General features: G+C 71.2%; 111 protein-coding genes, 1 tRNA gene and 1 pseudogene (2 of these 113 only partly in view). 51 read left to right on the top strand and 62 right to left on the bottom strand.

The genetic code is table 11. From position 1 onward, the window contains the following. Positions 1–280: the 5' portion of a GNAT family N-acetyltransferase gene (locus tag ACMGFG_RS10135; RefSeq protein WP_436930222.1), read on the bottom strand. 311 nt of this gene lie to the left of the window's left edge; 280 of the gene's 591 nt are visible here — the first part of the coding sequence; it begins with the start codon at positions 278–280; its stop codon lies off the left edge, out of view. A 136-nt stretch (positions 281–416) separates the two neighbouring features. Here ACMGFG_RS10135 and ACMGFG_RS24265 point away from each other — a divergent pair. Continuing rightward, a pseudogene (locus ACMGFG_RS24265) lies at positions 417–635 on the top strand (hypothetical protein); the annotation flags it as partial. Positions 636–861: 226 nt separating this feature from the next. Further along, complete coding sequence (locus tag ACMGFG_RS10130) at positions 862–2,721, top strand: hybrid sensor histidine kinase/response regulator (protein WP_436930221.1); 1,860 nt, start codon at positions 862–864, stop codon at positions 2,719–2,721. A gap of 223 nt (positions 2,722–2,944) precedes the next feature. Here ACMGFG_RS10130 and ACMGFG_RS10125 read toward each other — a convergent pair whose 3' ends face one another. Continuing rightward, complete coding sequence (locus ACMGFG_RS10125) at positions 2,945–3,703, bottom strand: class I SAM-dependent methyltransferase (RefSeq protein WP_436930220.1); 759 nt, start codon at positions 3,701–3,703, stop codon at positions 2,945–2,947. Positions 3,704–3,892: 189 nt separating this feature from the next. Continuing rightward, a complete protein-coding gene (locus ACMGFG_RS10120; protein WP_436930219.1) occupies positions 3,893–4,795 on the bottom strand; it encodes a DUF7351 domain-containing protein in 903 nt (300 codons plus the stop codon). A 203-nt stretch (positions 4,796–4,998) separates the two neighbouring features. On the opposite strand from ACMGFG_RS10120, the gene ACMGFG_RS10115 reads away from it, so the two are divergent. The 4 genes from ACMGFG_RS10115 (at position 4,999) to ACMGFG_RS10100 (ending at position 8,070) form a co-directional block, all read left to right on the top strand. Next, positions 4,999–6,027, top strand: coding sequence for an LLM class flavin-dependent oxidoreductase (locus ACMGFG_RS10115; protein ID WP_436930218.1), 1,029 nt, complete (start codon positions 4,999–5,001; stop codon positions 6,025–6,027). A gap of 78 nt (positions 6,028–6,105) precedes the next feature. After that, positions 6,106–6,978 carry a VOC family protein gene (locus ACMGFG_RS10110; RefSeq protein WP_436930217.1) on the top strand — a complete coding sequence of 291 codons (873 nt, stop codon included), beginning with the start codon at positions 6,106–6,108 and terminating at the stop codon, positions 6,976–6,978. Positions 6,979–7,109: 131 nt separating this feature from the next. Further along, positions 7,110–7,631: a DUF5817 domain-containing protein gene (locus ACMGFG_RS10105; RefSeq protein ID WP_436930216.1), complete on the top strand. Its 522-nt coding sequence runs from the start codon at positions 7,110–7,112 to the stop codon at positions 7,629–7,631. 64 nt (positions 7,632–7,695) lie between these two features. Continuing rightward, complete coding sequence (locus tag ACMGFG_RS10100) at positions 7,696–8,070, top strand: hypothetical protein (protein WP_436930215.1); 375 nt, start codon at positions 7,696–7,698, stop codon at positions 8,068–8,070. On the opposite strand, the gene ACMGFG_RS10095 is transcribed toward ACMGFG_RS10100, so the two are convergent. The 4 genes from ACMGFG_RS10095 to ACMGFG_RS10080 form a co-directional block, all read right to left on the bottom strand. Beyond that, complete coding sequence (locus ACMGFG_RS10095; RefSeq protein ID WP_436930214.1) at positions 8,067–8,456, bottom strand: hypothetical protein; 390 nt, start codon at positions 8,454–8,456, stop codon at positions 8,067–8,069. The two genes, ACMGFG_RS10100 and ACMGFG_RS10095, sit on opposite strands and share 4 nt — an antisense overlap. 115 nt (positions 8,457–8,571) lie before the next feature. Next, positions 8,572–8,889, bottom strand: coding sequence for a hypothetical protein (locus ACMGFG_RS10090; protein ID WP_436930213.1), 318 nt, complete (start codon positions 8,887–8,889; stop codon positions 8,572–8,574). Positions 8,890–9,073: 184 nt separating this feature from the next. Further along, positions 9,074–10,327, bottom strand: a complete 1,254-nt coding sequence (hmgA, locus tag ACMGFG_RS10085; protein WP_436930212.1) for a hydroxymethylglutaryl-CoA reductase (NADPH) — start codon at positions 10,325–10,327, stop codon at positions 9,074–9,076. 127 nt (positions 10,328–10,454) lie between these two features. Then, the gene (locus ACMGFG_RS10080; RefSeq protein WP_436930211.1) at positions 10,455–11,000 is read right to left on the bottom strand and encodes a GbsR/MarR family transcriptional regulator; all 546 of its coding nucleotides are present in this window, start codon (positions 10,998–11,000) and stop codon (positions 10,455–10,457) included. 107 nt (positions 11,001–11,107) lie between these two features. Between ACMGFG_RS10080 and ACMGFG_RS10075 the strand changes: the two genes are divergently transcribed. The 5 genes from ACMGFG_RS10075 to ACMGFG_RS10055 all read left to right on the top strand — a co-directional run bounded on the left by ACMGFG_RS10075 (position 11,108) and on the right by ACMGFG_RS10055 (position 17,061). After that, a complete protein-coding gene (locus tag ACMGFG_RS10075; RefSeq protein WP_436930210.1) occupies positions 11,108–11,881 on the top strand; it encodes an ABC transporter ATP-binding protein in 774 nt (257 codons plus the stop codon). Further along, the gene (locus ACMGFG_RS10070) at positions 11,882–12,673 is read left to right on the top strand and encodes an ABC transporter permease (RefSeq protein ID WP_436930209.1); all 792 of its coding nucleotides are present in this window, start codon (positions 11,882–11,884) and stop codon (positions 12,671–12,673) included. Then, positions 12,670–13,449, top strand: a complete 780-nt coding sequence (locus tag ACMGFG_RS10065) for an ABC transporter permease (protein WP_436930208.1) — start codon at positions 12,670–12,672, stop codon at positions 13,447–13,449. The genes ACMGFG_RS10070 and ACMGFG_RS10065 overlap by 4 nt, the downstream gene beginning before the upstream one ends. 470 nt (positions 13,450–13,919) lie before the next feature. After that, entirely contained in the window at positions 13,920–15,509 is a 1,590-nt protein-coding gene (locus tag ACMGFG_RS10060) for an amidohydrolase (RefSeq protein ID WP_436930207.1), read from the top strand. A gap of 85 nt (positions 15,510–15,594) precedes the next feature. Further along, positions 15,595–17,061 carry an MATE family efflux transporter gene (locus ACMGFG_RS10055; RefSeq protein WP_436930206.1) on the top strand — a complete coding sequence of 489 codons (1,467 nt, stop codon included), beginning with the start codon at positions 15,595–15,597 and terminating at the stop codon, positions 17,059–17,061. Here ACMGFG_RS10055 and ACMGFG_RS10050 read toward each other — a convergent pair whose 3' ends face one another. Both ACMGFG_RS10050 and ACMGFG_RS10045 read right to left on the bottom strand, forming a co-directional pair. Then, positions 17,062–18,615 (bottom strand): hypothetical protein, encoded by a 1,554-nt coding sequence (locus ACMGFG_RS10050; RefSeq protein ID WP_436930205.1) that lies wholly within the window; start codon positions 18,613–18,615, stop codon positions 17,062–17,064. 243 nt (positions 18,616–18,858) lie between these two features. Next, the gene (locus ACMGFG_RS10045; protein ID WP_436930204.1) at positions 18,859–20,535 is read right to left on the bottom strand and encodes a PGF-CTERM sorting domain-containing protein; all 1,677 of its coding nucleotides are present in this window, start codon (positions 20,533–20,535) and stop codon (positions 18,859–18,861) included. 216 nt (positions 20,536–20,751) lie between these two features. On the opposite strand from ACMGFG_RS10045, the gene ACMGFG_RS10040 reads away from it, so the two are divergent. After that, the gene (locus ACMGFG_RS10040; RefSeq protein ID WP_436930203.1) at positions 20,752–21,537 is read left to right on the top strand and encodes a DUF7089 family protein; all 786 of its coding nucleotides are present in this window, start codon (positions 20,752–20,754) and stop codon (positions 21,535–21,537) included. Positions 21,538–21,820: 283 nt separating this feature from the next. On the opposite strand, the gene ACMGFG_RS10035 is transcribed toward ACMGFG_RS10040, so the two are convergent. The 5 genes from ACMGFG_RS10035 to ACMGFG_RS10015 all read right to left on the bottom strand — a co-directional run bounded on the left by ACMGFG_RS10035 (position 21,821) and on the right by ACMGFG_RS10015 (position 27,841). Beyond that, the gene (locus tag ACMGFG_RS10035) at positions 21,821–22,885 is read right to left on the bottom strand and encodes an aldo/keto reductase (RefSeq protein ID WP_436930202.1); all 1,065 of its coding nucleotides are present in this window, start codon (positions 22,883–22,885) and stop codon (positions 21,821–21,823) included. Between the two features lie 105 nt (positions 22,886–22,990). Further along, positions 22,991–23,245: a hypothetical protein gene (locus ACMGFG_RS10030; protein ID WP_436930201.1), complete on the bottom strand. Its 255-nt coding sequence runs from the start codon at positions 23,243–23,245 to the stop codon at positions 22,991–22,993. 151 nt (positions 23,246–23,396) lie between these two features. Continuing rightward, entirely contained in the window at positions 23,397–24,362 is a 966-nt protein-coding gene (locus ACMGFG_RS10025; protein WP_436930200.1) for a phosphotransferase family protein, read from the bottom strand. 69 nt (positions 24,363–24,431) lie between these two features. Continuing rightward, complete coding sequence (locus tag ACMGFG_RS10020; RefSeq protein ID WP_436930199.1) at positions 24,432–26,654, bottom strand: CocE/NonD family hydrolase; 2,223 nt, start codon at positions 26,652–26,654, stop codon at positions 24,432–24,434. A 98-nt stretch (positions 26,655–26,752) separates the two neighbouring features. Further along, positions 26,753–27,841, bottom strand: a complete 1,089-nt coding sequence (locus tag ACMGFG_RS10015; protein WP_436930198.1) for a CPBP family intramembrane glutamic endopeptidase — start codon at positions 27,839–27,841, stop codon at positions 26,753–26,755. 121 nt (positions 27,842–27,962) lie between these two features. On the opposite strand from ACMGFG_RS10015, the gene ACMGFG_RS10010 reads away from it, so the two are divergent. Further along, on the top strand, positions 27,963–28,877 hold the full coding sequence (locus ACMGFG_RS10010) for an acyltransferase (RefSeq protein ID WP_436930197.1): 915 nt from the start codon (positions 27,963–27,965) through the stop codon (positions 28,875–28,877). A gap of 30 nt (positions 28,878–28,907) precedes the next feature. On the opposite strand, the gene ACMGFG_RS10005 is transcribed toward ACMGFG_RS10010, so the two are convergent. Next, positions 28,908–29,792, bottom strand: a complete 885-nt coding sequence (locus ACMGFG_RS10005) for a DUF4097 family beta strand repeat-containing protein (protein WP_436930196.1) — start codon at positions 29,790–29,792, stop codon at positions 28,908–28,910. A 201-nt stretch (positions 29,793–29,993) separates the two neighbouring features. On the opposite strand from ACMGFG_RS10005, the gene ACMGFG_RS10000 reads away from it, so the two are divergent. The 7 genes from ACMGFG_RS10000 to ACMGFG_RS09970 all read left to right on the top strand — a co-directional run bounded on the left by ACMGFG_RS10000 (position 29,994) and on the right by ACMGFG_RS09970 (position 33,774). Beyond that, on the top strand, positions 29,994–30,287 hold the full coding sequence (locus tag ACMGFG_RS10000) for a DUF7577 domain-containing protein (protein ID WP_436930195.1): 294 nt from the start codon (positions 29,994–29,996) through the stop codon (positions 30,285–30,287). Positions 30,288–30,355: 68 nt separating this feature from the next. Next, positions 30,356–30,640, top strand: coding sequence for a DUF7577 domain-containing protein (locus ACMGFG_RS09995; RefSeq protein WP_436930194.1), 285 nt, complete (start codon positions 30,356–30,358; stop codon positions 30,638–30,640). 151 nt (positions 30,641–30,791) lie between these two features. Further along, entirely contained in the window at positions 30,792–31,478 is a 687-nt protein-coding gene (locus ACMGFG_RS09990) for an RAD55 family ATPase (RefSeq protein ID WP_436930193.1), read from the top strand. Between the two features lie 3 nt (positions 31,479–31,481). After that, positions 31,482–31,892 carry a DUF8057 family protein gene (locus ACMGFG_RS09985; RefSeq protein ID WP_436930192.1) on the top strand — a complete coding sequence of 137 codons (411 nt, stop codon included), beginning with the start codon at positions 31,482–31,484 and terminating at the stop codon, positions 31,890–31,892. Positions 31,893–32,048: 156 nt separating this feature from the next. Then, positions 32,049–32,861, top strand: coding sequence for a PHP domain-containing protein (locus ACMGFG_RS09980; RefSeq protein WP_436930191.1), 813 nt, complete (start codon positions 32,049–32,051; stop codon positions 32,859–32,861). A 115-nt stretch (positions 32,862–32,976) separates the two neighbouring features. Continuing rightward, positions 32,977–33,141, top strand: a complete 165-nt coding sequence (locus ACMGFG_RS09975; RefSeq protein ID WP_006882760.1) for a DUF6757 family protein — start codon at positions 32,977–32,979, stop codon at positions 33,139–33,141. A 165-nt stretch (positions 33,142–33,306) separates the two neighbouring features. Then, a complete protein-coding gene (locus ACMGFG_RS09970) occupies positions 33,307–33,774 on the top strand; it encodes a cupin domain-containing protein (RefSeq protein ID WP_436930190.1) in 468 nt (155 codons plus the stop codon). 91 nt (positions 33,775–33,865) lie between these two features. Here ACMGFG_RS09970 and ACMGFG_RS09965 read toward each other — a convergent pair whose 3' ends face one another. Together ACMGFG_RS09965 and ACMGFG_RS09960 are read right to left on the bottom strand one after the other, a co-directional pair. Beyond that, complete coding sequence (locus tag ACMGFG_RS09965) at positions 33,866–34,390, bottom strand: hypothetical protein (RefSeq protein ID WP_436930189.1); 525 nt, start codon at positions 34,388–34,390, stop codon at positions 33,866–33,868. 98 nt (positions 34,391–34,488) lie between these two features. Beyond that, on the bottom strand, positions 34,489–35,658 hold the full coding sequence (locus tag ACMGFG_RS09960) for an acyl-CoA dehydrogenase family protein (RefSeq protein WP_436930188.1): 1,170 nt from the start codon (positions 35,656–35,658) through the stop codon (positions 34,489–34,491). 587 nt (positions 35,659–36,245) lie between these two features. Here ACMGFG_RS09960 and ACMGFG_RS09955 point away from each other — a divergent pair. The 4 genes from ACMGFG_RS09955 to ACMGFG_RS09940 all read left to right on the top strand — a co-directional run bounded on the left by ACMGFG_RS09955 (position 36,246) and on the right by ACMGFG_RS09940 (position 41,978). Continuing rightward, positions 36,246–37,874, top strand: a complete 1,629-nt coding sequence (locus tag ACMGFG_RS09955; protein WP_436930187.1) for a DUF255 domain-containing protein — start codon at positions 36,246–36,248, stop codon at positions 37,872–37,874. Between the two features lie 151 nt (positions 37,875–38,025). Next, complete coding sequence (locus ACMGFG_RS09950; RefSeq protein ID WP_436930186.1) at positions 38,026–38,829, top strand: TrmB family transcriptional regulator; 804 nt, start codon at positions 38,026–38,028, stop codon at positions 38,827–38,829. Positions 38,830–38,970: 141 nt separating this feature from the next. Then, entirely contained in the window at positions 38,971–40,035 is a 1,065-nt protein-coding gene (locus ACMGFG_RS09945) for a metallophosphoesterase family protein (RefSeq protein ID WP_436930185.1), read from the top strand. Further along, positions 40,032–41,978 carry an ATP-binding protein gene (locus ACMGFG_RS09940; RefSeq protein WP_436930184.1) on the top strand — a complete coding sequence of 649 codons (1,947 nt, stop codon included), beginning with the start codon at positions 40,032–40,034 and terminating at the stop codon, positions 41,976–41,978. Before ACMGFG_RS09945 ends, ACMGFG_RS09940 begins: the two co-directional genes overlap by 4 nt. Positions 41,979–42,011: 33 nt before the next feature. Here the strand turns inward: ACMGFG_RS09940 and ACMGFG_RS09935 are convergent, their stop codons facing one another. The 3 genes from ACMGFG_RS09935 to ACMGFG_RS09925 form a co-directional block, all read right to left on the bottom strand. Further along, positions 42,012–42,257, bottom strand: coding sequence for a type II toxin-antitoxin system HicA family toxin (locus tag ACMGFG_RS09935; protein ID WP_436930183.1), 246 nt, complete (start codon positions 42,255–42,257; stop codon positions 42,012–42,014). A gap of 1 nt (position 42,258) precedes the next feature. After that, positions 42,259–42,543 (bottom strand): type II toxin-antitoxin system HicB family antitoxin, encoded by a 285-nt coding sequence (locus tag ACMGFG_RS09930; RefSeq protein WP_436930182.1) that lies wholly within the window; start codon positions 42,541–42,543, stop codon positions 42,259–42,261. 69 nt (positions 42,544–42,612) lie between these two features. Beyond that, positions 42,613–44,466, bottom strand: coding sequence for an ATP-binding protein (locus tag ACMGFG_RS09925; RefSeq protein ID WP_436930181.1), 1,854 nt, complete (start codon positions 44,464–44,466; stop codon positions 42,613–42,615). Between the two features lie 209 nt (positions 44,467–44,675). Here ACMGFG_RS09925 and ACMGFG_RS09920 point away from each other — a divergent pair, with 209 nt between their 5' ends. Continuing rightward, positions 44,676–45,089: a hypothetical protein gene (locus ACMGFG_RS09920; protein WP_436930180.1), complete on the top strand. Its 414-nt coding sequence runs from the start codon at positions 44,676–44,678 to the stop codon at positions 45,087–45,089. A 107-nt stretch (positions 45,090–45,196) separates the two neighbouring features. Here the strand turns inward: ACMGFG_RS09920 and ACMGFG_RS09915 are convergent, their stop codons facing one another. The 3 genes from ACMGFG_RS09915 to ubaA all read right to left on the bottom strand — a co-directional run bounded on the left by ACMGFG_RS09915 (position 45,197) and on the right by ubaA (position 48,960). Beyond that, a complete protein-coding gene (locus ACMGFG_RS09915) occupies positions 45,197–47,548 on the bottom strand; it encodes a xanthine dehydrogenase family protein molybdopterin-binding subunit (RefSeq protein WP_436930179.1) in 2,352 nt (783 codons plus the stop codon). 69 nt (positions 47,549–47,617) lie between these two features. Then, complete coding sequence (locus ACMGFG_RS09910; protein ID WP_436930178.1) at positions 47,618–48,001, bottom strand: DUF5658 family protein; 384 nt, start codon at positions 47,999–48,001, stop codon at positions 47,618–47,620. Between the two features lie 143 nt (positions 48,002–48,144). Then, a complete protein-coding gene (gene ubaA / locus ACMGFG_RS09905; protein WP_436930177.1) occupies positions 48,145–48,960 on the bottom strand; it encodes an SAMP-activating enzyme E1 in 816 nt (271 codons plus the stop codon). Positions 48,961–49,098: 138 nt separating this feature from the next. Here ubaA and ACMGFG_RS09900 point away from each other — a divergent pair, with 138 nt between their 5' ends. Next, a complete protein-coding gene (locus ACMGFG_RS09900) occupies positions 49,099–49,704 on the top strand; it encodes a YIP1 family protein (protein ID WP_436930176.1) in 606 nt (201 codons plus the stop codon). A gap of 15 nt (positions 49,705–49,719) precedes the next feature. Here the strand turns inward: ACMGFG_RS09900 and ACMGFG_RS09895 are convergent, their stop codons facing one another. The 15 genes from ACMGFG_RS09895 to ACMGFG_RS09825 form a co-directional block, all read right to left on the bottom strand. Continuing rightward, positions 49,720–51,240 carry a carboxypeptidase M32 gene (locus ACMGFG_RS09895; RefSeq protein WP_436930175.1) on the bottom strand — a complete coding sequence of 507 codons (1,521 nt, stop codon included), beginning with the start codon at positions 51,238–51,240 and terminating at the stop codon, positions 49,720–49,722. A gap of 103 nt (positions 51,241–51,343) precedes the next feature. Then, positions 51,344–51,733 (bottom strand): helix-turn-helix domain-containing protein, encoded by a 390-nt coding sequence (locus ACMGFG_RS09890; RefSeq protein WP_436930174.1) that lies wholly within the window; start codon positions 51,731–51,733, stop codon positions 51,344–51,346. A 167-nt stretch (positions 51,734–51,900) separates the two neighbouring features. Continuing rightward, positions 51,901–52,134, bottom strand: a complete 234-nt coding sequence (locus ACMGFG_RS09885; protein ID WP_135364946.1) for a DUF8001 family protein — start codon at positions 52,132–52,134, stop codon at positions 51,901–51,903. A 97-nt stretch (positions 52,135–52,231) separates the two neighbouring features. Beyond that, on the bottom strand, positions 52,232–52,513 hold the full coding sequence (locus ACMGFG_RS09880) for a DUF5789 family protein (protein WP_436930173.1): 282 nt from the start codon (positions 52,511–52,513) through the stop codon (positions 52,232–52,234). Positions 52,514–52,662: 149 nt separating this feature from the next. Next, a complete protein-coding gene (gene argF / locus ACMGFG_RS09875; protein WP_436930172.1) occupies positions 52,663–53,550 on the bottom strand; it encodes an ornithine carbamoyltransferase in 888 nt (295 codons plus the stop codon). Then, positions 53,547–54,644 (bottom strand): [LysW]-lysine hydrolase, encoded by a 1,098-nt coding sequence (locus tag ACMGFG_RS09870; RefSeq protein ID WP_436930171.1) that lies wholly within the window; start codon positions 54,642–54,644, stop codon positions 53,547–53,549. Before ACMGFG_RS09870 ends, argF begins: the two co-directional genes overlap by 4 nt. Then, positions 54,637–55,770: an aspartate aminotransferase family protein gene (locus ACMGFG_RS09865; protein WP_436930170.1), complete on the bottom strand. Its 1,134-nt coding sequence runs from the start codon at positions 55,768–55,770 to the stop codon at positions 54,637–54,639. The genes ACMGFG_RS09870 and ACMGFG_RS09865 overlap by 8 nt, the downstream gene beginning before the upstream one ends. Beyond that, positions 55,767–56,654, bottom strand: a complete 888-nt coding sequence (locus ACMGFG_RS09860; RefSeq protein WP_436930169.1) for an acetylglutamate/acetylaminoadipate kinase — start codon at positions 56,652–56,654, stop codon at positions 55,767–55,769. The genes ACMGFG_RS09865 and ACMGFG_RS09860 overlap by 4 nt, the downstream gene beginning before the upstream one ends. A gap of 14 nt (positions 56,655–56,668) precedes the next feature. Then, a complete protein-coding gene (argC, locus tag ACMGFG_RS09855; RefSeq protein WP_436930168.1) occupies positions 56,669–57,709 on the bottom strand; it encodes an N-acetyl-gamma-glutamyl-phosphate reductase in 1,041 nt (346 codons plus the stop codon). 10 nt (positions 57,710–57,719) lie between these two features. Beyond that, positions 57,720–58,622 carry a lysine biosynthesis protein LysX gene (gene lysX / locus ACMGFG_RS09850; protein WP_436930264.1) on the bottom strand — a complete coding sequence of 301 codons (903 nt, stop codon included), beginning with the start codon at positions 58,620–58,622 and terminating at the stop codon, positions 57,720–57,722. Positions 58,623–58,624: 2 nt separating this feature from the next. Further along, on the bottom strand, positions 58,625–58,789 hold the full coding sequence (gene lysW / locus ACMGFG_RS09845; protein WP_006882170.1) for a lysine biosynthesis protein LysW: 165 nt from the start codon (positions 58,787–58,789) through the stop codon (positions 58,625–58,627). A 201-nt stretch (positions 58,790–58,990) separates the two neighbouring features. Beyond that, positions 58,991–60,493 (bottom strand): argininosuccinate lyase, encoded by a 1,503-nt coding sequence (argH, locus tag ACMGFG_RS09840; protein ID WP_436930167.1) that lies wholly within the window; start codon positions 60,491–60,493, stop codon positions 58,991–58,993. Between the two features lies 1 nt (position 60,494). Then, positions 60,495–61,745 carry an argininosuccinate synthase gene (locus ACMGFG_RS09835; RefSeq protein ID WP_436930166.1) on the bottom strand — a complete coding sequence of 417 codons (1,251 nt, stop codon included), beginning with the start codon at positions 61,743–61,745 and terminating at the stop codon, positions 60,495–60,497. 359 nt (positions 61,746–62,104) lie between these two features. After that, positions 62,105–63,277 carry a hypothetical protein gene (locus ACMGFG_RS09830; RefSeq protein WP_436930165.1) on the bottom strand — a complete coding sequence of 391 codons (1,173 nt, stop codon included), beginning with the start codon at positions 63,275–63,277 and terminating at the stop codon, positions 62,105–62,107. Positions 63,278–63,430: 153 nt separating this feature from the next. Beyond that, a complete protein-coding gene (locus tag ACMGFG_RS09825; RefSeq protein ID WP_436930164.1) occupies positions 63,431–64,534 on the bottom strand; it encodes a helix-turn-helix transcriptional regulator in 1,104 nt (367 codons plus the stop codon). A 110-nt stretch (positions 64,535–64,644) separates the two neighbouring features. On the opposite strand from ACMGFG_RS09825, the gene ACMGFG_RS09820 reads away from it, so the two are divergent. Further along, on the top strand, positions 64,645–64,827 hold the full coding sequence (locus tag ACMGFG_RS09820; protein WP_436930163.1) for a DUF7554 family protein: 183 nt from the start codon (positions 64,645–64,647) through the stop codon (positions 64,825–64,827). A 117-nt stretch (positions 64,828–64,944) separates the two neighbouring features. Next, positions 64,945–65,451: a 2'-5' RNA ligase family protein gene (locus tag ACMGFG_RS09815; RefSeq protein WP_436930162.1), complete on the top strand. Its 507-nt coding sequence runs from the start codon at positions 64,945–64,947 to the stop codon at positions 65,449–65,451. A gap of 63 nt (positions 65,452–65,514) precedes the next feature. On the opposite strand, the gene ACMGFG_RS09810 is transcribed toward ACMGFG_RS09815, so the two are convergent. After that, a complete protein-coding gene (locus ACMGFG_RS09810) occupies positions 65,515–66,456 on the bottom strand; it encodes an ABC transporter substrate-binding protein (protein ID WP_436930161.1) in 942 nt (313 codons plus the stop codon). 104 nt (positions 66,457–66,560) lie between these two features. On the opposite strand from ACMGFG_RS09810, the gene ACMGFG_RS09805 reads away from it, so the two are divergent. After that, positions 66,561–66,731, top strand: a complete 171-nt coding sequence (locus tag ACMGFG_RS09805) for a hypothetical protein (RefSeq protein WP_436930160.1) — start codon at positions 66,561–66,563, stop codon at positions 66,729–66,731. A gap of 90 nt (positions 66,732–66,821) precedes the next feature. Further along, positions 66,822–69,515: a leucine--tRNA ligase gene (leuS, locus tag ACMGFG_RS09800; protein ID WP_436930159.1), complete on the top strand. Its 2,694-nt coding sequence runs from the start codon at positions 66,822–66,824 to the stop codon at positions 69,513–69,515. Positions 69,516–69,596: 81 nt separating this feature from the next. Here leuS and ACMGFG_RS09795 read toward each other — a convergent pair whose 3' ends face one another. From ACMGFG_RS09795 to ACMGFG_RS09775, 5 genes are all read right to left on the bottom strand, one after another. Then, the gene (locus ACMGFG_RS09795; RefSeq protein ID WP_436930158.1) at positions 69,597–69,923 is read right to left on the bottom strand and encodes a DUF7344 domain-containing protein; all 327 of its coding nucleotides are present in this window, start codon (positions 69,921–69,923) and stop codon (positions 69,597–69,599) included. A 55-nt stretch (positions 69,924–69,978) separates the two neighbouring features. Beyond that, on the bottom strand, positions 69,979–72,048 hold the full coding sequence (locus ACMGFG_RS09790) for a bacterio-opsin activator domain-containing protein (protein WP_436930157.1): 2,070 nt from the start codon (positions 72,046–72,048) through the stop codon (positions 69,979–69,981). Between the two features lie 168 nt (positions 72,049–72,216). Continuing rightward, the gene (locus ACMGFG_RS09785; protein ID WP_436930156.1) at positions 72,217–72,903 is read right to left on the bottom strand and encodes a protein sorting system archaetidylserine decarboxylase; all 687 of its coding nucleotides are present in this window, start codon (positions 72,901–72,903) and stop codon (positions 72,217–72,219) included. Between the two features lie 93 nt (positions 72,904–72,996). Continuing rightward, complete coding sequence (locus ACMGFG_RS09780) at positions 72,997–73,452, bottom strand: peroxiredoxin (RefSeq protein WP_436930155.1); 456 nt, start codon at positions 73,450–73,452, stop codon at positions 72,997–72,999. Between the two features lie 78 nt (positions 73,453–73,530). Beyond that, complete coding sequence (locus ACMGFG_RS09775; RefSeq protein ID WP_436930154.1) at positions 73,531–73,935, bottom strand: Hsp20/alpha crystallin family protein; 405 nt, start codon at positions 73,933–73,935, stop codon at positions 73,531–73,533. A gap of 155 nt (positions 73,936–74,090) precedes the next feature. On the opposite strand from ACMGFG_RS09775, the gene ACMGFG_RS09770 reads away from it, so the two are divergent. Next, entirely contained in the window at positions 74,091–75,983 is a 1,893-nt protein-coding gene (locus ACMGFG_RS09770) for a PAS domain-containing protein (protein WP_436930153.1), read from the top strand. 85 nt (positions 75,984–76,068) lie between these two features. Here ACMGFG_RS09770 and pheA read toward each other — a convergent pair whose 3' ends face one another. The 5 genes from pheA to ACMGFG_RS09745 form a co-directional block, all read right to left on the bottom strand. Further along, positions 76,069–76,875: a prephenate dehydratase gene (pheA, locus tag ACMGFG_RS09765; RefSeq protein ID WP_436930152.1), complete on the bottom strand. Its 807-nt coding sequence runs from the start codon at positions 76,873–76,875 to the stop codon at positions 76,069–76,071. Positions 76,876–77,321: 446 nt separating this feature from the next. Continuing rightward, on the bottom strand, positions 77,322–77,609 hold the full coding sequence (locus tag ACMGFG_RS09760) for a DUF6360 family protein (protein WP_436930151.1): 288 nt from the start codon (positions 77,607–77,609) through the stop codon (positions 77,322–77,324). Between the two features lie 64 nt (positions 77,610–77,673). After that, positions 77,674–77,877 (bottom strand): DUF7501 family protein, encoded by a 204-nt coding sequence (locus ACMGFG_RS09755; RefSeq protein WP_436930150.1) that lies wholly within the window; start codon positions 77,875–77,877, stop codon positions 77,674–77,676. Between the two features lie 90 nt (positions 77,878–77,967). Then, complete coding sequence (locus ACMGFG_RS09750; protein ID WP_436930149.1) at positions 77,968–79,731, bottom strand: nitrite/sulfite reductase; 1,764 nt, start codon at positions 79,729–79,731, stop codon at positions 77,968–77,970. Between the two features lie 87 nt (positions 79,732–79,818). Then, positions 79,819–80,160 (bottom strand): DUF8134 family protein, encoded by a 342-nt coding sequence (locus tag ACMGFG_RS09745; protein ID WP_436930148.1) that lies wholly within the window; start codon positions 80,158–80,160, stop codon positions 79,819–79,821. A 209-nt stretch (positions 80,161–80,369) separates the two neighbouring features. Here ACMGFG_RS09745 and ACMGFG_RS09740 point away from each other — a divergent pair, with 209 nt between their 5' ends. The 3 genes from ACMGFG_RS09740 to ACMGFG_RS09730 all read left to right on the top strand — a co-directional run bounded on the left by ACMGFG_RS09740 (position 80,370) and on the right by ACMGFG_RS09730 (position 81,462). After that, positions 80,370–80,507, top strand: coding sequence for a DUF8595 family protein (locus tag ACMGFG_RS09740; RefSeq protein WP_436930147.1), 138 nt, complete (start codon positions 80,370–80,372; stop codon positions 80,505–80,507). 130 nt (positions 80,508–80,637) lie between these two features. Next, positions 80,638–81,309, top strand: coding sequence for a DUF7119 family protein (locus ACMGFG_RS09735; RefSeq protein ID WP_135364918.1), 672 nt, complete (start codon positions 80,638–80,640; stop codon positions 81,307–81,309). A 41-nt stretch (positions 81,310–81,350) separates the two neighbouring features. Then, positions 81,351–81,462, top strand: a tRNA-Lys gene (locus ACMGFG_RS09730). A gap of 452 nt (positions 81,463–81,914) precedes the next feature. Here ACMGFG_RS09730 and ACMGFG_RS09725 read toward each other — a convergent pair. Next, a complete protein-coding gene (locus tag ACMGFG_RS09725) occupies positions 81,915–83,225 on the bottom strand; it encodes an RNA-guided endonuclease InsQ/TnpB family protein (protein ID WP_436930146.1) in 1,311 nt (436 codons plus the stop codon). A 191-nt stretch (positions 83,226–83,416) separates the two neighbouring features. Here ACMGFG_RS09725 and ACMGFG_RS09720 point away from each other — a divergent pair, with 191 nt between their 5' ends. Together ACMGFG_RS09720 and ACMGFG_RS09715 are read left to right on the top strand one after the other, a co-directional pair. Next, positions 83,417–84,091, top strand: coding sequence for a hypothetical protein (locus ACMGFG_RS09720; protein WP_436930145.1), 675 nt, complete (start codon positions 83,417–83,419; stop codon positions 84,089–84,091). Between the two features lie 51 nt (positions 84,092–84,142). Next, a complete protein-coding gene (locus ACMGFG_RS09715) occupies positions 84,143–84,349 on the top strand; it encodes a DUF8123 family protein (RefSeq protein WP_436930144.1) in 207 nt (68 codons plus the stop codon). 141 nt (positions 84,350–84,490) lie between these two features. On the opposite strand, the gene ACMGFG_RS09710 is transcribed toward ACMGFG_RS09715, so the two are convergent. Next, positions 84,491–85,552, bottom strand: coding sequence for a DUF8231 family protein (locus tag ACMGFG_RS09710; protein WP_436930143.1), 1,062 nt, complete (start codon positions 85,550–85,552; stop codon positions 84,491–84,493). 237 nt (positions 85,553–85,789) lie between these two features. Here ACMGFG_RS09710 and ACMGFG_RS09705 point away from each other — a divergent pair, with 237 nt between their 5' ends. Continuing rightward, entirely contained in the window at positions 85,790–87,091 is a 1,302-nt protein-coding gene (locus ACMGFG_RS09705; RefSeq protein ID WP_436930142.1) for a DUF7405 family protein, read from the top strand. A gap of 145 nt (positions 87,092–87,236) precedes the next feature. Then, positions 87,237–87,668: a universal stress protein gene (locus tag ACMGFG_RS09700; protein ID WP_436930141.1), complete on the top strand. Its 432-nt coding sequence runs from the start codon at positions 87,237–87,239 to the stop codon at positions 87,666–87,668. An 8-nt stretch (positions 87,669–87,676) separates the two neighbouring features. Here the strand turns inward: ACMGFG_RS09700 and ACMGFG_RS09695 are convergent, their stop codons facing one another. Next, positions 87,677–88,882, bottom strand: a complete 1,206-nt coding sequence (locus ACMGFG_RS09695; protein ID WP_436930263.1) for an inorganic phosphate transporter — start codon at positions 88,880–88,882, stop codon at positions 87,677–87,679. Positions 88,883–89,160: 278 nt separating this feature from the next. On the opposite strand from ACMGFG_RS09695, the gene ACMGFG_RS09690 reads away from it, so the two are divergent. Further along, entirely contained in the window at positions 89,161–91,314 is a 2,154-nt protein-coding gene (locus tag ACMGFG_RS09690; protein ID WP_436930140.1) for a hypothetical protein, read from the top strand. A 51-nt stretch (positions 91,315–91,365) separates the two neighbouring features. On the opposite strand, the gene ACMGFG_RS09685 is transcribed toward ACMGFG_RS09690, so the two are convergent. From ACMGFG_RS09685 to ACMGFG_RS09670, 4 genes are all read right to left on the bottom strand, one after another. Beyond that, positions 91,366–92,094: a universal stress protein gene (locus ACMGFG_RS09685; RefSeq protein WP_436930139.1), complete on the bottom strand. Its 729-nt coding sequence runs from the start codon at positions 92,092–92,094 to the stop codon at positions 91,366–91,368. Then, on the bottom strand, positions 92,091–93,509 hold the full coding sequence (locus ACMGFG_RS09680; protein ID WP_436930138.1) for an APC family permease: 1,419 nt from the start codon (positions 93,507–93,509) through the stop codon (positions 92,091–92,093). The genes ACMGFG_RS09685 and ACMGFG_RS09680 overlap by 4 nt, the downstream gene beginning before the upstream one ends. Before the next feature lie 102 nt (positions 93,510–93,611). Further along, a complete protein-coding gene (gene pdxA, locus ACMGFG_RS09675; protein ID WP_436930137.1) occupies positions 93,612–94,664 on the bottom strand; it encodes a 4-hydroxythreonine-4-phosphate dehydrogenase PdxA in 1,053 nt (350 codons plus the stop codon). Position 94,665: 1 nt separating this feature from the next. Then, on the bottom strand, positions 94,666–95,946 hold the full coding sequence (locus ACMGFG_RS09670) for a four-carbon acid sugar kinase family protein (protein ID WP_436930136.1): 1,281 nt from the start codon (positions 95,944–95,946) through the stop codon (positions 94,666–94,668). 144 nt (positions 95,947–96,090) lie between these two features. Between ACMGFG_RS09670 and ACMGFG_RS09665 the strand changes: the two genes are divergently transcribed. From ACMGFG_RS09665 to ACMGFG_RS09650, 4 genes are all read left to right on the top strand, one after another. Continuing rightward, the gene (locus tag ACMGFG_RS09665) at positions 96,091–96,672 is read left to right on the top strand and encodes a hypothetical protein (RefSeq protein WP_436930135.1); all 582 of its coding nucleotides are present in this window, start codon (positions 96,091–96,093) and stop codon (positions 96,670–96,672) included. A gap of 100 nt (positions 96,673–96,772) precedes the next feature. Continuing rightward, the gene (locus ACMGFG_RS09660) at positions 96,773–97,729 is read left to right on the top strand and encodes a mannonate dehydratase (protein ID WP_436930134.1); all 957 of its coding nucleotides are present in this window, start codon (positions 96,773–96,775) and stop codon (positions 97,727–97,729) included. Positions 97,730–97,779: 50 nt separating this feature from the next. Beyond that, on the top strand, positions 97,780–98,016 hold the full coding sequence (locus ACMGFG_RS09655; RefSeq protein WP_436930133.1) for an antitoxin VapB family protein: 237 nt from the start codon (positions 97,780–97,782) through the stop codon (positions 98,014–98,016). Continuing rightward, a complete protein-coding gene (locus ACMGFG_RS09650; protein WP_436930132.1) occupies positions 98,017–98,409 on the top strand; it encodes a type II toxin-antitoxin system VapC family toxin in 393 nt (130 codons plus the stop codon). It begins immediately after the preceding gene. Here the strand turns inward: ACMGFG_RS09650 and ACMGFG_RS09645 are convergent, their stop codons facing one another. The 3 genes from ACMGFG_RS09645 to ACMGFG_RS09635 form a co-directional block, all read right to left on the bottom strand. Continuing rightward, a complete protein-coding gene (locus tag ACMGFG_RS09645) occupies positions 98,410–98,823 on the bottom strand; it encodes a hypothetical protein (RefSeq protein WP_436930131.1) in 414 nt (137 codons plus the stop codon). A 52-nt stretch (positions 98,824–98,875) separates the two neighbouring features. Further along, the gene (locus ACMGFG_RS09640) at positions 98,876–99,283 is read right to left on the bottom strand and encodes a sterol desaturase (protein ID WP_436930130.1); all 408 of its coding nucleotides are present in this window, start codon (positions 99,281–99,283) and stop codon (positions 98,876–98,878) included. 187 nt (positions 99,284–99,470) lie between these two features. Next, positions 99,471–100,661 carry a mandelate racemase/muconate lactonizing enzyme family protein gene (locus ACMGFG_RS09635; protein ID WP_436930129.1) on the bottom strand — a complete coding sequence of 397 codons (1,191 nt, stop codon included), beginning with the start codon at positions 100,659–100,661 and terminating at the stop codon, positions 99,471–99,473. Between the two features lie 627 nt (positions 100,662–101,288). Here ACMGFG_RS09635 and ACMGFG_RS09630 point away from each other — a divergent pair. The 5 genes from ACMGFG_RS09630 to ACMGFG_RS09610 all read left to right on the top strand — a co-directional run bounded on the left by ACMGFG_RS09630 (position 101,289) and on the right by ACMGFG_RS09610 (position 103,560). After that, positions 101,289–101,471, top strand: a complete 183-nt coding sequence (locus ACMGFG_RS09630) for a DUF5786 family protein (RefSeq protein ID WP_135364901.1) — start codon at positions 101,289–101,291, stop codon at positions 101,469–101,471. Beyond that, positions 101,468–102,070, top strand: coding sequence for an endonuclease dU (locus ACMGFG_RS09625; RefSeq protein ID WP_436930128.1), 603 nt, complete (start codon positions 101,468–101,470; stop codon positions 102,068–102,070). Before ACMGFG_RS09630 ends, ACMGFG_RS09625 begins: the two co-directional genes overlap by 4 nt. Positions 102,071–102,124: 54 nt before the next feature. Further along, positions 102,125–102,718, top strand: a complete 594-nt coding sequence (locus tag ACMGFG_RS09620) for a uracil-DNA glycosylase (RefSeq protein WP_436930127.1) — start codon at positions 102,125–102,127, stop codon at positions 102,716–102,718. 78 nt (positions 102,719–102,796) lie between these two features. After that, entirely contained in the window at positions 102,797–103,123 is a 327-nt protein-coding gene (locus ACMGFG_RS09615; RefSeq protein WP_436930126.1) for a hypothetical protein, read from the top strand. Then, positions 103,120–103,560 carry a type II toxin-antitoxin system VapC family toxin gene (locus tag ACMGFG_RS09610; RefSeq protein ID WP_436930125.1) on the top strand — a complete coding sequence of 147 codons (441 nt, stop codon included), beginning with the start codon at positions 103,120–103,122 and terminating at the stop codon, positions 103,558–103,560. Before ACMGFG_RS09615 ends, ACMGFG_RS09610 begins: the two co-directional genes overlap by 4 nt. 13 nt (positions 103,561–103,573) lie before the next feature. On the opposite strand, the gene ACMGFG_RS09605 is transcribed toward ACMGFG_RS09610, so the two are convergent. Next, the gene (locus tag ACMGFG_RS09605; protein WP_436930124.1) at positions 103,574–105,739 is read right to left on the bottom strand and encodes a heterodisulfide reductase-related iron-sulfur binding cluster; all 2,166 of its coding nucleotides are present in this window, start codon (positions 105,737–105,739) and stop codon (positions 103,574–103,576) included. Positions 105,740–105,935: 196 nt separating this feature from the next. Between ACMGFG_RS09605 and ACMGFG_RS09600 the strand changes: the two genes are divergently transcribed. Both ACMGFG_RS09600 and ACMGFG_RS09595 read left to right on the top strand, forming a co-directional pair. Then, positions 105,936–106,535 carry a conditioned medium-induced protein 4 gene (locus tag ACMGFG_RS09600; RefSeq protein WP_436930123.1) on the top strand — a complete coding sequence of 200 codons (600 nt, stop codon included), beginning with the start codon at positions 105,936–105,938 and terminating at the stop codon, positions 106,533–106,535. A 117-nt stretch (positions 106,536–106,652) separates the two neighbouring features. Next, positions 106,653–107,306, top strand: a complete 654-nt coding sequence (locus ACMGFG_RS09595; protein ID WP_436930122.1) for a CRISPR-associated protein Cas4 — start codon at positions 106,653–106,655, stop codon at positions 107,304–107,306. Positions 107,307–107,351: 45 nt separating this feature from the next. Here the strand turns inward: ACMGFG_RS09595 and ACMGFG_RS09590 are convergent, their stop codons facing one another. Further along, a complete protein-coding gene (locus ACMGFG_RS09590; RefSeq protein ID WP_436930121.1) occupies positions 107,352–108,320 on the bottom strand; it encodes a transcriptional regulator in 969 nt (322 codons plus the stop codon). Between the two features lie 142 nt (positions 108,321–108,462). Between ACMGFG_RS09590 and ACMGFG_RS09585 the strand changes: the two genes are divergently transcribed. Next, positions 108,463–109,734, top strand: coding sequence for a TiaS agmantine-binding domain-containing protein (locus ACMGFG_RS09585; RefSeq protein ID WP_436930120.1), 1,272 nt, complete (start codon positions 108,463–108,465; stop codon positions 109,732–109,734). Between the two features lie 35 nt (positions 109,735–109,769). Here the strand turns inward: ACMGFG_RS09585 and ACMGFG_RS09580 are convergent, their stop codons facing one another. After that, positions 109,770–109,781, bottom strand: partial view of an SRPBCC family protein gene (locus tag ACMGFG_RS09580; RefSeq protein WP_436930119.1) — the final stretch only. Its footprint extends 402 nt past the window's final position; only the last 12 of its 414 coding nucleotides appear in the window; its start codon lies off the right edge, out of view; its stop codon occupies positions 109,770–109,772.

Below are 109,781 nucleotides of genomic sequence, written 5' to 3'. Positions count from 1 at the left end.
CCTCGCCCAGCGGATACTCGGTCAGCGGGACGGTGAATCGGTCGTCGGCGTCGTCGCTGGGCAGACAGATCACGACGCCGAACCCGATCACCCTCTCGACTTCCGTCGCGACGAACCCGTAGGCCGGCTTCTCGTCGTGGAAGACGGCGTCCAGCACCTGGGAGATGCCGAACCCCGTCCGGGACTCACAGAGCGATTCGATCTCCCGTCTGTCGATCGCCTCGGCCGCCCGTAACTCGACACCGGCCGGCAGGACGATCGGGTCGTCGAGATTTTCCATCGTAGCTCGGGTCCGAAGCGTTGGTCGCTGGAGCCGGGATGCGTTCCAACCACCGATATCGAATCGGTCCTCCCGTAAATCTCTGTCCCCGAGACGGGTCTGAGTTCACTGGCCGACCGCCACCCGGACGGCCGAGCGAGCGCGAGCGGCGATCGCGGCGACCGGCGACAGCGAGCACGGACGGCTGGCGACCCGGATCGCCCGGCCGGCCCTCGAGACGTTCGACCACGTCCCGGCCCGCATCGAACGGGGCCACGCCAGCGGGACGCGTTTCCAGGGCGATCTGGCGCGGGTCGAGCTCTACGCCCGCGCCGCGCCCGCCGCGACCGCGTTCCTGGCCCGGCGGCTCGACTAGCCGGCCTCCCGACCGGAGCAGCCGGCCCCGATGTCCGACCCGGCAGATCGACGGTCCGGGCGGACACTCCAGGGCCTATCCCATCGGCGGCGGTTCGACGCCGAGCCGTCGGCGGGTACCGCTCCGGCGACGGGACGACCTGTCGCGGGAACCGGACGCCACTCGCGCATTCAGCGTTGATAGCTGCGACCCAACGCTTATTCGAACGTTCGGCCGAGTACCACAAATGCAACCATCGACGTCGATCTCGGGGGAGATTCGGGTGCTCCACGTCGATGACGACCCGGATCTCGGGGATCTCGTGGCGACCTATCTCGAACGCGAAGACGAGCGGCTCGCGGTCGAGACAGCGACGACCGTCGCCGACGGGCTGGCCCGGCTCGAGGAGGTAGCTATCGACTGCGTCATCTCCGATTACGACATGCCCGGTCGGAACGGGCTGGAGTTCCTCGAGGCGATTCGGGCGGACCGACCGGACCTGCCGTTCTTCCTGTTCACGGGCAAGGGGAGCGAGGAGATCGCGAGCGACGCCATCTCGGCCGGTGTCACCGATTATCTCCAGAAGGAGACGGGGACCGAGCAGTACGCTCTGCTCGCCAACCGCGTCGTCAACGCCGTCGAGCGAGCGCGTGCGGAACAGGCCGAACAACGACACCTCCGGGCGATCGAGACCGCCCAGGAGGGCATCAGTATTCTCAACGCGGACGGGGAGTTCATCTACGTCAACGACGCCTACGTCGCGCTCTACGGGTACGACCGGGCAGAACTGCTCGGTGCGCACTGGTCGCTCCTCTACCCCGACCGGGACACCCAGGAGATCCAGAAGGAGATACTCCCGGCGGTGCGGGAACACGGGTTCTGGCGGGGGGAGACGACTGGCCTCCGCGCGGACGGGAGCACGTTCATCGAGGACCACCGGCTCGCGACGACCGACCACGGCGAACTCGTCTGTACAGTGCTCGATACGACCGACCACCGGCGACACCGACAGGCGATCGAGGAGCTACACAGTACCGCCCGCGCGTTCATCCAGGCCGAGACCGCCGAGGAGGTCGCGGAGATCGCTGCCACGGCGGTTCGCGACATCCTCGATATGCCTGCCAACGGGGTCCACCGCTACGACGAGACCGATAACGGATTGGTCCCGGTCGCGTGGACCGACCGGACGGAGGAACTCGTCGGCGAACCACCGGTCTTCGAACCGGGCGAGGGGATCGCCTGGAACGCGTTCGCGTCGGGCGAACCGCTGGTGTACGACGATATCGCGACGAACGACGACCGGTACAACCCGGACACGCCGATCCGGAGCCAGTTAGCCCTCCCGCTGGACGGCCGCGGGGTCCACCTCATCGGGTCGCCGGAACCCGCCGCGTTCGACGAGACGGACGTCTCACTCGCGAAAACGGTCGCCGCGCACGCGACGGCGGCGCTCGAACGCGTCGAGCGCGAGCAGGAACTCAGCCGACAGAACGAACGGCTCGCGACGTTCACCGACATCGTGAGCCACGACCTGCGAAACCCACTCAACGTCGCGATCGGCCGCCTGGAGTTGGCAGAAGACGCGTGTGACTGCCCGCATCTCGCGGATGTCGACCAGGCACTGCAGCGGACGGAAACATTACTCGACGATCTCCACGCGTTCGCCCGGGCCGGGACGGCGACGCTCGACCCTGAAAACGTCAACCTCTCGAACAGCAGTCGCGCGTGCTGGGAGCACGTCGAGACGGGGCCAGCGACGCTCGTCACCGACGCCCAGCAGGTGATCACCGCCGACCGGAGCCGCCTCCAGGAACTGCTGGAGAATCTCTTTCGCAATGCGGTCGAGCACGGGGGCGATGGGGTGACCATTACCGTCGGTGATCTGGAAGACGGGTTCTACGTCGCCGACGACGGGCACGGAATTTCGGCCGAGGACACGGAAGTCGTGTTCGACTACGGGTATTCGACCAGCGAGGACGGAACGGGGTTCGGGCTCTCGATCGTCCGGGAGATCGCCGACGCGCACGACTGGGAGCTCCGCGTCACCGACAGCGACGCGGGCGGCGCGCGCTTCGAGATCCGCGATGTCGAGACCGGCGGGCCGTGACCGACCCCGCGGCGCGGTCCAGCGACGTGATCGGGACGACCGCCGCCGCGAATCGGTGCCCCTGAGAACGGCACCCGGAGCGGGTGAACACCGTCGCTGGCCGGGGGCCGACGACGGTTTCGGGTCCGGCCCCGAGTCTCGGGCCTCGGTCGGAAGCCGGGGGCCGCTCGCCCGCCGTCCGGTGGCTGTCGCGCGACTCGATCCAGGCGGTCCCGTCGAGGAGCTACCGGCGATCCGGTCCCTCGCCGGCGGACCCGGCTGGGCTCGGCCGCGCCGTGACGGTCGTGATGACGCCGAGGAAGGCGGTGGAGGCGGACTCGACGGTCAGCCCCGCCTCGTCGACGAGGGCGAGCGGTTCCTGCGTCCACCGACAGCCCATCTTCTCGTAGTGGGCGTCCGCGCGCCACTCCTGGAACCGCGCGAGCGGACCCACGTCGCTGCGGCCGTGCTCGACGAGGCGGATCTCACCGCCCGGGCGACAGACCCGCTCCATCTCGCGCAGCGCGGCGACGGGGTCGGGGAACGTACACGTCGACAGCGCCGAGACGACCGTGTCGAAGCTGTCGTCGGGGAACTCGAGCGCCTGCGCGTCCATCCGGCGGAGCGTTCCGTCCAGTTCCAGCCCGTCGAGCGTCGCCGCAGCGCTCTCCAGCATCTCCGGGCTGATGTCGATCCCGACGAGGTCGACATCGGCGGGGAGATAGCGGAAGTTCGTCCCGGTGCCGCAGGCGACGTCGAGCACGCGTCCGGTCGCGTCGCCGAACTGCCGGCGGCGGAACCGGCCGGTCACCAGCCGGTCGACCGCCTCGAAGCGGTCGATCCGGTCGGCGTACGTCGCGTAGATGTCCTCGATGTCCCCGGCGGACATCGACCGCTCCCCCGCCGGGTCGTCGGCGACGGGATCGCCGTCGAGCGAGCGGTCGGAGCGGTCGGGGGAGGGCTGTTCGCGGCGACCGACGGGGGCGGTCTCACCTGCGTCCATACCGATCGGTCCCGCCGCTACCGACATAAGTATTATCGAATATTTGATGAATTAACGGCGGCGTTTCAAAACTGTCGTTGAGCGGTCGCCCGGTGTCGACCCCGGTCGGCGGCGACGGCGGGCCGGATCCGGGCGGTTCGGCTCAACGGCGCTTTCGTAATCCGTCCGAGGAGTTCGTGTGGCGGCGGGTCACCTGCGCCGGACGCGCTCGGTCCGCTGGACGGTCGCGGACTCGTCGAGGCGACAGCGGAGCGCGTCGTCCCCGTGGCGCAGGACGACCTCGTACTCGGCGGGGTCGGTGGCGACGCGCTCGGCGGTCCACCGCCCCTCGTAGAGGTGGTCGTTGAACGTCCAGAGCCCGCGGGTCGCGATGTCGACGCCGCGCTCCCGGTGGAAGGCGACCGACGCGGGGTGGTAGGCGACGCCGTAGGTCAGCAGGGCGGTGTACCCGCGCAGACACTCCCGGCAGCGGTCGACGGCCAGCAACGAGTCGGCTTCGGGGAACGGCGACTCGTCGATGTCCCGGACCTCCGTCGACAGTGGTCCGGCGCACTGGGGACAGACGCCCCGGCGGACCTGCGCGTAGTCCATGGCCTGTTTCCGCTCGACGCTCCGGACCAGCTCCTCGCCCTCCAGCGACCGGACCTGTGCCGGCGTCACCGTGTAGTTCGAGACCGGCCGCTCGCAGGCCGTACACTCGACGAGGAAGAACTGGTGGTGGAGCCGTGCCCGGAGCGACCGCTCGCCGCAGAACGGGCACCGCCCGTCGGTCTCGACCGGCTCGAACTCGGGGGGACGCTCGTAGTTCCCCGAGAGGACGAACCGGACGACCCGTTCGCCGGCGTGGGTCAGCGAGTAGCCGCTCTCGCCCTTCCGGAGGAAGGTCCCGGCCAGTTCCCCGAGGTGGTAGGAGAGCTTCGAGGTGTTGTCCACGTCGACGCGGTCGTACACCTCCGAGAACGCCAGTTCGGTGGGCCCCGCGTTCACCTCGTCGAGTTCCGCCTGAGCCCGCGCGACGGCCCGGAGAATCTCGACCCGGGTCTCGTCGGACAGCAGCGCGAACGCGTCCGCGGCGGACCGGTCCGACCCCATCAGTCCCGGTCGCGACCACGACCGCCGGGCGTAAAAAGATTCCAGCGTGCGCGTACCGCGAGGGCGGAACCGCGGACCGAGGCGACGGGCGGTGTCTCGGGAACCAGGACGGTCCGCGGGCGAAGCGTCCCCACTGTCGGGGCCCGCTCCGTTTCGACGCCGGCGACCGCCGGGGTTTTCCCCAGTCGCACCCGAGCGCCCCCATGGAACTGTCCGCCGTCGACCTCTCGCCGGTCCCGGAGGGCGGGACCGCGACCGAGGCGTACGAGCAGACCGTCGAGGCCGCGCGGCAGGCCGAGCGGCTCGGCTACACCCGATTCTGGGTCGCGGAGCACCACGGCCGCGCCGCGACGCTCGCGGGGACGACCCCCGAAGTGCTGCTCGGCCACCTGGCCGCCGAGACCGACGCCATCCGGATCGGGTCGGGTGCAGTCCTGCTCAACCACTACAGCCCGCTGAAGGTCGCCGAGCAGTTCGGCGCCTTGGACGCGCTCGCGCCGGGCCGGGTCGACGCCGGGCTCGGCCGGGCCAACGAGTCGCCGGCGGTCGACCGGGCGCTCGGGACCGACCGCCGCGTCGAGGACCCCGACGCGGACCACCGCGAGAAGGTCGAGGCGGTCGCCTCGCACCTCTACGACGACTTCCCCGGAGACCACCCCTACGCCGACATCGAGATCCCGGGATCCGCCGAGGGGCCGGCCGTCCCGTGGGTGCTCGGGTCGAGTCCGTCGAGCGCCGAGATCGCGGCCGAACTCGGTCTGCCCTACTGCTTCGCGGCGTTCATCCGCCCGGGGTACGCCGTCCGGGCCTTCGAGACCTACCGCGAACAGTTCGAACCCTCGGACCTGGCCGGCGGGGTCGACGAGCCGCGGGGGATCGTCGCCGTCAACGCCGTCTGCGCCGAGACCGACCGGGCGGCCGCGCGGTTGCGCGCGGTCGCCGAGGTGGTCTTCCGCCGGATGGCCCGCGGCGAGGTCGGGACGCCGTCCACCGTCGAAGAAGCGGTCGACGAACTCGGCGGCGTCCCCGAGCCGACGCCGGAGCGGCTCGACGACGGCGAGTGGCCCCGCGCGATCTCCGGGAGCCCGGAGCGGCTGGCCGGGCTACTCGACCAGCTCGCCGACCGCGCCGGCGTCGACGAGGTGATGATCCAGCACGCGGTGCCCGACCACGGGGACGCGCTGCGCTCCCACGAATTGATCGCCGAGGGCGTCGGTCTCTCCGGTCGGTAACCGCGAGGCCGGTCGCCGCTACCCGGTTACATCGGTGTCGCCCGAGATACATACGACCGCGACTCCAACGTTCGAGCCATGGACGACGCTCCCGAGCGCGACGGCCCGGTGATTCCAGCGACCGCCCGGATGGGGCGGACGGCGCTGACCGTCGCGGACCTGGCGGAGACGGTCGCGTTCTACCGCGATGTCGTCGGACTCGCGGTTCAGAGCCGGAGCGAACGGGCGGCGACGCTCGGCGCCGGCGGGCGGCCGCTACTAGAACTGCGCCGGGAGGCGGACGCGCCCCCGAGAGCGCGGGGACAGGCGGGGCTCTTTCACAACGCTTTCCGGGTCCCCGACCGGGCGGCGCTCGGCGCCGCGCTCGACCGGATCCGCGACCGTGGGGCCCTCGACGGCGCATCGGACCACCACGTCAGCGAGGCGCTGTACTGCACCGACCCGGAGGGCAACGGCGTCGAAGTGTACGCGGACAGGCCCCGCGAGGAGTGGCCCCGGGCGGACGACGGCACGGCCGAGATCGGCACGGTCCCGCTCGACCTCGACGCCCTCGCCGGGGAGTCCGACGGCGCCGACGCGGCCCCGCCCGGGACGGACCTGGGCCACGTCCACCTGGAGGTCCCGTCGCTCGACCGGGCGCGGTCGTTCTACGCCGACCGGCTGGGGCTCGGGGTGCAGACGGAGACGCGGGGCGCCGCCTTCCTCGCGGCGGGCGACTACCACCACCACGTCGGCGCCAACACGTGGAACGGCCGGTCCGAGCCCGCGGGCGGCCGCGGGCTGGCGTGGTTCGAGTTCCTGCTGCCCGACGCCGAGGCGGTCGCGACCGCCCGCAGTCGGCTCTCGGCCGCCGACGTTACCGTGACCGACCGCGAGACCGGCTTCGAAGTCGCCGACTCCGACGGGATCGCCGTCCGGTTCCGGGCCGGTTCGGACCCGCCGGAGTCGTAGCCGTCGTCCGGGAGCGAGAACGCACGCCGGCCGGGAACAGCCGCCGCGGTCGGCTGCGGACCGTCGAGGTTCGTTCACTTCCACTCCGCTCACCGAACGTTGATATCGGCGGGGGCGATACTCGGGGGTAGATGTACGCCGTCGTGGGCTGTAGCGACTGTTCGATGCTCTGGGTCGTCGAGGGGCGGCCGGAGACCAGCCAGTGTCCCCGCTGCGGGACGACCCGCCAGTACGAAAAGCGCAAGAAGTTCGTCACGACCGACGAGGAGGACCACGCCCGCGAGGTGCGCGCGTCGATGCTCGCCAACCGGCAGGGTCACGGCGACGCCTTCGCCGAACTCGACTCGTTCACCGAGATGGAGCGCCAGCTCGACGACGCGGGCCCCTCCGACGAGGAGTACCTGGAGGGGTCGGGGCTGGACGCCGACGCGGTCGCCGAAGCGGGCGACCGGACGATGGACTCGGGGGGGTCGAAGAGCCGCAAGGAGCGCGTCCGCGAGGCCGTCCGCGAACTCGACGAGGCGACCGAGGAGGCTGTCGTCGACTACGCCGCCGAGCGCGGCGTCGACGCCGAGTACACCCGGAAGACGCTGGAGAAACTGGTCCGCGCCGGCGAGGCGACCGAGAACCGGGGCGTCTATCGATTGCTGTAGGTACCCTCCAGACTAGTCAACCGAACGGAAAGACACTTGCGGCGGCCGACCCAACCCTCGCTCGATGGATCCCGACTCGCTGCGAGCGCTCGGTCGGCGGTTCTGGTACGCCTGGGGGACGGTGACGCTGGCGAGCATCGCCGCCGTGCTCGCCACGACGGTCGTCGTCGCGCCGGCGGATCCGTGGCTGGTCGCGCTCACGGGGGTACTCGCGGTCGTCTTCGTGGCGCTCGCCACGGTGTCGCAGACGCAGGGCGACAGGCTCGACGCCGCGGGAACGGTCGTCGCGGCCGTCGGCTGGGCGGTCTGGAGCGTCGGCGCGGCAGTCGGGTTCCCCGGCCGGACCTTCTGGACAGGGTGGACGCTCATCGCTGTCGGCGCCGCCGTCGGGCTCTGGGCCGACCACGGCCACCGCGTCCGGGCCGCCGTCGGGGTCTAGCCCCAGACGACGAACAGCAGCGCGAACACCGGGACGGCGACGAAGTAGACCAGCCCGAAGACGAACAGGTTCGTGGGGATCTTCCCCTCCTCTTTCTCCTCGTCGAGCGTCTCGTGGTCGATGGCGTCGTGGAACTGCGCGGGGATGTCCTCGCGGACGGTGGCCCGCGTGCGGAACCGGTCCAGCGGGTCCCACCCCGTGAGCCCGAGCTTCCAGGCCGCCGAGACGATCCAGACGATCCCGAGGACGGGCACGAGAAAGAGGAGCACGAGCCCGACGACCGGGTGGACGACGCCGGCGTCGATCGCGCCCCCGACCAGCGAGACGGTCGCGACCGGCAACACGATCCCCCCGGCCGCCGCGTAGATCGGCGCCCTGTCGTCCATGGTCCGGTACCAGGGAGGCGACGGGCAAAGGCGTTTCTCCGGTGGAACTGGTCGACGGCGGCCACGGAGGAGGCACGGCGGCCACGGGCGGCCGAAAGCGGTGTCGAGCAGCCGCTCAGACCAGGCCGAGCGCCTTCGCGGCGCCTGCGAGGGCGGCCAGCGTCGTCGCCGCGAGCTTCACGAGCCGCATGACCCGGGTCGCGCGGCGCACCGGCGCGTCGGCGTCGTCCCCGTCGTCACACTCGCTGCCGTGATCGGTGGATCCCCCGTGGTCTCCCCCGGGTCCGTCGTTCCCCCTGGGTTCGCCGTTCCCCCTGGTTCCCCGGTTCTTCCCGTCCCCCCGATCCCCGCGGTCCCGACCCTCCCCGTCGTTCGCGGGAGCGCTGCGGTCGGTCGTGCGGACGCTGCGGTCCGCGGTGCTGTTGGTGGGCATGGGTGTGGGCGCGCCCGCCGGGACTCCCGGTCGGACCCACCCGAACTACCGGAGGACGACAGGTAAACGCCAGCCGTCACCGGAGCGGAAGTGAAACCGGGGCCGATACTCCGGACTGAAAAGATCTGTGGCTGTCAGGTACCGATCCCCGTCCGGTGTGTTCGGGGTCGGGGTCGGACCGAGGTCACCGACCGAGTTCCTCGTGGGCGCTGGAGAGGTGCCGGGACGCCAGCGCCGAGACCAGGGAGAGTTCGCCCGCGAGCGCGCCGGCGGCGATGACCTCCGCGAGCGCGTCGGCGTTCGAGCCCACGGGGTCGCCGCCGCCCGCGAACCCCATCACGTCGAGCATCTCCGACTGGGTGGCCAGGTCGGTGCCGCCGCCGACGGTCCCGACCTGCAGGCTGGCGAGGTTGACGCTGGCGTACAGTTCGTCCTTGCGGGCCTCGACGGTGGTGATGCAGTTGGAGCCCTCGACGACGTGGGCCTCGTCCTGGCCGGTGGCGATGAACACGCCGGCGACGACGTTGGCCGCCTGGGCGTTGAACCCCAGGCTCCCCGCCTTGGCGCTGCCGATCAGGTTCTTGCGGGTGTTGGCCTCCTCGATGGCCTCGGGGGTGGTGCCGAAGCGCTCCTCGACGACCTCGCGCGGGATGGTCACGTCCGCGGTGACGGTGTGGCCCCGGCCCTCGACGGCGTTGATGGCGGCAGGTTTCTTGTCGACGCAGAGGTTGCCCGACAGCGCGACGAGGGAGGCGGGGGTCTCCTCCTCGACGACCTCGGCGGCCGCCCGCGTCGCGATGGTCGCCATGTTCATCCCGTTGGCGTCGCCCGTGTCGTAGGAGAAGCGCAGGAACACGGAGTCGCCGACGAGGTAGGGCGTCACCGACTGGAGCCGGCCGTGGTTCGTCGTCGACTCTGCGGCCTCGGCGAGGCGCTGTTCGTTGTCCTCGACCCACTCGGCGACCTCGGCGCCCTCCGCGACGCCGTCGACGCGGAAGACCGGCGCGCGGGTCATCCCGCGCTTGGTGACGCGGGCGGTCGCGCCGCCGGCCGCGGAGATGGCCGAACAGCCCCGGTTGACGCTGGCGACCAGCGCGCCTTCGGTGGTGGCGATGGGGAGGTAGAAGTCGCCGTCGGCGGCCTCGCCGCGGACTTCGACGGGGCCGGCGACGCCGACGGGGAGTTGCGCCCCGCCGACGAGGTTCTCGATGTTCGACTCGGCCGATTCCGCGGCGAACGCGTAGTCGCCGGTCGCCGAGAGGTCGACGCCCGTCTCGCGCTCGACGACCAGCCGGCGGGCGGTCGCCGCGGTCTCGGCGTCGGCGTGGTCGTCGAGTTCGTAGAGCCGCAGGTCGCCGTCGGCGACGCGGTCGGCCAGCGCCTCGGGGTCGGCCCCCCCGTCGGCGCTCGCGTCGCCGGCGTCGGAGTCGTCTGTCATGCCCGGAGCCTCGCGGTCGACGCCCCTAACAGTTGCTGTCGCCGGCGGCGGTCGCGGTCGCCGCCCGTGGCGGTCGCTCCCGGATCACTCGCCGGCGGCGGTCGCGCTCCGCGGTACCGTTCAGTCCTCAGCGGTCGCGGTCGCCGCCGGTGAGCCGCCCGAGCGCCTCGACGAGGCGGTCCAGCGGCTGGCTCGTGAGCAGCGAGACGAGCCGCTCGCTGCGGTCGTAGACCCGCTGGAGTTCGCGGACCTGTTCGAGGTGGTACTGGGCGCGCTCGCCCTCGGCGTCCTCGAGTGCCGCCTCGGCCTCGTCGAGCGCGCGGGTCATGATCCGGATCTCGCGGGTGACTTCCTGGCTCAGGAACTGCTGGAAGACGTACCACAGGTCCGTCTCGGCCTCGAAGAAGGCCTTCTTGCCCTCGCCGGGCAGCGACCGCCGGTGGACGAGGTGGAACCGCTCCAGGGTGTTCATCGCGGTGCTGACCGTCGACTTGGCGTAGCCGCTCTCCGCGACGAGCTCGTCCAGCGAGACCGGCTCGGGCTCGAACAGCAGGATGCCGAACAGCCGCCCGTAGCTGCGCTTGGCGCCGTAGACCTCCGCGCTGCGCTCGACGGCGTCGATGACCGCCGCGCGCGCCGACTCGACCGGGTCCTCGGAGTCTGTGTCGCTCATGTGTCGGTGTGTCCCCGGCGGCCCGCGTTCCGCGGCCGGCCGCCGGCGGCGTGTCTCCACCTCGGGACCCCCAACGCTTAAATCGTTCTATGCAGAATATTTTGTATATGCCGAATATTCCGATAGCAGCAGACGGTGGTACCGTCGAGCCCGGTGACGGCGACGGAGTGGTCCTCCGGGGCAGCGGCATCGAGAAGTCCTACGACTCGCGGCTCCCGTGGGGTCGCGGTGTGGAGGTGTTAGACGGCGTCGACGTGGAGATCCGGGCGGGCGAGATCGTCGGGATCGTCGGCGCCAACGGGTCGGGGAAGTCGACGCTGATGCAGATCCTCGTCGGCGCGCTCGACGCGGACGCGGGGTCGGTCGACCGCTCCGGCCGTGTCGGCTGGTGTCCCCAGGAGTCGCTTTTGTACGACCGGCTGACCGTCGCGGAGACGTTCGACCTGTTCGGCGCCGCGTACGGGCTCTCCGAGGCGGCCGTCGCCGACGCTCGCGAACGGCTCGCCGACCGCCTCGACTTCGAACAGTTCCTCGACTACCAGGTCCGGAACCTCAGCGGCGGCAACCGCCAGAAGGTCAACCTCGCGGTCGCGCTGCTGCACGACCCCGACGTGCTCCTGCTCGACGAACCGTACACCGGCTTCGACTGGGAGACCTACCTCGCGTTCTGGGAGCTCACCGAGGAGCTGACCGACGGCGGGACCGCCATCGCGATCATCTCCCACTTCGTCAGCGAACGCGAGCGCTTCGACCGGATCTACGAACTCCGGGACGGCGACCTCGTCGAGACCGACCCCGAAGCCGGCGGGAGCGGTCGCGCCGCGGCTGACCGCGACGGAAGCGGCGAGGGGTCGGTCGCCGACCCGACGGAGGTGGCGTAGATGGGCGGGGGCGCGAACGCCGCCGGCGACCGGGCGGCCGGCGACTCCACTGCCGGTCGCACCCGCCGCGACCGGCTCGCGACCGGCCTGCTCGCGCACGTCCGGGAGTTCCTCCGGGAACCCGTCCACGTCGTCCTGCTGGTCGCGCTCCCGCCGCTGGTCGTCGAGGGGTACGGCCGCGCGATGGCCTCGTTCCCGGAGTTCCCCTACATGACGACGGTCCCGGCGACGCTCGGCCGGGTCAACGGCGCCGTCTTCGCCGCCGCCTTCCTCGCGGGCCTGATCGGTCTCTTCCAGGTCGTCAGCGCCGTGCAGGCCGACGGCCGCCTCGCGGTCTGTGGCTTCTCCCGCGCCGAGATCTTCGTCTCCCGGCTGGGGACCGTCCTCGCGGTGAGCGTCGGCTCGGCGGCCGTCACGTTCGGCGCGCTGTGGTGGCGCGTCGACGTGGCCGCGCCCGCGGCCGCCTTCGGGGCGCTGGCGCTCGCGGCGCTGACCTACGGCCTCATCGGCGTGCTCGTCGGGACCGTCCTCCCGCGCGAACTGGAGGGGTCGCTCGTACTCGTGTTCGTCGCGGACTTCGACGACTTCCTCGCCAGCGGGATCGTCGACGTGGACTCCCCCGTCGTGAACCTCCTCCCGCTGCACTACCCCCACGCCCTCTTCCGGTCGGCCGTGCTGGAGGGGTCGGTCCCGACCGACGACGTGCTGGCGGGGCTGGCGTACCTCGCGGTCCTGTTCGCGCTCGTCCTCGGCGCCTACGTCCGCGTCGCGAACAGGGGTGAGGGCGCGTGAGCGTCGACGGCGCCCCCGGGTCGTCGGCCGCTTCCGGGAGCCGGCGCTCGACCGCGCTGGCCGCCTTCGCGAGCGGCGTCCGCGAGTACGCCCGCACGCCGGTCCTGCTGGCCCTGTTCGTCTTCCTCCCCGCCTACCTGATCGGCGCGTTCACCCGGCTGGTGCCCGCGACGACCGCACCGCTGGACGTGCCGGGGAGCGGGACCCAGACCGTCGAGCTGGCGAGCGTCTACGCGGTGTTCATGGTCCCGCTCGTCGGCGCGCTCGTCGGCGCGCTGGCCGGGGTGTTCCTGATGCAGACGGCCCGCGACGCCGACGCCCGCCTCGTCGTCGCGGGCGCGAACCCGGCATCGGTTCTGCTCGCCCGGTTCGGCCTGCTGGCCGTCGTCGGGACCGTCGTCGCCGGCGTCTCCGTGGGGACGGCCGCGACCGTCTTCGTCCCCGAACGGCCGCTCGTCCTCGCCGGCGCGACCCTGCTGGCCGCCCTCGTCTACGGCCTGCTCGGCGTGCTCGCCGGGCTCGTCGTCGACCGGCTGGCCGGCGTCTACCTCGCGCTGTTCGGCACGATGCTCGATATCTTCCTCGTCCAGAACCCGCTGGCGGACCCGCCCGAGTATGCCCGCCTCCTCCCCGGCCACGCGCCCGTCGAACTCGCTGTCGACGCCGGTTTCTCGACCGAGATCGCGCTGTCGACTGCCGGTGAGGGTGCCGCCTACCTGCTCGTCGTCGGCGTCGTAACTGCCCTCGCACTGTACGGCTCGATGCGCGTCTCGTGAGCGGGTGTTCGGGATATCGGTGTACATCGGGCGCCTGTCACCGCCGGGATGTCCGGCACGATTGAAGCGATCGCAAGCAGCGTGAAAGCCCCCGATTGCTCCGGTCGCGCGGCTTGCTGCGCGCCTCGCTCGCTCCGCTCGCTACGGTGCTTGCGGCGCCGTGCTTCCCGGAGCAATCCGCCCCTTTCATTCCCACCCGCATAGACCGACGACCAAGTCTGTGCGGGTGGGAATGAAAGGGGCGACGCGTTCGACGACGGCGGGCGACGAAAGCACCACAGGCCCCGAAGACGAGCGAAGCGAGTCTTCGGCGGTCGAGGAGCACAGCGAGCCCCCCGAGTCGAACGCGTCGGGGCTTTCACGCTGTTCGCGGTCGCAGTCGAGGGAGACTCACGGAGCCAGTTCCATTTCGACACTCGACACACCCGACCGCCCGAACGCTTACCAACGACACCGCCGCAGTTCTGACCATGACAGCGGCCGCGGACCTGGTGCTCACGAACGCGGAGATACACACGCTGACCGACCCCGACGAGACCGCCGAGGCCCTCGCGGTCCGGGACGGCCGGATCGTCGCGGTCGGGTCGGCCTTCGACGTGGACCACCTCGCGGGCGTCGAGACGACGGTTCGGGACTGCGGGGGACGGGTCGTTCTCCCCGGCTTCGTCGACGCCCACACCCACCTGCCGATGGTCGGGCGGCGGCTGGTCAACGCCGACCTCTCGGCGGCCGACTCGCCCGAGGAGGCGGTCGACCTGCTCGCGGCCCGCGCCGGCGAACTCGACGCCGCGGACGGTCCGGACCGGGAGTGGGTGCTGGGCTTCGGCTACGACGAGAGCGTGTGGGACGACGACCGATATCTCACCGCCGCGGATCTGGACGGGGTGGACACCGACCGGCCGGTCGCCGCCGTCCGCGAGGACATGCACCTCGCGTCGCTCGACACGAGGGCGCTCGACCGCCTGCGCGACGGGATGCCCGACTCCGACGTGCAGACCCGGGCGGGCGAACCGACGGGGGTCGTCGTCGAGGACGCCCTCGACGAACTCTGGGCCGCTATCGAACCCGACCGGCTCGCGATGCGGCGAGCGGTTCACGCCGCCACCGAACGGGCCACGGAACTCGGCGTCGCCGGCGTCCACGACATGGTGCGACGCTCGGAGGCGCCGGCAGTCTACCGCGAACTCGACCGGGTGGGCGAACTCCCGATCCGGGTACGGCTCAACTACTGGAGCGACCACCTCGACGCGGTCGAGGAACTCGGCCTCCGGACCAACCACGGCAGCGACCGCGTCCGGACGGGGGCGATCAAGACCTACACCGACGGCTCCATCGGCGGCCGCACTGCGAAGCTCTCCGAGCCGTACGCCGACAGTGAGCGCGCGGACGGCGACTCCGGAGAAACCGCCGAGGAGAACCGCGGCCAGTGGGTCGTCGACCCGGCGGAGCTCCGCGATATCGTCGCCCGCGCGGCGGCGGCGGACCTGCAGGTGGCCGTCCACGCCATCGGCGACGAGGCGGTCCGCGAGACGCTGGACGCCCTCGAATCCGCCGACGGCGCCCGCCACCGGATCGAACACGCCGAGGTGCTGACCGACGACCTGGTCGACCGACTCGCCGCGAGCGACGTCGTCGCGTCGATGCAGCCGAACTTCCTGAAGTGGGCCCGCGAGGACGGCCTCTACGCCGACCGCCTCGGCGACGAACGGCGGCTGACGTCGAACCGGTTCGGCGACCTCCTCGACGCGGGCGCGGCCCTGGCGTTCGGGAGCGACTGCATGCCGCTGGACCCGCTGTTCGGCGTCGAACAGGCCGTCACGGCGCCCGACGACCGCCAGCGGCTCTCGGTCACCGAAGCGTTGCGAGCGTACACGAGCGGCGCCGCCCACGCGGGTTTCGACGAGGACCGCCTCGGCACCGTCGAGGAGGGCAAACTTGCCGATCTGGTCGTCCTCGACCGGTCGCCGTGGGCCGTCGACCCCGGCGAGGTCGCCGACATCGACGTGCGGACGACGGTGGTCGGCGGCGAGGTCGTCTTCGACCGGGGCGGCGCGAAGTGAGCCGTCGTCCGGCGCGAACCGGCGGACGGCCCGGCGGTTCCGGAACCCAAAGCTAGAGGGGCAGTCGGTCCCTGCGAACGGGCACATGGCCGTCCGCCAGCGGGTCCGGGACGCCCTCTTCGTCTTTCCGGCGCTCCTGGACAGGTTCGGGATCGCGGACCGCGAGAAGTCCGGCGAGGCGTTCGACCTGGCGCTGCCGGTGATGGTCACCGGCGCGCTGCGGGTGCTGTTGCGCGTCGCCGACTTCCTGATGGTCGGGATCGCGCTGGGCGACGCCGCCATCGCGGGCCTCGAACTGGGCTTCCAGTACTACTTCATCGGCTTCGGCCTCTCGCTGGCGGTCTCCTCGGGGACGATCAGCGTCGTCTCGCGGCTCCAGGGCGCCGATCGGCCCGACCGGGCGGACCTGGCGGTCAAGCAGTCGCTGTGGCTGGCGCTGGCGATATCGCTGCCGCTGACGGCCGTCGCGTGGGTCTACGCCGAGCCGCTGGTCGGGCTGCTGACGGACGACGCCGCGGCCATCGACTACGGGGCGACGTACCTGTCGATCGTGATGCTGTCGATGGCGCCGCGGTTCTGGTCGATGGTCGCCTCGCGGGCGCTGGCCGGCAGCGCCGACACGCGGACGCCGATGTACGTCCGGCTGACGACGCTGCCGACCAACGTCGTCCTCAACGCCGCGCTCATCTTCGGCCTCGGGCCGGCGCCGGAACTGGGCATCGCCGGCGCCGCCATCGGGACGGCCGTCGCCAACGCGCTCGCGGCCGCGGTCTTCCTCGCGCTGCTGGTCTCGGGCGACTACGCCGTCGCGCTCCCGCTCGGCGGCCGACAGCTCGACCTCGGGCTCGGCAAGGAGATCCTCCGCGTCGGCGTCCCGCTGTCGGGGATGCGCCTGCTGCAGACGTTCGGCCGGTTCCCCTTCCTGTTCATCCTCGGCCAGCTCGGCGTCGGCGCGGTCGCCGCCTACGCCATCGGGCGCCGCGTAATGTTGCTGGCGTTGATGCCCGCGTGGGGCTACTCGACGGCGGCGTCGACGCTCGTCGGCCAGTACGTCGGCTCGGGCGACGACGAGAACGCCGCCGAGTACGGCTGGCAGACGCTGCGGATCGCGCTGGCCACCCAGCTGCTCGTCGCCGCGGTCCTCGTCGCTGCGGCCCGGCCGGTCGCCGTCGCCTTCGGCACGAACGAGGTCGACCTGACGGTGCAGTTCATCCGGGTGTTCGGCCTCGCCGTCGCCGGGTTCTCCGTCTCGCGGACGATGCGCGGCAGCCTCCGCGGCGCCGGCGACACCCGCTGGCCGCTCTACGGCACGGTACTCGGCACCTACGTCGTCCGGCTCCCGGTCGCGTCGCTGGCGCTACCCGCGGGGTTCGCCGTCACCGTCCTCGGGGTGTCGGTCCCGCTCGGGGCGAGCATGGGATACACCGCAGTCTTCGCGGCCATCGTCGCGGACTTCTACGTGAAGGCGGCGGTCAACACCGGCCGCTTCCGGTCAGGCAAGTGGCGCGACGTGGCCCGCGCCTCCGGCGTCGGCGCCGGCGCCGACGACTGATCAGTCGTCGCGGTAGCGTTCGTACAGCGCCGTCCCGCTCAGCGCCGCCAGGGCCGCACCGACGCCGAAGCCGGGTCCGTCGCCCGAGGTTGTCCCCGTCGGGTCCGTCCCCGACGACGCCCCGTCGTCCGTGGGTTCGGGCGTCGCGGTCGGTGTGGGCGAGGGCATCGCTGTGGGTGTCGGCGACGGGGTCGCGGTCGGCGTGGGCGTCGGCGTGGGCGTCGCCGTCGGCGTGGGCGTCGCCGTCGGCGAGGCCGTCGCGGTCGACGACGGGGTGTCGGTCTCGGGCCCCGTCGCCGTGACCCGCGGGGCGTCCTCGCCGCCGAGTTTGACGAGCCACGCCTCGCTCCGGGGGTCGGCGCTCCGGGACTGGTACTGCGTGACCCCCGCGAAGGCGACGCCGCCGTCGCCCGTCGCGATCAGGTCGCGGACGTTGTTGATCGCTCCGACCGAGACCGTCCGGCTCCAGTTCCCGTCCAGTTCCCCGTCGAGTTCGCCGACCACACCGACTGCCGCCTGGCTGGTCGCGGACTCGGTGCCCTGGCCCGCGACGACGACCCCGTCGTCGGTCGTCGCCACGGCGGTGAACAGCGTCAGCGGGCTGGGCGACAGTCGACGGGTCGCCTGCCCCTCGCCGCTCCCGTCGACCGAGAGCACCCAGCCGTCGGCCGTCTCGAAGGTACTGTTCGCCGCGTAGCCGGCCGCGACGTAGCCGTCGCCGTCGGCCGCGAGGTCGACCAGCTGGTTCTGCGCGAGGGGGTCGCCGTCGGTCGGCGCGGTGAACGCCTCGCGCCACTGGATCTCGTCGTCGGCGTCGGCGCGGAACAGGACCGACCGGACCGACGCCCCGTCGCCCGACGACTGGACGACCGCCACACCCACGTACCCGTCGCCGTCGGGCACGACGCGCAGGATCTCGGACTGCTCGTCGGTCAACAGCCGCGTCCGCGACCGCTCCTCGCCGTCGGCCCCGACCCTGAGGACGAGCCCGCTCGCCGAGCGGTTCCGGACGCTCGCACCGGCGACCAGGTAGCCGTCGCCGGTGGCGATCGCGTCGCGCGCGAGCAGGCGCCCGCTCGACTCGCCGTCGGTGTCCACCTCGTAGGTCTCCCACCACTGTATCTCCCCGTCTGGACCCGTCCGGACGAGCGAACCCGTGCCGGACTGGACGTGGAAGCCGACCAGCGCGTAGCCGTCGCCGTCGACGGCCGGGATGTGCGTCTGGAACCGCGGCGGGTCGTGGTCCTCGCTCTCGACCGTCGCCATCCACTCCCCCTCCCCGCTCGTCGCGTCCGTGCCGAACAGCCACCCCGGGATCCCCGACGCCTGCGCCCCCGACTGGCCCAGCACGACGTACCGGTCGCCGTCCTCGACCACCGAGGTCGCGGCGTTGTACGTGGCGTCGGAGTACGTCCGGTTCCAGCGCAGCGGCAACTCGTCGGCGCCGCCCGCACCGTCGCGCGGCGACGCCCCGGCTGTCCCCCCGAGTGCGACGCCGGCGGCCACCAGTCCGGCACCGGTCAGCACCCGTCGTCTCGACAGACCATCTGTCATACAGTCGTCAGTCGCGGCGGCCCGGTCATAAATGGCCCCCATTCGGCGGCGATACCGGCCGGTCCGAGCGGGGTCGGCCCGGCGGACAAACGGGGGCTTTAGGTCGGTGGCCGCGGAATCGCCGCCCATGAGCTACGCGACGAAGTTCACGCTCGGGACGATCGGCATCGCCGCACTGCTCGCGCTCGCGCTCGTCGTCGTCTTCCTGTCGTAAGCGGCGTCCGGCGGGCCCGTCGCGGCGGGTCACTCCCCGTCGGTCGACCCACCTCGCAGCCGGGCCAGTAGCGCGCTCCCGCCCAGCGCCGCCAGCGTCGCGCCGACGCCGAAGCCGGGGCCGTCCTCGGAGGCGGTCGTCGACCGCTCGGCCGGCGCCGGTTCGGCCGTTTCGGCCGACGCCGGGGTGGTGTCCGGGGCGGGCGTGTCCGTCGGCGGCGCGTCAGTCGGCGTGTCCGTCGGCGGCGCGTCAGTCGGCGTGTCCGTCGGCGTCTGTGTCGGCCAGGGGGTCGGCGTCGGCGACGGTGTGGCGGTCGGCGTCGGAGACTCCGTGGCCGTGGGAGTCGGCGTGGCCGTGGGAGTCGGCGTCGGCGTGGCCGTGGGAGTCGGCGTCGGCGTGGCCGTGGGAGTCGGCGTCGGGGTCGCGGTCGGCGTGGGGGTGGCCGTCGGCGTCTCCGCCGGGTCGCCACCGGCTTTGATCGCGAACACGTCTCCGACGGACTCGGCGGTGTAGCGGTTACCGACGAGGACGACGCCGCCGTCGGTCGTCGCAACTGCATCGCTGACTTCCGCGTAGCCCTCGACGACGTCGGTCAGTTCCCAGTTCTCCGAGAGCGAGGTGTCACAGCCCCGGATCCACGGTTTCGTCGTATCGGTCCCGGAACCAGGATAGCTGTTGCCGACGAGTACGTACTCGCCGTCGCGCTCGACGGCTTCGACCACGTACCCGTCGGTGTCGCCGGGCCGGAACACCGAACTGTGTCGTTTCTGGCCGTCGGCGTCGGTCGCCAGGGCCCAGCCGCGGTATCCCTGTTCGTCGGACGCCACGGTGACGTAGCCGACGAAGAGGTACCCGTCGTCGACTTCGGTCGCCGCGAGCAACCACTGCTGGTCGACGGTCTCGTCGTCGAGTTGCTCGCCGTAGGTTTGTGCCCACTCGTGGTCGCCGCCGTCGTCGAGTTTTACGATGTACCCCTCCTGTGACCCCGCGGACTCGTCGTAGCTGCGGTCGTAGGCCGTCCCCGACGCGATGTACCCACTGTCCTCGGTCCGTTCGAATCCGGTTACGAGCGTGTACGAGTACTGGTCGAGGCGTTCCTGCCAGTCCGGTTCGCCGTCCGGTTCGATACCTTTGATCCACGTGTTCGGGTTCTCGATCGCCGAACCGTACCCGGCCAGTACCGCGCCGCCGCCGTCGTCCGGAGCCACGCCGGTCGGGAGGAACGAATCGTACGGCGGGTCGTACGGCCGTTCCCAGACCACTTCCCCGTCCGCGTCCGTGTGCATGAGCGCCGGCCGAGCCGTCGCGTCGTCCTCGCCGGGGTTCTCCGTGCGTTCGCCGGCGAAAAAGCGACCCCCGTCGGTTCCAGCGACTGTATCGACCGTCAGAAACTGTCCGTCGACGGCCCGTGTCCAGGTTGAGTGGGTCCCGCCGTGATTCGAATCGACCGTGACTGACCAGGGGTCGACGGCCTCGTAGTCTTTCCCAGTGTAGCCATCGACTCGGATGCGTCCGTCCGAAACGGACACCGTCTCGGCCACCGGAACCCCCTGCCCGCCGATCGCTCTGTTCCACCGCACCGGCGGTGCCTCGTCCTGGTTCCCCCGGGCGGCCGCCGAACGGGTCCCCAGCTTCGTCGTGATACCCCCCGACAGCGCGGCGCCCCCTGCCAGCAGGACGCCCCGCCGCGAAACGTCGTCGACCATACACCCCCGCTTGGCCCCGTCATCTGTCTTAAATGTTCGCGCCCCGACCCGGGGAGCGCGGTCCCGGCGGTCGACTCGGCCGACCGGCCGATCGGGAACCGATGGGGTTTACCCCGGACGGCCCCTGCCGACGGACATGACCACCTCGCCGAGCCTCGCGCCGGTCGCCGACGGATGTCGCCCGCCGGAGGCCCTCTTCTCGGGAGGGCGTCGCTGATGTTCAGCGAACGTGACCTCCAGCCCGAGCTGGCGGCCGTCCGCGACGAGCACGCGCCCGGCGCCGTCGTCCTCGACTGCGCGCGGGACTTCGAGACGCTGCCGGCCGCCCAGGCCGAGGACCTGGCGCTGGTCACCGACGCCTTCGACCCCCGCTCGTACCCCGAGGCGTGGCTCCCGGCGGACGCGCCCGAACTGCTCCGCCGCTACGCGAGCGACGAACTAACCGTCGGCGCGCCCGGGGACGGCGGCGTCGCCTGGACCCGCCAGACCGAGCCGCCGGTCGTCCTCGTCAAGCCCCGCCTGGAGGGGTCGCCCGACGCCTTCGTCGACTTCCTCGTCGCCGAGGCGCTCGTCCAGGTCGGCCTCGACCGCCCGGAGCACTTCCTCGGGTTCTTCGGCGAGCGATACCGCGATCTCGCCGCGGCCGCCGAGGACCGACTCGACCCGACGGGCACCTACCAGCTGGCCGCCGCCGTCTACGACGCCTACCTCGGCCTGCACACCCGCGAGACCTTCGCCGGCTGGGCCGACGACCACCCCGACCTGTTCGACGCCTGGGTCGACGCCGGCGAGCGGCTCGAACCCCGGCTCGACGACCTCTCGACGGAACTCGCCCGCGGCGAGACGGGCTTCGGCGACGCCGCCGAACTCGCCTGCGCCGCCGTCAAACACGGAACGGAACCCCCCACGCCGTTCGGCGCGCTCGACACCGACGCCTACCGCGAGTACGGCGCCGACTACGCCGTCGAGTGGGCCGAGAAGACCTTCGACCGGCTGGAGTGACGACCCCGCTCTCGCTGCCGTCCGCATACACCTCCGTTTCGCGTGGAACTAACTCACACACCCTCGCGATCGAAAACCGGGGGACTGCGACCGTGTGACGGGCGTCTGACGGAGCGGAGTGAAAGTGAAATTCGTGCCGGGTAATCGCAAGACGTGGGCGGGGTTCGAGTCGAAACGAGGGGGTTCGTCGGAAATCGAGCGATAGCGGCGGTTTGAGGTGAAACGAGGGGGTTCGTCGATCTGGTGTCGAAAGGGAGGTTCGGGCGCCGGGCGCGATCGCGCGTCAGTCCCCGGCGGCCTGCTTGTCGACGCCCTCGAGGTCGGCGCCGCCGACCGACGAGCGCAGCGCGTCCATGCCGTCGTCGCGGTCGATGCCGAAGTTCTCCTGATACAGCTCCTCGACGCGCTCCATCTCCGCCTCCGAGAGTGGCGGCACGTCGGCGGCGCCGGCCCACTCGTCGATGTCGTCGGTCGTGCGGAACGTCGGCGTGACCGACGCCACCTCGTCGTGGCCGAGCAACCAGCGGATCGACGCCTGGCCCATCGTCCGGGTGCCCTCGGCGTGGTCCGGATCTTCGAGGAACCGCAGCGCGTCGACCTTCTCCCAGCCCGTCTCGTACCACTCGTCGGGCCGATGGGCGCGGTGGTCGCCCTCGCCGAGTTCCGTGTCGGGGGTGACCTGCTCGTTCAGCAGGCCCGAGGAGTGGGGCACCCGCGGGATGACGCTCGTCTCGGCGTCGAGCTCGCGGATGGTCTCGATGGTGTGCCGACCCGGCGTCTGCTCGAAGACGTTGAACACCAGTTGCACCGCGTCGAAGCCCTCCTCGACGGCCTTCTCGGCCTCGGCGAGCCAGCCGATCGAGGGGCCCAGCGCCCAGCCGACCGAGTCGACGCGGCCGGACTCCTCGAGCGAATCGAGCGTCTCCAGCACGTCCGCGTCGACCTCGTCGACGTTGGCGTTGTGGAGCATCAGGTGGTCGACGTACTCCATGTCGAGCCGGTCGAGCGAGCGGTCCAGAGCGGTCTCGACCCACTCGGGGTCGATCCGCTTGGGGAGCTCGCCGTGGCCGGCCTGGGGGTTGTTGTAGAAGTCGTAGCCGACCTTCGTGGAGATCGTGACCTCGTCGCGGTACTCGCCGAGCGCCTCGCCGACCAGCCCCTCGCTGTCGCCGTGGCCGTACACGTCGCCGGTGTCGAAGTAGGTGATGCCGCGGTCGACCGCGTGGTGGAGCATCTCGACCGCCTGCTCGCGCGTGCGGTCGCCCCACCAGTCGGTGCCGACGACCCACGCGCCGAAACCGACCTCGCTGACTTCGACGCCCGAATCGCCGAGTTCGCGCTGGTTCATGCCCGCGGATTGGGCGTCGTCGCACTTAGCCGCCGCGGTTGCGCGCCGATGGCCGAGAACTGTCCACGGGGACCGCGACGGTCGGGTCGTCCGGACCTGGTCCGGTCAGTCGCTGGCGGTCTGAGGCTGGACGGCCGCCGAGTCGGCCCGCCGGTAGTAGGTCGCGCCGGGCTCGTCCGCGCCCACGGTGTCGACGTGACCGTACTCCTCGAGCTGGTCGAGGTGCGGCTCCAGCGCGTCGTAGGTGACCGTCACGTCGGCGGTGTACGCGAGCTGCCGCCGGATCGCGGTCGTGTCCGCCCTGGCCCGCTCGTCCAGGAACTCGAGGATCTCCCGCTGGATCTCGTAGAGGTGTGTCATTACCAGCAGTGTGGACACACGGGCTTATAAGCACCCTCTGAGTCGGGTTCGAGTAAAGAATTGGATCGGATCGGGGAAAGTCGACGACAGCGGACGGATCGCCCGTTCGCGGCGGCCGAGCGCGGCCTCCCGTTCGGCGATTCGCCGGCCGTCACCGGAGCGCGTCGAGACAGTCGTCCAGTTCGGCTTCGAGTCGCTCGGCCGCCTCGGCCGGCGTCCGGTCGACGTGCTCGACGTGTCTGTCAAAGAACCCCGCCGTCCCGAGCAGCCGGACCGCGTCGTACACCGGCGCGCGCTCCGCGTGGCCGTCCGGGAGGGCGCCGGCCCGCCGCCGGTAGCCGTCGCGGAACGCCGCGACGAGGCGTTCGCCGGCGGCGTCGCCCGCGTCGGCCAGCCGGTCCTCGACCCGGTGGAGCTCCCGGGCGGGGTCGCCGACGTGGGTGAGCTCCCAGTCGATGAACCCGACCGCGCTCTCCGTGCGGAAGACGTTCGGCATGGCGGCGTCGCCGTGGACGAGGGCGGCCGGCGCGCGGTCGAGCACCGCGGCGTTCGCCCGGACCGCCTCGACCACCTCGTCGAAGTAGTGGTCGTACCGGTCGGTCGAGGCCAGCCGTCGCTCCCGCTCGATCACGGCGACCAGCGTCCCCGTCCACGAGTCGGTCTCGACGGTGAGTCCCCCGGCGTCGCCGCCGACGACCCGCCCGTGGCGGTCGAACTCCAGGGCGTGGATCTCGGCGAGCGCGGCGCCGACACGCTCGATCTCCGCCGCGCGCTCGTCGGTCGACCAGTCGGCCCAGGGCCGGTGGAAGTTCGCACCGTCCATCGGCGCCGTGGCGAGGTAGGGCGTCGAGGCCGCGGTCCCCGCCGCGAGTATCGTCGGGACCGCCACGTCGCAGTGTGTCGCCACGTACGGGATCACCGCCCGCTCGGTGGCGATCCGCGAGCCATCGCCGTCGACCGCGACCTTCAGGAAGGCCGCGTCGCCGTCGGCGAACTCCACGCGGACGGTCCGGTTCGCGTCGTTCCAGGACGGTCCCGTCCCCGACCGCTCCGCGACCGCTCGACCCGGGAACGCCTCGTCGAGGGCGGCTTCGACCGCCGCCGTTCCGTCGGCCATCGTTGCCACCCCGTTCCCGCGGCCCGGGTTTGAGCGTTGCCGTGGCGTGGTGGACGGTACCACGCCCGCTCAGTCCTCGTCGGCCGGACCTCGCCGGAGGAGCCCGCCGAGCCCGCCGATCGCGGCCAGCGCACCGCCGACACCGAATCCCGGCCCGTCGCCGCTGGTGGTCCCGTCCGCCGCCGCGTCGCCGTCGCTCACCACGGTCGACCCGGGTCCCCCGGCCGTCCCGGCCGGTGGGTCCGCGGTCCCGGCCGAGGAGTCCGTCTCGGACCCGGTCGCCGCCGTCGTCCCGGCTGGCGTGTCGGTCGCGGTGGCGGTCGCCTCGTCGGCGAACGCGCCGGCGAGCGCCGACGCCCCGCCGGCGACGGGCAGGTCGACGCCGCTCTCGGCCAGCGACAGCTCGACCCTCCGGTTCCCGGGTGGGTGGAGCGTGAACTCGCTGTCGCTCGCGTAGACGACGACCCCGATCCGCGAGTCGGCGTCGAAGACGTGGTCGGTGGCCTGGAGCGGGAACTCGACCCGGACCCGCCCGTCGTCGGGCAGCGGGGCGGACTCCCGGAGCGACTGCCGGTAGGCGAGCGGCGTGTCGTAGTCGCGGTAGGCCGGCCTGTTCAGCGGGTCCGCCCAGCCGCGGGTCACGATATCGGCCGAGAACCGGCCGTCGTACTCCACCAGCGCGACGCTGACGACCGTCGGCTCGTCGAGCGACAGCGACAGCGACGGGACGACCCGCCCGCTGACGTGGACCGGCTCCGCGAGCGGGGGCGTCTCGTAGCGCAGGCGGTGGGGCGACTCGTCGGCGGCGACCAGGTCCGCCGCCGGCGTCGACGGGTCGTCGACGAGCGACTCGGTCCCGGAGCCCGGGTCCCCGGTCGTCACGGCCCCAGTCGTCGCACCGCCGGACCCGAACCGGACGGTCGCGGGCTCGGCGGACGGGACCGGCCACTCCGCGTAGGTCTCCATCGACCCCTCGGCCGCCGACCGGCCGCCGTGGACGACGGTGACGGGGGCCTCGTCCATCACGCCCGTCTCCTCGTCTTTCAGCCAGCGGGCCCACCAGCGGTCGAGCGTCCGCTCCCACGCCTCGCCCGTCGGGCCCCTGTGGCCCCCCTCGTAGAGCCAGAGCTTCAGCGGCACGTCGCGGGCCGCGAGCGTCTCGTACCAGTCGGCGGCGTTGTTCGGCTTGACGATGGGGTCGTCGACGGCGTGGGCGATCAGGACCGAACAGTCGACCGCGTCCGCGTCGGCCAGGAAGGTCCGCTCGTGCCAGAAGTCGTTGTAGTCGCCCGTCGCCAGGTCCTGGCGCTCCTCGACGCGCTCGGTCCAGTGGCCGCAGTCGTCGCGCCTGGCGTTGCTGGCCTGGATCCACGTGCCGATGTCGGTGAACCCCTCGCTGCCGTCGGGGACGACCGATACCGGCGTCCCGTTCGAGCGGAAGAGGCCGTACTGGCCGACGTTGGCGGACTGGGGGACGATGGTCTCCAGCCCGTCGACGCCGGTCGTCGCCGTCCCGTTGGCGAGTTCGCCCAGCGCCGACCCGCCGATCATCCCCGTCCGGCCGTTCGTCCAGTCGGCGGTGACCTCCGCGCCGCCCTCGGGCGCGTCGTAGGCCGTCGCGCGGCCGTTGAACCAGTCGACGACCGATTCGAGCGCGGCGACCGTCGGCGGCCCGGCGGCGGTGTAACAGCCGGTCGAGCGGGCGGTCCCGAGCGAGGAGACCCGCGCGACCGCGTACCCCTTCGGGAGGTACCGCCGCTCGGTCCGCCGGAGCGCCGACGGGCTGCCGACCGGCGAGGAGGCGTGCCCCGCCAGGGCGCTGCCCGACGGGTCGCCGAGCGTCGCCGGTTCGCCCGCGGCCGCCGCACCGGTCGAGTCGCTCCCGGCGGCCGCGTCGTCCGGAGCGGGCGCGATCGACCGGTCGTAGTACATCTCGGCGGTCGCGTCCCCGTGAGTCTGTTCGCCGTGATAGGGACTGGCGATCGCGATCACGGGCGGTCGCTCGCCGTCGGCCGCCCCCTCGGGGCGGGACACTCTGACGTGGAGCCGGTCGGTGACCCCGTCGCCGTCCGTGTCGACGCCCGTCTCGACCCAGGCCTCCTCCCGGACTGCCCCGTCCGTGTCGTCGGTGGCGTCGGTGCGGTCGGCGGGTATCGCGGACGCACACCCGGTGAACGCGCCTGCACCAACTGCAGTCGTCACCGACGCCAGCACTCGCCGTCTGGACACCGCTCCCGGCGGTGCCGGTCCGGCGGTGCGCTCGCCGTCGCTCGCGTTCGACTGGTCCGTCATACCCCGTGGTAGCGAGGGGAGACCGTATCGCGGTTTTGGAGGGTGAAACGCGCCTTTTCGTTATGGGACGCTCGCGTCGACCGAGAGTGCGTCGCCGGCTACTCGGTCCCCGGGTCGTCGGCGCCGCTCGCGTCGACCGAGAGTGCGTCGCCGTCGGCCGGAGCGTGCCGGAGTCGCGGCCGCGCGACCGACTCGCACCACTGCAGTTCCCCCTCGCGCCACCGGACCCAGCCGGCGAGCGCGACGAACCCGACGACGAGCGCGCCCAGCGCGACGAGGCCGCCCTCCGGGCCGAACGAGCCGCCCGTGAGGACCGCGGGGCCGGACACCTCGACCGCGAGGACGCTCACCGGCGTCGTGAAGCCGCTGACGGGGAAGCCGAACACGGAGGCGATCGAGAAGTTCCAGGTGATATGGAGGCCGACGGCGGCGGCGATCCGGCCGGTCAGGAGGTAGCTGGCGGCGAAGAGGCCGCCGAACAGCGCGATGTTGACGAGCGCCAGGGCGGTGACGTTCGGGTTCAATCCGTGGCCGACGCCGAACGCGAGGCTGGAGACGGCGGTCGCGCCGGCGAACGCGCCCCCGAGGCCGATCCCCCGCCAGCCGGCGAGCCCCTCGGCGATGTTGGTCAGCAGGTACCCGCGGAAGAGCAGCTCCTCGAAGACGCCGACGCCGACGAAGTACGCGAGCGTGAGCGCCAGCGCGAGCGCGGGGGCGACACCCGGACCGACGGCCAGCGAGGGGTCGGCTCTGGTGACGACGGTGCCGGTCACGCGCAACAGGCCCGCGGCGAGCTCGACCGCGAACACGAACCCCGGGAGCGCGACGCCGAGCGCGAGGCCGAACGCGAGGTCGGCCCACCACGCCGGCGAGCGGTCGAGGCCGAGGTCCGAGAGGTCGCGGCGGTCGACGAGCCAGGCGGCCGCGAGGGTGCCGACGACGAACCCGGCGACCTGGAGGGTCCGGGCGGCGACGGTGACGAGCGCGGTCAGCGTCGACCCGGCGGCGCTCGGCGCGAGCGCGACCAGCCCCGAGGCGACGAGGACGCCGCCGATCCCGCCGAGGAGGAGGACGACCAGCGCGAGCCCGAGCCGCCAGGGCGCGCGCGGCCGCCGCTCGCGGTCGTTGTAGAGGAGCGCGCGGAGCCCGCCGAGCCCGCCGCGTTCGCGACCGTCCGGCGATGACATGGCGGCGGATCGACCGTCGGTGACTTAAAGCCACGTCGGACGAGCTGGGGGTTACGTCGCCGTAACCGGGTTTCGGACCGGGACGGAAACCCCTATTGTCGGCGCGGCCGTTCGACGGGGTATGACAAAGCGCCACGTCTCGCTGCCGCCCGGCGGCGAGGAGGGCATCCACGCGTTCATCGAGGAGGTCGACGACCGGCTGTCGGGCGAGGAGGACACCTGCGACGTGGTCGAGGACGTGCTCGTCGACCTGTTCGGCGACCGGGAGGCCTACGAGCGCTGGCAGTCCGGCGGCGAGGTCTCGCCCGCCGAGCGCGTCCGCCTCCAGGGCTACGACCCCTGCAACGTCACCCTCGAGAGCGAATACTACGCAGAGGTCGAGGCGATGGACGAGGGGGAGTTCGAGCGCACGAAGTACCTCCAGTGGCTCTGGCGGCAGTTCGACGCCACGCCGATGGCCGACAACGTCGAGTTCGCGCTGCGGTTCAGGCGGATGCTCGCCGACCACCTGTTCGCCGACGTGGGCGACGACTGCCGCTTTTTCAAGGGGATCACCTTTACCTACGGCCACAACATCTCCGTCGGCGACAACGTCGTCGTCCACGACGACGTGCACCTCGACGACCGCGGCATGTTGACCATCGGCGACCGCGTCTCCATCTCCGACGACGCCCACGTCTACAGCCACGACCACGACATCAATGACCAGACCGCCGTCGACAACTACCACACCATCATCGAGGACGACGCCCGGATCACCTACGACTCGATGGTCCGCGCGGGCGTCCGCATGGGCGAGAACTCCGTGCTCGCCGCCAAGTCCATCGCCGGCAAGGACGTGCCCGCCCATCATATCGCCGCCGGTACCCCCGCCAAGAGCATCGCCGTCAAGGACGGCTGGGAGCCGGTCGCCGACGACCTGGCGGACGCCAACGTCGACCGCCGCGAGGAACGGAAACTCGACTACGACCTCCCGGAGAACCTCGACGTGTTCGACGAGTTCGGCCGGGACCGCCAGCCCCCGGGCGACCCGTAGCGGCCGACGCCTCTCGGCTGCGCGGCGGGCTCAGAGCCCGGTGAGCGTCACGTCGCCGTTGGTCGAGCGGAGTTCGAGCGCGTGTTCGGGGTCGCCGTCGCCGAGCCGTCCTTCGATCCGGCGGTCGCCCGACGAGTCGACGCGCAGCGAGACGCTCTCGGTCGCCGCGTCGCCGTTGCTCGTCGCCAGGGTGACGGTCGCCGAGAGGTCGTCGGCGACCGCGGCGGTCACGTCGCCGTTGGTCGACCGGCAGGTCGCGTCCCCGCGCAGGGCGGGCACGTCGACGCGCACGTCGCCGTTGGTGGTGGCGGCGCCGTCGAGGCCGTCCACGTCGCTGGCGTCGACGTCGCCGTTCGTCGACCGGACGGTCACGAAGCCGTCGACGCCCGTCACGGTCACGTCGCCGTTCTCCGAGCGGTAGGTCCCGTCGCCCGCGACGCCGTCGGCGTCGACGTCGCCGTTGCTGGTCCGGGCCTCGGCGACCGCGAGTCCCTCGGGGACCGACAGGTCGAGGCTCACCGTGACGTTCGCGTTCGGGTTCGACCGCTCGGTGGCGACGACGAGCCGGCCGTCCGCGACGCGTCCCTCGACGGTCACCTCGTCGAGGGCCCCCTCGCCGGAGCGGGACTCCTTGCGGACGGTGCCCGTGACGGCGTCGCCGTCGCCGGTCGACAGCGTCACGTCGCCCGAGTCGGTCCGGACGGCCAGTGCCTCGGCGTCGCCGGGGTCGAACGAGCGCTCGGCGGTCTCGGTGTAGGGTTCGGCGGCGATCACGCAGCCGGCGAGGCCGACGGCGCCGACGAGGCCGGCGCCCGCGTGGAGGAACCCGCGACGTGAGCGATCCCGCGACCCGCGGCGGGTGCGGTCGGACGACGGGTCGGCCGATCGGTCGGAGGGAGGGGTTGACGGGGACATCGTTCGTTCGTGGCGACACGTCTGGCCGGCAAAAGCGTGGCGGTCACAGCGCCGACTTCCGCGTCTCGACCGCCGATACGGTCGATCCGCACCCGGCGCCGCTGTCCGGGAGCGGGAGCGGGACGGCGAACACGCCGTCGTCGGGAGCCGCTTTCGCCTCCCGACCAAACACCCAAGTGTCGTGGCAACGTACCACACGGTATGGAACAGTGGGGCTGGATCCTCGTCTACCTGGCCGGGTTCACCCTCTTCCAGCTGCTGCTGGTCCGGTACTTCTCGGAGGACCGGTCGCTCGGGGACGTCTCGCTGGAGTCCAACGAGGCGTCGCCGCCCCAGTCGGGGGAACGGGGGCGGTCGGTCGGGGAGCGCGACGGCCGCTCGCACGAGGCGGCCGAGGAGGGGGCCGAGGGCGTCCGCTGTCACCAGTGCGGGACCGAGAACGCCGACGAACAGACCTACACCTACTGCCGCGAGTGCCTGGCGCAACTCCGGTAGGCCGTACCGTTATCAGATCCGATACCAGTAGCCAAACGCTCAAGAGACAGCCGCCGGAAGCTCCGCGCATGGAGGGCTGGGCGTTCGCCGCCGTCGCGCTCGTGGTCGTACTCGGCTTCGAGCTCGTCCTGTTCCGCTACTTCACGCCCGAGCGGCCGGCAGCCGCGAGTCCCGACGACGCGAGCGAGCGGTCCGGGACACGCGGGGCCGGCGGGAGCGTGCGAGCGGGCGGGCACGCCGCGGGGACCGACCGCGACGAGGCCGGGACGGTCGTCTGCGAGGCCTGCGGGACTGCCAACGCCGACGCGCCGGCCGTCGTCTTCTGCCGGGCGTGCCTGGGCCGACTCCGCTGAACCCGGCCGGTGCGTGCCCGGTCGACCGCTTCGCCAGCCCCGACACCGCCGCCGACCGCTCGCGCCCTGCCAGCCGGTGACGCCGCCGTTCAGTTATCAGCGGTGAAAAACGAGGGGCAAAGGTCTATAGCGGGGTCGTCGATCCGACTGTATGCGCGTCTCAAGCGGCGTCCCTGGGTTCGACGAACTTGTCCAGGGCGGCCTCCTGAAAGACAGGCTCTACGTGGTGAGCGGCCCGCCGGGCAGCGGGAAGACGACCTTCTCCTCGCAGTTCATCACGCAGGGCGCCAAGGCGGGGGAGAACTGCCTCTACGTGACGATGCACGAGACCAAGGAGGAGCTGATGCAGGACATGTCGGGCTACGACTTCGGCTTCGACCAGGTGATGGCCTCCGGGAAGGTCCAGTTCCTCAACCTCATGACCGACGGGGGCAAGCGGACGATCACCCAGTTCGGCACGGAGGGCGGGCTGACCAACCGCATCGTCGCCTTCCTCGAACAGCAGGACATCGACCGCGCCGTGATCGACTCGACGATGCTCCTCCAGCACTTCTTCAACGACGTGTCCGACGAGATCACGGGCTTTCTGTCCGCGCTGAAACAGACCGACACGACCACCGTCCTCATCTCGGAGATGACCGACCCCTCGTCGTACGCCGACGAGCACTACCTCGCCCACGGCGTGATCTTCTTCCACAACTACCTCGAGCAGGGCGGGATGACCCGCGGCGTCCAGGTGATCAAGATGCGCGGCACCGCCATCGACTGCGACATCCGCGCGATCGACTTCTCGGACAGGGGACTGCGGGTGTTGCCGGACAAGAAAGTCGAGGCCTGATCCATGGGACTGTACGACGAGAAGTATGGCACGTCGTGGACGGCGCTGGACCGGGACGAGGCCACCGAGCGGGCGTACGCGCTCGGTGTCGCCGAGTCGCTCGGCGAGTACAACCGCGAGGAGTTCGAGGCCGTCCACGACGAGATGGACACCGCCTACACCAAGAGCATCGTCGAGCTCGCCTTTCGCGAGGGGAAAAACGAGGGCCGCGAGGCCGCCCCCGCGGGCGACGCCGACGACCGGCAGGTGTGGGACGAGCTCGTCGAGGGGGAGACGGTCACCGTCGACGCCGACGAGCTCCCGACCGGCGGCCGCGACGGGCTCCCCGAGGCCGTCGAGAAGTTCGAGGCCATCGAGCGGCCCGACCCCGACGAGATCGACGCGACCGACCGCCCCGACTTCCTCGACAAGTAGGCGGCCGCCCGGCGGGTCGCTCCCGCGGCGAGAACCGCCGCGGACCGGCCCCGGCGCGAGAACCGCCGCGGACCGCTCCCGATGCGAGGATCGCCGCGGCCCCTCCGGTCTTGCGTCGACCGCAACCGGCTTGGGCGTCCGGTGTGACTGACAGCTATGGTCGCCGCGGATCTCCACGTCCACACCGACAACTCCGACGGAACCTTCCGTCTCCCAGAGGTCCCGCCCGCGGCGCGAGCGGCCGGGCTCGACGCCGTCGCCATCACCGACCACGACCGCGTCCACCCCGGCCTGGACGCGCCGGTCGTCGAGCGCGACGGCGTCACCCTGGTCCACGGGATCGAACTCCGCGTCGAGGCGAGCGACCAGCGGGTCGACGTGCTGGGCTACGGCGTCCGCCCGACCGACGCGCTGCGCGCCGAGATCGAGCGGCTCCAGCGCAACCGCGTCGAGCGCGGCCGCGCTATCCTCGACTGTCTGGAGGACCGCCTGGGCGTCTCGCTCCCGGTCGACCCCGAACCGGGCCTCGGCCGGCCGGACATCGCCCGCGCCGTCGTCGAGAGCGACGCCGACTACGAGTCGATCCCCGCCGTCTTCGACGACCTCATCGGCGAGGGCGAACCCTGCTACGTCGCCCGCGACATCCCCTCCTTCGAGCGCGGCCGGGAACTCCTAACCGAGGCCTGCGCCGTCGTCTCCCTCGCCCACCCGCTCCGGTATCCGGACCCGGAAGCGGCGCTGGAACTCGCGCCCCACCTCGACGCCGTCGAGGTGGCCTACCCCTACGGTGCCCGCGGCCACACCGGCGCCAACGGCGAGCTGTCCGTCGACGACGTGGCCGCGGTCGCCGAGCGCCACGACCTGCTCGTCACCGGCGGGAGCGACGCCCACGACCGCGACCTCGGCGAGACCGGCCTGTCGACCGACCGCTACCGGCTGTTCAGCGACGCGCTCGACGTCGGGCTGTGAGCGGCGCGAACTGGACATTCCTTCGAAGGCACGGTGCGCGACCGCGGCGCCAGCCCGCCGTGGCCACAGTCGCCGCGGCCGCAGGGTTCAATGCCCCGCGGACCCAAGGAGGGGTATGCAGTGTCACTACTGCGACCGCGAGGCCGAGATCGCGGTCGAGAAGGACGGCGTCAAGGTCGGGGTCTGCAAGACGCACTTCCGCGAGCAGATGGAGGAGATCGCGGACTCCGACTGGCTCGACGGCATCGAGGAGGACCTCGACATCGACCGCGCCGAGTGACCGCCGCCGCGCCCCGCCCGCCGCTCCCGTAGCCGCCCCGCCGTCGACCCGCCGGCCGCTCGCGTCCGCCCGCTCCGGTCCCCGCGTCCGCCCCGCCCGTTCGCCCGCCCCGCCGTACCCGCCACCCCCGCGAGACTTTACTGACTCGCCGTCGTAGCCGCCGGTATGAAGCGCATCGCTCGCGAGGCGGTCGACCGGCGGATGGGCCCGGCCGCCGACAAGCGCGCGCTCGGCGCCGCCCTCGACACGGAGGAACTGGCCGTCAACTACTACGAACTCGACCCCGGCGACAGCTTCGGGTTCGGTTACCACCGCCACCCCGAGCAGGAGGAGGTCTTCTACGTCCTCGAGGGGACGGCCACCTTCGAGACGGAGGGCGGCGAGGTGGCCGTCTCGGCGGGCGAGGCGGTCCGGTTCGCCCCCGGGGAGTGGCAACTGGGTCGCAACGCCGGCGACGAGCAGGTCGTCGCGCTCGCGATGGGCGCCCCGAAGGACGACCGGCGGACCGAGATGCTCCGGGACTGCCCCGACTGCGGCGGCCGCACCGAACAGACGGTCGAGATGGCCGACGACCGCGAGTCGCTCGTGACGCGCTGTACCGACTGCGGTACGGAGACCGGCCGGTTCGACTGATACGGTCGGTTGTAACTGCTTACCGGTGGTTCGTCGGGCAGTCCGGCGACCCACGGAGATGACTTACAACCGACCGTATGAACGGTCCCGCTCAGGCGAACCGCTCGACGACGTTGTACAGCCCCAGTCCGGCCACCGCCGGCCCGAGCGTGACGACGAGGGTGAGCGTCAGCCAGGCGACGGTCGCGGCCAGCCCCTCCAAGAAGAGGGCGCTGTAGCGCCCGAACCCGCCGGGCGCGACGAAGAGAACGGCGCTCGTAACCATCGCGACCGGCCAGCCGAGCGTCGCGTACTCCAGGGCCTCGTCGGCGTCCAGCAGCGTCCAGCGACCGAGGAGCTGCCGGCCGATCACCACCGGGAAGACCGCCAGCACCAGCGCCGCGCCGACCGCGACGCCGGCGAACGTCAGCCCAGCGCCAGGGTCGACGAAGAGAGCCAGTCCGACCGCGCCGGCGGCGGCCAGCCCCACCGCCACCGCGGCGACCGAGCCGAGGGCGTCCCCGAAGTAGTCGGTCCGCGTCGAGAGCGCCCACGCCCCGAGCGCGAGGACCGGCGAGGTCCCGACCAGCCCGAAGTAGACCACGAGCGCGATCGCCCCGACGAAGCCGTTTGCCATCGGCGAGTGGTTGGCACGGCCCCGCATAAGTCCCGGGGCCGTTCACCGGCGATTTCCGGTCGGAAATCGACCCGATGGCGTCGAACTGTCACGCGGCGTCACTCGAAGGCCGGAATGCCGGTCAGGTCCTCCCCGAGGATCAGCGTGTGGATGTCGTGGGTGCCCTCGTAGGTGTAGACGGTCTCGACGTTCGCGAGGTGGCGCATCGGGGAGTAGTCGGTCGTGATGCCGTTGCCGCCGAGGGTCTCCCGGGCGGTGCGGGCCACGTCGCGCCAGGCCGCGACGTTGTTGCGCTTGGCCATCGACACCTGCTGGGGGCGCAGCTCCCCTCGTTCCTTCAGGTCGGCGAGCCGGTGGGCCAGCAGTTGGGCGGTCGTGATCTCCGTGGCCATCTCCGCGAGCTTCTCCTGCTGGAGCTGGAAGCGGGCGATGGGGCCGCCGAACTGCTCGCGGTCGGTCGCGTACGCGCGGGCGGCCTCGAAGCAGTCCCGCGCCGCCCCGACGGCGCCCCACGCGATGCCGTAGCGGGCCTGCGTGAGACACGACAGCGGCCCCTTCATCCCCGACACGTCGGGGAGGACAGCGTCTTCGGGGACGTAGCAGTCGTTCAGCCCGATCTCGCCCGTGACCGAGGCCCGCATCGAGAGCTTGCCGTCGATGTGGTTCGTGGTGATCCCCTCGCGGTCGGTCTCGACGAGGAACCCCCGGACCGGGTTCCCCTCCGCGGAGCGGTCCTTGGCCCACACGAGCGCCACGTCGGCGATGGGCGCGTTCGTGATCCACGTCTTCGACCCGTTGAGAACGTAGCCCCCGCCGTCGTCGGCGCGCTCGGCGCGGGTCTCCATCGCGCTCGGGTTCGACCCGTGGTCGGGCTCCGTCAGGCCGAACGAGCCGACTGCGGAGCCGTCCGCGAGGTCCGGGAGCCACCGCTCGCGCTGCCGTTCGGAGCCGAACGCGTGGATGGGGTACATCACGAGCGCACCCTGGACGGAGGCCATCGAGCGGACGCCCGAGTCGCCCGCTTCGAGCTCCTGCATCACGAGCCCGTAGGCCCGCTCGCCGAGGTTCGCCGTCGCCTCGTGGTCGAGGTTCGGGGCGTAGAAGCCCAGCTCGCCCATCTCCTCGATCAGCTCCGTCGGGAAGGTGCCGGCCTCGAAGTGCTCGCCGATGTCCGGCCGGACCTGTTCGTCGACGAACTCCCGGGCGGTGTCGCGGACGAGTCGCTCCTCCTCCGAGAGGTCGGCCTCCAGATCCACGTAGTCGAGCATGGCTGTCCTAGACGGGCTATCGTGAAAAACACCCGCGGCGGTCGAGGATTCTGTACGGTGTCGCGTGCGAGTGCCTCGGCCGGTGCCTGCTGAACCGGTGTCCGACGAACGCGGCGGACGGCGACCGCACTCGACTCGACTGCTTGAGACCGCGAGCGTTGAACGACCTCGGCGCGCTCGCTAGCTGTCGTCTCGACCGCAGGGGACACAGCGGATGAAAGCCCTCGGCCCGCTCGGGCGACTGAACGGCCGCGAGCGCGCCTCGCTCTTTCAGTCCACCGGGAGAACACGCTCTCCCGAGCCCGCGCTCACACGGTCGCGCGGACACCAGGGACAGCACGGCACCGCGACCGCAACCGCACCGCAGACGGCCACGACTCTCCCCAGCCGATTCGCTCCGCGCGCCTGCGGCGCGCGGTGCTCATCCCCCGCGCAGTTCCGTCGCGCGCATGAAAGCGCGCCAACGTCAGAGCAAGCTCTGACGGCCCTCGGAATCGCAAGCCATTCCGAGACGACAGCGCGCGCCACGGACTCTGTCGAGCGAGTCCGATCAGTGAGCCTTACCGGGGCGAGTTCCAATCCGGGGTATGGACGATTCAGCGGACGCGACGAAAGTCGAGTGGCGCGAGTGGGGCGAGGAGGCCTTCGCGACCGCCGAGCGGGCGGGCAAGCCGGTCCTCCTGTCGCTGTGGGCGCCCTGGAGCGAGGACTGCCGGGAGATGGACGAGACCACCTACTCCGAACCCCGCATCGCCGCAAACGTCAACGACGGGTTCGTCCCGGTGCGGGTCAACGTCGACCGCCGGCCGCGCGTCCGCGACCGCTACAACATGGGCGGGTTCCCCTCGACCGTCTTCACGACGCCCGACGGCGAGGTCATCACCGGCGCGACCTTCCTCGGTATCGACGGCTTCCGCGAGATCCTCGACGCCGTCCGCCGCACCTGGGACGGCAAGGGGGCCGAGGCGGGGTCGATCCCCCGGCAACTGGGCGACGCCGAGCCGCCGGGCGGCGAACTCTCCGCTCGCGTCGAGGAGCACATGGTCGAGCAGCTGCTGGCGGCCTACGACGAGGAGTACGGCGGGTGGGGAACGGACGTGAAGTTCCCGCTCCCGCGGACCATCGAGTTCGCGCTAGTGCGGGCCCGCGACCAGGCGACCCGGACGCTCGAGGCGGTCCGCACCCGGCTCGCGGACACCTACGACGGCGGCTTCTTCCGGTTCGCCCACGACCGCAACTGGGGGTCGCCCCAGCGCGAGAAGCTCGTCGACGAGAACGCCGCCCTCGTCCGGGCGTTCGCCCACGGCTACCGCTACACCGGCGAGGAAGCCTACCGGGAGACCGCCGAGGACACCGTGGAGTACCTGACGACGGACCTCTGGACCGGCGACGCCTTCGCGGCGAGCCAGGGCGGCGACGACGCCTACTACCGGCGGGAGGCCACCGAGCGCGAGGACGCCGAGGCGCCGCCGGTCGACGGGACGGTCTTCGCCGGGCACAACGGCGTCGCCGTCGACGGCCTGTTGACGTTCGCCGCCTACACCGACGACGAGCGCGCCCGCCGCTACGCCGAGCGCGCCCGCGACCACGTCCTCGCCGAACTCGTCGGCGAGGACGGCGCCGTCGTCCACTTCGGCGACCCGGAGACCGGCGCGGTCGGCGAGACGGGCCTGCTGACCGCCCAGGCCCGGGTCCTCTCGGGGCTGACGACGAGCGCGTCGGTGCTGGGCGAGCCCGGCCCGATGGAAGCGGTGGCCGACTACGCCATCGACGGACTGCAGGGCGAATCGGGGGCGTTCCGCGACGGCCCGACCGCGGGGGCGGGGCTGCTCGACCGGCCGCTGTACCCGCTGGACACGAACGTCGACGTGGCCGACGCGCTGGTCGAGACGTGGCTGCTGACCGACGACGACCGCTACCGGGCGGCCGCCGAGGACGCGCTGTCGGCGTTCGCCGACGCGACCGACCGGATGGGCGTCGAGGTGGCGACCTACGCGTCGGCGGTGGCCCGACTGCGCGACCCGCGAGTGGTCGCCGTCGGGGCCGACGCCGGCAGTGACCTCCACCGCGCGGCGCTGCGGCTGGCCGACCACGAGACCGTCGTCGCGCCCGCCGACGACCGCGCCGACGACGGCGCGGCGGTCGTCCTCGCCGACGGCGACATCGAGGACCGGGCGAGCAGCCCCGAAGAACTCGAAACCGTCCTGACGGGGTGACGGCGGCCAGCCGGAACGTGAGGCGACGGCGGCCCGGGACGTGGCCCGATACCGGCCGAGCGAGAAAGGCGGCGGAACGAGAAGGGCGGCGGCAACAGTTCGTCGGAAACTCACCCGTTGTTTTTTGTTTGGGCGGCACGAGGCAGGGGTAATGGCGAGTCTGAGAGACCTGGGCCTCTCGGAGTACGAGGCGCGGGCCTACCGCGCCCTGCTGGAGTCGGGGCCCACGACGGCGAAGGAGCTCTCGCGGGCGAGCGACGTACCGATGGGGCGGATCTACGACGTGCTCAACAGCCTGGAGACACAGAGCCTGGCGCGCAGCCAGACGGCGAGCCGGCCGAAAAAGTACGTCGCCGTCGAGTCCGATACGGCGCTGGACCGGCTGCTGGACAGCAAGAAACGGGAACTCGAACGGCAGGCCGAGCAGTACGAGGACATCGTCGACGACCTGACCGACGAACTCGACGGGGCCGAGCCGGTCGAGGAGCCGTTCTGGACGGCCAGCGTCGGCGCCGCGGAGGCGCTGGACCTGCTGGTCGAGCGGCTGACGGCGGCCGACGAGCGGATCGTCGTCGTCGCCTCCGCCCCGGTCCAGCAGTTCGACATCGACGACGTGGCCGCCCGCGTCACCGCCGCGCTGGAGGACGCCCTGGAGCGGGGCGTCTCCGTGTCGGTCCTGCTCACACCCGAGATGGTCGACGCGCTCCCCGAGACCGTCGGCGAGCGCTACCGCGAGGCGCTCCAGCCCCACGACCACTTCGAGACGCGGACGAGCGCGAACGTCACCGGCACCTTCGAGATCGTCGACGACACCGAGGTCTGCATCGAGGTCCCTCACCCGCTCACCGAGGACGAGACGCTCGCGGTCATCGACCTGAAAGACCCCGACTTCGCGGCCGACATCGCCGCCGAGTTCGCCCCCCGGTGGGAGGAAGCCCGCGAGTTGCGGCTGTAAGGCGGTCGGGGTTGTGAGGCGGACAGGGCCGCAAGGCGGGCTGGCTGTAAGGCGGACGATACCGGCCGTCTGTGGCGGTCGGGTCGTTCTGTCGGCGACGTAACCAATGCTTAAGTCGTTCGGCCCCGCGGGACGGGACACATGCGGCTACTGCACACTGCGGATCTCCACCTCGGGCGCGGCGGCGACGGGTCGCTGGCCGCGCTCGACGCCCTCCTGGCCGCGGCGGAACGCGAGGATGTCGACGCCCTGACCGTCGGCGGCGACTGCTTCGAGTCGGCGGCCGACGCCGACGACCTCCGGCCCGAGCTGCGCGAGCGGTTCACCGGCAACGACTTCGACGTGCTCGCGGTCCCCGGCAACCACGACGCCGCGGTCTTCCGCGGCAACGTCGAGTTCGGCCCGGACTTCCGGGCGCTCGCGACCGACCCCGTCGAGGTGGCGACCGTCGGCGACGGCGAGGTCGTCGGCGTCCCCGCCCGCGAGCGGCTGGGCGAGGAGCTGTTCTTCGACCTGCGCGAGCGCGCGAGCGAGGAGGCGGTCCTCTGCCTGCACTGCACGCTCGACGCCGGATTCGGCACCGGCGCGACCGGCGACGAGGCCGAACCGACCCACTGCCCCGTCCAGACGGAGACGCTGGGCGAGCTCGGCTACGAGTTCGTCCTCGGGGGCCACGTCCACGGCGAGCTCTACCAGCGGAAACTCCCCAACGGCGGCCTGTTCATCTACCCGGGCTCGCCGGTCTCCCACTCCTGGGCCGAGACCGGGCGGCGCCACGCCGTCGTCGTCGACACCGACGACGCCAACGTCCAGCCGGTCGCGCTCGACACCGTCTACCGCGACCGCCTCTCGGCGACCGTCGCCCCCGGCGACGGCTACGACGTCATCGAGCGCGTCGAGGGGTGGGTCGACGGCCAGGAGACCGACCGCAGCGAGCTCGAGGTCCGGGTCGACGGCTTCACCGAACTCGACGAGTCGACGTTCGACGAGCGGCTGCACGCCGCCGCCGGCCCGGCGACGGTGGTCAACGAGGTCCGCGGCGTCGCGGCGGTCCTCGACCACCCCATCTACGCCGACTTCGCCGACCGGCTCGACGACTTCGACTTCGACGAGTTCGACGGCGCGGCCGACCGCGAGGCCGTCGAGGAGCGGCTCGTGGAGACGCTCGCGGAACTGCTCGCGGCCGGCGAGGTGACACACGCGTGAAGCTGCGCGAGGTCCACGTCGACCGGTACGGGCCGCTCCGGGAGACGCTCCAGTTCGACGACGCGCAGGTCGTCTACGGCCCCAACGAGTCGGGCAAGACCCTGCTGGTCGAGGCGCTGTTGCGGTCGCTGACGGGCGACCGCCGGGTCGCCGACCCGCGGGTCGACGAGTGCCCGGAGGGGTACGTCGCCCTCGACGGCGACGGCGACCGGCTCGCGTTCGCCGACGGCGAGACGCTGCTCGACCGCTACGCCGAGCGGTACAACTTCGAGCTGACGCCGGCGGAGTTCCGCAACGTGTTCGTCGTCCGCGACGGCGACCTGCGCGTGCTCGACGAGCGGGCCTTCTACCGCCGGGTGACCGACCGCGTCGTCGGCATCTGGACCGGCGACATCGAGACGGTCCGCGAGCGCGTCCTCGAGCGCGGCCGGCTGGCCCCCGACGACCGGGCGCTGTCCGACCAGTACGACGACGCCGCCGAGCAACGGGACCTGGCCGCCGACCTGCTCGCCGACGTGGAGGCGTACCTCGACCGCGCCGACAGCGAGGACCTGGACGCCGTCGAGGTGGCCTGCTACGAGGCCGCCCGCGAGCGCCGCGAGGCCGAGGCCGAGGTCGCGGCGCTGGAGGCCGCGAAGGCCCGCGCGGACTACGAACAGCTCGTCAAGACGAAGGGGTCGCTGGAGCGCAGCCTCGAGGAACGCGCCGAACTGCCCGACGAGCGCGAGCTCGACGAGTTGGAGGAACGGCTCGACGACCTGCCGACCGGCAGCGAGGACGAGCTGGAGCGGCGCAAGCGCTGGTACCGGCGGGCGACGCTCGCGGCGCTGGTCGCCGGCGTCGTCGCGGGGGCGGCCCCGCTGGGGCTGGGGATCCGCGAGCCGCAGCTGGTCGCCGCCGGGCCGGCGGCCTTCGGCGCCGTCGCGCTCGTCGGGCTCGCGGCCTACCGGTCGGCCAGCAACGCCGTCGTCCGGCTGGAGCGCGACCGCGAGGCCCTCGTCGAGCGCGCCGCGGAGGCCGGCATCGACGCCTACGACCCGCCCGCCGTCCGCGGGGCCATCGCCGACTACCGCGAGGAGCACGACAACCACGCGGAGGTCATCCAGGGCAACACGGAGGTCCTGCGGCAGTGGCTCGACATCGACGCCGACGACCCCCGCGAGGTCGTCGCCGAGGCCGAGGACGCCCTCGAGGCCCGCCGCGCCGAGATCGACTTCGACGCCGACCGCGAGTTCACCGAGGAGAAGCTGGAGTCGGCCCGCGAGCGCGCCGAGGACGCCGCCGAGCGCGAGGAAGAACTGCGCGAGCAGTGCCGCGAGCACCGCCGGCAGCTGGAGCGGTTCGGCGAGCGCGCCACCGGCGTGCGCTTCGAGGGGTTCACCGGCGAGCCGCTGGATCTCACGGTCGACAACCTCGGCGCGCTCGCGGACCTGGCCGACCGGCTGCGGGCGGTCGTCGACGCCGTCGACGCCGACGCGGACGCCTCGCGGGCCGCGGCGACGGTGCTCGACCGGATGGCCGCCTCCGAGAACGAGAAGATGACGACGCTGTTCGCCGACGGCGAGGCCGCCGACGTGTTCCGGCGGGTGACCGCCGACCGCTACGTCGACGTGGGGCTGACCGACGACTCCCGCCTGACCGTCGAGCTGGAGAGCGGCGAGCGGCTCTCGCCCGCCGAACTCTCCCGCGGGGCGCGCGACCAGCTGTACCTCGCCGTCCGCGTCGCGCTCGGCCGCCGCCTCATGGAGGGCCGCGACGGCTTCTTCCTCATGGACGACGCGTTCCTCTCGGCCGACCCTCAGCGGCTCCGCCGGCAGGCCGAGGTGCTGGGCGACCTCGTCGACGCCGGCTGGCAGGTGGTGTACCTGACCTGCAAGCCCGACGCGCGGGACACGCTGGCCGAGACCGCCGGCGCGGACGTGACGGAGCTGACGCCGCTGTGACGGGATCGACACGCCGTCGAACGGCGCCGTCCCTCAGATCAGGTCCTCGATCCACTCATACCACGCGTCGAACTCCTCGGCGCCGCACTGGTCGGCGATCGACCGGAGCGTCCCGCCGTCGATCTCCCCGTGGATCGGCACCGTCACGTTCCGGACTTCGCCGGTCTCCGGGTGGACGTACCGCAGTTTCAGGTGACTTCCGGTGCGGTCGACGGGCACGTATCCCATCTCGATCAGCGCGTCGGCGACTTCCCGACCGGTGAACGTCGGACGCGACACGCTACTCCTCGGAGTCGAACCACGGCGCGTCGGGTTCCCGGGGTTCGTCGGGGACCGAGTCCGGGTCGATGCCGAGCGCTTCGAGGTCCGCGTCGGTGACCGGGCGGCCGGCCTCGCCCTCGTGGAGCGCGACCGCCTCGTCGAGCATCTCCAGCGCCTCGCCGCGGGACTCCCCCTGGCTTGCGACTCCGGTCGCCACGTCCTTCGCGATCCAGGTATCGCCCTCGCGCCAGAGGTGGACCTCGTCGCTCCGCTCGCCCTCGTCCGGTCGTGACGCCCTCGCCATCACGAGGGGATAGGTCGATATCCCGGAAAAACGTTCGGACGGGATCGCACTCAGTCGCGTCCGGGCCTCTTACTCGTGGTTTGTCAGGCACTTCGAGAGGCCGATCAGCTCGACCGGTTCGGAGTTGTCCGGCGAGTAGACGACCTTCTGGCCCTTCTCCATGTACGGGACCTTCTGCTCCAGGTTGGCGGGGATGTTCACCGCCGAGATGGCGTCCTCGTCGCCGAGGTTGAGGACGACGGTCGTGTTGATCTGCTTGAACACGGGGTCGGCGATGTCCTGTGGGTCCTGGGTGATGAGAAAGAGCCCCAGCCGTTCCTTCCGGCCCTGTTTGGCCGCCTCGGTGAACTTGCCGATGATCTGCTCGCCCTGGACGCTGTCGACCTCCGAGAGGAAGTTGTGGGCCTCGTCGAGCCCGAGCACGAGCGGCGTGTTCTTGATGCGCTCGTAGTCGGGGTCGTTCGAGAGCTTCTGGTCGACGATGAGCGCCGCCAGCGCGAGCACGACCGTCACCGTGGTCCGGGAGTTGTTGATGTGGTAGGTGGGGACGACGGAGATCCCGCCCGGGCGGACGAACTCGTGGACGCGCTCGGTGATCGGGCGGGCGTCCTGGTCGAAGATGCCGTCGAATCCCAGCGCGCGGCGCTTGACCGCGTTGAACGTGGCCTCGTGGACCCGCCCCGTCTCGTCCAGTTCCTCCCGCAGCGCCGGGTCGTCGAGGAACGTTTTGAACTGCTGGTAGGTGCCGTCGGGGCCGTACTCCCGCGAGAAGCGATTGAGGAGCAACTGGAGGGCGTTGTACTGGTTGCCATTCAGACTGGAGCCGGCGATAAGCCAGGGGTTGTCCCCGACCATCGAGAAGGGGATGGTGAACTCGACCTGCTCGGCGCGGTGGTCGCCGGCCGCGTAGGACGCCCCCTGCACCTTCGGGACGAACGCGATGGTGTCGTCGACGCCGCCGTAGGCGATGCCCTCCCGCTCCAGGCGGCGTTCGAACTCGGCGTCCAGATCGGGGTTGTCGTCGTGCATCTGGGCGTACTCGTCCTGCGGGTCGAACATCACGAGCCCGGGCGAGACCTCGCGGTCGCCGTCCTCGACGGGGTAGGTGCGGTCCTCGGCGAGGTACTGCCGGAGGACGTTCTTCGCGCTGTGGGTCTTGCCCGAGCCCGTGCCGCCGGCGACGAGCGTGTGCCGGAAGACCAGCGGGTCGCCGTCCGCGTAGTCGTCTTTCAGCCGGTAGTCGATGTGGGGCGGGTCGGCGGCGGTCTTCACTTTCTCGCCGCCCACGGAGAGGTGGCCGAGGAACACGCCGTCCTCGGGGATCTTCAGGCCGGTCTTGATCTCCGACTTGTCGGTCGCCTCCCGGACGACGGTCTCGGGCTTGGGCACGCGGTCGGTCATCCGCCGCTTCAGTTCGCCGTCCTCCGAGTACAGCACCGCCACGGGGTCGAGCGTCGCGACGAACTTGAAGTCCTGTTCGTCGATGTCGCCCCGCCGCATCGCGCGGCGGGCGTGGATCTCGGTGGCGTCGTCGGCGCGGAACTCCTGGGCGTACTCCAGGGCGGTGATCCGGCAGAACAGCCGCTCGTCGTCCTGGTAGGGGATCAGCAGGTACTTGCCGATCCGCACGTCCGAGCGGTTCTCGACGGTGACGTACGCCCGCAGCTCCGTCTCCTCGCCGTCCTCGCTGATGCGCAGTCCCTCGGTCGCGGAGACGACGCCGACGCCGCGGTCCTCGCCGGCGGGCGTCACGTCCATCGCCTCGAAGTCGTCGTCGGCCTCGCCCGCGTCGAAAGTGTCGACGCCGGTCGCGTCGGACGCGTCGGTCTCGGTCCCGGAATCGGCGTCCGTGGCCGCCCCGCCGGCGTCGGCCTCCTCCTCGTCGCTCCCGTCGAAGTCAGTGAAATCCCCGAGATCGGACATACCCGCCACCTCGTACTCGGAGGGCATGGGTGTTTCCCACCATCTTTTTCGACCGGGGGTTTCCTCGCGCGCCGGAGGCGCGCGGATGCTCAGTACAGTGTATAGACATAACGCTCAGTGAGGGGCCGCAAATCAAAGGGTCTACGACGAAGTCCCGAGAGGGTCTGTATTGACACAACCCATTTTTAACTCCCGGTAGAAGACGCACTATGGCTATCTCGCAAGCCCGTTCCAAATCCCTCTTATTGGGTCAGGATGCCACTGTATCGCTTCGGGGAGTTGCGGTGGCAGGTGGCTTGTTCGTGGCCGTCTTTTCGGTGATGAGCCTCTGGCTAGACCAATCAATCTCGGTTATTGGCTCCGTTTTCTACGTTCTACTCTTCCTGTTGCTCGCTCTTGCGAGCGCGGTCACCTACTACAACGAGGGATTGCTTATCTCACTTCTCCTGACGGTCTGTCCCATGTATGCGGTTGCGATTCATCTCGTACACGTCGGTTGGACCGGACCGACGCCCTATCCAACAGCCGTAGTTATGGCACCGCCGTTAGCACTTCTCTTTGGTATCCCTCTCGGACTCATCGGGGGGGTGCTCGGCCTCGCGGCGAGACGATACACCGACTAACTCAAAGACACGGACTGATAGATTCGCAACGCGAACTGAACAGACTGAACGCCCCGCTGGCGGGTGTATCATGTCGGCCGACTCCGGATCGAACGCGCGACGACGGTCTACTCTCCGGCCTCGCGGACCGCCGCCCGGACGCGCTCGCCCGTGAGCGGCATGTCGACGTGGCCGATCCCCAGCGGTTCGAGCGCGTCGCAGACGGCGTTGACGACCGCGGGCGGGGCGGCGATGGTGCCGGCCTCGCCGATGCCCTTGACGCCGAGGTCGTTCGTGGGGCTGGGCGTGACCGTCGCCTCGGTCTCGACCTCGGGGACGTGGAACGACCGCGGGACCGCGTAGTCGAGCATCGAGTCGGTTTCGAGACGGCCGTCGTCGGCGTAGACCGCCGCCTCGTAGCGGGCCTGGCCGATGCCCTGGGCGACGCCGCCCTCGACCTGCCCCTCGACGATGGTGGGGTTGATCCGCTCGCCGCAGTCGTCCAGCGCGACGTAGCGCTCGATCTCGACGGCGCCGGTCTCGGGGTCGACGGCGACCGCGACGACGTGCGTCCCGAAGGTGTAAGCGGTGTCGTCCTGCTCGAAGAACGTGGTGGCTTCGAGACCCGGATCCATCCCGTCGGGGACGCCCCAGCCGTAGGCCGCCTCCGCCACGTCGGCGAAGGTGCGCGTCTCGTCGGTGTGGTCGGGCGCCGCGAACTCGCCGTCCTCGTAGGTCACCGCATCGGCCGGCGCGTCCAGCAGGTCCGCGGCGAACTCGCGGGCCTTCTCGCGGACGGCGCGGGCGCTCTCGGCGACGGCGTTGCCGCCGGTGATGGTCGAGCGGCTGCCGAAGGTGCCGGTCCCCTGCGGGACGGCGTCGGAGTCGCCCTCCCGCACGTCGATGTTGTCGTAGTCGACCCCGAGTTCGTCTCCGACGATCTGGGCGTAGGTGGTCCCGTGGCCCTGGCCGTGGGAGTGGGTGCCCGCCGAGACGGTGACCGTGCCGTCGGGGTGGACGCGGACGACGCCGCTCTCCATGCCCCCGCCCGTCGACTCGACGTAGCAGGCCAGCCCGACGCCGAGATAGCGGCCGTCCTCGTCGCGGTCGGGCCGGTCGCGCAGGGCCGCCCAGTCGGCGGCGTCGAGCGCCTCGTCGAGGCCCCGTTCGTAGTCGCCGCTGTCGTAGGTGGCGCCGACGGGCGTCTCGTGGGGGAACTCGGTGATCTGGTTCCGGCGGCGGAACTCGGCGGGGTCGAAGCCCAGTTCGCGCGCGGCGGCGCCGACGAGCCGCTCGGCGACGTAGTTGGCCTCCGGGCGGCCCGCGCCGCGGTAGGAGTGGATCGGCGTCGTGTTCGTGAACACCGCGCGGGTCTCGCAGTGGATCGCGGGGATCGCGTACTGGCTGGAGAGCAGCGAGCCGTACCAGCCGGGCATCCCGAGGCTGCCGCCGAGGCCGTAGGCGCCGCAGTTGGCGTCGGTCTCGACGCGCAGCCCCCGGATCGAGCCGTCGTCGTCGACGCCGATCTCGGCGGTCGTGCGGTGGTCGCGGCCGTGGGCGCCCGCGAGGTAGTTCTCGCTTCTGGTCGCGGTCCACTTGACCGGGGTACCGAGGGCCATCGCGGCGAACGCGGCGGCGGCCTCGCCGGGGTGATGGTGGCCCTTGTGGCCGAAGCCGCCGCCCACGGAGGGCGCGACGACGCGGATGTCGCTCTCGGGGAGCCCCAGGGTGGTCGAGAGCTTCCCGCGGTGGCCGTGGGGCGACTGGCTGGTCAGCTCGACGGTCAGCCGCCCGTCGCCGGCGTCCCAGCGGGCGACCGCCGCCCGGGGTTCGAGCGCGTTGGGGATCAAGCGGTTGTTCGTCAGGTCCAGTTCGACGGTGTGGTCGGCGTCGGCCAGCGCTCCGTCGGTCGCCTCGCGGTCGCCGAGTTCCGAGGTGGCGGCGACGTTGTCGGGGGCGTCGTCGTAGAGCGCGGGGGCGTCGGTCCGCTGGGCCTCGCGCTGGTCGACGACGGCACCTCGTTCGTCGTACGCGACTTCGACCGCGTCGGCGGCGTCGCGGGCGCGGTAGCGGTCCTCGGCGACGACCGCGGCGACGGGCTGGCCCTGATAGCGGACCCGGTCGCGGGCGAGCACCGGGTGGCCCGGCGGGTCGCAGTCGAGCCCGTGGGTCGAGAGGGGGAGTACCCCTGGGACCTCGGAGGCCGCCACGTCCGCCCACGTGTAGACGGCCAGCACACCGTCCATCGACTCGGCCGCGTCGGCGTCGACGGACTCGACGTCGGCGTGAGCGACCTCGCTCCGGACGAAGGTGAGGTAGGCGAGGTCGGGGTGGTCGACGTCGTCGGTGAAGGTCGCGTCGCCGGTCAGGAGGGCGGCGTCCTCCCGGCGGTCGACGCCCTCGCCGACGAGCCCGTCGGCGTCGTCGGGGTCGTCGGCCTCGACCGGGTCCGCCGGGTCCGTCCGCGAGTCGTCGGTCATGCCGATCACATCCGGCGACAGCGGCTAAACTGTTGTCCCGGTCACGGACGGCGACCCGGGGACGACCCGCTACACCGCGGCGACGGCCGCGAGGCCGACGTAGACGTTGGTCACCACCACCGCGGTCCCGAGGCCGATGACGGCCAGGAACCAGGCGCGCCAGCCCGGGACGCGCTCGACGACCGGGCGGCACTCCAGCAGGACGACGCCGGCGTACAGCGCGACGGCCGCCTTCAGCGCGACCACCAGCAGCGGGTGGTGGACGAGCAACAGGCGGATCCACGGGTTGGCCTCCAGCGAGGGGCCGGCGAAGGCGGCCGCCACCAGCGTCGACACGGCGTCGCCGAACCCCCAGACGATCACCAGCGAGAGCACCAGCTCGACGTAACCGGGCATCTCCAGACGGATCTCCGAGAGGTCGAGCGCCTCGCCGATCGTCTCTGCCTCTGACATCGCATCCGGAGCGACGCGCGCTCCACCCGCCCCTCTCGATTACTCGCGGATAAATCCTCGCGACGGAGTATCACTGCTGAAATTCAGGACGGATGACGTGACGGCGGAACGGACGCGTCGACGGGCACCACTGCGGGCCGCGCTCAGTCCGCGGGGACGGCACAGCTGTCTGCGTACTCCACGTCGTCGACGGAGTCGATGGGGTCGTCGCCGCAGACCGGACACGACGGGTTCGGCCGGACGGTCACCTCCTCGAAGGACATGTCGGCGGCGTCGTAGACGACCATCCGGCCGTCCAGCGACTCGCCGACGCCGACGAAGTGCTTGACCGTCTCGGTGGCCTGAACCGCGCCGACGGTCCCCGGGAGCACCCCGAGAACCCCGGTCGTCGCGCAGTCGGGGACGGCGCCCTCGGGAGGGGCCTCGGGGAACAGACAGCGGTAACACGGCCCGTCACCGGTGAAGGAGGTCACCTGGCCCTCGAAGCGGTAGATGGCGCCGTGGGAGAAGGGGACGCCCGTGAGGGTGCAGTAGTCGTTGATCAGGAACCGCGTGGGGAAGTTGTCGGAGGCGTCGACGACGAAGTCGTAGCCGTCGACCAGGTCCGCGACCGTCTCCGGCGAGACCGCCACCTCGTGGGGTTCGACGGTCACGTCTGGGTTCAGCTCGGCGACGAACTCGGCGGCGCTCTCCACTTTGGGGCGGCCCACGTCCGAATCGCCGTGGACGACCTGCCGCTGGAGGTTGGACCGCTCGACGGTGTCGTGGTCTGCGATCCCGATGCGGCCGACACCCGCGGCGGCGAGGTACTGGAGCACGGGCGAGCCCAGCCCGCCGGCGCCGACGACCAGCACCGCGGCGTCCAGCAGGTTCGCCTGCCCCTCCGGCCCCACCTCGTCCATGATGATGTGCCGGGAGTAGCGGTCGAGCTGCTCCGGGTCGAGATCCGGCCCTGCCATACCCGCGTCTACCGGACCGAGCGGGTTAAGCGGTCCGCTCCCGGGCGGTGCGACTGGGTGACGACGGGAGGCGCGTCCCACAGCCCGAGTGACCTGCCGGGGCAGAAGACTTACCAGCCACACGAGACACCGCCGAGTATGGCGCCCTCCACCCCGCTCGTCCGCCCCTCCGAGTACTTCGACCGCTACGACCGACCCTCGATAGCCGTCGCCTTCGCCGTCGTCGCGGTGCAGGCGGTCGGGACCGCCGTCGCGATGTGGCTGTTCCTCCAGCGCGTGGTCGCCCACGTCGACGCCCCGCCCGAGGAGAAAGCGCAGGTCCAGAGCGCCCTGGGCGGGGCGATCGTCGGCGTCTTCGTCGGCATCTTCGTCGGGTGGCTGCTGCTCGCCGCCCTGTTGCACCTGTTCGTGTGGTTCGCCGGCGGCCAGCGGTCGTTCGGGACCACCCTCGCCGTCACCGGCGAGGCCGAGATCGCCGGGATCGTCCTGTTGCCCGTGACCACCGTCGGGCTGATCAGCCTGCTCGGCCAGGCCCCGAGCGATCCCCAGGCCTTCGTCGACTTCTTCGAGCGGGCGGCCTCGTTCAGTTCGCCCGTCCTGCTGGTCTCCAGCCTCGTCAGCACCCTCTGGAAGGCCGCGATCCAGGGCTACGGCCTCGGCGTCGCCCACGACCTCCCGGTCGGGAAGATGCTCGCGCTCGCGTTCGGCGTCGGAATCCTCGGCTTCCTGGTGAACCTGATCTGAGGACCGTTCGCGCCTTCAGAGGTCGTAGAGGTCGCCGAACTTCCCCCTGGCGTAGTCGAGGAAGTAGTCGGCGGTGAACCCCTCGCCGGTCGCCTCGCGGACGAGGTCGTCCGTCTCGTAGCGACAGCCGTGGCGGTGGACGTTCTCCGTGAGCCACTCGTGCAGCGGGTCGAACTCGCCGCTCCGTACTTTCCCGTCCAGGTCCTCGATGGCGTCCTCGGCGCTGGCGTACAGCTGGGCGGCGAGGACGCTGCCCAGCGAGTACGTCGGGAAGTAGCCCAGCGAGCCGTGGGTCCAGTGGATGTCCTGCAGACAGCCCTCGCTGTCGGTCTCCGGCCGCACGCCGAGGTACTCCTCCATCTTGTCGTTCCACACGCCCGGCACCTCCTCGACGTCCAGATCCCCGGAGATCAGGTCCCGCTCGATCTCGAACCGGAGGATGATGTGCATGTGGTAGGTGAGTTCGTCCGCCTCGACGCGGATCAGGTTGTCGGGGTAGATCTGGTTGGCGGCCTCGTAGAACGCCCGGGGCGATGCGTCGACGCCGAGGTGCTCGTTCACCGTGTCGGCGAAGTTGTCCCAGAAGGGTCGCGAGCGGCCGACGTGGTTCTCCCACAGGCGCGACTGTGACTCGTGGACCGTCAGGTCCCGCGACTGGCCCAGCGGCGTCCCGTAGTGTTCCTGGGGGAGTCCCTGCGTGTAGGTGGCGTGGCCGAACTCGTGGATGGTCGAGCCGATGGCGCCCATGGGGTCCTCGGGGTCGAACCGCGTGGTCACGCGGGCGTCGAACTGCGTCCCCGTCGAGAACGGGTGGGGCGCGGTGTCGAGCCGCCCGCGCTCCCAGTCGTAGCCCAGGTGGTCCAGCGCCGCCCGCACGGTCTCCTCCTGGGCGTCCTCCGGGTACTCGCCGTCGGCGAAGGGATCCGCCAGGTCCGCGTCGCTGTCCTCGATGGCCTCGATCAGCGGGACGAGTTCGTCGCGCAGCCGCTCCAGCACCCGCTCGGCGGTGTCCAGCCCCAGGTAGGGCTCGTACTCCTCGAACAGCACCGCGTAGGGGTCCCGGTCCGGGTCGATGGCCTCGGCGTAGTCGCGCTTGAGTTCGACCATCGTCTCCAGCGTCGGCGCGAACGAGTCGAAGTCGTCCTCGGCCTTGGCCTCCTCCCAGACCGGCAGCGCGTTCGACGCCGTCTCGGAGATCTCGGTGACGAGGTCCTCGGGCACCTCGACGGCCCGCTCGTGCTCGCGGCGGACCTCGCGGACGACCGCCCGCCGGCCCCCCGAGAGGTCGGCGTCGTCGAGTTCGTCCAGCCACTCGCCGACCCGCTCGTCGGTCAGCTTCTCGTGGGTGACCGCCGACAGCGCCGAGGACTGCTTCGACCGGGCGGGCGTCCCGCCCTCGGGCATCGTCACCTGCTGGTCCCAGCCCAGCACCCCGCCGGCGTCGTTGAGATAGGTCAGCTGTTTGACGTGCTCCTCGAAGGCCGGGTAGGGCTCGGGGCCGGACTCGGACTCCGAGTCGGGGGATTCCATCGTCATCACCCACCGCTAGCGGCCGGGTCCGTATCAAAACACGGGTAACTGGCTATCGACGGCTGCACGACCCGGTCGCTCCCGTCGCAGCCGGTCGAGTCCCGACCGGTCAGAGGTCTTCCTGGCCGAACTCGTCGATGCGGTCGTGGACGTAGGCGGTCCACTCGTCGAGCGTCTCGTGCATCAGCTCGCGGGCCTCGGGCAGCGGGGTCGCGGAGTACTGGTAGACGTGGCCGCCGCCGTCGAGCAGCCGGCGCTCGCGCTCGGCCAGCCCCTTCTCGCGCAGCGTCGACAGCGAGCGGTTGACGTTGCTGCGGTCGCGTTCGAGCTGGTCGGCCAGCTCGGCCACCGTGCTCCCGGGGTGATCCTGGAGGGTCAGGAACGTCCGCACCTCGTGTTCCTGGACGTTGAAGACGCAGGCGAGCACGTCCTCGAAGCCCGGCTGCTCGTCGAGCATCAACTCCCGGAACCGCTCGGGCGAAGGGTCCGCCTCGACCATGGTATCGCCACGTAAGCACCCCCGCCGCTTAAACGGAGGCGGTCACCCGGGCGACGGTCGAACCGAGCGGTGGTCGAACGGAGCGGCGGTCGAACGGAGCGGCGGTCGAACGGAGCGGCGGTCGAACGGAGCGGCGGCGATCGACCCCAGCACCGGTCGGCGCCGAGTCAGCGGCCGTAGCCCTGCTCGACGAGGCAGGTCCGCATCGCCGACTCCGAGTCGTGTTTGTGCAGCCGCGTCGGCGTGTCGCAGTAGAAGGTCTCGCCGTCCCAGCGGAGCGTCACCTCGTGTTCGGCGTCGAGAAACTCCGTCCGGACGCGGACCCGCCCCTCCGATTTGATCCGGTCGAGCAGCTCGTCGGCGTCCAGCGCACCGGCGTCGACGACGGGCGGGTCGGCCATCACTGCCCGGTTCGACCGCCGCGATAATCAGTGTTCGCTCCGGCCGCGCGACGGTCGCACACGCGCGACCGCCGCGACCGGGCGCCCGCAGCCGGGCTCAGTGCCAGTTGCGGTGGGGGTGGGGCTGGTTGTCGCCGCGGTCGTCGTAGTACTTCAGGCCGATGAACGAGTCGTCGAGGTTGCCCATCAGCGCCGTGTACGCGTCGTCGGCCGACTCGTAGGTCCGTCCGTTCGAGCGGGCGAGCACCGTCTCGACTGTCGTGGTGTCGCCCGTCGGCGCCTCGATCTCAACGTCGCCGACCCGGTCGGCGACCGTCGCCGTGTCCGTCGGGTACTCGCACGATTCCGTCAACAGCTGGCGCGTCTCTGTGATCCGCATCTGTAGTTCACGATTATCCTACTGCATTATAAATCATTAGGGTTAGTGAGTGTCAATCTCTCGCACGGGTATGCCGGCAATATCTACACAATCGTGAACGAGCGCGACGGAGAAATCGAAAATATGGGGTTACGAGCCGGCGCCGGACGCTACTCCTGTTCCGCTAACCACGCCAACAGTCCTTTCTGGGCGTGCAGGCGATTTTCGGCCTGGTCCCAGACGATAGCGTTGTCGCTCTCGATGGCGGCGTCGGTGACCTCCTCGCCGCGGTGGGCGGGCAGGCAGTGCATCAGCGCGCGGTCGCCCAGCAACTCGGGCGTGATCTGGAAGCCCTCGAACGCATCCAGTTTCTCCGCGCGCTCGTCCTCCTGGCCCATGCTGACCCACACGTCCGTGTACACCACGTCCGCGTCGACGATGGCGGCCTCGGGGTCGGTCGTCGTCGCCGGCGCGGTCCCGAGCCCGTCGGCGCGCTTCAGCACGTCGTCGTCGATGCCGTAGCCCTCGGGGGTGGCGACGGTCAGGTCGAGCCCCGACATCGCGGCGCCGAGGACGAACGACTGGCAGACGTTGTTGCCGTCGCCGACCCACGCGACGGTCGGGTCTTCGAAGTGCTCGCGGATGGTCAGCAGGTCGGCGAGCGTCTGGCATGGGTGGGCGTCGTCGGTCAGCGCGTTGATGACCGGCACGCCCGCGTACTCCCCGAGTTCGACCACGTCGGCGTGGTCGTAGACCCGGGCCATCACGAAGTCGACGTAGCGGCCCAGCGCCCGCGCGATGTCCTTCACCGGCTCGCGCCCGTGCAGGCCGATGTCGTCGGGACCGAGGAAGACGGCGTGGCCGCCCAGCTGAGTCATCCCCGTCTCGAAGGAGACCCGCGTTCGCGTCGACGGCTTCTCGAAGATCATCCCGAGCGTCTGGCCGTCCAGGAGGTCCGACGCGCCGGTCTCGCGGTAGTCGGCCTTGATCGCCGCCGCGCGGTCGAGGACGGCCGCCAGTTCGTCGGTCGTGAGGTCGTCGACGTCGAGGAAGTTCATTGTAGTCGCTCCGTCGCAGTCTCGAGGACGGCCACGGCGCGGTCGTACTCGGCGAGCGAGACGTGCTCGTCGGGCGCGTGGTCCAGGTCCGAGTCGCCGGGCCCGTAGGTCACCATCGGACAGTCCCACTCCTGTGCGTACACGTTCATATCACTTGTGCCGGTCTTCCGCAGGAGTCGCGGGTCCCCACCCACTTGCCGGACCGCCGCGCGGAAGGCTCTGGCCGCCGCCGTCCGCGGGTTCATCATCACCGGTTCGACCGCGTCGTGCCAGTGGACCGTCCCGTTCGCGAGGTGGCCGTCCGCGATCTCGCGGACCTCCTCGGTCGTGTACTCCGGCGGGACGCGCAGCTGCACGTCGGCCGTCGCCTCGACGGAGAGCCCGTCGTCGGTGATCCCGCCCTCGAAGCTGATGGGCTTGGCCGTCACGCGCTCGAAGACGGGCACCCACTCGTCGTGACCGAACTCCTCCTCGACCGCCGACCACCAGCCGATGGCGTCCTGGATCGCGTTGTTCTCCGGCCGCGAGGAGTGACCGGACTCCGAAGTCGCGACGTACGTCCCGGCGAGCAGCCCGCGGTAGCCGAGCGTGATGCCGTCCCAGCCCGAGGGTTCGCCGTTGACCACGGCGTCGGGTTCGGCGTCGCGCTCTTCGACGAGATGCCGGGCACCGCGCGAATCCACCTCCTCGCCGACGACGCCGACGAACGAGGCGCCCGTGCGGACGGCCGCGACGGCCATCGAACAGAGCGGCCCCTTCGCGTCGACGCTCCCGCGGCCCCACAGCTCTTCCTCGCCCGCCTCGTTCTCCTCGACGCGGACCGGGATGTCGCCCGGCACCGTGTCGATGTGGGAGGTCAGGAGGACGCTGTCGTCGGCCGGCGCGCGGACGTTGCCCACGTCGTCGACCCACACCTCGCGGTCGTGGCTCTCGAAGAAATCGACGAGCACCTGCGCGGCTTCCGCCTCCTCGCCGGTCACGGAGGGGGTGTCGACCACGTCGACCAGGAGGTCGCGGGCCTCCTCGTCGACGGGCACGTCGGGCGTCGGCTCCTCGCCGTCGCCGCCGCCCTGCTCGCCGGCGCTCTCACTCATCGCCGACGACCTCCGCCATGGCGTCGACCACCTGTTCGACCTCCGCCTCGGTGACGGTCAGCGGCGGGAGGAACCGCACGACGGTCCGCCCCGCGGGCAGCGCGAGGATCTGGTGGTCCATCGCGAGTTCCTTCAGCGCGCGGTTGGCGCGGCGGCCGACCTCGACGCCGACCATCAGCCCCTCGCCGCGCACCTCGCGTACGTCGTCGCCTATCTCCTCCTCCAGGCGCTCCTGCATGTACGCGCCCACGTCGCCGGCGTGGCCCGGGATGTCCTCCTCGACGATGGTCGAGACCGTCGCGCCCGCGGCCGCGGAGATGACCGGCCCGCCGGAGAACGTCGAGGCGTGGCTGCCGTAGTTGTCGGCGATCCACTCGCGACAGAGCGTCGCGCCGACCGGGAAGCCGTTCCCGAGCCCCTTCGCGGCGGTGATCATGTCCGGGACGACGCCGGACTGTTCGGCCGCCCACAGCGTGCCCGTCCGGCCCATCCCGGTCTGGACCTCGTCGAAGACGAGCGCCGCGCCGGCCTCCTCGGTCTCCTCGCGGGCGCGCTGGAGGAACTCGGCCGAGGCGGGGTTGATGCCGCCCTCGCCCTGGACGGGTTCGACGATCACGGCCGCCGTCTCGTCGTCGACGGCCGCGGCGAGTTCGTCGCCGTCGTCGTAGGGGACGAACTCCACGTCGCCCATCAGCGGCTCGTAGGGCTTCTTGTACTTGCTCTTCCAGGTCGTCGCCAGCGCGCCCATCGTCCGGCCGTGGAACCCCTGCATCGTCGCGACGATCTTGGAGTTCCCGGTGGCCGAGCGGGCGAACTTCAGCGCCGCCTCGTTGGCCTCCGTGCCGGAGTTACAGAGCCACGTGTAGTCGATGGGGTCGGGCGCCGTGTCGGCCAGCCGCTCGTACAGCGCCGTCCGCGCGGCGTTGGGGTAGGAGGCCTGCACGTAGGTCAGCTTCTCGAACTGCTCGGTCACGGCGTCGTGGACCGCCTCGTGGCCGTGGCCCAGCGGGACGCAGGCGTAGGAGGCCCCGAAGTCAAGATACTCTGTGCCGCTGTCGTCGTAGAGGACCGTACCGTCGCCCTCCTCGATCTGGATCGGTTTCTCCGAAAAGACGAATCCGCTCATGAATCTCCCTCCGTCGTGTCCGCGTTGTCGTCCGCAGTCGTCTCGTCCGCAGTATCGGAAAGCGCCGACGCGTAGACGTGCGTGCCGCCGCCGTCCAGCGCCGACAGGATCGGGTCGTCGGCGTTGGCGTCCGCCACGACCACCTCGTCCGCACCGCCCTCGATGGCTTCCCGGATCGCCATCACCTTCCGCTCCATGAAGCCCTCGGCGGCGTCCTCCAGAGCGGCCCACTCGTCGGCCGTCTCGACGGACTCGATGAGTGTGTCGGGGTCGTCCGGGTCCGCGTAGATGCCCTCCACGTCCGTCAGCAGGACGAGCGTCCCCTCCAGCGCACCGGCGATGTGGGCGGCCGAGCGGTCGGCGTCGGTGTTCACGGGGACGACCTCGTCGTCGTCTTTCCCGGCCATCGGCGGGCTGGCGACCGGGGTGTAGCCGTCCGCGAAGAGCGTCTCCAGCAGGTCGGCGTTCACCCGCTTGATCGTCCCCGAGTGGTCGCCCCGGCGGATCTTGCGCGTGCCGTCGTCCATGACGCGAACGGCGGACTTGCGCGGGCCGTACAGCAGTTTGCCGTCGACGCCGTTGAGCCCCACCGCGTCGACGCCCTGGCTCTGGAGGCCCGCGACGAGCTGGGTGTTGAGGTGGCCGAAGACCATCTCGAATACCTCCATGGTCTCGGCGTCAGTAAAACGGCCGACGACGCCCGACGGCGTCTCGACGTACTCCGGTTCGATGCCGAGCCGTTCGAGCGTCTCGTCGACGGCCGTCGAGCCGCCGTGAACCACGGCGACTGACTCGTCTCTGTCCTCGGTAAGCGTTGCAACGTCCGCCAGAGCGCCCGCGGGGTCGACCGCGCGGGCGCCGCCGATCTTGACGACTGTAGTCACGAAAAATCACCTGCTCAGGGGGCGCCGACCGGGTGGAGGCCCCCGAACTCCAGCCCCGCCGTCTCCTCGATGCCCAGCGCGACGTTGGCGGCGTGGACCGCCTGCCCCGCCGAACCTTTCATCATGTTGTCGATCGCCGAGAAGACGACGAGGCGCCTGTTTCTGGGGTCGAGCTCGAACCCGACCTCCGCGCGATTCGTCCCCGCGACCGCCTTGGGTTCGGGGTAGCGGTACACCCCGCCGCCGCCCGCGACGAGTTCGACGAACGGCTCCTCGCCGTACTCGCCGCGGTACGCTCCCCACAGGTCGCCCTTCGAGACGGGCTCGCCGGGGAAGACGTGACAGGTCGCGCTCGCGCCGCGGATCATGTCCACCGCGTGGACCGTGAACGACACGTCCAGGCCGAGGAACTGTTCGATCTCGGCCTCGTGGCGGTGGCCCGTCGGCGCGTACGGGCGGACGACGCCCGAGCGCTCGGGGTGGGAGGACGCTTCGCCGCCGCCGGCGCCGCCCTCCGACGACCCCACTTTCACGTCGACGACGACCTGCTCGTCGCCGGTGAGGATGCCCTCCTCGACCAGCGGCTTGAGGCCCAGGATCGTCGCCGTGGCGTTGCAACCGCCCGAAGCGATCAGGTCCGCACCCGGCAGTTCGTCGCGCGTCAGCTCCGGGAGCGCGTAGACGGACTCCTCCAGCAGCTCCGGACGCGTGTGCCCGTCGTACCACTCGTCGTACTGTTCCGCCGAATCGAGACGGAAGTCCGCCGAGAGGTCGACGACCGTGTCGGCCGCCTCCTGAAACTCGTCGATCTGCTCCATCGAGACGCCGTGGGGCGTCGCCGCGAACAGCGCGTCGACGCTCTCCAGATCTTCGGGCGAAGAAAAGCGCAGGTCGAGGTCGCGCAGGTTCGGGTGGGCGTGGCCAACCGTCTTGTTCTCCTTCGAGCGGCTGGTCGCCTGGACGACCTCGAACTCGGGGTGGCCGGCGAGCAGGCGGAGCAGCTCCCCGCCGGTGAACCCCGAGCCACCGACGACGGATGCGGTGTATTCACTCATGCCTCGGACCTCACGTCGCCGCCTCCGCGGCCTCTTCGTCCTCGCCGGCCCCGGCGGTGGTCTCCAGCCAGTCGACGACCGTCGCCGGCACGTCCACGTCGGTGACCTCGTTCAGCGCCTTGAACTCGACCGTGTGGTTGACCTCGTGGACGGTGTATCCCGAGGGGTCACCGTCCTCGTCGACGCCGGTCTCCATGAGGTCGATCCCCAGCAGGCCGCCGCCGACGGCGTCGCTGGCCTTGCGCACGAGCTGTTCCATCTCGTCGGTGATCTCGATCTCGGAAGTCTCGGCACCCTTGGCGGCGTTGGTCAGCCAGTGGTCCGACGAGCGGACCATGCCGGCGACCGGCTCGCCGTCGACCGCGACGACGCGGATGTCCCGGCCCGGCTTGTCGACGAACTCCTGGACGTAGAAGACCTTGTGCTCGTAGTGGCCCAGGGTCTCCTTGTGTTCGAGGATCGCCTCCGCGGCGGACCGCGAGTCGATCTTCGCCATCAGGCGGCCCCACGAGCCGATGACCGGCTTGAGGACGCACGGATAGCCAAACGCCTCGATACTTTCGAGGGCGGCGTCTTTCGTGAACGCCACGTCGGTCGCCGGCGTGGGAACGCCCGCCTTCTCCAGCGCGAGGCTGTTTTTCACCTTGTTCGCGCAGACCTCCGCGGTCTCGGCGCTGTTGACCACCGGAATGTCGTAGGCGTCGGCGAACTCCGTGGCGTACAGCGAGCGGCTCGTCGCCAGACAGCGGTCGACGAGCACGTCGACGCCCCGCATGTCCTCCGGGGGCTCCGAGAGCCCGAAGCGCTGCTTGCGCACGTCGACCTTGACGACCTCGTGGTCGCGCTCACGCAACTCGTTGAGCAGGAGCTTCTCGTCCCGGCGGATCCGGGAGTAGAGGATGCCGACCTTCACTCTCACTCACCCCAGTCCTCTTCGAGCTCGGGGGCCGTCTCGAGGACTGGAGGTTCGGTGTCGACGACTTCGAGCTCGGCGCCGCAGGTGCCACAGTCGACGATCTCTCCTATCTCGATGCCGTCGTGCAGAGTCACTTCCGCTCCGCACTCGACGCATTCTGCCATCGTACCCCCTACTCACCCTGCTATCTACTTAAACGCTTCGAACCTATCAGACAAAAATAGTTACGCGTACGCGACGCTAAGCGCGTTGCAGGCCCGATTTCGTGGACAGTCCGTTCACTGTATCAGTTTGGTGGTAGTTCCCCTCGCGGGGGTCGTGGGAGCGGCTGCGGTCGGTAGTGCGGGACGCTGTGGCGGCGCCGGTCACGCATAGTCGGCCACCTCCGCTTCGAGGTCGGCCAGCGCGTCGGTCACGGCCGCGCGCCGGTCGGCCAGCGCGTCCTCGTCGGCCGCCAGGCGCTCGCGGGCGTCGTCGATCTGGGAGGCCACCGCCTCGGGGGCGGGACCGCCCGGCGAGTCGCGCATCGCGACGCTCTCGACGGGGTCGAGCGTCGCCTCCAGCGTCTCCCGGTCGACGTACGCCGTGAGGGGTTCGCCGAGAATCTCCTCGGCGGCCGCCTCCAGGTCGGCGATGTCGGGCGCGTCCTGGCCGGGATCGAGGTCCTCCGCGACCGTCGCGACGACCTCGTGGGCCGTCCGGAAGGGGACGCCCGCCATCGCCAGCCGGTCCGCGACGCCGGTCGCCGTCGAGAACCCGGCCGCGGCCTCCGCTTCGAGCACCTCGTCGTGCCACTCCGCCGTCGTCAGCGCGCCGGTCGCGACCTCCAGCGCGGGCGGCACCGAATCGACGGCGGTCCAGGCCGGCGGCGTCGCCTCCTGCAGGTCGATGTTGTACGAGCGGGGCAGCCCCTTCAGCGTCGTCAGCAACCGCTGGAGCGCGCCCCCCGCCTCGCCGGCCGTGGCGCGGACGATCTCCAGCGTGTCCGGGTTCTTCTTCTGGGGCATGATCGACGACGTGGAGGCGTAGTCGTCGCTGATCTCCAGATAGTCGCGGCCGCTGTAGACGACGAGATCCTCCGCGAGTCCCGACAGCGTCGTCGCCAGCGTCGTCAACGCGCTCGTCGTCTCGACGAGGAAGTCCCGCGAGGACGTGGCGTCCATCGAGTTCGCCACGGTGCCGTCGAAACCCAGCAGGTCGGCGGTACGCTCCCGGTCCACCTCGAAGGGCGTCCCGGCGAAGGCGGCCGCACCCAGCGGCGACTGGTTGGTGGTATCGAATGCCGCGAGCAGGCGCTCGGTGTCCCGCGCCAGCGGCCCCTCGTAGGACAGGATCCAGTGGGCCACGGTCACGGGCTGGGCGTACTGGAGGTGTGTGAACCCAGGTAGCAGCGTCTCGGTGTGGTCGGCGGCCGCGTCGAGCAACTGCTCGCGCGCGCCCACGACCGTCTCCAGCGCCTCGAAGAGGTCGGCACGGAGGCGATACCGGATGCAGGTCGCCACCTCGTCGTTGCGCGAGCGCGCGGTGTGCATCCGCCCGCCCTCGGGACCGACCCGCTGGATGACCGCCGTCTCGATGGCCTCGTGCACGTCCTCGGCGTCGGGCAGCTCGCCGTGGCCCGCCGCCGCCACGTCGTCGAGGGCGTCGAGAATCGCGGCCGCGTCCTCGTCGTCGACGATGCCCTGCTCGGCCAGCATCACCGTGTGGGCGCGGTCGACCTGCAGGTCGGCCGCGAAGATCCGCTGGTCGGCGGCCAGCGAGGACATGAACCCGCGCGCGGGACCGCCCGAAAAGCGGTCGCGGCGGACCGCGGTCCCGCCGCTTTCGCCGCCCTCGCCCGCCCCGGGTGTGTCCTCGCCGTCGGTCATCTTACTCCTCGTCCTGACCGCCGTCGGTCGCCGCCTCCGCCTGCTTCGCCGCGACGTTCTCGGCGACGCGATTCGCGAGGCGCGACTGGAAGCCGTGGTACTTCGCGACGCCCGTCGCGTCGTTCTGTTCGATGTCGTCGGTGACCGCCTCCTCGTTGAACGAGGCCGCCGACTCGCTGTAGACTGCGTACTCGCTGTCGCGGCCGACCGCGCGGGCCTGGCCGCCGTCGAGTTTGACGGTGACGGTCCCCGTCACTTTCGTCTGGGTCTGCTCGATGAACGATTCGAGTGCCTTCGTCAGCGGCGCGTCGACCAGCCCCTCGTAGCCCTTCTGGGCCCAGCGCTGGTCGACCTGCTGTTTGAACGAGCGCTCCTCCTGGGTGAGGACGAGCGATTCGAGCGCCTCGTGGGCCGTCAGCAGCACCGTCGCCGCGGGGTGCTCGTAGTTCTCGCGCACCTTGAGCCCGAGCATGCGGTCCTCCATGATGTCCGAGCGGCCGACGCCGTGGGCCCCGGCGCGCTCGTTGAGGTCCTCGATGAGCGAGACGGCGTCCTGGTCCTGGCCGTCGACGGCGACGACCGCGCCCTGTTCGAACTCGACCTCGACCGTCTCCGGTTCGGCGTTGCCTGGCGCCTGCGTCCAGTCGTAGATCTCCTCGCCGGGGACGTGGGCCGGGTCCTCGAGCTCGGAGCCCTCGACCGAGCGGCTCCAGAGGTTCGTGTCGATGCTCCAGCGGCCGCCGTCGCCGCCCTCGACGGGCAGGCCCTTCTCGGCGGCGTACTCGCTCTCCCACTCGCGGGTGAGGCCGAGTTCGCGCACCGGCGCGAGCACGTCCAGGTCCGAGGCGCGCCAGACGGCCTCGAAGCGCAGCTGGTCGTTGCCCTTCCCCGTGCAGCCGTGGGCCAGCGCGCTACAGCCCTGCTCCTCGGCGACTTCGAGGATGGCGTTGGCGATGACCGGGCGCGCGAGCGCCGTTCCGAGGGGGTAGCCCTGGTAGGAGCCGTTGGCCTTGACGGACTGCAGGCACAGCTCGGCGAACTCCTGTTTGGCGTCGACGACGTAGTGGTCGAGGCCGAGTTCCTCGGCGGTCTCGCGGGCCTCGTCGAACTCCTTTTCGGGCTGGCCGACGTCGACGGTGACGCCGATGACGTCGTCGTAGCCGTACTCTTCCTTGATGAGCGGGACGCAGACTGTCGTGTCGAGCCCGCCGGAGAAGGCGAGCGCGACGGTGCCGGATGGGTCGGATGGCATGTGTTGTGTGGTGACTGTCGGGTGAGATGTCCGCCCGGAACCCGACGGTGGCGGCGTTCGGAAACGAAACGTGGCGACGAGGGAAGGAGTAGTTGCGGGCCTAACGGCCCGGTCGTCGTCGCCGCGGTCGTCGGGCGTCGACGCCTGCCAGCGCCGCCGTCCGACGCGCGAAAAGTCGGTCGGCGGACCCGCGGCTCGCCGCCGTCTGCACGCCGGGAGCGCGGGTCGAAGCCATGTACCCGCTACTACCACCGAGTCGCTACTAAAAGGTTGCGAACCCCGCCGAGCGCCTCGCTACGCTCTGTTAGGGGGTGACACGCCCCCGCGAGACCGGGTCCGCTTCGGCGACCGTCGGCCGGTCACCGCTGACCCGACGGACCGGCGACCGAGCGGATCGTCCCCTCGTCCGCGTCGCCGCCGGCACCGTCGTCACCGCTACTACCGGCGCCATCGCTGCCGTCCGAACCGTCGTCACTGTCGCCGCTACCGTCGGCACCGCTGTCGTCGGCAGGACCGTCGCCGTCGCTGGCGCCGTTGTCGCTGTCGTTGCCGTCGGCATGGTTGTCGCCGGTACCGGCGTCGCCGCCACCGGGACCGTCCCCGGTTCCGTTTCCGGTGCCGGCGCCGCCGGCATCGCCGTCACCGGGTCGGTCGGATCCGTCGCTCGCGTTCGCGTTCCCGGGCGATCCCTGCCCGCCGCCCGCCGGCCCGGTCTCGTTCCCCGAACCGGCGCCGGCGTTCTGCGGTGGACCTGTCTCGTTACCGGCGCCGGGTCCGGACCCCGCCGACGGTCCGGCCGCGTCGCCCGCCCCGGCGTCCGCGGGCGGCCCGGTTTCGCCACCGGGGCCGGCGCCGTCAGGCGGGCCGTTTCCCCGGTCGCCCGGCGGGCCGGTCCGATTCTCGACGAACGCGGGCGGGCCGCCGACGCCCTTGCCGGCGCCCTTCCCGGCGATGCTGCGGGCGATCTCGGCGACCTCGGGGCCGGTGAGTTCGCCGGCCCGCGACTGGAGCGTCCGGATCGCGGTCACGTTGACGCCCCTGGCTTCGAGCGCGGCCTCGGGGAGTCCGCCGGCCACGGCGGCGGTCTGGTTCAGGCGGCGCTCGACCGCGCGCTGTTTCGCGTGCAGCGCCGCGAGGCGAGCGCGGTACGCGCCCTCGCTCACGGTCCCGTTCTCGTGGGCCCGCTCCAGTTCGGCGACCTCGGCGTCGAGCTCGGCGAGGCGGTCCTCCAGCTCCGCGACCTCGCCGGCGACCACGCCGGCCGCCGAGCGGTTCGAGGCGGCGGCGGCCACCCGCTGGCCGAACGCCCGCGCCTCGATCTCGCCCGCCACGTCGGCCTGCTGGACGCCGACGACGCCCGCGAACCGCTCGCCCGGTGCCAGCAACTCGTTCGTGCTCTCGTTCGACGCGGTGCCGTCCGTCCCGGTCACCTGTGCCGGACCGGCGGGGCCGGTCAGCGCGGCGACCGGCACCGCGCCGACCGCCGCGACCGCCACGACCACCGCCGCGACCACGGCTGACGTTTCGCCCATCTCACTCCCTCCTTGGCCCCCGCGCTCCATATAAACCCACAACTCCGAACCCGGATCAATCCCGATTAAGCCGGTTTTCGACCGGCGACCGTCCCGTCGCCGTTCCTCGATTCCTCGGCCTACCGCGACCGAGGGGCGCTGAAGGGTCGAAATCTATAAATCGCTCTCTTCGGGCAGGGCGACGACGTTCTCGCGGCCGATGCGGAACGTCTCGACGGCGTCTTCCTCGCGGAGGTTGCCGACGACCTGGCTGGTCTTGGCGTCGGTCCAGTCGAACTCCCCGGCGATCCGCTGCTGTTTGATCCGGCCGCCGTTCTCTTCGAGGAGGCGGACGACCCGCTCCTCGTTGCTCAGCAGTTCCTCCGGCGGTTCGTCGGGGCCACCGTCGTCCGCCGCGGTCGACCCCGCGGCGCCGGTTCCGCCGGCCGCGCCGCCCGCGTCCGCGGCCGCGTCGTCCCCGGCCCGCGAACGGTAGAGCCACCCGGCGCCCGCGGCCGCGGCGACCAGCAGGACGACCAGCCCGGCCGCCAGCGCCGCGGTCGGGAGGCCGCCGCCCGCGGGCGCGACGACCACCCGCGGCTCGTTCGGGCCGAACTCCGCCGGCCCGCGCCAGGTGGCCGACCCGTTACCGGTCCCGTCGGGGTCGGGCGCCACCGACCTGGGCTCGTAGTCGGCCGGCCACGACAGGACCAGCGAGGACTCGCCGTCGAGGAAGAACCCGGACAGCGAGTCGCCGATCCGCAGCCGGTCGCCGTCAGTCGCCGCGAAGGCCGTCCACGTGAACCGGTACGTGAGGGCCCCGTACTCCTGGGGGAGTTGCTCCTTGCTCGCGGTGACGGTGACGCCCTCCAGCGCCATCTCGCGGCCGGTCCGGTTCTCCGCGCTGGCGACCGTCCGGCGCATGCCCGTGGCGAACTGGTCCGTGAACGACGACGGGGTCTCGCGCACGTCCGCCTGCACCGACTCGAAGGCCTCGGTCGTGTTCGCGTCGTCCAGTCGCACGCGGAACTCGACGGTCCACTCGGCGGTGCCGTTCTCCAGTACGTCGGCGCGCAACACCACTACGTCGGGGTCGACCGCCGACTGGAAGGCCGGCGGCGGCGCGACCTGTGACGCCGCGCCGCCCCCGAACGCAGCGGCTCCGCGGTCCGGCTCGACCGACGGCCCGCTCGCGCCCCCGAGCGCGGGCCCGACGGCCGACAGACACAGCAGCGCGACGGCGACCGACACCACGGCCCCCCGCGACGCGTCTCTCATCATCACCCGCGTCGGCGCGAACCGCGGAAAGTCTTTCGTGGTCGCCCGCGAGTCCGGTTCGAGCGACACGTTCCCGAAGGCACTTGCCGGTCGCTCGCCACCGGACGCTCATGGACACACGGGCCGATATCGAGGTCGAGACGCTGCTGAAAGTGGTGCTCGTCCTCGTCGTCGTCTGGCTCGCGCTGGAGGTCCTCGGCGCCCTCACGGACCTGCTGCTGGGCGCGCTGCAACCGGTGCTCGGGCTCGTCATCGCCGCGCTGATCGTCCTCTGGCTGCTCGACCGGATCTGAGCGGAGCCGCGACCCGCGAGCGACGATGCGAGCGACCCGGTATCGCCGTCCGCGAGCGACCCGGTATCGCCGTCCGCGAGCGACGGCCTTTTCGGCGGCTGGTCCCTCCGGAGAGGCGTGTACAGCCTGAACGTCCCCGTGCCCGGGACGGTCGCCGCGCTCGCCCGCGACCTGGGGACCCGTCTCGGGACCGCCGACCTCCGCCAGCGCGGCGAGCACACCCTCGTCGCCAAGCGCCTCGGCCGCGGCGACGCCGCTCGCTACCACGAGCTCGAGGCCCGCGCCCGCGAAACCCTCCGCGGCGAACCGCCCTTCGAGGTGCGGGTCACCGGCGTCGACGTCTTCACCGACGTGCCCCGCGGCGAGGGCCCCGTCGTCTACCTCGCCGTCGAGAGCCCCGGCCTCGTCGACCTGCACCGGCGGCTCTGCGAGCGCTTCGACCCCGTCGACGACGTGGAGGGCGACGACTACGTCCCCCACGTCACGGTCGCCCGGGGCGGCTCCGTCGAGCGGGCGGCGGGCCTCCGGGACACCCCCTTCGACCCCGTCGAGTGGACCGCCGAACGGCTGGAGTTCTGGGACGCCGAACGCTCCCAGTCCGTCAGCTCCGTGTCGCTGGGCTGAGTCGCCGGCCGGCGAACCCGGCGCGGGTCCCGCGCTCCGTAACTCCGCGGCCTTCGGCGACGCCTACGCCGTCGGTTCCTCTCGTTTCGCCGCGTCGACTGGGAGTTCGCGCGCCACGTCCGCGGGCGGGGCGTCGAACCGGTCGGGGTGGAGCAGACCGGCGAGGTGTTCGAGCGTGTCGACCAGCCTGGGGCCGGGCCGGTTGACGAAGTAGTGGCCGTCCATCGCGTAGACGCGGCCGGCCTCGGCGGCGGACAGGTCCGCGAACCCCGGGCGGTCGGTCAGCTCGTCGGCGCTGTCGAGCGTCTGGTCGAGCCCGAACCCGCAGGGCGCGGCGACGACGGCGTCGGGGTCGACCTCGCGGACGCTGGCCCACTCCCGGGGGGTCGAGCGGTCGCCGGTTTCGGCCATTGGGTACGTGCCGCCCGCCGCGTCGACGAGTTCCGGCATCCAGTGGCCGGCGACCATCACGGGGTCGAGCCAGTCGAAGACGGCGACGCTCGGCCGGTCGTCGGGGTCGATCCCAGCCGTCCGCTCGCGGACCGCGTCGACGCGCTCGCGCAGGTCCGCGACCACCTCGGCCGCTCGGTCCTCGCGGTCGAACACGTCGCCGAAGCGCTCGATATCGTGATAGAGGTCGGCGAGGCTGTGTACGTCGGTCGTGAGCACCTCGGCGTCGACCCCGGCCTCGGCGATGGCCTCCTCGACGAGCAGCGTGTCGACGGCGCACACGTCGCAGACGCCCTGGGTGACCACCACGTCGGGGTCGACCGCGGCGAGGGTGTCGAGGTCGATCTCGTAGACGCCGCCGTGTTCCTGTTCGGCCTGTGCGACCTGTTCGTTGATCGCGGCGCTGTCCTGGTCGGGGTCGACCCGCGAGCGGTCCAGCGTCGGCAACTCGGCGGCCGCGGGCGGCCAGTCGCACTCGTGGGAGACGCCGACGGGTTCGGCCCCGAGGGCGTAACAGATCTCGGTGGCCGACGGCAGCAGGGAGGCGACGCGCATAGCGGAGCGTGGGTGCGGTCGGACGTAAAACCACGGTGGTGAGGTCGGGGGCGTGCCCGCTCGGAGAGAACTCCTAAGACGGTCGAACACGAACGAGACTGCAGATGACGTTCGACGACGCGGACCGGGCGGTCGCGTGCGCGAGTATCCTCGGAGCGAGGACTGCCGACGAGCGCGACGGTGGATTCTCCGACGAAGACGTGGCCGTGTGGTCCGAGACGGCGGTCGACCCGCCGACTGTGGGCGACTCGAACACCGAAGCAGACGGGCAGTGACCGCGACGGCCACGGTCCCGCCCGCTCGGCCGTGTGTCGCTCTCCCAGCGAAGGGAAAGGTATAGCACCGTCGCTGTCCGACGTACGCGCATGACCGCCGGGACCGGAGAGCAGCGCGAACGGGAGCGCGGGTTCGACCACGCGGAGATCGAGCCCCGCTGGCAGCGCACGTGGGACGAGGAGGGTGTGTTCCGCATCCCCGACGACGCCGAGGACCCCGAGTACGTCCTCGCGATGTTCCCCTACACGTCGGGCGACCTGCACATGGGCCACGTCCGCAACTACACCATCACGGACGCCTACGCCCGCTTCGAGCGGATGCGCGGCGAGGAGGTCCTCCACCCGATGGGCTGGGACTCCTTCGGCCTCCCCGCCGAGAACGCCGCCAACGAGCGGGACACCAACCCCCGCGACTGGACGATGGACTGCATCGACTCGATGACCGAGCAGTTCAAGTCGATGGGCTTCGGCTACGACTGGGAGCGGGAGATCACCACCTGCGAGCCCGAGTACTACCGGTGGAACCAGTGGCTGTTCAAGCGGTTCCGCGAGGAGGGCCTCGTCGAGCGTCAGGCCGCCGAACTCAACTGGTGTCCGTCCTGCGAGACCGTCCTCGCCGACGAGCAGGTCGAGGAGGAGCGCGACGGGACCGAGATCTGCTGGCGCTGTGACACCCCCATCGACCACCGCGAGATGGACCAGTGGTTCCTGACGATCACCGACTACGCCGACGAACTGCTGGCGGACCTAGACGAACTGGACGGGTGGCCGAACAACGTCCGGGAGATGCAGCGCAACTGGATCGGTCGCCAGGAAGGGGACAGCGTCGAGTTCGAGCTGACGACCGGCGACGAGGTGGAGATCTTCACCACCCGCCTGGACACGATCCACGGGGCGACCTTCTTCTCGCTGGCCCCGGGTCACCCGGTCGCACAGGAGATCGCCGAGGACAACGACGAGGTCGCGGAGTATATCAGGGAGGCCGAGCAGGCCGACGAGGACGAACTCGACGTGACCTCCGGCGTGTTCACCGGGGAGTACGCCGTCAACCCCGCCACCGGCGAGGAGATCCCGGTCTACGTCGCCGATTACGTGCTGACCGACGTGGGGACGGGGGCGCTCTACGCGGTCCCGGCCCACGACGAGCGCGACCACGAGTTCGCCGAGGAACACGACATCCCCATCAAACAGGTCGTCGAACCGAAACCCGACGCCGAGGTCGACGCCGAGGACGTGGACGTGCAGGCGGAAGCCTACACGCCGGACGGTGTCCTGGTCAACAGCGGCGAGTACGACGGCCTGACCAGCGAGGAAGCGAGGGAGAGATTCGTCGATGACTTCGACGGCGAGCACCGCACCGAGTACAACCTCCGCGACTGGGGCATCTCCCGCCAGCGCTACTGGGGGACGCCCATCCCGATGGTCCACTGCGAGGAGTGCGGCTTCGTCGAGGTGCCCGACGAGGACCTGCCCGTCGAACTGCCCGAGTTCGTCCAGACGACCGGGAACCCGCTGGACGCCGCCGAGGAGTGGAAGCACGTCGAGTGTCCGTCCTGTGGCGGCCCCGCCGAACGGGAGACGGACACGATGGACACCTTCGTCGACTCCTCGTGGTACTTCCTGCGGTTCATCTCACCGGACGACGAGGACGCCCCGTTCGACACCGAACGGGCCAACGACTGGATGCCGGTCGACCAGTACGTCGGCGGCATCGAGCACGCCGTGATGCACCTGCTGTACGCCCGTTTCTTCACGAAGGTGCTCGACGACATCGATCTGGTCGACGGGGTCCGCGAGCCCTTCGAGAACCTCACCAACCAGGGGATGGTGCTGGGCGAGGACGGCAACAAGATGTCCAAGTCCGGCGACAACGGCGTCTCCCCCACCCGGATCGTCGAGGAGTACGGCGCCGACACCGCCCGCCTGTTCATCATGGAGGCCGCCCAGCCCGAGAAGGACTTCGCCTGGAGTCCCGAGGGCGTCGAGTCGGCCCACCAGTTCCTCCAGAACCTCTACGGTCTGGCCGAGGAGGTCGTCGAGCGCGACGGTGCGGGCGCCGACGACGACCCGGTCGCCGCCTACGTCGACCGCGAGATAGACGCGGCGGCCGCGCGGGCCACCGAGGAGTTCGAAGCCTTCCGGTTCAACCACGCGCTGCAGGCGGTCCGCGACCTCGTCTCGCTGCTGCGCCGCTACCACGAGCGCGAGGACGCCGACCCCGCGGTCGTCGAACGCGGCGTCCGGACGGTCGTGAAGCTGCTCGGGCCGGTCGCGCCCCACGTCGCCGAGGAGGTCTGGGAGCGGCTGGGCGGCGAGGGCCTGCTCGCCGAGGCCGAGTGGCCGGAGGCGGACCTGCCCGAGGACTACGAGGTGGCCAGCCGCCTGGTCGAGGACACCCGCGAGGACGTGCGCGACATCGTCGACACCGTCGGCATCGAGGACCCCGAGCGGATCACGCTGGCGGTCGCCCCCGACTGGAAGACGCGCGCGCACGAACTCGCCCGCGAGTCCGACGCCGACAACCTGATCGGCGACCTGATGGGCCACGACGAGATCCGCGAGCAGGGCGACGCCGCCGCCGACTTCGCACAGGACCTCCAGGCCGAGCGCGAGGCCCTCTCGGACGTGCTCGCGCCCGACGAGGAGAAGGCCGCGCTCGAGCGGGCCGCGTGGCTGGTCGAGGAGGAGTTCGACGCCGAGGTGGTCGTCCAGTCGGCCGACGAGGCCGACGACGACCTGGCGGGGAAGGCCGCGCCGGGCCGACCCGCGATCAACATCGAGTGAGCGCGGAGCGGGCCTGACCGCCCTCTCGGCGGCGCTCTATGCTGTCGAAGACGGCTTCGGCCCCGCCCGGGCGGCCACGGTTCAGGCGTCGTCGACCAGGTCCAGCGACGCGTCGGCGTCGTCGGTCAGCTCGACGGTGTCGCCGTAGGTGACCAGCCCCGCGTCCGCGAGTTTCGGCAGGTGGACGTGGTGGAGCGCGATGCGGGCGTCCTCCCGCGAGAGGTCGTCGTTCCACGCCGCGAGCGCGCCGGCGAGCGGGTCGAGGGCGGGCGGCGTCTCCCGCTGGGCGAGATGCGAGAGCACGAACCGGCGGTTGGCGTCCGAGAGGGCGGCGAACAGCGCGTCCGTCTCGTCGCTCGCTGTGGCGTCGGCGGCCGGTTCGAGGGCCTCGTGGTGGTTGGGTCCCATCTGTATCGGAGCATACTCCCCTGCGGTATTCAGTGGCGTGGCTAAATGGTTAGTGTCACTCGGCGGACTGGTCGCCGAAGCGGGCGGCGAGGAGTTTCCGCTCGGCGACCCGGAGGTGTTTGTGGAACGTCGGCGCCGAGACGCCGAGCGACTCGGCGACCTCCTCGCCGGTGGACTCCCGCGGCCACTCGAAGAAGCCGGCGTAGTAGGCGGTCTCCAGGGCGGTCCGCTGGCGCTCGGTCAGGTCGGCGTCGAGCGACGCCCCCGAGGGGACCGATCCGGTCCCGGAGCGGTCCCGGTCGCGCTGGGCGCGGACCTCGATGCCGTCGAAGGCCTCGCGGAGCGCCTCGACGACGGCGCGCACGTCGGCCGCCACCGGGAGTTCGGCCACGATCTCGCAGTTGCCGTCGGCCGCCGACGCCGACCGGACCGCGCCGCCGTGGCTCGCGACGACGCCGAACGCGCTCCCGGCGTCGAGCGTCGCCTCCAGCAGGCACTCCCCGTCTGGACCGACGCTGACGACGCGGGCCGACTCGACGCCGTCGAACCCGTCGGCGAACCCGAGCACGTCGTCCGGGTCCGCCCCCGCGACGGTCAGGTAGTAGCGGAACGTCTCGTCTGCCTGGACGGTCGCACCCTCGAAGGCCACCTCGCAGTCCAGCGCGGCCGACAGCGCCGAGAAGAAGTGGCGGTCGTCGTCGACCGCCAGCCGCAGCTCCGTCACGCGGTCGGCCACCAGCGCCTGGCGGGTGGTCACCGCGTTGATCGCGTGGCCGATCGTCGACCCGAGCTCGCCGAGCACGTCCTGCTCGGTCCCGTCGAAGACCCCCGGCTCGTCCGCGTAGACGGTCAACACGCCGTAGATCGTCCCGTCGTACACCAGCGGGACGCTGGCCGCCGAGCGGACCCCGTGTGCGGCGGCGGCCGCCCGCGCCCCCTGGAAGGCCGGGTCGGTGTTCACGTCGTGGGTGACCTGCACCGACCGCGAGCGGATCGCCCGACTCGCGGGCCCGGACCCGACGGGTTCGGACGACCGCGTGACCGAGATCGCGTCGAGGTAGTCGGCCACGTCGCCGCCGTGGGCCCGCGGGGTCACCTCGTCGCTGCCGGCGTCCACGTCGCCGATCCAGGCCGCCAGGTACGGGTCGGCCGCGGCTAGCGCCTCGCAGACCGCCTCGTCGATCTCCCGGCGGGTCGTCGCCCGCACCAGCGCCTGGTCGATCCGCCGGATGACCGCGTTGATCCGGTCGAGCCGTTCGAGCTGTTCGTTCTGCTGGCGCAGGCGCCGCTCGCGGTCCTTCTGGCGGGTGATGTCCTCGACGGCGACCACGACCCGGTCGGTGCCGCCGTCCCCCTCCGTCAGCGGCGCCGCGCTGACCTGCACCCAGACGCGCGAGCCGTCGGCCCGCTCGACCTGGTGTTCGACTTCGGTCACCGGCCGCCCCGTTTCGAGGGCGATCCCGAAGACCCGCTCGTCGGGCGGCACGGGCTCGCCGTCGGCGTCGAGCAGCCGCCAGGCGTCGGTCTCCCGGGAGTCGCCGACCACACCTTCGGGGTCGACGCCCAGGATCTCCCCCGCGCGGTCGTTCATCCGCTCGATGACGCCCTCGGCCGAGAGGACGACCAGCCCCGTCGGGACCGTCCGCAGCAGCTGCTCGGTCAGGTCCCGCTCGCGGCGGCGCTCGACCCGCTCGGCGCGGCGGTCCGAGATGTCCCGCACGACTGCGGTCAACAGCCACTCCTCCCCCTCCCGGTGGGCCCGCAGCGACAGCTCGACCGGGACGAGCCGCCCGTCGCGGTGGCGACAGACGGTCTCGATCCCCTCCCACTCCGCCGGCGCCTCGGATTCCGACCGTAGCGCCTCGAAGGCCTCGCGGACCCGCGGACGGCCGCCCCCCGGCAGGAACGCCATCACCGACCGGCCGACCAGCGCCCCGGGCTCGTGGCCGAACAGCTCCGCCGCGGCGGGGTTGGCGAAGACGATCCCACCGGTCCCGTCGACGGTCACGATCGCGTCCGAGGCGCTCTCGACTAGCGTCCGGAAGAACCCCTCGCCCGCGACGACCGACGGGTCGCAGGCGCAGTCCCCGCTCGCCCCCGAAGGCCCCCCCTCTGTCCGTGTCATTTCTCGCCCGCTACTGGTCGTCCCGTCCGTAAATATGTCAGGTTAGTAACTGGTCAGCGGACGTGGGCGAAGCCGCACGTACTCGGCCAGCGAGCGGAACGTACGAGCGTCGGAGACAGAGGCCGCCGCGAGGGGGAACGGACGTGTCGGGACCGCGGCCCGGCAGGCTCAGGCAGAGGGAGCGGTGTCCCGCGGTTCGCCGACCGCGTCGGTATCGTCCGCGGCATCGGCGTCGTCCGCGGTGTCGGCGTCGCCTGCCACCTGCGAGCGCTGTGGGGCGATGACGGTCTCGCCGCCGTAGAGGCGGTGGCCAACGTCGACGGTCAGGTCGTCGGGGTCGTACTCGGGCGGGAACACCATGTCGAAGCGGCTGCCGAACGAGATGTGGCCGATGCGCTGGCCGCGGGCGACTTCCTGACCGGGGTCGACGTAGGAGTAGGTCCGACGAGCGAACGTGCCGGCGATCTGTTCGAGAGTGTAGTCCTCGAACTCGAAGCGCAGCCGCTCGTTCTCCTCGGCGTCCTTCGTGAACGCGAGCTTGTTCGCGCCGGGAACGTGTTCGACGTTCTCGACGGTGCCGTCCATCGGTGCGCGGTTGACGTGTACGTCCCAGCCGCTCATGTAGATGCCCAGCCGGAGCCCCTCGTCCTCCTCCCGGACGACGGTCACCTTGCCGTCGGCGGGGGCGACGACGCCCTGGGGCGGGACGACCCGCGCGGGGTCGCGGTGGAAGTATATTACGCCGACCGCGGCGACGACGCAGACGCCGCTCGCGACCCGGGAAAACGGGAAGACGACGGCCGCGGCGACGACCGCGAGGAGGGCGTACCTGAGACTGCCGTTCGCGACGCTCATTGGCGGTACTCCGGTCCGTTCCGGTGATAAGCCTTCTGAACGGTGGGGTCGGCCGCCGGTCGCGGCGGGCAGTCTACCGGCGGTTGGTCCCGTTCAGTCATCGAGCGAGACGACGCCCGTCTCGACGAGGTCGGCGAGGACGTTCCGCGCGTGGCCGTCGGGGTCGACACCGGTGTAGACCGCCTGGACCGACCCGCCGACGACGACGAACGTCGTCCGGCTCGCGACGCCCCGCGACCGCTCCACGTCGAAGGCGTCGACCAGTTCGCCGTCGGGGTCGGCCAGCAGGTCGAACTCGATCCCGTACTCCGCGGCGAACTCGGCGTGGGAGTCGGCGTCGTCGACGGAGACGCCGTAGACGGTCACGCCCGCGTCGCGGTACGTCTCCAGTTCCGCCTGGAACTGCTCGGCCTCGGTCGTGCAGCCGGGCGTGTCGTCCTTCGGGTAGAAGTACACCACCGAGACGCCCGACCAGTCGGGCTCGACGGTCTCGCCGTCCTGGTTCGGGGCCGCCACCTCGGGCGCCGGGTCGCCGGGTTCGAGTGCCATACCGGCGACTCGGCCCGCCCGCGAAAGCCGTTTGCGGTTCCGGCGGCCGGGCGCGGCCGCGGCAGCACGCGTGCGCGCTCAGTTCACCGGGATGTCGGTGCCGCCGTCGTCGGTCGTCGTCTGCTTCGGGAGCGTGACCGTCAGCACGCCACCCTCGTAGGAGGCGCTGGCCTCGGACTCGACGACGGGCTCGGGCAGGCCGACCTGCCGGCTGACCGACTGGCCGTGGCGCTCGCGGGTGACGTAGCGGTCGGCCGCCTCGACGGACTCGGTCTCCCGGCTGGCCGACAGCACGAGCGTCGTCGAGTCGGTCAGCTGCACGTCGATGTCCGACTGCTCGTAGCCGGGCAGGTCGGCGACGACGACGAACTCGTCGCCGGTGTCGGCCACGTCGACCGCCAGGTCGCTCGCCGGTTCGAGCCCGCCGGTCATCACGTCGATCAGTTCCTCGATGTCGCCGAACGGGTCGGTGGATCCTGTCATGTCACTCGGCGGTACGGCCCGGCGGGCCTTAAGGCGCGCGTCCGTGACGACCCCTTCGCCCCCGTCCGCGGGCGACCCGGACCGCGTCCGGACGGTGTGCCCACGGAGTGGGAGACGCCCGGCCGCTTTTCCGCGTCACCGGTCGAATTCGGGTGATGACCTCGCACGACCGAAGAAAGGGGAACCGCGGCGGCGGCCCGGCCCCGGACCCTCCGCCGTCCTCTCCGGGAGCGGCCGCGGACCTCCCCGAGGAGTACGAGACGATCTTCGAGACCGTCGACGACGCGGTCTTCCTCGTGAACGTCGACGCCGACGGCGGGACCGACGCGTTCCGATACCGGCGTGTCAACCCCGCTTACGAGTCGCTCACGGACCTGTCCGCCCCGGAGATCCGGGGGGAGACGCCTCGCGAGGTGTTCGGCGGTGCCGTCGGGAGCGATATCGCCGCGGCGTACCGGCGTTGCGTGCGGGCGGGCGAGACGATCGAGTACGAGGAGACCATCGCGCTGCCGGGCGGGGACCGGACGTTCGAAACGAAGCTGACGCCGGTCGGCGACGACGGGGCGGTGACGCGGATCGTCGGGGTCTCCCGGGACGTGACCGAGCGCAAAGAGCGCGAGCGCGAACTCGCGCGGAACCGCGACCTCCGGTCGAAGACCGAGCGCCTCGCCGAGGTCGGCGGCTGGGAGCTCGACTGTCGCACCGCCGACCTCCGCTGGACGGACGGCACGCGGGCGATCTTCGGCGTCGACGACGACTACGAACCGACCCTCCCGGACGCGGTCGAGTTCTACCACCCGGACGACCGGCCGCGGATCCGCCGGCTCGTCGACCGGTGTCGGGAGTCCGGCACGCCGTACGACGTGGTGCTCCGGGGACGGACCGCCGGGGGCGACGAACGACGGCTCCGCTCGTTCGGTGAGGCGGTCTCCGCGGACGACGGCTCCGGGGGCGTGAACGGGGACGGCGAGACGGTCGCGCTGCGCGGCGCCGTGATGGACGTGACCGAGCGCAAAGAGCGCGAACGCGAGCTACGGGTGTTCAAGAAGGCGGTCGAGCAGGCGGGCCACGGCATCGTGATCACCGACTGGGAGGGGACGATCACGTACGTGAACCCGGCCTACGAGGCCGACACCGGGTACGACCGCGAGGAGGCCGTCGGGCGGACCCCGGCCATCGTCAAGTCGGGGAAACACGCCCCCGAGTTCTACGAAGAGCTGTGGGAGACGATCCTCGACGGCGAGACGTGGGAGGCCGAGATCGTCAACCGGCGCAAGTCCGGGGAACTGTACCACGTCGACCAGACGATCGCGCCGATCACCGACGACGGCGAGATAACCCACTTCGTCGGCATCGAGTCGGAGACCACCGACCGCCACCTGAGCGAACAGCGACTGGACGTGCTCAACCGGGTCCTGCGGCACAACCTCCGGAACGCGATGACGGTCGTCCGCGGACACGCATCGACCCTCCGGTGCGAACTCGACGAGGGGGACCTCCGGTCGCACGCGACGACCATCGAGGAGTGGGCCGACGACCTGACCGCGACCGGCGAGAAGGTCGCGACGGCCAGGTCGCTGTTCGAGCGCGAGCGCGACCCCGACGCCGTCCGCGACGCGCGCGAGACGCTATCGACCGTCGCCGGCGAATTCGCGGACCGCTACCCCGACGCCGAGATCGCGGTCGAAGCGCCCGAGTCCGTCCGTGCGAAGGCCGACGACCGACTCGCCGTCGCGCTCCGTGAACTCGTCGAGAACGCGCTGGCCCACCACGACCGGGCGCCGCCGACGGCGACGCTGACTGCGTCCGCCCGCTCGTCGGACTGGGTCGATATCACCGTCGCCGACACGGGCCCCGGGATCCCCGAGTCCGAGCGCGCGGCGATCGAGGCCGGCGAGGAGACGCAGGTCACCCACGGGACCGGGGTCGGCCTGTGGCTCGCCCGCTGGATAGTCGCGGGGTTCGGAGGCGAGCTGTCCATCGAAGACAACCACTCCCGGGGGACCGTCGTGCGACTCCGGCTCCCGACGCCGACCGACGAAGCGTAGCGTCATACGGAGTATTGCAAATCATTCCGGGGTCGACCGCACGACTGCGCGCGGTCGACCCGGGAACCGATCCCAGTTATCCGTATCAGTCCAGCACCGTCTCGCTGTCGTAGGAGCCCAGCCGTCGGACCCATCCCTCGTCGGCGATGGCCTCGATCTCCGAAAGCGCCTCCTGGGTTCGCTCCTCGTAGAGGCCCGCCTCCACGTCGATGTGGAAGACGTAGTCGCCCAGCCGCTCGCCGCTGGGGCGGGACTCGACGCGCGTGAGATTGATATCGCGGTCGGCGAACGGCTCCAGGAGTTCCAGCAGCAGCCCGGGGTAGTCGACGTTCGGGTAGACGATGAAGGAGGTCTTCGAGCCGGCCTCGCTGCGCTCGCTCGCGGGCGCGACGACGAGGAATCGGGTCGCGTTCGACGACTGGTCCTGGATGTCCTCGGCGACCACCTGGAGTTCCTCGTCCGCATTTTGCGGGTGGCCGATGGCGGCGACGCCCGGGTCCTCGCGGGCACGCTCGACGCCGGCGGCGGTCGAGGTCATCGACTCCAGGGTGGCGCTGGGATAGTTCGCGTCGAGGTACTCGCGACACTGCGCGAGCGCCTGCGGGTGGCTGGCCACCACGTCGAACTCCGGCCCCTGCGCGATGAGCGCGTGGCGGATGGGCGTGATGAGTTCGCGGACCGCGGCCACGTCGAACTCGGCGAACGCGTCGAGCGACTCCGTGACGGGCCCCTCGGTGCTGTTCTCGACGGGGACGACCCCCCGCTCGTACTCGCCGCTCGCGACCGCCTCGACGATGGCCGTCTTCGAGTCCGTGAAGACCACCTCGTCGGCCACCGCCTTCGCCGCCCGGTGGGAGTAGGTCCCCGCCGGACCGAGCGTCAGTGCTTCCATTACCCCCCGGTTCGCCGCTCGCCGTGAAAAGCGTCGTGGTCGCTAGCAGTGGTTCTCGTCGATGAACGGGGTACGAACGGCTGCGGGAACGGCTCGACCGCTTCGAGAGTCGCCGCCGCAAACAGCCTGAAAGCCCCGACGCGTTCGACCGTCCGGGCCTCGCTGCGCTCCTCGGCCTTCGGCCTGCGGTGCTTGCGTCGTCCGGGACGGACCGAACGCGTCGCCCCTTTCATTCCCACCCGCTCAGACTGACCGGCCAGCCGATACGGGTGGGAATGAAAGGGGCCGCTCGCTGCGGGAACCCGGGCGACGCAAGCACCGCAGGAGTGAGCGGAGCGAACGACGAGGCGCGCAGCGAGCCCCGGGACCGCAGCGAGCGGGGGCTTTCACGCTGTTCGCAGTTCTGGTTCGAGCGGTACTCGCCGCTCAGGCACTCCGAATCCGACTTAGTCTACGTCAGCCGATTCGACGCGGCCGGCGTACTTCTCCAGTTCGGCGGCGAGTTCGCGGGCCTGCTCGGCCGAGAGTTCCACGTGGTCGGCGTGAGCGGTCACCTCGTCGAGGTCCGTGTTGTCCATCTCGACCTGCAACTCGACGTGGTCGGGGTCGTCGCGACTGTCGGTGGTGACGTTCAGGACGGTCAGCGCCTCCTCCTCGAAGCCGTGGCCCTCGACGCGGCCGTCGAGCAGGTCGAAGGTGGTGTAGGCGTTGACCTTCAGGATGCGGTCGACCATACCGACGGTCGGCGGGCCAGCCACTTAAGCGGCGGCAGCCGCCGACCGTCGCCGGGTCCGCGACTCAGCCGGTCCACTCGCCGGCCACGTCGTCGGCGATGTTCGACCGCCACACCTCGAACCGCTCGCGGCAGGTGTCGCTCTCCTTCGTGTGGTCGATGAACCCGGCACCGCCGTCGGGGAGTTGCTCGCCGCAGAACGGACAGAAGTCCGGGTTGTCCCAGTCCTGCGATCCCACTTCCGGATGGACGTGCTCGTCACCGGTCATGGGTACGGGGGAGGATAGGGAGTCCAGCGAAATAACGTTGCGGGGCGCCGAGGCGTCGGCCTCCGAGGAAGAGCGAGTCCGGGCGTCCGCTCAGTCGTCGGCGGGCGCGATCGAGTTGCCCTCGGCGTCGGTCGGCGCCGGGGAGTCGCTCATCTCGCTGTCCTCGGTGTAGGGATACCACGTCATCTTCGTGTTGTGCATGTACGGGTCCTCGTAGTCCGTCTCCTCGGGTTCGACGAACTCGGCGAGGGCGTCCTCGTCGTGGCGGGCGACGAACTCGCGGAACGTCTCCGTCCCGTCGCGCTCGGCCTCGTAGTTGTCCACGAGGTTCCTGATCGCGCCGGGCACCTCGTCGACGGGGACGCGCAGTTCGACCCAGTCGGCGAACCGCGGGTTCTCGCCGAGGCCGCCGCCGAGGCCGATGTCCAGCGCTTCCACGGGTTCGCCGTCCTTGCGCGTCTTCATCCCGCGCAGGGAGATGTCGGCGATCTGCGGCTGGGCGCACGAAGCGGTACAGCCCGAGAGGTGGATGTGGAAGTCCTCGACCTCCTCGGGCAGGTCGACGTTGTCCTTCAGCCAGCGGGCGTAGCGGACCTGGCGGTTCTTCGTCTCGACGATGGAGAGCGAGCAGAACTCCGTCCCCGTACAGGCGATGGAGCCGCGCATGAACGGACTGGGATTCGGCGAGTAGTCCTCCAGCAGCGGCTCGTCGAGGAAGGCGTCGAGCTTCTCGTCGGGCACGTCCGTGACGATGATGTTCTGGCGCTGGGTCAGCCGGACCTCACCGGAGCCGTACTCCTCGGCCAGATCAGCGAGTTCCAGCACGTCGTCGACGCCCATGCGGCCGACGAGGACGTTCAGGCCGACGTAGTTCTTCCCGTCGGGCTGGTCGTAGACGCCGACGTGGTCGCCGTGCTCGCCGGTGCCGGCGTTGTAGGTGTACTGGTCGCGCATGTCCTCGCCGGCGGTCGGGAGCTCGAAGTCGACGAACTCCTCCTGGAGGACCCGTCGCATCTTCTCGGGACCCCACTCGTCCATGAGGAACTTGATGCGGGCGTTGAAGCGGTCCTCGCGGTCGCCGTACTCGCGGAAGAGTGCGGACATGCCGCCGGCGACCTCGTTGACCTTCTCGGTGGGCACCCACACGTCGATGTCGCGGGCGAAGCGGGGCTCCTTGCGGGCGAGCCCGCCGCCGACGCGGACGTTGAAGCCGAGTTCGCCGTCCTTCTCGGCCGGCTCGAAGGCGAGGTCGTTGATGTCGCCCTGGCCACAGCCCTGGTCACAGCCGGTGACCGAGACCTTCCACTTCCGGGGGAGGTTGGTGTGGTCGTCGTCGCCCTTGAACGTCTCGTGCAGATCCTGGGCGACCGGCCAGGCGTCGATGTGCTCGTGTTCGTCCTTGCCGGCGACCGGACAGCCGACGATGTTGCGCCAGGAGTCACCGCAGGCCTGCTGGGTCGAGAGGCCGTTGGCTTCGAGTTTCTCGAAGATCTCCGGGACGTCCTCGAGTTTGATCCAGTGGAGCTGGATCGACTGGCGGGTCGTCCAGTCACAGTAGGCGCCGCCGAACTCGGGGTTGTCGACGGGGCCGCGGGCGTACTCGTCGGCGATCTCGCCGACGACCCGCAGCTGGCCGGGTTCGAGGACGCCGTTGGGCGTCCCGATGCGCATCATGAAGTACGACTCCTGGCCCTTCCGCTGGTGGTACAGCCCCCACCACTTGAACCGCTCGAACCAGGCGTCGTGTTCGTCCTCCGGGATGGCGTCCCAGCCCTCCTCGGCGAACTCCATCAGGTGTTCGCGTATCTCGTTGCCGTAGACCTCGCTCTTCCAGTTCTCGACTTTCGACGGCATTCGTGTCTCTCCCCAATAGCTCCGTACTTAAACGCACGCGCATCTCGACAAGCAACTCCACCTCTCCCGAAAGCCGGATCGTGTTGCCTACTCTTCGGGGCGAGCGAGGCGGCGACGCTGTTCCGGGATCTGGACGCTCGCGGTGTCGACGGGGTAGAACTCGCCGTCCGCGGGGTCGATGACGCGGCCGACGGTGAGCCAGCCGGTCACCCCCTCCCGGCCGCAGGTGATACAGCGGCCGGCGACCTTCGCCTGGATGTCCGGGTGGTCGACGCCGACCTCGGCGAACCCCTCGACGAGGAAGTCGGCGGTCTCGCAGTCGCAGACCTCCTGGCGGGCCAGCAGCCACAGGTCGCTGACGTTGATCTGCCGCTCGTCGTTGACGCTGATCCAGGCACCGTCGTCGAGCTGGTGAACGTCGGTCGTCACTGCCGGCCCCTACGCCCCGGAGTACCCAGAGCCTGTCGCCCCGGACAACACTCGCCGGTGGGTCGGCTGCCGAGCGGGGACGGACCGGCCGCCGCCGCGCCCGTCCGAGATAGCTGAAGGGATTGCCGGTAGGTCGCAGCCCGGGTAGCAATTACGGGAGCGCGACGGGTTAAGAGAGTGTGGCCTGTATCCGGGTGTACGACGAACCGATGACCCAGACGACAGACACCCACGACGACGAAGCGCCCGAGCCGGATACCAGCCACCTCGACGACGTGGAGGACGGGTGTGGCTGCGCCGAGGTCTGGGAGCACCTCTCCGAGGAGCGCGCCGAGGCGTCCGACTGACGGCCGTGGTCGAGCCGCGACCCCGGCCGCGGGGCCGCGACGGCGACGGTCGATCGGCCGCCGGGCGCGTGTGCACCGGTCGTGCCGACAGACGGGACCCTTTTGAGAGACCGTTCCGAAGGGACGAGCGATGAGCCACGAGGGGCCAGGCGATCCGCCGACGGACCGGGAGTCGCCGGTCGGGGCACCGGTCATCCGCGGCGACCCGAGCGTCACCGGCCAGCGGCCCGAGGAGGCCGTCGAGTTCGACCCCGACGACCCGGAGAGCCTCGAGACCGCCGCCGAGACCGTCCGGCAGTTCGCCAGCGACGCCGCCGGCGAGGCCGACACCGTCTTCATGCTCCGGGGCGCGGCCGCCTGCGCCGCGCTGGTCCGCGGCGAGGGCTCGTACAAGGCCGCCGCCGAACGGGCCGGCGGGGAGGCCACCGTCGCCTTCATCCGCAAGTGGTCCCGCGTCCACGACCTGCCCCGCTCGATCCGCAAGCACGTCGCGATGGGCGAGATCGCCCCCACCGCCGCCAAGCACATCGCCCGCGTCGCCGGCGCCGCCCGCCTCCAGCTCGCGTGGGCCGTCCTCGACCACGACATGACCGTCCGCCAGGTCCGCTCGGTCGCCAGCGACGTCAACGACGGCACCCCCGTCGACGAGGCGCTGGCCGCCGAAGGGATCACCCTCGGCGAACTCACCATGGAACTCCCGCCGGAGGTCTACCGCGAGCTCCGCAGGCGCGCCGCACTGGAGGACGTCGAACCCGACGAGATCGTCGCCACCGCGCTCGAACGACGCTTCGAACGGGGCTGATCGTAAGTACTTAATCGCCGTCTCCCCGATTCGGTGATGAAGGGCCGGTAGCTCAGTCAGGCAGAGCGTCTGGCTTTTATCGCGGCTACGCGTTCGACCCGCGTGGTTGCGGGAGAGACCAGATGGTCGGGGGTTCAACTCCCTCCCGGCCCGTGCAACGAACCGCCGAGTGGTAACGAGGCGGTGAGTGAACCGGCCCGGAAGGAGTTGAACCCTGCCAGTGGCAGCCCGGACCGGCCGAGCGAAGCGAGGCCGCACGCCGGACCCTCTGGCTCCGGTTCAACTCCCTCCCGGCCCGTACAGTGGACCCGTGAGCGGCGCGAACGGGTCACGAACCGGTAGGAGGAGTCGAAGTAGACCGGGCGTGCGCAGCGCAGTGCCCGCGAGCGAAGCGAGCGAGCACTGCCGCCGAAGCGAGCACGTCCGGGCGTAGTTCAACTCCCTCCCGGCCCGTTTTCGCGACGGACTGGACGACCAGAACGGAGTCCGACGGACCGACGACACACCCGTTAAACCGACTTAATTCGCGGAAAACCGCGCTCACGAACGCGCCCCTTTGACATCCTCCACGGCCTGAAGGCCGTGGAATCCCGAGCGTTGGGATATTAGGGTTTGGAGTCCACCACCTCGGCCCGCGGTTGGAATCCGCAGGTGAGGTCGTACAGGTAGACACCGGGCTGTGCCAACCAGCCGGTACTCCTATCCCCGGACGGGGACTCGGAGTTACTTGTGCTGTCGTTGATATCGAGACGGATGTTCTCCGCCCCGTTCACATCCGCGTTGAATGCTGCATCACAGTCCTCGCACACGTACAACCCACGCTCAACACGGTGATTCTCGTCTTCTTTTCCGCACACCGAACACGTCTTCGACGTAGCTTCCTCGTCCACCTCATCCACGTCAATCCCTTCGACCTTCGCCTTGTATTCGAGGATACTGGTGAAGCGGTCGAACGCCCACCCATGCAGGTCGAGGTTGCCGTGCCGCCCCCAGTTTTTCGCCTCACCGTCATCGTCCTCGCGCACGCCTTCCAAGTCACCGATGTTGATCTGGCCGACACCCTTCTCGACGCACCGCTGGACGATGTGCTTGGCGAAGGCATGGAAGAAGTGGGTGCGGCGCTCCGACCATTTGTGATGCAGTCTCGTGGCTCGTTCACCATCCGAGTTGTCGCACTTGGCGATCTCTTTGGGGAAGTAGTACCCGTCCTGTTTCAAGCGGTTGCCGGGGTAGAGGTCGGCTTCCTCGGTGCTATACGCGACGGCGGCGAAATTCGAGATGCCGAGGTCGATGCCAGCCGTCTCATCACCGGGCGCGTCTGGCGTTTCGCGCTCGTGTTTGCAGACGAGGTGGAGTTCCCATCGCACCTTCGCTTGGTCATAGACCGCACGTACTTGCTGGATGTTCTCCACCTCAACGTCTGGGCGCGTCTCGTATTCGACGAGGATGTACTCCCGAGCGCGGGGGTGTTCCTTGTGATTCGCACCCTTACTGAGACGAACACGGTTGTGTTTCTGGTCGTGGCGGAAGCCCTTCTGCTTCCACGTGACCGTTGAACGCGGGTGTTCTTCGTGGACGCAGCGGCCCTCGTCGTCGTAGTAGTTCTGTTTGCGGTAGCCGGGCGGATTGTCCCGGTTGTCGTCTGAGGAGTACCACGAGTTGAAGGCTTCAGCAAGTTCCTCCAGAACCCGCTGACTGGACTGCGAATGCAGCCCTCGGTACTTGTCGTGATCCTTCAATTCGCGTTTCAACTCCTCGTGGTCGGGGATTTCGCCCGTCTTCTCCCACTGTTGGCGGGAGTGGTAGTTGGCGACGTTCCACAGTTTGCTGGCCGCCCACCCGTGTCGGTTAAGCGACTCCGCAACTTGCGAGTGATTGCGGATTTTCGCTGGGTGGGTGCGGTGAACTTCCAGCATCCGTGGAACACCTCTATAACTTGTTATACTCGTCTTATTTGTAAAAGTTGGTGTCTGCGGTGGAATATCCGAGCCTGCAAGTAGAACGGTGGATTGCTGCTCACCGTGTCGGCTTCATCACCCGCCTGAAGGCGGGTGTATTCGCCTTGCAGTCTTTATAATCGGTCCGGCCCCTGGGCTCGCCCGGAGCCATGAACGTCGACACCGACAGACTCCGGAGTGCCGTCGGAACGGACACAGTCGAATCGGCGACCAGGATCGTCCTCGGGACGGGAGCGCTCGTCGTCGTGCTCGCGCTGGCGTCGCTGCTGCCCGGGCTGGACCTGCTGGTGCCGCGGACGCCGGTGACGCTTGCGGCCGTGGTCGGCGCGCTCGCGACGCTCGCCGCCGTGGTGCTACTGGTGTACCTGGCCTCGGCGCTGGCGGCCCTGACGCGGCTCGCGCTCGACGGACCGGCCGAGCTTGTTGAGCACCTCGCCTCGGTCGTCCACTGGCTGGTCGTCCTCGCTGCGGTCCTGGTGGCCCACGCGGGGCTGGCGGCGGCCGTGACGCCGCTGCTCGGCGACGCCGCGTGGCTCTACGACGTGGCCTTCCTCCTGCTCGGGCTGGGGCCGCTGGTCGTGGTCGCCGCTCGCCTCTGGGTCGCCGTCGACCCGCTGGCCGAGCTGGTCGCCGACGGCGTCACCGCCGGTCCCGCCGGCGATAGGGCGGACGCGGACACCGGGGCGGACGCGGACACCGGGGCGGACGCCGAGGCGGTCGGCGCGGACGCAAGCACCGACGCAGACGCCGATGAAACCGGCGTAGACGCCGACGAGTCCGACACGTCCGCCGGAACCGGCGACGACCCGGATCGCTCGTCCTGAGCGGCGTCGCGAACCACGAAGTTTACGGCGGTGAGCCGCGAGGAGTAGTGTATGAACGTCACGAACCGTTTCGAGGACCGGCTGGAGCCGGTCGGGATCGCCGTCGGCGCCCTGCTCGTGCTGGTCGCCCTGGCGACGCTCGCCGGCGCCCCCTGGACGACGAAAGGCAGCGTGGCCGCCTCGGCCCTGCAGGTCGTCGGTGCCGTCGCGACCGCCGCCGTGGGCGCCGGCCTCGTCTGGCTCAGCCGCGCCGACTGACCCCGTTTCTCGCTCCGTCTCGACTTCGCTTCACCGCTCGTCGACAGCGCCGCCGCTGTCCCGTCTGGTAGCGTCCGAAAAGCGTCGTCCCGAAAGCGTTCGTCCCGAAAACGGCCGTCCGCGGCCGGTCACTCCCGACCGTCAACCCCGGACGGGCAAGAAGGCGATGGCGATCAGGATGATCGCGGTGACGAGGCTGAGTTCCGCGATGCCCCACAGGCCGTTCATCCGGTCGTTGTACGACTCGACGGTGTTCTCCTCGGCCGCGTAGTCGTCGTAGCGCTCGGCGGTCTCGAAGAAGTACACCGACGAGTTGTCCGGGAAGTGCGCGAAGTACTGCGTGTCCGCGACGGTGAAGTTCGACCCCTCGGAGAAGCCGACGGTGACGGTGTTCTGGCCGGGACGGGTGAGTTCGACGCTGGTGTTGGTCACGGCGTCGACGGTCGTCTCGTTGCCCTGGTAGGTCAACGTCTCGCCCTCGGCGATGGTGTGGCGCTCGACCGGCGGGAAGTACTCGTCGACGGGGACGTTGGTATCGTTCGCGCGGAAGGTGACCTTCCGGACGCCGTCCTGCGTGATCGTCTCGTTGTACAGCGCCGGGTCCTCGTCGACCATCGCGCCGATGTCGCGCTGCTCGACGAACGTCGCCTCGGTCGGGTCGGCCACGCCCTCCGCCTGGACGACCAGCAGGTACGGGCCGCCCCAGACGATGGTCGCCGCCTCGCCCGTGACGCTCGTGACGGTCGCCTCGTTGCCCCGGTAGGTCACCGTGTCGCCGACCCCGTAGCTCTCGTTGACCGACGCGTCGCTCGCGAGCGCGAGGGTGAACGAGCCCGCGCTCTCGTTGACGGCGACCTCGTACTCGCTGCCGTTGTACTGGACGGTCGAGCCGGCCTCGAAGACCTGCTCCATGCGGGCCGACTGGTCGTCCCAGCGCACGTCGGTCACCGGGACCTCGGTGTCGTTGTCGATGGTCGTCGTGACGACGGCCGACTCGTTGACCCACGCGAGCTCGCCGCTGCCGGTGTCGGCCTGGGCGACCTCCCAGGTCCGGTCGCCGAAGGTCACCTCGTCGCCCGCGGAGTACGCGGTGTCACCTTCCAGTGAGATCGTGGGCGCTTCCGTCGTCTGGATGAGGCCGTACGCACCGGCCCCGAGGACGAGGAAGAACACGAAGTAAATCGCCGCGGCTCGTCGTTGCATACCCGGGTGGTCGGGCGGCCCCGCGTATAATGATTACCAATTCCACCGATACGACGGCGTCTGGCCCCCCTCGGAACGGCGGTCCCGCGCCCGCCCCGGGGCGGTCCCGGGGCCGGTCGACGCCCACCACCGGCGCGGCCCGGCCCGACCGGGGCCGGTCCCACGCCGATCCGGGACCGAGCCGGCGGCGGGCGACCGACCAAAATCCCCTTCTCGGTCCGCTCGTTACCGGCCCACATGGTCCCCGACCTCGACCGCGACCTCCCGCGCAGGGAGTTCCTCCGGGCGGCCGTCGCCGTCGGCGGCGCCGGCGCGCTCGCGGCCTGCCAGGAGCGGACCGACGGCGACGCCGTCCCCGCGGGCGACCCCGACGCGAAGCCCGCACGCCAGCACGCCTGGCGCGACCACGTCCCCCACGACGACAGCGGCAACTCCCTGCTGCCCGAACACCAGGTGCTCCTGTACGTCGACTTCGACGGCGACGGCCCCCCGGGCGAGGACGCCCGGGTGACGCTCGAAACCGCGCTGTCGACGCTCGACCGCGCCTACGAGTGGAGCGCCGACGGCCTGCTCCACACCGTCGCCTACTCCCCCGCCTACTTCGACCGCTTCGACACTGGCCTCCCGTCCTCGGTCGAGCTCCCGCCGCCCCGCGCGCTCTCGGCGTTCGAGGACCCGACCTTCGACACCCAGGACGCCGTCGTCCACCTCGCGAGCAACCGCGCGGACGTGGTGCTGGCGGCCGACGAGGCGCTGACCGGCGACCGCGAGGCGGTCAACGGGGAGTCCGTCGACGCCCGCCTGACCGACGTGGCGACCGTCGACTCCCGGCGCACCGGCTTCGTCGGCGCCGGCCTCCCGGCCGACCACCAGAACGCCGCGGGCATTCCCGACTCGGAGCCCGTCCCCGAGCAGTCGCCGCTGTTCATGGGTTTCAAAGCGGGCTTCGTCGGCAACCAGGCGACCGAGGACCGCGTCACCATCGAGGAGGGGCCCTTCGCCGGCGGGACGACGAAAGTGATCGCGAACCTCCGCCAGCGGCTCGACGACTGGTACGGCGAGCAGGACTACGACGAGCGCGTCGCCGAGCTGTTCAGCCCCGCCCACGCCGAGGCGGGGCTGGTCGAGGGCGTCGGCGCGAACCTCGGCGACGACAGCGGGATCGACCGGTTCCTCGACGATATCGAGGGGCGGGCACGCGAGGCCGGCCGCGTCGGCCACGCCCAGAAAGCCGCGCGGGCCAACCGCGACGACGACGGGAACGTCCGGCTGCTGCGCCGCCACTTCGAGTCGACCGACGACATCGGCTCGGACCAGGCGGTCGCGAGCCTCCACTTCCCGTCGCTGCAGCGCCGCGTCTCCGAGTTCGAGTCGGTGCGCGAGGCGATGAACGGCGCCGATATCGCGGCCGCCACCCCGGCGGTCCGCCAGCGCGTCAACAACGGCATCCTCGAGTACATCTTCGTCCGCCGCCGGGGGAACTTCCTCGTCCCCCCGCGGCGCCACCGGGCGCTCCCGACCCCCCGGCCCGACGACTGAGGACAGCACACCCTCACACCGACGGCAGCGCCTCGTCCAGCGTTCCCCTGCTCGGCGTCGGCGGCGGATCCGTCGCCTCCCGACCGGTGGCCCCGTCCGCGCGGAGCGCCGTGGATACTTGTGCCGGGCCCCACTCCGTTCGAGTATGGCACCCTCGCACGTGCTCGTCGCGCTGGACGGGTCGCCGCTGGCCGACGACGCGCTCGCCCACGCGCTGGAGACGTTCGACTGCCGGGTCACCGTCCTGAACGTCGTCACGCCGCTGGACGCCTCGATGAGCGAGGGCGGTGTCCTCGAACCCGGCGAGGACCGTCGCGAGGCCGCCCGCGAGCGCGCCAAGCGGCTGGTCGACCGCGCCCGCGACCGGGCCGCCGAGGTCGACCGGAGCGTCGAGACCGTCGTCGAGACCGGCGACCCGGCCGAGACCATCCTGGCGACCGCCGACGACCGCGGCGTCGACCAGATCGTCATGGGCGGCCACGGCGGCGACCGCTCCGGCATCGGCCGCCGGCTCCTCGGCACCGTCGCGACCACCGTCGTCGGCGAGGCGCCCGTGACCGTGACCGTCGTCCGGTGAGGCGGCCCTCATCCGCCCAGAACGGCCGCGAACACCCGGTACAGGCCGAACCCGACGGCGATGGAGGAGACGAGGGTGACGACCCAGAAGGCGAGGGTGACGCCGATCTTCCGGCGGGAAACCCCCGCCGACCCGCCCGCGAGCCCGCCGCCGATGACGCCGGAGATGATGATATTGTTGAACGAGATGGGGATGCCCAGGGCGATAGCGACCTGGGCGATGATGAAGCCCGGGACGAGCGCGGCGATCGACCGCCGGATGCCCAGCGAGGCGTACTCGCGGGAGGTCGCCTGCAGCAGTCGCGGCGCGCCCATCCAGGCGCCGCCGAGGATCCCGACGGCGCCGACGGCCAGCAGGACGATCCCCGGCAGTTCCAGTTCGGCGCCGTAGAGGTTTTCGAGCGGGCCGGTGGCCAGCCCGACCTGGCTGCCGCCGCTGGAGAAGGCGACGACACTGCCGAGGACGACCAGAAACGTGCGGATCCCCCTGTCGACCGAGTCCTGCGTCCGCCGGCGGATGAACTGGAAGCTCAGCGCGGCGAACGCGACCGTCACGACGGCGACCGTCGGCTCGACCCCGGCGACCGGCGACAGCCCGACGATATCGCCCCCAAGTCCGGCCAGGGAGTTCTGGGTGGCGTCGGGGCCGGAGGGGATGACGCTCAGCTCGACGTTGGCGACGATGGCGCCGACGACGGCTGCCAGTACGGGGACGCCGACGGTCTCGGGGATGTCGTCCCGGCGGAGGACCGTCGCGGTGAGGTACGCGAGCCCGCCCGAGACGGGGGGGACGAGCACCCAGAAGGTGGCGATCCGGCGGTAGGTCCCGACGGCGGGGTCGCCCCCCAGCGAGAGCCCGACGCCGACCATCGCGCCCGTCGTCGCGAACGCGGCGGGGACGGGGTAGCCGCTGTAGACGCCGAAGGCCATGAACGCCGTGGCGGTCAGCAGTCCGGCGGTCGCCGCCAGCGACGTGATGTCGACGCCGAGGATGAGGCCGGCGCCGACCGTCTCGGAGATGCTGCCCCCCTGCGTGAGCGCGCCGAGGGCGGCGAGGATACCGATGAGGAAGGCGGCGCGCATCGTCGAGATGGCGTTGGCGCCGATGGCCGGGGCGAAGGGTGGGGAGTTGCTGTTGGCGCCCAGCGTCCAGGCGGTGCCGAGGCTCACCAGCGTCGCGAGCACGACCAGCGCCCAGAAGCCGACGGTGGCCACGCTCACGACCCCCGGTCGGCGGACGACCCGGTCATGTGAGACACGTTGTGTCGGTGCGCGAATAAACGTTCGCGCTGCGGCGGGCCGCGTCACAAGACATTTCCGCCGCCGTCCGAATACACGGCAATGCGATTCTCGGAGACGCGACCGCCGGCCGCCCCGTCGGTGGAGCGGCGGCCGCCGACCGTCCGGACGACGCGGGAGCCGTCGACGGGCCGGCACGGTTCGGCGGTGAGACGGTGACCGACGACGGGCCAGCGGGGCCCGACGGGCCCGTCGTGGACCGCCGAACCGTCCTGGGGGCGGTCGCCGGCGCGGCCGCGCTGGCCGGCTGCGGCGCCTTCGAGCGCGGCGCCGACGGGACGACAACACCAGTCCCCGCCGACCGCGCCCGCGACCTCGCCGAGCGGTTCGCGCCGACGCTGTACTTCGACGCGGCCGAGCGGTGGTTCCCGACCGACCCGCGCCCCTACGAGCGCGACCGCGACGGCGAGACGGTCGTCGACGGCTTCGCCGCGCTGGACGGCTACACCGAGCGGTTCGACCCCGAGTCCCCGCCCGACCCAGCGGTCTTCTACAACGCCGTCGCGTACGAGGACTCCCCGCTCGCGGTCGTCCAGTACTGGTTCTACTCGGCGTTCGACCAGTTCACCACCAACTTCCACTGGCACGACTGGGAGGTGCTCCACGTCTACGTCGACACGGCCGGGGCGGCGCCGGACCCGCAGCTCTACGTCGCCAGTTCCCACTCCCGCAGGGTGCCGAACAACGAGTACCTCGACCCGGACCCGGACCGCCGGCCCACGGTCCTCGCCGAGCTGGGGTCCCATTCCAGCGCGCTGTCGGTCAACGACGCCGTCGACGAGTTCCAGCGCTTCTCGGTCGCGGACCTGGCCGCCGACATCACCAACAGCGCCGTCGAGGGCGTCGAGGACGTGGTCGAACTCCCGCTGGCCTACGGGCTGCCGCGCGACGAGGGCGGCCGGCTCCCCTTCGCCGTCCCGGAACTCGACGGCGACCCCCTCCACGAACACGAGGACCTCCCGTCGGTCGCGGCCGGCGACCTCCTGCCGGAGAGCCACACCGTCCGGTCGTACGACACGCTGGGGTCGCCGCCGACGGACGTGCCCGAGCGGTCGACCGGCCTGGTCTTCGGGCCCGCCGCGGACGCGCCCGACGAGGCCGACGTGGGGTACGCCCTCGAACCGACGGCGGATCTGGAACACGTCGCCGAGTTCACCGGGCCGCAGCTGAGCTTCGAGTTCCCCGTCCCCGGACCGGTCGAGGACGCCGTCGCGAGCCACCTCACGGCACCGGGCGTCCCCTGGGACCAGACGCGCTACGAGAACCCGACCGACGATATCTCCGACCCCGCCCACCGGCGGGCGCTGGCCGACCGCTACGACGCCGTCGGCGACCCCGCGCCCGCGAACACGCTGGTCGCGCGGGCTGTCGAGGCAGTCCCCTCGCCCGACGCGCCCGAGGGGGAGGGGCTGACGGCCGAGGACGCGCGGGTCGAGGCGGTCGCGCTCGTCGAGAGCGACCCCGTCGCAGTCCCGACGTTCGGCGGCGTCGCGGCCGTGCGGGACCTCCCGGACGGCGACCACCGGGTGACCGTCAAGGGCGCCGGGCTCGCGCCCCACAGCGAGACGGTCGCGGTCGGCGACGACGAGGGGACGGCGACGGACACCGCCACGGACGTCCCCGACCGCGCGCCCGCCGGCGTGACGCTCGCGGGCGCCGGGGGCGAGATATCGCTGGTCGCCCGCGAGGACGCGACGAAACTCGCGGTCGACCCCGCCGAGAGCGACGCCGACCTGACGGACCTGGCCGTCGAGGACGACTTCGCCGGCCGGATCTACGACGCGCCGCTCGACGGGCCGGACGCCGTCTACGTCCACCGCGGCGGCGCCTACACCACGGAGGTCCGGGACAGCGACGACGCCGTCGGCGCCGTCCGCGTCAATCCCGGTCGCGGCGGCACCGACGGTGACGTGGAGCGCGTGACGGTCGACCGCCCCGAGACCGGCAAGGCGTCGCTCGCCCGCTATCTCGCCGACGTGGCCGAGGAGACTCGCGCCGAGGTCGCCGCGGAACTCGACGACGGCGACAGCGACGACGATGACGACGATTCGCCGGGACAGGGCAACGGCGGCGGGGACGGCGGTCCCGGCAACGCCCTGCGCGGCCTCGTGCAGGTGCTGGCGGCCATCGCCGAGGCGGCCGACCGGGCCGCCGAGCGCGCCGAGGCCGGCGACCGCGGGCAGGCCGACGCGAGTATCGAGGCCGTGGCCAGTCGCCTGGAGCGGGCGACCGACCGACTCGAAGCCGCGCGGGCCGACCTCCCGCCGGGGCTGGCCAACGCCGCCGACAACCGCTTCGAGCAGATCGAGCGGCGGTCGAGACAGGCGATCGAGTCCGAGAAGCTCTGAGGCGGTCGTCCCGGCCCGGGGTCACGCGGAGCTGTCGTCGGACCCTCGCGCTCAGGCGGCGTCGCCGTCCGGGCTGCGCTCGGGCGCGGCCTCCTCCTCGCCGCGCCGGACGACGAGCACCGGCCCGACCGTCTCCGCGGCGACGCGCTCGGCCTCGTCGCCGAAGAGGAAGGACCTGAGCGACGGCGCCCGCTCGCCCATGACGACGGCGTCGTGGCCGGCCGCCGCGTCGACGAGCGACTCGAACGGCGGCCCGGCCGCGTGGCTCGTCTCGACGGCGATGCCGGCCTCCCGAAGCGACGCAGCGGCGTCGTCCAGCGCCGTCTCCCCCGCCTCGTCCCCCTCGTCGGTCGCGACGAACAGCGTCACGTCGATGTCGCGGTCGCCGACGAGCGTGACGACGAACTCGGTGAGGCGGTCGGCGGCCACCGCGCCCGTCAGCGGGACCAGCAGGCGCTCGACCGGGCCGGTCGCCCCCCTGACCGCGACGACGCCGGCGTCGACCTCGTCGGCGACCCGGCGGACGGACTGCTCGCGGTCGTGGGTGAACACGAGGCGACGCTCGGCCGCCCCGCCGGCGGCCGCGAACTCCTCGGTCACGTCGTCCAGCGCCTCGTTGGCCCGGTCCTCGTACTGGAGGCGGGCCTGGTCCGGCGGTGTCTGCTCCGGGACGACGTGATAGCCCAGCACCGTCACGTCGACGGTCCCGAGCAGGTCGATCAGCCCCGGCGAGACGGTCTCCCCCTCCAGTATCGCCAGCGGCACGAGGACGCGGGTCATAGGGCTCCCCTCAGGCTAACGTCGCGAGCGTAATAGAAGTACCAGCCCGCGCTGGCGAGCATCACCGCGAGTCCGACGACCTGGGAGAGCCGCTGCATGAAGCCGACGAGCGCGAAACTCGACAGCGCGCCCAGTACCGGCACGACCGGGTAGCCGGGCACCCGGAACTCCGGGTCGTACCACTCCGGTTCGTCCCGGCGGAGCACCACGAGCGCGACGCACATCAGCCCGTAGAGGACCAGGTGGAGGAATGAGGCGACCTCCGCGAGCACCTCGACCCGGCCGGTCGCGACGAGGACGAGCACCGGCCCGCCGGCCAGCCCCAGCGCCACGTGGGGCGTCCCGTACTTCAGGTTGATACGGCTGGCCCGCCGCGGGAGCAGGGCGTCGCGGGAGACGGCGTAGATGGCCCGCGAGGTGCTCAGGATGGAGGCGTTGGCGCTGGACATCGTCGCCAGCAGCCCGCCGAAGACGATGGCCAGCGCGCCCGCGGCCCCGAGGTAGTGCCGTCCCACGTCGACCATCGCCGTCTCGCCGAGCTGTTCGAGTTCGCCGCTGGGGATCGCGCTCGTCGCGACGAACACCGTCAGCACGTACATGACGCCGACGATCACGACCGACCCGACCATCGCCAGCGGGAGGTTCCGGCCCGGTCGCTTCATCTCGCCGGCGACCGTGGCGACCTGTGCGAACCCCAGGTAGGAGGTGAACACGAGCGCGGCGGTCGTCAGCACGGGGACGGGGCCGAACGGCATGAACCGCTCGGGCGCGCTCGGCGCGCCGACGACGCCGACCGCGTCGAGCGCGCCGTACAGCAGGAACACCGAGAGGATCGACAGCAGGAGCGCGACGACGCCGTTCTGCAGTTTGGCGGCGTTCTCCGTGCCCGTGACGTTCAGGACGGTGAACCCCGCGCCGAAGAGGAGCGCGACCGGGACGACGAGGCCGTCGCCGACCGCGACGCCGAGTTCGGCGAGCGTGTCGACGGCGTAGTAGCCGAAGCCGACGAGGTAGAAGGCCGTCGCGAACACGAGCCCGACCCACAGCGAGAGGCCGACGACCGTGCCCGCGAGCGCCCCGAGCCCGCGGGAGACGAAGTAGTAGCCCCCGCCGCTTCTCGGCATCGCCGTCGCGAGTTCCGAGGTCGGCAGCGCCACGAGGAGCGCCACGACCGCGCCGATGGCGAACGACCCCGCCGCGGCCGGCCCCGCCTCGCCCGCGGCCAGGCCGGGAAACACGAAGATGCCCGCGCCGATCATCGTCCCGATCCCGATGGCGAGGCCGCCGGTCAGCCCGAGCGTCCGCTCCAGCTCGGCGTCGTCGGTGACCGTCGCCTCGTCCGTCTCGACGGTCTCCTCGACCACGGGCGCCTCGCCCTCGACGTTCCGGCCGCCGCCCTCGGCGTCGGTACTCACGACCGCCCGGTTCGCCCCGGCGGTCAAAAGGGGTGGCGACCGTTCACGGGGACCGTCCGAGCGGACGCGCCAGCCATCACCCGGCAGATTCGCGGGGACGTGTCAGCCGTCCGTCCGCGCCGCGCGGTTGCGGGCGATCCGGGCGGCCACCTCGACGGCGTCGACCATGCTGGCCTCGCTGGCGACGCCCTCGCCGGCGATGTCGAAGGCGGTGCCGTGGTCGACGCTCGTGCGGACGATCGGCAGGCCGACGGTGACGTTGACGCCGGAGACGGCGCCGTCGTTCGCGAACCCGAGCATCTTGATCGGGATGTGGCCCTGGTCGTGGTACATCGCGACCACGCAGTCGTAGGCGCCGCCCGCCGCCTGCGCGAAGACGGTGTCGGGCGACTCGGGGCCGACCACGTCCAGCCCGTCGGCGCGGGCGTCATCGACGGCGGGTTCGATCTCGCTGCCCTCGGCGATCCCGAGGATGCCGCCGTCGCCCGCGTGGGGGTTCAGGCCCGCGACGGCGATGGTCGGCTCGTCGATCCCCAGGTCGCGTAGCCCCTCGTGGGTCACGTCGATCGTCGTCCGGACCCGGCCGCGGCAGACGCGGTTGCACGCCTCGGTCAGCGTGACGTGCGTGCTGACGTGGGTGACGACCAGGTCCGCGTCGACGCCCCCGTCGGCGGCCTCGGTCAGCCCCTCGACCAGCATCATCGCGTACTCGTCGGTGTCGGTGCGGTCGGCGAGCAGCCCCGTGTGGCCGGCGTGGGTGCTCCCCGCACAGCGGGTCGCCTGCTTGTTGATCGGCGCGGTCGTGATGGCGTCGACCGCCCCGTCGGTCGCCAGCTCGATGGCCCGTTCGACGTACTCCAGGCTCGCCGCGCCGTAGGCCTCGCGGACCTCGCCGTAGGTCAGATCGTCTACGTCGACGTTGTCAAGGTCCAGCACCGGGATCCGCTCGGGATCGGCGTCCGCGGCCGCCGGCGAGTCGACGGGTTCGACGGCCAGGTCGGCCTCGCAGACCGCGACGGCCGCGCGCAACACGTCGGCGTCGCCGACGACGAGCGGCGCCGCGGCGTCGCACAGTTTCGGGTAGGCCTCGACGACCACCTCGGCCCCCACGCCGGCGGGGTCGCCCATCGTCACGGCGACGGTCGGTCGCTCCATGCTACCGACCGAGCGCGTCCAGACAGTTGAGGATGACCCTTTCGTCCCCGAACCCGCCGGCCTTCGTCGCCACCCGCGTCCCCGCCGCGGGGCCGTCCGCGACCACACCGACCGGCACGCCGGCGGCGACCTCCTCACCGACCAGATCCACCACCGCCACGTCGAGCGCGTCGAGGACCGCGCCCGCAGTGTCTCCCCCCGTGAGGACGAGGCCGGCGGGCGACGCGTCCGCGACGGTCGCCCGCGCGGCGGCGGCCAGTGCCGCGGCGACCCGGTCGGCCGCGAGGTCGTCGGCGTTCGTCCCGCCCCCGGCTATCTCGTCGGCCGCCCGCTCGGCCGCGGTCACGTCGTCCGGTCCCGTCGCGGCCGTGACGACCGCCCGGCCGTGCCAGTCGAGCAGCGCCCCCAGCGACTCGGCGGCCGCGCGGCCCGCGTGCTCGGGCTCGCGGACGGCCGCCGCGGGATCGATGGCGACGACCGCCGCCTCGTCGACCGCCGCCAGTTGCGCGAGCGTCCGCTCGTTGACGCTCCCGACGACGCCCAGCACGCCCGACCGCCGGGGGTCGGTCGATACGTCCGTCGGGGTATCCGGCGGCTCGCCGGGTACGTCGACGTGGGCCGCGAGTCCCCCGCTGCCGACGTACAGCGGGTCCGCGTCCAGCGACGCCGCGCCCGCCGCGACCGCTCCGAGGTGGTCGTCGCTCGACGCGTCACAGACCGCGAGCGTCGGTCGCTCGCCCGCGGCGAAGCCGGACAGCCGGGCCGCGACCACCGACGGCCCGGCGTCGACGGTGTCGTCGTCGAGGTGTGCGACCGGGTATTCCGAGTCGGCGAACAGCTCGCGGAGGTCCGACTCGCCGACGCCGTAGCCCGCCTCGGCCAGGGCCGTCCCGTCGACGAGGTGGCGCCCACTCTCCGTGGTACGGCCGGTCGCCGGGAACGCCGGCGCGACGACGGCCAGGGCGGCGCCGGTCGCCGCCAGCGCCGCGTCGACCTCGGCGACGACGTTCCCGCGCAGCGTCGAGTCGACCTTCTTGTAGACGAGGGCGGCGGGGTGGGCCTCGACGGCGCGGGCCACCGCCGCGGCGGCCACCCCGGGAGCGGCGTCGCGGCTGTCGGTGTCGACGACGAGCACGTCCGTCTCGGTTCCGTCGGCGTCGTCAACGTCGTCGGCGTCGTCGACCGGGCGATGGACGCGGACGCCCCGACCGCGCGCGGCGAAGCCGTGGCCGGTGTCGGTCGCCCCCGTCAGGTCGTCGGCGACGACCAGCGCGTTTCGCATTGCTCCCGGTTCCGCCCGCTCGCACTTAGTCGCGTCCGTCCGGCCGTCCGGGTCGGCCGCGAGCCGGCCGACGGCGACCGCGCCCGCCGTCCACCATTCGATCGCCGGCCGGCGACTTATTCGCCCGAGGACCGAACCGGCCACGTGACCGAACCGAACCAGGCGGCCGTCGCGGAGGCGGTCCGCGAGGGGGAGTCGATGGGCGGGCGCGACCTGGTCGAACTGGTCGAGCGCCACCACGAGGGCGCGGGCGTCGAACGCGAGACCATCGAGGCGTACGCGGAGGAACTGGCGGCCCGCGACGACTACGCGTTCGACGCCGAGGCGTTCCTGGCGGACGTGCGGGACCACACCACCGACGCCGACCGCTGGGCGGGCGGCGGCTACTACGAGGTCGGCGACGGCGTCGACGACGGCCGGATCAGCCTCTTCCCGGAACTGTGGCACGAGGAACTCGGCGGCTCGACCGACGCCGCCGAGTACGTCCGGTTCATCCAGGACGAGGAGCCCGAGTACCTCGCGGACCTCGAAGTCGGCGGCCCCGGGGAGGGCGTGCCGAAGCCGGCCGTCCTGCAGGCGCTCCAGCTCGTGGGGCGGGTCGACCGCCCGACCGCGCGGGAGGCGCTGGCCGAGGCCGGCGACCGCGGCGCCGTCGTCCAGGACGCCGACCAGAACCCCGACGCCGACATCTACCTCGCCGACCGCGTCTCCGAGGACACGGCCTGACCCGAACGCGCCGAGCGACCGGTCCGCCGCTCGCACCGCCGAAACCGGAGCGAACCGCGACCAGCAGAACGGTTTTCCCCCGCCGGTCGCAGGCGGTGGTATGGACTACACGGTCTTCATGTCGACCGAGCCCACCGAGCGGTGGGACCTGGCGAAGCAGATGGGGCTCTCGAAAGCGGTCTCGGGCCTCCCGCGCGGCGCCGACGGCGACCCCTGGGCGTTCGAGCCGCTGCTCGAGCTGAAAAACCGGTTCGCCGACGCGGGGCTGGACCTGGCCGTCGTCGAGGACCGGCCGCCGCTGGACGACGCCATCCTCGGTCGAGAGGGCCGCGACGAGCAGATCGAGACGGTCAAGACGCTCCTGCGGAACATGGGCCGGGTCGGCATCGACGTGTGGTGTTACGTCTGGATGGCGCCGCTGAAGGTCCTCCGCACGTCGCGGTCAGTCCGCGGTCGCGGCGGGTCGCTCGTCACCCGCTACGACCACGACCAGATGGACCGCGGGCCCGAGCTCCGGGGTGCCAGCGCCGACGAACTGTGGGCCAACCTCGAATACTTCCTCGACGAGGTCGTCCCCGTCGCGGAGGAGGCCGGCGTCAAACTCGCGCTCCACCCCGACGACCCGCCGCACTCCCCCGTTCGGGGGGTCGAACGGATCGTCACGAACCCGGAGGCCTACCGCCGGGCGATGGATCTCTACGATTCGGAGTACAACGGGATCACGCTCTGTCAGGGCAACTTCGCGGCGATGGGCGCGGACGTGCCGGCGGCCATCCGCGAGTTCGACGAGCGGATCCACTTCGCGCACTTCCGGGACGTGGAGGGGACGGCGGACTCGTTCACCGAGGTGTGGCACGACGAGGGGCCGACCGACATGGCCGAAGCCATCCGGGCCTACGAGGAGATCGGCTTCGACGGGCCGCTGCGGCCGGACCACTGCCCGACGATGGCCGGCGAGGACAACGCCTCCCCCGGCTACCACGACAAGGGCCGGCTGTTCGCCGTGGGGTATCTCAAGGGGCTGCGCGACCAGTACCGGTCGATGCGCGGCGAGTAGCGACCGGCCCGGCGAAGGGCTTTTTGTGCGCTGCATACGACTGTATGCACATGTCCAAGAGCATCCGGCTCTCGGAGGACGCCTACGAGCGCCTCGCCGCGCACAAGCGCGAGGACGAGACGTTCTCGGACGTGGTGCTCCGGCTGGCCGGCGAGCGCTCGCTGCTGGACATCGCGGGCGTCCTCTCCGACGAGGAAGCCGACGCCGTCCGGGACGCCGTCGAGGAGCGCCGCGAGCGCCGCCGTCGGGACCTCGAAACAGTCGCCGACGAGCTAGGTGGGTCGTGAGTGCTACTCGACACCGCGTTTCTCATCGATCTGCTGAACGGGGACGAGGCCGCCGTCGAGCGGGCGCGTGAACTGGAAGCGAACCTCGTTCAGCAACGGATCTCCTCGATGACGCTGTTCGAACTCTACTACGGCGTCGGCCGAGCGGACCAGTCGGAAGCTGAACGCGAGGAGATCGAGACGGTGCTGGAATCGAAGCCGATCCATCCCGCCGACACGGCAGTGATTCGGAAGGCCGGGCGCCTCGCCGGAGAACTGGCTGCCGACGGGAACCCTGTGGCCGACGGCGACGTGATCATCGGCGCGACCGCAGTAGTCGTCGACGAGCCGGTACTCACTCGCAACGTCGACGACTTCGAGCGGCTGCCGGGCGTCGAAGTCGAGACGTACTGATCAGTCGTCGGCCGGGTCCGCGGTACCGGCGGACTGACGTGTCTCCTCTCCCCGCCCACGCTCCAGCACGTCGAGGCCGCCGACGAAGTAGCCCACCATGTAGGTGGCGAGGACGACGACGTGGAGGCCGATCTGGTCGGGGAGGTCGACGGCCGCGGCGAAGACGGCCTGGAACGCGACGACGATCACGAAGAACTGCCCGACCGCGGTCCACTTGCCGTCCTGCCAGCGACCGTTCGAACTCGCGAACTCGGGGTGTTGCCGGACCGTTCGGGATAGCACGAGCGCGAGGACGAACACGCTGACGGCGGCCGCCCCGGCGATCCCGGAGGCCGTACCGAACCACCACAGGCTACCGCCCGTCGCGACGCCCAGCACGACCGCGAGGAGTCCGTGGCGTCTGGACCGTTCCATACGACTCCCTATGATCCCCACGGACAAAAATGTCACCTGTGCAACGCCACGGTCAGTCGTCGGCCGGCGTCGACCGGGAGCCACTGGCGGCGTCGCCGGCGGAGTCGCGTTCCATCTCGGCCAGCGACCCGGCGAGATAGCCGACCAGGCCGGCGAGGATCACGAGCATCTGCGCGCCGGCCAGCGTCGCCGGCGAGGGTTCGACGGTCGCGAGTCCGACGAGCGCCGCGAGGTTGACGACGCCGACGGACAGCCCCGCCCAGCGCCCGTCCCGCCAGCCCTCGCCGGTCGTCCGGTGGGGGTAGTGCCGCTGGATGTAGACGAGCAGCCCCACGCTGACCGCCACGCAGACGCCGGCCGCGCCGGCGAACAGGTAGTCACCGACGAACCACACGCCCGCGCCGGCGGCGGCCCCGCCGAGCGCGACCGCCGCGAGCGGACCGAGGAGACCTCGGCTCATACCCACCGGTACGTGCCACGCGCCGATAATGATTTCGAACGGACAGGTCGACGGTGACGGCCGACGGTACCGGCCACGGTGAAGACCGACGGTGACGGTCGACCGCGAGTCGCTCCGTGATGCCTGGGACCGGTTGCGGTTCCGGATCGAGCACCACAGGAGCGAACGCCGGCGGGCGGGACGAAGCTTACGCTTCGTCCAGCAGCGTCTCGCCCTCTTTCATGTGCTCCTCGACGGCGTCGAGGTCGAGCGTGACCCCGAGGCCGGGCTCGTCGTCGACCGGGATAGCACCGTCGACGATCACGTCGTCCTCCTCGACGAACGTCTCCCAGTCGGGGTCGTCGCGGCCGTGCCACTCCAGGGCAAGGAAGTTCGAGACGGAGACGCCGACGTGGGCGCCGGCCTTCGTCCCCAGCGGCGAGGAGACGTTGTGCAGCGCGAGCGGGATGTAGTAGTCGTCGGCGAGGTTCGCGGCCTTGACCGTCTCGCGCATCCCGCCGAACTTCGGCATGTCGGGCTGGAGCACGTCGATGCCCTGCTGTTCGACCATGTCGCGGACGCCGTGGGTGCGGTAGACGTTCTCGCCGGCGCAGATGGTGGTGTCGGTCGCCTGCGTGACCTCCCGCTGGACCTTCAGGTTCTCGGGGGGCACCACGTCCTCGAGCCACCACACGTCGTAGTCCTCGATGGCGGCGGCCAGCCGCCGGGCGCTGTCGCCCGCGTAGTTCCAGTGACAGTCGAAGGCCACGTCGGCGTCGTGGCCGACCCGCTCGGTCACCGCCTCGACGACGCTGGCCTTGTAGTCGATGGCCTCGGCGTTGAGGTGGCGGTTGTGGCGGTCCTTCTCGTAGCGCTTGCTCGCGTCGAGGTCGAACTTGATGGCGTCGTGGCCCTCGTCGACGACCAGCTCGGCGGCCTCGGCGTAGCTCTCGGGCGCGTAGATGTCCCGGTCGAACTCGTCGGGTTTGGCGTTCTCGTGGGCGCCGCCGAGGTGCGCGCCGGCGTGACAGTCCACGTAGATCCGCGCCTCGTCGCGGTAGGCACCGCCCAGCAGCCGGTAGGCCGGCTGTTCCTCCAGCTTGCCCGCCAGGTCGTGCAGCGCGATGTCGATCCCGGAGATGGCGCTGACGGTCGCGCCCGCCAGTGACCCCGTCGCCGAGTGGATCTCGTAGAGTTTGTGCACCAGCGGCTCGACGTCGCGGGGGTCCTCGCCCGCCAGCCACTCCAGGGAGTCCTCGACGATGTCGCCGACGCCCGGCCCCCAGTAGCACTCGCCGGTGCCGGTGACGCCCGCGTCGGTGTAGATGCGGACGAACGTCCACGTCCAGTCCGCGTCGACCTGTGTCGCCTGTACGTCCGTGATCTCCACGTCGGTCATAGCGCTCCCTTCCGGGTGCTCCGTAATCAACCTCGGGGCGTCCCGTCAGCCGTCTGTCGCGTCCCCCGTCCCGCTCCCGGAGAGTCCTTCCGCCGTCCGGCGGCGCGCCCGCGACCGGTGCCCGCCGACGCCCGCTCCACGCCGTACCTCGTGCTCGCCCGCGTTCGTCCCTGCCCGCAGTCCACCGCGTGCGTCCCTACCCGCAGTCCACCGCGTGCGTCCTGCCCGTATGGCCACCACGTTCGGGCCCGCCCGGGCACCAACCTCGTCCCCGTCCCACCTGCCCCCGCGTCGGCGTCGCCCGGCCGGCCCCTCCACGGCCCACCTGTCGGCCGGTCTACAACAGTGGTCGAACCCGCCCGAGTCGAACGACGAACCCCACACACGAGCGTCGAACGTCACGAATACCGGCAATACGTGGCAACTACCGTCCGACACAGGACCGTGGAACTCCGGGGAACGACCGTCCAGTTATCGCCGCCAGAACTTCCGTCCCGCTCGTGTACTCGGATATCGGAGTGTATCCGCCCCGTTTTATACTCATTATTCGATGTTCGATCAGTTAATGGCCGGTTACTCCGGATACGGCGTATGATTTTTCACGATCAGTGTGTAACGATCACGTGTATGGGGTTCGGGAGCTACGACGAATCAGAACAGGAGAATCAGGAGCTAGACGCCGACCTCGAGGACGACGACGACGGCGTCAACACAGCGGAGAACACACACGACGGTGACGTCGAGTACGAGTTCGACGCGTCGAACGACGAGTTGCTCGACAGGCTACAGGACATCAAAGAGAACACGTGAAATCCGGGGTTCGCGCCATCGGGGTGGCCGAATCCTACCGGAGCGAGGACAGCACGCTGGCGGCTGCCGTCGTCCGCGCGAACCGCGTCGTGGACGGGCTCGCGTTCGACACCTGCACGGTCGGCGGCACCGACGCCACCGAGACGGTCGTCTCGCTGGTCGACCGACTCGACCGCGAGGACGCGCGGTACCTTCTGCTGGCGGGCATCGCGCCCGCGTGGTTCAACCTCTTCGACCTGCCGGCGATCCGCGAGCGCGTCGCCCGCCCGGTCCTCTCGGTCGCCTTCGAGGACAGCGAGGGGCTCGAACCCGCGCTCCGGGAGGCCTTCGATGGCGACGCGCTCGACGACCGGCTGGCCGTCTACCGCCGCCAGCCCGAGCGCCGCCCGGTCTCGCTCGACGGCGGGACCGTCTACGTCCGCGCCGCCGGCCTCGACCCCGACGAGGCCGCCGCCGTCGTCCGCGGGTTCACGCCCGAGGGCGGCCGCCCGGAGCCGCTGCGAGTCGCCCGCCTGGCCGCCCGCGCGGCCGACCGGCGGTTCGTCGGCGGCGAGGGTGGCGATACCGGTGGCGACGGGAGCGCCGACGCCGACCGCTGACCCGTCCGTCGCCGAGACCGACCCGATTATGGTCGCGGGCGGCGACCCCCGGGTATGAGCGACGGCGAGATGGACGGGCTCGAAGTGGTCGCCTGCGAGCACTGTCCCGAGCTGGTCGACCACCGCGGTCGCATCGTCAACGGCACCGGCCCGGCCGACGCGGACCTGCTGTTCGTCGGCGAGGCGCCCGGCCAGTCCGAGGACGAACAGGGCGAGCCGTTCGTCGGCCGCTCGGGCGACGTGTTAGACGACGGCCTCCGCGACGCTGGGCTGGATCGGGGCGACGTGCGCATCACCAACTGCGTCCGCTGTCACCCGCCGGACAACCGCGACCCGACGGACGACGAGCTCTCGAACTGCCGGGGCTACCTGGAGACGGAGATCGACCGCGTCGACCCCGCGGTGGTCGTCACGCTCGGCAAGGTCCCCGCCGAACACCTGCTGGAGCGTGACGTGGCGGTCACGAGCGAGGCCGGCGACGTCGCGGAGGTAGAGATCGGCGGCGAGCGACGGCGGGTGCTGGTCTGCGTCCACCCCGCGGCGACGCTGTACGACCCCTCCCAGCGCGAGACGTTCGCCTCGACGCTCGAACGGGCCGCCGACTTCACCGACGAGTCCAGCGGCCAGTCGCGTATCGGCGACTTCTGAAGCGAGGCGATCGCGAAGCGAAGTTCGACGAGTACGGCCCGGCGAAGGTTTATCCGCGGAAGCGAGCAACACGCGGGTATGGCGTCGGTTCCCGTCGACGAGCGGACGAAGGCCCGGATCCGGGAGCTGTGCGAGGAGATCGAGCGCGAGACCGGCCGTGCGGTGTCCGAGCGCGCCGTCGTCGAGCGGATGGTCGAGCGGGAGTTCGCGTCCCGCGAGGCGCTGGTCGACTCGTTCCGCGAGGGGGCGAGCGACCCGGTCGACGACGACTTCGAGGGGCTCTCCGAGGCGGAGATCGAGCGGTTCTTCGCGGGCACGAGCGACTGGGGTATCGATACGGCGGAGGACGAGATCGACGAGGTCCTCTACGGGGACGAAGCGCTGTCCGAGTTCGACGACGAATGAGCGTCTTTCTCGACACCGGGCTCTACTACGCGCTGCAGAACGAGGGGAGCAGCCGCCACGAGCCCGCCAGAACGGCGTTCGACGCCGTGTTTCGCGGTCGGTTCGGATCGGCGTTCACGAGCGAATACGTCTACGACGAGGCCGTCACGCTCGTGCGGAAACGGACCGGCAGGTACGACGAGGCGAAGACTGTGGGGGATCGGATCCTGGGACGGGACGGATACCCCGACGCGGTCGACTTCCACTTCGTTTCCCGAGCGGAGTTCGACTTCGCGGTCGAGGCGTTCGACCGCTACGACGATCAGCCGCTCAGTTTCACCGACGCGACGACGGTCGCGCTCGTCGAAGCGCACGACATCGACCGTGTGCTCGCGTTCGACGACGACTTCGACGGGGTCGTCGACCGAGTCGACCCGCGGTCGGTCGCCGGCGCGTAGACGACGCGGTCGGTCAATCGTCCGCCGGCGACCCAGCGGGACCGCTCTCACCGGTTGCGACACCGCCCGTCTCCCGCACCTCGACCGCCTCGACGAGCAGTTCGGCCACGTCGACGACCTCGATCTCGTCCTCGAAGCCGCCGGTCTTGCGGCCGTCCTCGAACATCGTGGTACACATCGGGCAGGCGACGACGAACTTCTCGACGGCGGGGCCGACGGGGGTGTCCTCGACGGCCTCCCGCAGTCGCTCCTCGCTGGGCTTGGGGTCCTCGTCGAACTCCATCCAGAGGCCGCCGCCACCGCCGCCGCAGCAGAACGAATCGTCGCGATTCCTGGGCATCTCGGCCAGCTCGCAGCCGGTCGCGCGGACCAGCTCGCGGGGCGCCTCGTACTCGCCGTTGTACCGCCCGAGGTGACACGGGTCGTGGTAGGTGACGGTGTAGTCGAGTTCGTCGCCGCGCAGACCCAGGCGGCCCTCGTCGACGAGGTCCTCGACGACCTGGGTCCAGTGGAAGACGGGCGCGCCGTCCCAGTTCTCGTCGGGCACCTCCAGCATCGGGTCGTCGGCGAATTCCTCGAAGTCGACCTCGGGGTACTCGTTCGCGAAGGTGTTGAACGCGTGAGGGTCGGTGCAGACGACCTTCTCGAACTCGCAGTCGTCGAAGGCGTTCACCATGGTCGCGGCCTGCTCGACGAAGAGGAACTCCTCGCCGACCCGCCGGACGTCGTTGCCGTCGTAGACCTCGTCGTCGTACAGGATCCCGTAGTCCACGTCCGCCCGCTCGAAGAGGCGGGCGAGCGACCGCGCGACCCGCCTGTTCCGGTCGTCGAAGCTCGGGTAGTCGCCGACGTACCAGAGGTATTCGACGGATTCCTCGCGGGCGTCGGTCGGTTCGGCGTCCAGTTCGTCGGCCCAGTCGGCCCGCTTGCGCTGGGACTCGCCGAAGGTGTTGCCCTGCTGCATCACGTTCTGGAAGGCGTCCTGAACGTTCCTGTCGAGGTCGCCCTGGTCGACGAGCTGTCGGTTCATCCGGGTGAACGAGTCGAGATGTTCGATCTCGACGGGGCAGGCGTCCATGCAGGCCATGCAGGCCATACAGGACTCCATCGTCGCGGCGTCGATGACAGACGTGCCGCCGTCGGCGACGATGTCGACTTTCTCACCGCCGGCGTCGCGGGCCTCCCGGTAGTTCTTGAGGTCGAGGATCACGTCCCGCGGGTCGAGCGGGCGGCCGGCGGCCTTGGCGGGGCAGGCCGCCGAACACCGGCCGCACTTGGTGCAGGCGTCCTGGTCGAGCAGCTCCTTCCAGGTGAAGTCGTCGATGGACTCGGCGTTCGTGGCCTCCAGGTCGGCGGGGACGCCGGGGAGCCGCCGGCCGGCGTCCTCGTCGCGGGCGACGACGTTGGCGGCCGAGGCGAGCATGTGGAACGGCTTCCCGAGCGGGATCGCCGCGACGAACGCCAGCGCGAGGATCGAGTGACTCCACCAGACAACGGGGTAGGTCGCCTCGGCCATCGCGGGCGTCATCCCTGCGCCGTCGAGCGCGACGGCGACCGCCCAGCCGACGAAGCTCACCGTCTCGAAGTCCGGGAAGTTCTGCCCGAGGATCCGCCACCCCTCGGTGAGGTAGCCGCCGACGCCCAGCAGGAAGAGCGCCCAGACGAAGAGATCGTCCTCGGCGGAGGTGTGGCGGCCCCACAGGCGACCGTCGCGGGCGGCGTAGCGCCGGTAGAGCAGGACGCCGAGGCCGACGACGAAGAGCAGCCCCATCGCGTCGACGACGAACGAATAGGAGAGGTAGAAGTCGCCGACGAAGAAGGAGTCGCCGGTGAGCGGGCGGTAGATGTCCATGTCGATGCCGAGGATCGTGGTCGCGATGAGCAGGGTGAGAAAGCCCCAGAGGACGAACGCGTGGGCGAGCCCGGCGACGAGGTCGCCGTCGCGCAGCGTCCGGTTCGAGAGGACGACCCGCGCGGCGTCGACGACCCGCCGCGGGAGGTCGTCGAGGCGATCGAGGGGGTCCTCGCGGCCCTCGGCGTAGCGGGCGACCCGCCGGTACGACCCCAGCAGGAAGACGGCGATGGCGACCGCCGCCAGGTAGTAGAACGCCGCCTTCCCGACAGGGCCGATCCCCCAGAACGTCGGGCGGGTCGGCGCCTCCGCCTGGAGCACGAGCATACCCTAGAGGCGGGCCACGCCGCGCTTAAAGCTTGCCACGGATTCGCACGACAACGGTCCACAACCGCGGTCCCGTTTGTCGATTTCGCGTCCGGACGCGTGTCGGTACCCGGAGAGAGCCGTGCGCCTCGACCAGCCGTTCGTCGCAGGTGTCAACAATTATTTAGGTGTGCGGCCCTCGACTGAGTGTCCGGAGATGGACGAAAAGACAGAGGAACTGCGGGACATCTTCATGGACGTTTCCGACGAGGAGACGGTCACGGAGACCCAGGCGGAGCAGCGGGGCTCCATCGCGGACCAGCCCGACGAGTCGACCATCCGCGAACGCCTGCGGGGGGTAATCGAGGCGCTCGACGACCGCTACGAGTTCGACTCCGACCTGGAGACGGAGGCGTACGTCGATCTGGTCCGGGGGTTCTACGACGACGGGTCCGACGAGGCGATCGCCGAGGACCTGGGCGTCTCGACCGAGGAAGTGTTCCGCGCACGCATGGACCTGCACCTGTTCCGGGAGTCGGACACGGCGGCCCCGTTCGACATCTGCGAGCTGCGCCGCCGTGGCGAGGAGAGCGACGCCGCCCTCGCCGAGGAGTTCGGCGTCGAGGAGTCGACGCTGGCCCACTACCGCCGCGTCGTCGACGCCCAGGACGCCGCCCGGGCGGCGAACCACCGCTACCAGACCGAGTTCGACGAGATCCTCACCGACGCCGCCATCTCGGGCCAGCTCACCGAGAGCGTCCAGGAGGACGGCCTCGACGAGGCCGCCGAGGACATCGAGACCGACGTGTCGTTCTGAGTGGCGGCTTCGACCTCGATTTTTCCGGCATCGGGGCCTCAGCCCGCGCCCGACTCGTACTGGTGGCAAACAGATGGCTGCGAGGGTTTATGACCGAAAGCGGGACCACCGGCGGGTATGCACACGTTCCGCGACGTGGCAACGGCGGCGTACTGCCCGCGGAAGCTCTACTACCGCCGGCGCGACCCGGCGGCCGACGAGGATATCCCCCAGGAGGTCCGCGCCCGCCGGGACCTGGCCTTCCGCTACCCCGAACTGCTCGACTCCGACCCCGAGATCCAGGCCGCGCCGATCGAGATCACGCCCACGCAGTACCGCTCGCGGCTCGGCCGCCTGCGGGCGAGTCTGGACGCCTGGGACGACCTGGTCGACCCCGCGGGGCGGGAGGTGCTGCTGGAGGGGCGGGAGTGTCGCGGGGTCGCGCACAAGGTGCTCGACGGGCCGCCGCGGCCGTCGCTGGTGTTCGCCGGCTCCCCGCCCGAACAGGGGGTCTGGGAGCCACAGACCGTCCGGCTGGTCGCCGCCGCGAAGGCGCTGGCCTGGGAGCGCGAGACGACCGTCGAGACCGCCTTCGCCGAGTACCCCGCCTTCGGCGTCGTCCGGGAGGTGCCGCTCACGACGCGCCGGAAGGCGACCTACCGGTCGGCCGTCCGCACCGCCGACGCCGTCGACGGCCCGCCCTCCCGGACCGCGAACCGCGAGAAGTGCTCGCCGTGCGAGTACCAGGGCCAGTGCGGCGTGACGACGCGGTCGCTGAAGTCGATGCTGTGAGACGGGACAGCGAGGGGAGAGAACGCCCTCAGGAGCGGGAGGGGGTCACGCGGAACTGCCCTCGGGGTCGGCCCGTTCGCGGATGATATCCCGCAGTTCGTCGGCCTCCTCGATGTTCTCCATCTCGGCCTCCTCGACGATGGCGGTGCCCTCGACTGACTCGCGGGTGGCGCGCTCGACGACGTACACCGACCGCGTCCGGGTGACCCGCCCGACGGAAGACATGATGCGGGCGCGCTTCTCGGCGGTCTTGGTGAGCTCGGAGTGGCCGGTCAGCATCTCCTCCTCGCGGCGCTCGTTCTCGCTGACGGTCTTGAACGGCGCCCGGTCCGTGGGGTGGACGTCGAAGCCGACGCGCGTGAGGACGGCGACGATGGGCTCGTCCTCGGGGTCGACCTCGGGGTCGTCTGGGGTCTCCTCGTCCTCGCGGACCTCCTCGGCGCCGTCGAGCACCTCGACCGGCGAGGTGAGCGGCGCGTCGAACAGTTCCTGTAGCTGGCTGGCCACCTCGACGGAGGCGTCCATGCCGTCCTCGTACTTCGAGACGGTCCGCCGGGAGACGCCGAGCTCGCTGGCGAGTCGCCCCAGCGACCAGTCGCGGTCCTCGCGGGCGTCTTCGAGCACCTCGCTGTCGATGTTGACGTAGAGGCCTCCCGGTGCCGCGTAGATGAGCGGCGGGACCTCCTCGACGAAGAGATCCATGGCGGTGTCGGGCGAGAGCACCGGGACGCCGTGGCGGAAGTAGGTGACGCCCGGTTTGAGCTCCTCGTCGCGGGTGCGCAGGCCGATGACCAGCGGCGTGGCGCCCAGGTACTTCCCGAGGCGGCGCATCTCGGCGCCGGTGTGGCCGTCGAACGCGTCGATGTTGCCGAGGATCTTCACGAGGAGGACCTCCTCCCCGCGGCGGGCCGCGACGTCGAAGCTCTTCGGCCGGATGGCGCAGCGCTCGCTCACCACGAAGCCCGCGTCCTCCAACATCGCGGTGACGTTGCCGACCAGTGCCGACCGTGACATGGTGTGAGGTAAGTAGGTCTTCGCATATATGCGTTGTGTCCCCGTAGACCCGCCGTGCCTCCCGTTTTTTCACGCCGACCGATAGATTGATATAGAATTTTCCGGTCGAAACCCGTTTGCCCGCCCTCGCGTTATGGCCCGTGTGACCGTCATCGGGCTCGACGACACGGATTCCCGCGAGCGCGGGATGTGCACCACCTTCGTCGCCGCCACCCTCGCCGAGCGGATCGAAGACGTGGGTGGGACCGTCGAGCGGCGCCTGCTCGTGCGGCTCAACCCGGGCGTCGAGCACAAGACCCGCGGCAACGCCGCGCTGGCCGTCCACACCGACCTCGACGCCGACCGCGCGCTCGAACTCGCGCGCGACCACCTCGACCTGGCCGAGACCGCGGACCCGCGGACGAACCCGGGTGTCGTCGTCGCGCCGGGCGACCCCGGGGACGTTCCGGACGAGGTGGCCGCGTTCGCCCGCGGCGCGGTCCGCGACTACCACGCGGTCGACGACGCGGTCGACCTGGCCGAGCGGGCGGGCTACCGGAGCGCCCACGCGGGCAACGGCCGCGGCCGGGTCGGCGCGCTGGCCGCCGTGGGCGCCTGGCGCGCGTTCGACGAGTGGACCTGCGAGTGTATCTCCTACCGCGAGCGCGACCGCTGGGGCACCGAGCGGGACGTGGACCGCGAGTCGGTCTTCGAGGCCGCCGAACGGGCCTACCCCGACGCCTGGGACACCGTGGACCGGGGCGAAGGCTACCCCGTCTGCGTCCCGCGGACGCCCTGCCCGATCCTCCACGGGATCCGCGGCGACGACCCCGAGACCGTGCGGTCCGTGGCGAGGGCCATCGACGGCGAACCGGTGGCGAGCCGGGCGCTGTTCGTCACCAACCAGGGGACCGACGCCCACCTGCGGCCGGTCGACGGGTTCGGGAGCGCCGCCGACGGGCGCGCCTACCGGGTCGACGGCGAGGTCGTCGCCGACCCGGAGACCCGGGAGGGCGGCCACGTGTTCACCGCCCTGCGGAGCGACGACGGCGAGACGGCGGCGGTCGCCGCCTTCGAACCCACGAAGCGGTTCCGCGACCGCGTGCGGGCGCTGCGCCCCGGCGACCGACTGACCGTCTGCGGCGAGCTAAGCGACGGGACGCTGAAACTGGAGAAGTTCGCGGTCCGTGATCTCGTGCGGACGGAACCGGCGAACCCGGAGTGTCCGGAGTGCGGCCGTTCGATGGGGTCTGCGGGCGCCGGCCAGGGCTACCGCTGCCGGGACTGCGGAACGAGCGCCGGCGGCAAGGTCGAGGTCCCCGTCGAGCGGGACCTGGAACTCGGGTGGTACGAGGTGCCCCCGTGTGCCCGCCGACACGTCGCGAAACCACTCGTCCGCGGCGGGTTCGACGCGCCCGTCCATCCCGAGCGATAGGCCCGGCTCGCGGCCGGGGGTAGCGATGGGCCGGCCTATCCCGCGAA

This window comes from Halosimplex halobium (assembly GCF_051414055.1).
Taxonomy (GTDB): Archaea; Halobacteriota; Halobacteria; order Halobacteriales; family Haloarculaceae; genus Halosimplex; species Halosimplex halobium.
This window is presented reverse-complemented; position numbering and strand designations above follow the sequence as displayed.

Excerpts from the sequence above, each read along its gene's own strand:
- ACMGFG_RS10130 (WP_436930221.1), top strand. The coding sequence starts at position 862 with ATGCAACCATCGACGTCGATCTCGGGGGAGATTCGGGTGCTCCACGTC.
- ACMGFG_RS10125 (WP_436930220.1), bottom strand. The coding sequence starts at position 3,703 with ATGGACGCAGGTGAGACCGCCCCCGTCGGTCGCCGCGAACAGCCCTCC.
- ACMGFG_RS10120 (WP_436930219.1), bottom strand. The coding sequence starts at position 4,795 with ATGGGGTCGGACCGGTCCGCCGCGGACGCGTTCGCGCTGCTGTCCGAC.
- ACMGFG_RS10115 (WP_436930218.1), top strand. The coding sequence starts at position 4,999 with ATGGAACTGTCCGCCGTCGACCTCTCGCCGGTCCCGGAGGGCGGGACC.
- ACMGFG_RS10110 (WP_436930217.1), top strand. The coding sequence starts at position 6,106 with ATGGACGACGCTCCCGAGCGCGACGGCCCGGTGATTCCAGCGACCGCC.
- ACMGFG_RS10105 (WP_436930216.1), top strand. The coding sequence starts at position 7,110 with ATGTACGCCGTCGTGGGCTGTAGCGACTGTTCGATGCTCTGGGTCGTC.
- ACMGFG_RS10100 (WP_436930215.1), top strand. The coding sequence starts at position 7,696 with ATGGATCCCGACTCGCTGCGAGCGCTCGGTCGGCGGTTCTGGTACGCC.
- ACMGFG_RS10095 (WP_436930214.1), bottom strand. The coding sequence starts at position 8,456 with ATGGACGACAGGGCGCCGATCTACGCGGCGGCCGGGGGGATCGTGTTG.
- ACMGFG_RS10090 (WP_436930213.1), bottom strand. The coding sequence starts at position 8,889 with ATGCCCACCAACAGCACCGCGGACCGCAGCGTCCGCACGACCGACCGC.
- hmgA (WP_436930212.1), bottom strand. The coding sequence starts at position 10,327 with ATGACAGACGACTCCGACGCCGGCGACGCGAGCGCCGACGGGGGGGCC.
- ACMGFG_RS10080 (WP_436930211.1), bottom strand. The coding sequence starts at position 11,000 with ATGAGCGACACAGACTCCGAGGACCCGGTCGAGTCGGCGCGCGCGGCG.
- ACMGFG_RS10075 (WP_436930210.1), top strand. The coding sequence starts at position 11,108 with ATGCCGAATATTCCGATAGCAGCAGACGGTGGTACCGTCGAGCCCGGT.
- ACMGFG_RS10070 (WP_436930209.1), top strand. The coding sequence starts at position 11,882 with ATGGGCGGGGGCGCGAACGCCGCCGGCGACCGGGCGGCCGGCGACTCC.
- ACMGFG_RS10060 (WP_436930207.1), top strand. The coding sequence starts at position 13,920 with ATGACAGCGGCCGCGGACCTGGTGCTCACGAACGCGGAGATACACACG.
- ACMGFG_RS10055 (WP_436930206.1), top strand. The coding sequence starts at position 15,595 with ATGGCCGTCCGCCAGCGGGTCCGGGACGCCCTCTTCGTCTTTCCGGCG.
- ACMGFG_RS10050 (WP_436930205.1), bottom strand. The coding sequence starts at position 18,615 with ATGACAGATGGTCTGTCGAGACGACGGGTGCTGACCGGTGCCGGACTG.
- ACMGFG_RS10045 (WP_436930204.1), bottom strand. The coding sequence starts at position 20,535 with ATGGTCGACGACGTTTCGCGGCGGGGCGTCCTGCTGGCAGGGGGCGCC.
- ACMGFG_RS10040 (WP_436930203.1), top strand. The coding sequence starts at position 20,752 with ATGTTCAGCGAACGTGACCTCCAGCCCGAGCTGGCGGCCGTCCGCGAC.
- ACMGFG_RS10035 (WP_436930202.1), bottom strand. The coding sequence starts at position 22,885 with ATGAACCAGCGCGAACTCGGCGATTCGGGCGTCGAAGTCAGCGAGGTC.
- ACMGFG_RS10030 (WP_436930201.1), bottom strand. The coding sequence starts at position 23,245 with ATGACACACCTCTACGAGATCCAGCGGGAGATCCTCGAGTTCCTGGAC.
- ACMGFG_RS10025 (WP_436930200.1), bottom strand. The coding sequence starts at position 24,362 with ATGGCCGACGGAACGGCGGCGGTCGAAGCCGCCCTCGACGAGGCGTTC.
- ACMGFG_RS10020 (WP_436930199.1), bottom strand. The coding sequence starts at position 26,654 with ATGACGGACCAGTCGAACGCGAGCGACGGCGAGCGCACCGCCGGACCG.
- ACMGFG_RS10015 (WP_436930198.1), bottom strand. The coding sequence starts at position 27,841 with ATGTCATCGCCGGACGGTCGCGAACGCGGCGGGCTCGGCGGGCTCCGC.
- ACMGFG_RS10010 (WP_436930197.1), top strand. The coding sequence starts at position 27,963 with ATGACAAAGCGCCACGTCTCGCTGCCGCCCGGCGGCGAGGAGGGCATC.
- ACMGFG_RS10005 (WP_436930196.1), bottom strand. The coding sequence starts at position 29,792 with ATGTCCCCGTCAACCCCTCCCTCCGACCGATCGGCCGACCCGTCGTCC.
- ACMGFG_RS10000 (WP_436930195.1), top strand. The coding sequence starts at position 29,994 with ATGGAACAGTGGGGCTGGATCCTCGTCTACCTGGCCGGGTTCACCCTC.
- ACMGFG_RS09995 (WP_436930194.1), top strand. The coding sequence starts at position 30,356 with ATGGAGGGCTGGGCGTTCGCCGCCGTCGCGCTCGTGGTCGTACTCGGC.
- ACMGFG_RS09990 (WP_436930193.1), top strand. The coding sequence starts at position 30,792 with ATGCGCGTCTCAAGCGGCGTCCCTGGGTTCGACGAACTTGTCCAGGGC.
- ACMGFG_RS09985 (WP_436930192.1), top strand. The coding sequence starts at position 31,482 with ATGGGACTGTACGACGAGAAGTATGGCACGTCGTGGACGGCGCTGGAC.
- ACMGFG_RS09980 (WP_436930191.1), top strand. The coding sequence starts at position 32,049 with ATGGTCGCCGCGGATCTCCACGTCCACACCGACAACTCCGACGGAACC.
- ACMGFG_RS09975 (WP_006882760.1), top strand. The coding sequence starts at position 32,977 with ATGCAGTGTCACTACTGCGACCGCGAGGCCGAGATCGCGGTCGAGAAG.
- ACMGFG_RS09970 (WP_436930190.1), top strand. The coding sequence starts at position 33,307 with ATGAAGCGCATCGCTCGCGAGGCGGTCGACCGGCGGATGGGCCCGGCC.
- ACMGFG_RS09965 (WP_436930189.1), bottom strand. The coding sequence starts at position 34,390 with ATGGCAAACGGCTTCGTCGGGGCGATCGCGCTCGTGGTCTACTTCGGG.
- ACMGFG_RS09960 (WP_436930188.1), bottom strand. The coding sequence starts at position 35,658 with ATGCTCGACTACGTGGATCTGGAGGCCGACCTCTCGGAGGAGGAGCGA.
- ACMGFG_RS09955 (WP_436930187.1), top strand. The coding sequence starts at position 36,246 with ATGGACGATTCAGCGGACGCGACGAAAGTCGAGTGGCGCGAGTGGGGC.
- ACMGFG_RS09950 (WP_436930186.1), top strand. The coding sequence starts at position 38,026 with ATGGCGAGTCTGAGAGACCTGGGCCTCTCGGAGTACGAGGCGCGGGCC.
- ACMGFG_RS09945 (WP_436930185.1), top strand. The coding sequence starts at position 38,971 with ATGCGGCTACTGCACACTGCGGATCTCCACCTCGGGCGCGGCGGCGAC.
- ACMGFG_RS09930 (WP_436930182.1), bottom strand. The coding sequence starts at position 42,543 with ATGGCGAGGGCGTCACGACCGGACGAGGGCGAGCGGAGCGACGAGGTC.
- ACMGFG_RS09925 (WP_436930181.1), bottom strand. The coding sequence starts at position 44,466 with ATGTCCGATCTCGGGGATTTCACTGACTTCGACGGGAGCGACGAGGAG.
- ACMGFG_RS09920 (WP_436930180.1), top strand. The coding sequence starts at position 44,676 with ATGGCTATCTCGCAAGCCCGTTCCAAATCCCTCTTATTGGGTCAGGAT.
- ACMGFG_RS09915 (WP_436930179.1), bottom strand. The coding sequence starts at position 47,548 with ATGACCGACGACTCGCGGACGGACCCGGCGGACCCGGTCGAGGCCGAC.
- ACMGFG_RS09910 (WP_436930178.1), bottom strand. The coding sequence starts at position 48,001 with ATGTCAGAGGCAGAGACGATCGGCGAGGCGCTCGACCTCTCGGAGATC.
- ubaA (WP_436930177.1), bottom strand. The coding sequence starts at position 48,960 with ATGGCAGGGCCGGATCTCGACCCGGAGCAGCTCGACCGCTACTCCCGG.
- ACMGFG_RS09900 (WP_436930176.1), top strand. The coding sequence starts at position 49,099 with ATGGCGCCCTCCACCCCGCTCGTCCGCCCCTCCGAGTACTTCGACCGC.
- ACMGFG_RS09895 (WP_436930175.1), bottom strand. The coding sequence starts at position 51,240 with ATGACGATGGAATCCCCCGACTCGGAGTCCGAGTCCGGCCCCGAGCCC.
- ACMGFG_RS09890 (WP_436930174.1), bottom strand. The coding sequence starts at position 51,733 with ATGGTCGAGGCGGACCCTTCGCCCGAGCGGTTCCGGGAGTTGATGCTC.
- ACMGFG_RS09885 (WP_135364946.1), bottom strand. The coding sequence starts at position 52,134 with ATGGCCGACCCGCCCGTCGTCGACGCCGGTGCGCTGGACGCCGACGAG.
- ACMGFG_RS09880 (WP_436930173.1), bottom strand. The coding sequence starts at position 52,513 with ATGCGGATCACAGAGACGCGCCAGCTGTTGACGGAATCGTGCGAGTAC.
- argF (WP_436930172.1), bottom strand. The coding sequence starts at position 53,550 with ATGAACTTCCTCGACGTCGACGACCTCACGACCGACGAACTGGCGGCC.
- ACMGFG_RS09870 (WP_436930171.1), bottom strand. The coding sequence starts at position 54,644 with ATGAGTGAGAGCGCCGGCGAGCAGGGCGGCGGCGACGGCGAGGAGCCG.
- ACMGFG_RS09865 (WP_436930170.1), bottom strand. The coding sequence starts at position 55,770 with ATGAGCGGATTCGTCTTTTCGGAGAAACCGATCCAGATCGAGGAGGGC.
- argC (WP_436930168.1), bottom strand. The coding sequence starts at position 57,709 with ATGAGTGAATACACCGCATCCGTCGTCGGTGGCTCGGGGTTCACCGGC.
- lysW (WP_006882170.1), bottom strand. The coding sequence starts at position 58,789 with ATGGCAGAATGCGTCGAGTGCGGAGCGGAAGTGACTCTGCACGACGGC.
- argH (WP_436930167.1), bottom strand. The coding sequence starts at position 60,493 with ATGACCGACGGCGAGGACACACCCGGGGCGGGCGAGGGCGGCGAAAGC.
- ACMGFG_RS09835 (WP_436930166.1), bottom strand. The coding sequence starts at position 61,745 with ATGCCATCCGACCCATCCGGCACCGTCGCGCTCGCCTTCTCCGGCGGG.
- ACMGFG_RS09830 (WP_436930165.1), bottom strand. The coding sequence starts at position 63,277 with ATGGGCGAAACGTCAGCCGTGGTCGCGGCGGTGGTCGTGGCGGTCGCG.
- ACMGFG_RS09825 (WP_436930164.1), bottom strand. The coding sequence starts at position 64,534 with ATGAGAGACGCGTCGCGGGGGGCCGTGGTGTCGGTCGCCGTCGCGCTG.
- ACMGFG_RS09820 (WP_436930163.1), top strand. The coding sequence starts at position 64,645 with ATGGACACACGGGCCGATATCGAGGTCGAGACGCTGCTGAAAGTGGTG.
- ACMGFG_RS09810 (WP_436930161.1), bottom strand. The coding sequence starts at position 66,456 with ATGCGCGTCGCCTCCCTGCTGCCGTCGGCCACCGAGATCTGTTACGCC.
- ACMGFG_RS09805 (WP_436930160.1), top strand. The coding sequence starts at position 66,561 with ATGACGTTCGACGACGCGGACCGGGCGGTCGCGTGCGCGAGTATCCTC.
- leuS (WP_436930159.1), top strand. The coding sequence starts at position 66,822 with ATGACCGCCGGGACCGGAGAGCAGCGCGAACGGGAGCGCGGGTTCGAC.
- ACMGFG_RS09795 (WP_436930158.1), bottom strand. The coding sequence starts at position 69,923 with ATGGGACCCAACCACCACGAGGCCCTCGAACCGGCCGCCGACGCCACA.
- ACMGFG_RS09790 (WP_436930157.1), bottom strand. The coding sequence starts at position 72,048 with ATGACACGGACAGAGGGGGGGCCTTCGGGGGCGAGCGGGGACTGCGCC.
- ACMGFG_RS09785 (WP_436930156.1), bottom strand. The coding sequence starts at position 72,903 with ATGAGCGTCGCGAACGGCAGTCTCAGGTACGCCCTCCTCGCGGTCGTC.
- ACMGFG_RS09780 (WP_436930155.1), bottom strand. The coding sequence starts at position 73,452 with ATGGCACTCGAACCCGGCGACCCGGCGCCCGAGGTGGCGGCCCCGAAC.
- ACMGFG_RS09775 (WP_436930154.1), bottom strand. The coding sequence starts at position 73,935 with ATGACAGGATCCACCGACCCGTTCGGCGACATCGAGGAACTGATCGAC.
- ACMGFG_RS09770 (WP_436930153.1), top strand. The coding sequence starts at position 74,091 with ATGACCTCGCACGACCGAAGAAAGGGGAACCGCGGCGGCGGCCCGGCC.
- pheA (WP_436930152.1), bottom strand. The coding sequence starts at position 76,875 with ATGGAAGCACTGACGCTCGGTCCGGCGGGGACCTACTCCCACCGGGCG.
- ACMGFG_RS09760 (WP_436930151.1), bottom strand. The coding sequence starts at position 77,609 with ATGGTCGACCGCATCCTGAAGGTCAACGCCTACACCACCTTCGACCTG.
- ACMGFG_RS09755 (WP_436930150.1), bottom strand. The coding sequence starts at position 77,877 with ATGACCGGTGACGAGCACGTCCATCCGGAAGTGGGATCGCAGGACTGG.
- ACMGFG_RS09750 (WP_436930149.1), bottom strand. The coding sequence starts at position 79,731 with ATGCCGTCGAAAGTCGAGAACTGGAAGAGCGAGGTCTACGGCAACGAG.
- ACMGFG_RS09740 (WP_436930147.1), top strand. The coding sequence starts at position 80,370 with ATGACCCAGACGACAGACACCCACGACGACGAAGCGCCCGAGCCGGAT.
- ACMGFG_RS09735 (WP_135364918.1), top strand. The coding sequence starts at position 80,638 with ATGAGCCACGAGGGGCCAGGCGATCCGCCGACGGACCGGGAGTCGCCG.
- ACMGFG_RS09725 (WP_436930146.1), bottom strand. The coding sequence starts at position 83,225 with ATGCTGGAAGTTCACCGCACCCACCCAGCGAAAATCCGCAATCACTCG.
- ACMGFG_RS09720 (WP_436930145.1), top strand. The coding sequence starts at position 83,417 with ATGAACGTCGACACCGACAGACTCCGGAGTGCCGTCGGAACGGACACA.
- ACMGFG_RS09715 (WP_436930144.1), top strand. The coding sequence starts at position 84,143 with ATGAACGTCACGAACCGTTTCGAGGACCGGCTGGAGCCGGTCGGGATC.
- ACMGFG_RS09710 (WP_436930143.1), bottom strand. The coding sequence starts at position 85,552 with ATGCAACGACGAGCCGCGGCGATTTACTTCGTGTTCTTCCTCGTCCTC.
- ACMGFG_RS09705 (WP_436930142.1), top strand. The coding sequence starts at position 85,790 with ATGGTCCCCGACCTCGACCGCGACCTCCCGCGCAGGGAGTTCCTCCGG.
- ACMGFG_RS09700 (WP_436930141.1), top strand. The coding sequence starts at position 87,237 with ATGGCACCCTCGCACGTGCTCGTCGCGCTGGACGGGTCGCCGCTGGCC.
- ACMGFG_RS09685 (WP_436930139.1), bottom strand. The coding sequence starts at position 92,094 with ATGACCCGCGTCCTCGTGCCGCTGGCGATACTGGAGGGGGAGACCGTC.
- pdxA (WP_436930137.1), bottom strand. The coding sequence starts at position 94,664 with ATGGAGCGACCGACCGTCGCCGTGACGATGGGCGACCCCGCCGGCGTG.
- ACMGFG_RS09670 (WP_436930136.1), bottom strand. The coding sequence starts at position 95,946 with ATGCGAAACGCGCTGGTCGTCGCCGACGACCTGACGGGGGCGACCGAC.
- ACMGFG_RS09660 (WP_436930134.1), top strand. The coding sequence starts at position 96,773 with ATGGACTACACGGTCTTCATGTCGACCGAGCCCACCGAGCGGTGGGAC.
- ACMGFG_RS09655 (WP_436930133.1), top strand. The coding sequence starts at position 97,780 with ATGTCCAAGAGCATCCGGCTCTCGGAGGACGCCTACGAGCGCCTCGCC.
- ACMGFG_RS09645 (WP_436930131.1), bottom strand. The coding sequence starts at position 98,823 with ATGGAACGGTCCAGACGCCACGGACTCCTCGCGGTCGTGCTGGGCGTC.
- ACMGFG_RS09640 (WP_436930130.1), bottom strand. The coding sequence starts at position 99,283 with ATGAGCCGAGGTCTCCTCGGTCCGCTCGCGGCGGTCGCGCTCGGCGGG.
- ACMGFG_RS09635 (WP_436930129.1), bottom strand. The coding sequence starts at position 100,661 with ATGACCGACGTGGAGATCACGGACGTACAGGCGACACAGGTCGACGCG.
- ACMGFG_RS09630 (WP_135364901.1), top strand. The coding sequence starts at position 101,289 with ATGGGGTTCGGGAGCTACGACGAATCAGAACAGGAGAATCAGGAGCTA.
- ACMGFG_RS09620 (WP_436930127.1), top strand. The coding sequence starts at position 102,125 with ATGAGCGACGGCGAGATGGACGGGCTCGAAGTGGTCGCCTGCGAGCAC.
- ACMGFG_RS09615 (WP_436930126.1), top strand. The coding sequence starts at position 102,797 with ATGGCGTCGGTTCCCGTCGACGAGCGGACGAAGGCCCGGATCCGGGAG.
- ACMGFG_RS09610 (WP_436930125.1), top strand. The coding sequence starts at position 103,120 with ATGAGCGTCTTTCTCGACACCGGGCTCTACTACGCGCTGCAGAACGAG.
- ACMGFG_RS09605 (WP_436930124.1), bottom strand. The coding sequence starts at position 105,739 with ATGCTCGTGCTCCAGGCGGAGGCGCCGACCCGCCCGACGTTCTGGGGG.
- ACMGFG_RS09600 (WP_436930123.1), top strand. The coding sequence starts at position 105,936 with ATGGACGAAAAGACAGAGGAACTGCGGGACATCTTCATGGACGTTTCC.
- ACMGFG_RS09595 (WP_436930122.1), top strand. The coding sequence starts at position 106,653 with ATGCACACGTTCCGCGACGTGGCAACGGCGGCGTACTGCCCGCGGAAG.
- ACMGFG_RS09590 (WP_436930121.1), bottom strand. The coding sequence starts at position 108,320 with ATGTCACGGTCGGCACTGGTCGGCAACGTCACCGCGATGTTGGAGGAC.